Origin of the sequence: Brevundimonas sp. SH203 (assembly GCF_002157625.1) — a bacterium.
Taxonomy (GTDB): domain Bacteria; phylum Pseudomonadota; class Alphaproteobacteria; order Caulobacterales; family Caulobacteraceae; genus Brevundimonas.
On record NZ_BDMM01000005.1, the window covers coordinates 108167 to 220025 of the forward strand.

Below are 111859 nucleotides of genomic sequence, written 5' to 3' on the forward strand. Positions count from 1 at the left end.
TGGGCATCACCCTGACCAAGCGCGGCAAGCATCAGGGCGAGGACATTCCCATGGCCGGCGTGCCGGTCCATGCGATGGAGGGCTATCTGGCCCGGCTGATCCGCATGGGTCACAAGGTCGCCATCTGCGAACAGCTGGAAGACCCCGCCGAGGCCAAGAAGCGCGGCGGCAAGGCCGTGGTCCATCGCGGCGTCGTGCGGGTCGTCACCCCCGGCACCCTGACCGAGGACAGTCTGCTGGACGCGCGCGGCGCCAACCGGCTGGCGGCGGTCGCGGTCAGAAAGGGCCGGGCGGCCGTCGCCGTGGTCGAACTGTCCTCCGGCGCCGTCGACAGCGTGGCCTGCGCCATCGAGGATCTGGGTGCGGCGCTGGCCGCCTTCCGCCCGTCCGAAGTCCTCGTCACCGATCGGATGTATTCGGACGAGACGACGCGCGACGCCCTGGACGGCTCGGGCGGGGTGGTCCAGGCCCTGGCCTCGGCCATCGCCGAACCCCAGGCCGCGCGCACGCGGGTCGAGCGGCTGTATGGCGTGGCGGCCCTGGACGGTTTCGGCGCCTTCGAGGAGGCCGAGGTCTCCGCGCTCGGTCTGATCGCCGCCTATCTGGAGACGACCCAGGCGGGCAAGGTTCCGGCGCTCGCCCCGCCCCGTCGCCTGGGCGACAGCGGTTTCATGGCCATCGACCCGGCGACCCGCGCCAGTCTGGAGATCGACCGCACCCAGCGCGGCGAGCGCGAGGGCTCGCTGCTCGCCTGCATCGACCGCACCGTCACCTCGGGCGGGGCGCGGGCGCTGGCCGAACGCATCGCCCGCCCCCTGCGCGATCCCTTGGCCATCAACGAGCAGCTGGACGCCGTCGAATGGATGCTGGAGCGCCGCGATCTGCGCCGCGACCTGCGCGACGGGCTGAAGGCGTCGTCGGACGTGGCCCGCGCCGTCGGGCGGCTGGCGCTGGGACGCGGCGGCCCGCGCGACCTCGCCGCCGTCCGCATCGGCCTGTCGATCGCGGAAGCCATCGCCGGTCTGTTCATCGGTCAGGTCGATCCCCTGACCGGCCAGCCCCGCCGCATCGCCCTGGCGCTGGACCGGCTGACCCTGTCGGCGGATCTGTCGCGGCTGAAGGCCGATCTGATCGACGGTCTGGTGGACGAGCCGTCGCATCTGGCCCGCGACGGCGGTTTCGTGCGCCCCGACTATCGCCCCGAACTGGACGCCGCCCGCACCCTGCGCGACGACAGCCGCCGCGTGGTCGCCGATCTGGAGGCCCGCGCCGTCGCCGAATCCGACGTGCCGTTCAAGGTCAAGCACAACGCCGTCCTGGGCTATTTCCTCGAAACCTCGGCCAAGGCGGCGGAAGGGCTGCTGCGCGCTGGTCCCGACAGCCCCTTCATCCACCGCCAGACCCTGGCCAGCCAGGTCCGCTTCACCACCGTCGAACTGTCCGAACTGGACGCCAAGATCAGCCAGGCCGGCCACCGCGCCTTGGCCATCGAGGCCGAGACCTTCGAGACCTGGCGGCGCGAGGTCGCAGCCCTGGCCCAGCCACTTCAGGCCGTCGCCGAGGCCCTGGCCGAACTGGACGCCCACGCCGCCCTGGCCGAATGGGCGCAGGAGGTCGGCGCCGTCCGCCCCGCCGTGGACGACACCCTGACCTTCTGCGTCGAGGCCGGTCGCCACCCGGTGGTCGAGGCGGCGGTCAAGGCGGCGGGCGATCCCTACACCCCCAACAACGCCCGGCTGGATGGATCGGGCCAGGACGGATCGCGTCTGGCCATCGTCACCGGGCCGAACATGGCCGGTAAGTCGACCTTCCTGCGCCAGAACGCGCTTCTGGTGATCCTGGCGCAGGCAGGCGCCTTCGTGCCCGCCCGGTCGATGCGTCTGGGCGTCGTGGACCGGCTGTTCAGCCGCGTCGGCGCCGGCGACGATCTGGCACGTGGCCGCTCCACCTTCATGATGGAGATGGTCGAGACCGCCGCCATCCTGACCCAGGCCACGCCGCGCAGCTTCGTCGTGCTGGACGAGATCGGGCGCGGCACCGCCACCTATGACGGCTTGGCCATCGCCTGGGCCACGGCCGAGGCCCTGCACGAGACCAACCGCGCCCGCACCCTGTTCGCCACCCACTATCACGAACTGGCCCAGCTGGAGACGCGGCTGGACCACGTCTGCAACCTGTCGATGGTGGCCAGGGAGTGGAACGGCGATCTGGTCTTCCTGCACGAGGCGGCGCCCGGCGCGGCCGATCGTTCATACGGCGTGCAGGTCGCCAAGCTGGCGGGCGTGCCTGCGTCGGTCGTCGCCCGCGCCCGTTCGGTGCTGGAGCGTCTGGAGGGCGAAAAGGCCGCCGCCGCCCGTCTGGACGACCTGCCCCTGTTCGCCGTCGCCGAGCCTGATCCGTTCCGCGGCCCCTCGGCCGTAGAGACGGCGCTGAAGGACATCGACCCCGACAGCCTCAGCCCGCGCGAGGCGCTGGAGGCGCTCTATCGGCTGAAGGGGCTGGCTTAGGTCGGGTTCGTCACGACGAACACGGCGAGGTCACGACGGGCACGACGGAGCCTCGCGTCGGCTTTCGAAGAACCGGAATGATTTCAGTGAGGGAATGAGCGGACCTGCGGTCCGCTCTTCTATTTAGCGCCGATGTGAAACGGCAAGCTTCGCCCTTGCATCACACGCGGTCCCGTCGTGACCTCGTCGTGCCCGTTGTGAAGAACCACAACCCGCCGCCCCTCCCCCGCCGAAACAGGGGAGGACCGTTAAGATCAGGCCTGCATCATCCAGCCTTCGACATCCATGGCCGCCTGACGGACGGCTTCCGAACGGGTCGGGTGGGCGTGGCAGGTGCGGGCGATGTCTTCCGAGGCGCCGCCGAAGCTCATGGTAATGGCGGCCTCGTGGATCATCTCGCCGGCCTGCGGGCCCATGATATGGACGCCCAGCACCTTGTCGGTGGCGGCGTCGGCCAGAACCTTCACGAAACCGTCGGTCTCGTGGTTGATCTTGGCGCGGCTGTTGGCGGCGAAGGGGAATTTGCCCTTCTTGTAGGCGACGCCGGCGGCCTTCAGCTGGTCTTCGGTCTGACCGACCCAGGCCACTTCGGGGAAGGTGTAAACGACGCTGGGGACCAGGGCGTAGTCGACGTGGCCGTATTTGCCGGCGATGGTGTCGATCACGGCGACCGCATCCTCTTCGGCCTTGTGCGCCAGCATCGGGCCGTGGGTCACGTCGCCGATCACCCAGACACCGTCCGCGACCTTGAAGTGGTCATGGTCGATGAAGCCGCGCTTGTCGGGCGTGACGCCCACGCTCTCCAGACCCAGGCCGTCCGTATAGGGACGACGGCCGATGGCGACCAGGACCACATCGCCCTTGATGGTTTCGGCCGCGCCGCCGGCCGACGGTTCGACCGTCAGCTCCACCCCGTCCTTGCCCGACTTGGCGGCCGTGACCTTGGCGCCCAGTTTGAAGGTCATCCCCTGTTTGGCCAGGGTGCGCTGGAAGGCGGTGGCGACCTCGGTGTCCATGCCGGGGGTGATCCGGTCCAGGAACTCCACCACCGTCACCTCGGCGCCCAGACGGCGCCAGACCGAGCCCAGTTCCAGGCCGATGATGCCGGCGCCGACGACGATCAGCTTCTTGGGCACGGCCGGCAGCGACAGGGCGCCGGTGGAATCGATCACCTTGCCGTCCTCGAAGGCGACGCCCGGCAGCGGGGTCGGCTCCGAGCCGGTGGCGATCACGATGTTTTTGGCGTCCAGCGTCTGGACCGCGCCGTCGGCGCCGGTGACTTCGACCTTGCCCTTGGCTGTGATCTTGCCCTTGCCCTTGATCCACTCGACCTTGTTCTTCTTGAACAGGAATTCGATGCCCTTGGTCAGGGCCAGGACGCTGTCGTCCTTGGCCTTGTGCATCTGGGGCAGGTTCAGCTTGGGCGAGACCTCGATGCCGATCTTGGCGAACTCGCCGTTGGCGGCGTCCCACAGCTCCGAGGCGTGCAGCAGGGCCTTGGACGGCATGCAGCCGACGTTCAGGCAGGTGCCGCCCAGGGTCGAACGCATCTCCACGCAGGCGACCTTCAGGCCCAGCTGGCCGGCGCGGATCGCGGCGTTATAGCCGCCCGGCCCTCCGCCGATGATGACGACGTCGTAGGCGGCGGTGGCTTCGGCCATGGTATCCTCTGGGTCTTCTGGCGCGCGGTAAAAGGCGCGCGGACACTAGCGATGGACCCGCGTGGGTCAACCGCTGCACGCCATATGGGGCCGGGTTTCGACCATTTGCAGAGGCTCCGACGACGAAAAAGGGGCCAGGCGTCGCCGCCCGGCCCCTTTCCGATCGCATCGCCCGGCGCGCCTACAGCTTGAAGCGCACGCCCACGAAGACGTTGTAGCCGAACTTCTCGTACTCGTAGGTCCGCTCCTTGACGCCGTAGTAGCGCACGCCCGCGCTGTCGGTCAGGTTCTTGGCCTCGCCGAACAGCTCCACCCCGTTGCCGAAGTCGTAGCTGGCGGTCACGTCCAGTTGCCCTCGCCCCTCGACCCACAGGTCCAGACCCGGCGTCGTGGCGTTGATGGCTTCGAGGAAGTCGCTGCGGTGGGTGTAGGACACCCGCGCGCTGAACCCGTACCGCTCGTAGAACAGGGCGGCGTTATAGGTCTCGTCCGACTGGCCCGGCAGGGTGAACGTATCGCGTCCGGCGAAGGCGCGGCTGGTTTTGATCTTGGCGTCCGTCAATGTGTAGTTGGCGAAGACGCCGAAGCCCGAAGCCCAGCCCGGCAGGAAGTCGAACGTCTGCTGCCAGTTGAACTCGATCCCGGCCAAATGCCCGTCGCGCGCATTGCGGGCCTCCGTCACCTGGGCGACCGTCGTGGTCGGGGTCACATAGGGCACGCCGTCCGTGACCAGGGTGAAGCGATAGTTCGACAGGTCCTTGTAGAAGGCGTTGGCCGAAATCACGCCCAGCGGACGCAGATAGTATTCCAGGCCCAGGTCGATGTTGTTGGACAGGGCCGGCTTCAGGTCCGGGTTGCCCCGGCTGACCGTCGTGCGGCCGCCGTCCGTCGTCTCCAGAACGCGCGGCACGATGTCGGCGTAGTCGGGCCGCGAGATGGCCCGCGTCAGGGCGAACCGGCCGATCAGATGATCGCTGAAGCTGTGGCGCAGCGTCAGATTGGGGAAGAAGTCCGTCTGGTCGCGCTTGACCGAAACCGGCGTCAGGACGTTCGCGGCGCTGACGCTGGTCGCCCCGCCCTCGAAGTCGGTCTTCTCGACGCGCAGCCCGACCAGCACATTGGTCGCGCCCACATCGAACCGCGCCTGGCCATAGCCCGCCAGGATGTCTTCGTTGGCGGTGTAGTCGGCGGTGATCGACTGCGGCGTGCGGCGCGACGCCGCCGTGGTCGAGGTGTCGCGGATGCCGTTCAGATAGTCCGCAGCCAGGCCGTGATCGAATTTCACGCCCAGATCATAATCATAGTTGCGCGAGGGCCGGTCGCTGAGCAGGCCGGCCAGGGCGCCGGGGTTCACCGGGGCCGTCTTGGTGCGGTCGCGATAGCGTTCCTCGTCCGCCGACACGTCGCGGGTCGAATATTTGGCGCCGAACTTCAGCGTCACGTCCCGTCCGGCGATCACCGTCGGCAGTTCGTAGTTCGTCCTGAACGACACGTCTTCCTGGGTGGTGTCGTTGGTGCGGAACGAGTTCTCGCGGAAGGTGAAGTTGGACGGCGTCGAATAGTAGGTCGAGGCGAATCCCGAATAGGTCGGCGCATAGTGGTCGGTGGTGTCGTAGCTGATCGTCTGACCCGCGTTGGAGCGATAGACGACCTCGTCACGGTGGGGATAGGTCTGTTCGCTGCAGGCCCAGGCCAGGGTCGCGTCCCAGACCGCGCCATTGCCGAAGGTGTATTCCCCACCCGTGTTCAGGGTGGCGATCTTGTTGTCCTGCTGGCGGTGACGCAGGGCCTTGTAGATCGACGCGCCGTCATAGGTCGCGGCCTGATCCGTCACCGCGCCCACGGCGGCGCCGTCCGAATAGGTGAAGCGCAGGGTGTCGCGATATTCGTCGTCGTTGAACTCGGCGAACGATCCCCGGACCCAGGCCCGCAGCGCGTCGCGGGGCCGCCATTCCAGGGCGCCGGTGACGGCCGTGCGGGTGCGTTTCGTCTCGTAGTCCTTGAACAGGGCTTCATCGAGGACATAGTGGTTGTAGGCGGGGTTGGCCTTGGCCTTGGAGCCGCTGCCGATCGTCTGCCGGTCGTCGAAGATCCACGCATTCTCGACATTGTCCGGCCGGCGATTGGTCTCCGAATAGCTGAGCGACAGCAGGGCGCCGAAGGTCTGGTCGGGGCCGAAGACGTTGGACGCCGTGGCGCCCGCCCGGGTGTCCGAACCGCCGTAATCGTTGTAGCTGCCGCCGGCGTAGCCGCTGAGGGCCAGACGGCGCTTGTCGAAGGGCGAGCGGGTCTTGATGTCCACGGCGCCGGCGATGGAGTCCGCGTCCTGGCTGGGGCGCAGGGTCTTGGACACCTCGACGGTGGAGACGATGTCCGAGGGCAGGGTGTCCAGATCGACTGCGCGGGTCGAGGGCGACACCGCCGGAATGGCCACCCCGTCCACCGAGACGGCGGTGAAGTTCGACGGTGCGCCGCGCACGTTGATATAGCGGCCCTCGCCCTGGTCGCGCTGGATGGCGATGCCCTGAACCCGCTGCAGGCTTTCGGCCACGTTCGGGTCGGGATAGCGGCCGATGGCGTCGGCCGACAGGACGTTAACCGTGCCCTCGGCGTTCTTCTGCTGGTTCAGCGAGCGGGCCACGCCGTCGGTGATGACGCCGGTCACGATCACGTCCGCCACGTCGGTCGTCGAGGCCGCGCCCAGGACGATGGCCACGTTGGCGTCCTCGCCCGGCGTGGTCACGACCGTCTGGCTGGCCGAGGGCAGGCCCAGATAGCGCACGTCCAGAACCATCTGGCCCGCCGCGGTCGGCAGGGTGAACTCGCCCTGGGTGTTGGTCACGACCCGCTGGCCCGAACCGCGCACCACGACCTCGGCCCCCGGCAGGGGCGCGCCGGCGCCGTTGGTCACGCGACCATAGATCACGTCTCCGGCGAGGGCCGAGACGGCTGCGGCGTCGGCCGTTTCGGCGTGCGCGACGGCGGCCATCGGCGCCAGGATCATCGGCGCCATCAGCACGGGCTTGAGGGCGGCGCTCATCAGCAGGTTCAGTTTCATCTCATGTCCCCTTCGGTCCGCGACATTTCGCTTCGGCCGATGGGGGCGGCGCTTAACCTTTGGCGGCGACGCGGAAACGACGGTTTCACGACGCGCGTTTCGCGGTTTTCCGACACGGGCGCGACGATTGATCCCGTGACGGATCATCGGTCATCGAACCGACGCCGAACCGTCACGCCGCCGCCGTTGACCGGGACGCCGTCCTGGCGAAAGGACGCCCTTTCGCCGTTACGGAGCCTGCCCATGCGTCGCCCCCGCCTTCGTCCGCCCGTCGCCTGCGCCCTGTTGTCGTTGTTGGCCGGTTGCGCCGCCCACGAGGTCGATTTCCAGGGCGAGGGCGCCGGTCTCGTCGGCCCCGGCGCGCCCGTCCACGCCGTTCTGGAAACCCCGCCCGTCGGCGCCCCCGGCCAGGACGCCGCCGACGATCCCGCCGTCTGGGCCGGCGCGGCGCCCGTCAGGGTGATGGGTCAGGCCACGCCCGGCTTCGTCGCCGGCACCGACAAGAAGTCGGGCCTTTACATCTATGGCTTCGACGGCCGGATTCTTCAGTTCCTGCCCGAGGGCCTGCTGAACAACGTCGATGTGGTCGAGGGCCTGTCGATCGACGGCCGCCCGCAGGTGGTGCTGGGCGCCAGCGACCGCACGCCGGGCAAGACCGGCATCTCCCTCTACACCTTCGACCCGGCCGGGACCGGCCAGAACGCCGTGCGCTATTGGGGTCATGTCGCGACCGACGTGGTCGAACCCTACGGCTTCTGCTTCGCGCGTCGCGGCGCCGAGGTCCACGCCATTCTGGTGGGGCACGAGGGCGAACTGCGTCAGTTCGTCCTGGGCGTGGACGCCGCCGGCAAGCCCGCCGCCCGCCTGGTCCGCACCGCCGAGATCGGCTCTATCTCCGAAGGCTGCGCCGCCGACGAGGCGACCGACGCCCTCTATGTCAACGAGGAGAACGTCGGCCTGTGGCGCTATGGCCTGGACCCGGCGTCCGGCGCCACCCGCACCCTGATCCAGCCCATCGCCAGGGATGTCCTGGTCGCCGACGCCGAGGGCCTGACCACCATAACCGACGCCTCGGGCCGCTATCTGATCGCCTCCAGCCAGGGCGATTCCACCTTCCCCGTCTGGCGCATCGACGGCGCGACGCCCGAGTACAAGGGCCGGTTCAAGGTCGTGGACGGCGCGGTCGACGGCGTCACCGGCACGGACGGTTTGGCGGCCGCCAGCGGCCCGGTCGGCCCCTTCCCCGAAGGCCTCGTGGTCATTCAGGACGACGTCAACGACGGCGGCGCCCAGAACTTCAAATACGTCGATTGGCGCGACATCCGCCGGGCGCTGGGGCTGTAACGCCGCCACCCGTCTAAGCCGGGTTGGGCGACATCGCGCCGTAGGGGCAGACATCGTCTTCAAAGGGGACGCGCCTTCGACGAAACGTCTTGCCCTCGACCACTTCGGACTGGCTGATCCTGTCCATACGGAAATGGCGGAAATCGTCACGCGCGCCATCCCAGGCCACGAGATACCAGAGCGGCGGCAGAATCAGCATGGCCTGGGGTTCGACCTCTCGCACCGTCCTCACGCCCTTGGCGTCCAGATAGCGGAACCTGAGGGGCAACCGCTGGAGAAACGCCGTCTCGAACGCGGGCAGAAGCGTTCCGTCGATCGGGCCTAAATCCGAGACATCCTGTCGGGGCGACACCTGTCCGACGTACAGGCAGTCCAGAAGCTGCCGCAGGTCTCTCACCTTGTCCGCCGACAGGGTTCTCTCGATCTTGGACAGGCCCGCGTCGGCAAGGTCGGAGAAGGGCAGCGACCGCGCCGCGCGCATCGCCGCCACGCTTATGAGAAGCGCGAAAACCTCGGTCACGGACAGCCGCGCCGTGGTTTGCATCGATCCCGGATCGAGTTGAATTCCGCCGCCCCGGCCGGGCTCGGAATTGATCGCAAAGCCCTGCTCGCGCAACGCGCCGATGTCGCGCAGCACCGTTCGCCGCGATGCGCCGACGGCGTCCGCCAACTCCCTGACGGTCGCGGTTCCGTTGCGTCGCAGGAGGCGAAGAAGGGCGTCTTGTCGGCGGCGGATGTCCATTCGTCGGAGCCTAGAACCTATAGCGCCAGATTATGTCGCCATATCCCCTTAGGCCTGTCCAGACAGCTTAACCACGAGACTGAACATGACATCCCTGACCCACCCCGTCCTCACGGGCGCGACGCCAGTCCTCATCAACCCGGCCCATCTCCCCGACCCTACGCCGAATGGCTACAGCACCGCCGTCGTCACCCCCGCGTCCGGTCGGCTCGCCTTTGTGTCCGGGCAAGGCGGACAGGACCGAACCGGCGCCCTCTCGTCCGATTTCGCCCAACAGGTGCGGCAAGCCTATGAAAACCTCGCCGCCGTGATCGATGCGCTGGGCGCGCGCCCGGAGCATGTCGTGAAGCTCACGGTGTTCGTGGTGGATCACGACATGTCGAAGCTGTGCGTGCTGACCGAGAGCGTCGTGCGGATGTTCGGCGACCGCTTGCCGGCCCAGACACTGGTTCCCGTGCCGAGCCTCGCCATCGACCCCATGCTGTTCGAGGTCGAGGCCGTGGTCCTTCTGGACGAAGCGACCAACGGATAGATCGGCGTATCGAGGGCCAAGGGGCTTGTCCTTCGGCTCAAGGCCGAGCCCTCGTCACTGATCCTCGTCGAACTTGCGCGCGACCAGATCCGTCAGGGCTTCCATCGCCTCTTCGGCGTCGGGACCCTCGGCCGTCACGTCGATGCTGCAGCCGATGCCGGCGCCCAGCATCAGCAGGCCCATGATCGAGCGGGCGTCCACCGTCACCCCGTCGCGCGTGACGTGGATCTCGCTTTCGAAGCTTGAGGCCAGTTTGACGAACTTGGCCGAGGCGCGGGCGTGCAGGCCGCGCGTGTTGCAGATGTTCAGGGTCGCGGCGACGCTCATTTCTCGCCCGCCAGCACCCAGGAGGCGACCGAGATATATTTGCGCCCGGCGTCCTGGGCATGGGCCACGCAGGCCTCCAGCGTCTCGCGCCCGCGCACGCTGGCCAGTTTGATCAGCATGGGCAGGTTCAGGCCCGCGATCACCTCGGCGTGGGTCTGCTCCATCACCGAAATGGCCAGGTTGGACGGGGTGCCGCCGAACATGTCGGTCAACAGGATGACGCCGTCGCCGTCGTCCACGGCCGCCGCCGCATCGACGATGTCGCGCCGCCGACGCTCCATGTCGTCGTCCGGCCCGATGCAGATGGCCGCGACCCCGCGCTGCGGGCCGACCACATGCTCCATCGCCGAAAGAAATTCTGACGCCAGCCCGCCGTGGGTGACGATGACCAGACCGATCATGAGGACTTCACTCGCATCCCGCCCCGAACCGTCCCGAACGTTCCCCCGCCCGGCGAGGAGGCCGGACGCCGCCCTTCCTTGGACCGCAAGAGGGGTGTCATAGACCCGTCTTTCGGCGTTTCAAAGCGTCTCCAACGCCGCTGCGACCACATCGACCGCCGAGGCGGGGCGCGGGTCCAGCGTCAGAAGGGGCAGGTCCACCCCGCAAAACGCCCGCGATCGCGGCTCCGGCAGCCGTTCGACCGGCTCGCGCGTGCAGGCGACGGCCAGCGTCGCTCGGACCAGCGGCCGTGTCGCGGCGGACACGATCCCCAGGCCGCGCACCTCGATCCGGCCGGCGATGATGGCCGGCGCGCAGGCGTAGAGGGCGCCGCCCGAGGCCCAGACCCGGGTGTAGTCGTCGCTGACCAGCCGCCAGCCGCGCCCGATCAGCCGCAACGCCAGATCGCTCTTGCCCGCCCCCGACGCGCCCAGAATCATCACCCCGCGCCAGCCGTCGCTGCACCGCACGGCGACCGTCGTGGCGTGGATCGGGCCTTCGGGCGTCATGCCCGGCGACCGACCGCCGGGAACAGGATTTCGAACCGGGCGCCGACGACCCGGCCGTCCTCCACCCGGTTCTCGGCGTGCACGCGCCCGCCGTGCGCCTCCACGATCTGACGCACGATGGACAGGCCCAGGCCCGAGTTGGAGCCGAACTTCGCCCCCTGCGGCCGCGAGGTGTAGAAGCGTTCGAACACCGTCTCCAGGTTCTCGGGCGGGATGCCCGGTCCCTGATCCTCGACCCGCACCCGCACCGGCAGGTCGTCGGCCGTCTCTTCCAGACTGACCCTGACCGCCCCGCCCGCCGGGCTGAAGGATCGGGCGTTGTCGATCAGATTGCGGAACACCTGCCCCAGCGGCCCGTCGCGGCCCATGACGCGCAGCGGCGTCTCGGGCGCCTGGAACAGCACCGGAATGTCGCCGGGCTTGGCCGTGGTGTCATAGACGCCGACGATGTCGGTCAGCAGCTGGTTCAGCGTGATCGGGCGCGGCCGGTCGCGCGACAGCTCCGCATCCAGGCGCGAGGCGTTGGAGATGTCGGTGATCAGCCGGTCCAGACGCCGCACGTCCTGCTGCAACAGGGCCGTCAGCTTCTCGCGGTGCGCATCGGTCTTGACCAGAGGCAGGGTCTCCAGCGCCGAACGGATCGAGGTCAGGGGGTTCTTGATCTCGTGCGACACATCGGCGGCGAACCGTTCGATGGCGTCCATGCGGGTGGACAGGGTGTCGGTCATGGATTCCAGCGACCGCGCCAGATCGCCGATCTCGTCCTTGCGATCCTCCAGATCGGGCAGGGAGATGGCCCGCGCGCGTTGCAGTTTCACCTGATCCGCCGCCGCCGACAGCCGCATGATCGGCCGCGCCACGAACAGATGCAGCAGCAGCGAGGCCAGCAGATTGACGCCCAGGGCCACCAGGGCGAACGGGAAGAGAGCGCGACGTTGGGCGGCCAAAATCTCGTCGACGCTGCCTGCTTCCAACGTCAGCACGCCAAGAACTTGGCTCACGTGACGTATAGGTACAGACACGGACACAACGCGATCACCATTCTCATTATGACGAACGGTGGATTGGGTTTTACCGTCTAATGCACGTTCTACTTCAGCAAATATTTCTTGGTCAGATCTCTTTTCAAGGCGCTCACTGTTGGCGCGATTTTTATATACTTCCGGGGATTGAGGCGTACCCGCTGGACGCGCCTCCGGCAATACTTGACCCTTTATAGCCTCAGTTACTTGATAACTATCAACAACCAAAAGGCCGTTTATATCGAATAGACGAGCTCTTTGACCCGGCGCTATAAATATATCTCTAAATACTTTTGGGGCTTTTGCTAAGTTAAATTCCGGTTCTGGTTCGCCCGTTGTATATTCTTTATCGGAAAGAACATTAGCTAAAAGCTCCGCCTGACCTTTAAGCGAATCTTTTTTCGCCTCAATGAGACCTTGGCTCCATTCGTTTAATGCTAGAGCCCCCCCAAAAAGCACAAGCAGGCCAAGTAGATTTAGCCCAAGTATAAAAAGTCCCAAACGAGAACTGGACGGCTTGGGCAACATTGACAATCCACAACCATAAGTCCAAAAAATCTCAATCAGAAGGAGATTTCGGCGATATGCGTATCAAAATCGTTCTTACTGCGACTGCCTTGGCCTTAGCTTGCTCATCACCAAGTCAAATCGTAGCAGCTTCCCCACCCGACCGAGATACACCCAGAACATGTGACCGGGTAGAGGCAGATTGCAATGTTAACTACGAGCAGGAGATCAACATGTGCCAGCACTTCCCATGGATGTACCCTGACACACCAACTCACAATGGCGTCAGAGACTGCTTCCCACCAGCAAAAGACCGATACAACCGCTGCGTCGCAGAGACTCCTTGCGTAGATTAATCTAGCTCTCGCGGTAGCGGTAGCCGACGCCATACAGGGTCTCGATCGCGTCGAACTCGTTGTCCACGGCGCGGAACTTCTTGCGCATCCGCTTCACATGGCTGTCGATGGTGCGGTCGTCGACATAGACCTGGTCGTCGTAGGCGGCGTCCATCAGATTGTCGCGGCTCTTCACGAAGCCGGGACGCTGGGCCAGGGCCTGCAGCAGCAGGAACTCCGTCACCGTCAGTTTGACCGGCTTGCCGTCCCAGGTCGATTCGTGGCGCGCCGGGTCCATCGACAACTTGCCGCGCTTGATCGCCCGGCCCGAGACCTCGGCGGCGGCTTCCGGCTCTCCGCCGTCGGCGCCCGTGCGGCGCAGCAGCGCCTTGACGCGCTCGATCAGCAGACGCTGGCTGAAGGGTTTGTGGATATAGTCGTCGGCGCCCAGGTTGAAGCCCAGGATCTCGTCGATCTCCTCGTCCTTGGACGTCAGCATGATGACCGGGATCTGCGAGGTCTGGCGCAGGCGACGCAGCACCTCCATCCCGTCCATGCGCGGCATCTTCACGTCCAGGATCGCCAGATCGGGCGGCGACGATTCCAACGCGGCCAGACCCGAGGCCCCGTCGTGATAGGCGGTGATCTTGTGGCCATGGCTTTCCAGCGCCAGCGAAACGGACGCCACGATGTTCTCGTCGTCGTCGACCAGGGTGATGTTCGCCAAGGGTGTCTTCTCCTGAACTTTGCGGTCCTGCGAGCAGGAACGCGCTTCAAGCGTAACCGTTCGATCACGGTGACATTAGGGCCATGCGGCCCCGACCAGAAGGGAATTCGCTTCGAACGCCCTCACGCAAAATCCCCGCGAAGATGGTGCGTTCCGCCCGCGATTTCAACGCGGAAGCGGCGCGGCCCGCCGTCGGGGCCTGCAGTCGGGGCGAAAACCTCGCCTTAAAGGCTTGGCCTTCACAGTGACGGCATGGCCGGTCCGATCCATTACGAAGTCTATGTCCGCAAGACCGCGCCGGCGGCCTGGACCCTGCTGATCGCCACCGAGAACCGCAAACAGGCCATCGCGGCGGCCGAGGACCAGCTCAAGGACCGTCTCGCCGTCGCCTCGCGCGTGACCAAGGAGACCCTGGACCCCGAGACGATGCAGTTCGCCTCCGTGACCATACTGACGCTGGGCGCGCCCGAGCCGCTCAGGAAAAAGGCGCCGGACGTGGCCCCCGGCCCCGCCTGCTCCAGCCCCGCCGAGCTTTACTCGCCCCACGCCCGCGCCCTGATCGGCCGGGTGCTGGAGGAGTGGCTGCGGCGCGAGGGCGTCACCGCCTTCGAACTGCTGCACCGCCCCGATGTGGCCGAGCGGCTGGAGGCGGCGGGGGTCGAGCTGCAGCACGCGATCCAGAAGGTCGCCGTCCCCGAAAGCCAGGCGACCGGCCAGGACGTCCACCCGCTGGTCCGCCACTATCACAAACTGACCGAACAGACGATCGTTCGGCTGCGAAAGGCCGGGCGCGCGGGTCTGTTCCCGTCGCTTCGGGATCGCTCCATCGCCGACCTGGCCCATCACTTCAACGGAGCGCCGGACCGCGCCTTTCGCATGGGCGGGGTAGTCGCCGCCGCCCTGGCCGACCAGACTGGCGCCCGCGCGCGCCTGTCGACCCTGATGGACCTGATGGACGCCGCGCCGGCGGACGGCCCGCCCCGCGCCCTGATCGTGGTGGCGGTGGAGCAGATCCTCGCCGAGATGCTGGCCGTGCGCCAGAATCTGAACGCGGTCCTGGGGCCGGCGCTGGACCAGGGCGCCAATCTGGCCGCCATCGTGCGGATGGTGGCCCCGGACGAGATGGACGGCCTGCTGACGCTGGACCCGCGCCTGTCCCTGATGATGCCGACCATCGACGGCCCCGCCGCCCGGCTGGGCGTGCATCTGGCCGCCGGCGAGTTCCCGCTTCTGGCCGCGACCCTGGCCCGGATGGTGACGCAGGAGCTGACCAGCCCCCGCCGCCTTCGCCCCAACGACGCGGTCGGCGAAATCGACATCCTGCGCCTTCTGGCCATGGCGCTGACGGCCTCGGCCGGGCGTCTGCTGACGCTGGAAGACGTCCAGACCGCCTTCGTGGAACGCTCAAAGAGCCTGATCACCGCCGACTTCGTCGCCGCCTATGTCGCCGACTGCCAGACCGTTCTGGCCGAGGCCGAACGCCTGACCCGGCTATGCGAGAACGTGACCGGCGGGGCCAACAAGCGCGCCGCCGCCCGTTGGCTGGGCGCCTGCATCGACTCGCTGCGGTTCGAGACCGAGATGCGTCAGGCCGCGCCCGGCGGCCCCACCCCGTCGCACAAGCTGGCCATACTGGCGCGGCTGCAACGGGCGGTGGGCGCCGCCCATCTCGCCGAAAACGACCAGGCCCAGATTTCCAGGACCATCGGCGCGGTCGGCGCCCGGCTGGAGGCCGACGCCGGTCTGGTCGCCCAGATCGTGCGCGCCCCCGCCCCCGCGCCGCAGAAGCTGGCCGCCCTGCTGAAACTGGCCGCCGGCGAGGCGGGACCGCTGGGACCGTCGGCCGAACGCGCCCGCGCCGAGGCCGTCCGCCTGCTCCGCGCCCCCGAAACCCGCACCGCCCTGTCCGCCGCCCCCGACAGCGTCGCGACGCTTCGCGGCCTGATGCAGGCGGCGGGTCTGGCGGCCTGAACGCCTAGGTTCAATCGACATTCGTAAAGGCAGATGTCTCGGCTCGTCATTCCGGGGCTGAGCGAAGCGAAGAACCCGGAACCCAGGGGCCCGGTCGCGTTGTTGAACGCATCCAACGCCTGATACCCGCCTCCTGGGTCCCGGGTTCGTCCTTCGGACGCCCCGGAATGACGGTCATGGGTTGAATGTCGATGAACCTAGTCGAAGATGTCGAAGATGCTGTCGCGCTTCTTTTTCTTGTAGCGATAGTCGCCGTCGCGATGACGGTCGTCCCGGTATCGTTCGTCGCGATAGGACGGGCTGTGACCCCAGGGCTGACCCTGCGGCGGCGGCGCATAGGCGGGCTGCGCGGGCGCGGCCTGCACGGCGGCGGCGCGGCCCTCGTCCACGGCGGCGGACATCAGTTTTTCCAGCTCGCCGCGATCCAGCCAGACCCCGCGACAAGTCGGGCACATGTCGAACTGCACGCCGTTCCGCTCCAGCGTCTGCATGGCGGCGTCGTCATTGGGGCACATCAACAGCGGCATCGGGCTTCCCGTTCGGTTTGGAATGATCGGGCGGTCGACGCGACAGGCCAGGAGGGGAGAAGCCCCGCCGCGTCGACGCACCCGTGCGGTCCGACATCGCGTCCGGCGGCCCGGCGAAAGGAAGGGGAAAACGCCAGGTCGCGGTGACGCCAGAGGGGCCCGTTCCGCCCCTTCAAGCTAGGCGCCGCCCCGCCCCGCCGCCATGCGTCGCGCGGCCGCAGGACGTTTCGTCGCCGCCCCATCCTATCGGCCGAGACGATGAGGCGTCTTTTCCGTGGGTTGCGTCGGACCAGCGACAATCCGCCGGTCACGCCGCCCAGCCGGGTTAGACTGCCGCCCCGGTCTTTGACATCGTCGCGCGCGCCGCCCCCACAGCCGGCGCGATCTGCACATTCAGACTATTCAGACTATTCAGACGGTGTTTTCGGCGCCCGTCTCGGCTCCATCGCCGGAAAAGTGCACAGATTGCACCCTAAAAATCAGCACGCCTGCCCGGCCGCCCAGCCCGACGACCAGGCCCACTGGAAATTATAGCCGCCCAGCCAGCCGGTCACATCGACCGCCTCGCCGATGAAATACAGGCCCGGAACCGCCCTGGCCTGCATCGTCTGCTGGTCCAGCGCCGCCGTATCGACCCCGCCCAGCGTCACCTCGGCGGTGCGATAGCCTTCGGACCCCACCGGCTTGACGCTCCAGCCGTTGACCGCCTGGTCCAGCCGCCTCAGCACCTTGTCCGACAGGTCCGCCAGATTGCCCGACGCGCCCTCGCGCGCGCACAGGGTCTCGGCCAGACGACGGGGGATGATGTGGCTCAGCGCCGTATGCACGGCCTGACGCCCGTTCGCGGCCTTGGCCGCCTTCAGCGCCGCGAACACGTCCTGTCCCGGCGCCATCGCGGCGACAATGGCCTCGCCCTCGCGCCAGTAGGAGCTGATCTGAAGAATGGCCGGGCCGCTCAGCCCGCGATGGGTGAACAGCATCGCCTCGTTGAAACTGGCCTTTCGCGACTTCTCCGACGGGGCCGAGGCCACGCTTGCCTCCACCGCCACGCCCGCCAGCGGGGTCAAGGTCTCCAGCAGCCCCGCCTCGAACGTCAGGGGAACCAGCGCGGGCCGCGTCTCGGTGACGCGAATGTCGAACTGGCGCGCGACCTCATAGGCCCAGCCGGTCGCGCCCATCTTGGGGATGGACTTGCCGCCCGTCGCCACGATCAGGGACGTCGCCGTCGCCTGCGATCCGTCCGACAGGGCGGCCGTAAAGCCCTCGCCGTCGTGGGCCAGACGGTCCACCCCGGCCTTCATCTTCAGGGTGACGCCCGCCGCCGCCATGTCATCCGTCAGCATACGGACGATCTGTTTGGCGCTGTCGTCGCAGAACAGCTGGCCCAGCGTCTTCTCGTGCCAGGCGATGCCCGCCCGGTCGATCCGCTTGATGAAGTCGTGCTGGGTGTAGCGGCGCAGGGCCGAGGTCGCGAACCGGGGGTTCTCGCCCAGGAAGTTCGCCGGCCCGCAGCCCAGATTGGTGAAGTTGCAGCGCCCGCCGCCGGAAATGCGAATCTTCTCGCCCGGCCGGTCAGCGTGATCCACGACCAGCACCCGGCGTCCGCGCCGCCCGGCCTCGATGGCCGCCATCATGCCGGCGGCGCCGGCCCCCACCACCAGGACGTCGACGAGGACGTCGTAAGACGCCCTCGTCACTTGGAACCTCGCGGTTCCGGCCTCGGGGAGGAGAGCCTAGTAACGGTAGTGATCCGCCTTGAACGGGCCTTCGACCGGCACATTGATATAGTCCGCCTGGTCCTTGGTCAGGGTCGTCAGCTTGGCGCCCAGCTTGGCCAGATGCAGGAAGGCGACCTTCTCGTCCAGATGCTTGGGCAGGGTGTAGACCTTGTTCTCGTACTTGTCGGCGTTGGTCCACAGTTCGATCTGGGCCAGGGTCTGGTTGGTGAAGGACGCCGACATCACGAAGGACGGGTGGCCCGTCGCATTGCCCAGGTTCACCAGACGGCCTTCCGACAGCAGGATGATCTTCTTGCCGTCCGGGAATTCGACATGGTGGACCTGCGGCTTGATCTCGTCCCACTTGAAGTTCTTCAGGCCCGCGACCTGAATCTCGCTGTCGAAGTGACCGATGTTGCAGACGATGGCGTTGTTCTTCATCTGCCGCATGTGGTCGACGGTGATGACGTCCTTGTTGCCGGTCGTCGTCACATAGATGTCGGCGCGGCCGGCGGTGTCGTCCAGCGTCTGGACCTCATAGCCTTCCATCGCGGCCTGAAGCGCGCAGATCGGGTCGATCTCGGTCACGATCACGCGGGCGCCGCCCTGACGCAGGCTTGCGGCCGAGCCCTTGCCCACGTCGCCGTAGCCGCAGACCACCGCCACCTTGCCCGACAGCATGACGTCGGTGCCGCGACGGATCGCGTCGACCAGCGATTCCCGGCAGCCGTACAGGTTGTCGAACTTGGACTTGGTGACGCTGTCGTTCACATTGATGGCGGGGAAGGGCAGCTCGCCCTTTTCGGCCATCTGATACAGCCGGTGGACGCCCGTGGTCGTCTCTTCCGACACGCCGCCGATGGCGTCGCGGATGGCCGAATAGAAGCCGGGCTTCTCCTTCAGATACCGCTTCATCACCGAGAACAGGGCTTCCTCCTCCTCGTTCTGCGGATTGTCCAGGACCGAGGCGTCCTTCTCGGCCTTCGGGCCCAGCACGCACAGCAGGGTCGCGTCGCCGCCGTCGTCCAGGATCAGGTTCGGATAGCCGCCGTCGGCCCATTCGAAGATCTTGTGGGCGTAATCCCAGTATTCCACCAGCGTCTCGCCCTTGGTGGCGAAGACCGGGGTGCCGGCGGCGGCGATGGCGGCGGCGGCGTGGTCCTGGGTCGAGAAGATGTTGCACGACGCCCAGCGCACCTCGGCGCCCAGGGCTTCCAGCGTCTGGATCAGCACGGCCGTCTGGATGGTCATGTGCAGCGAACCGGCGATGCGGGCGCCCTTCAGCGGCTTGGCGGCGCCGAACTCGTCGCGCAGCGCCATCAGGCCCGGCATCTCGGTTTCGGCGATCGCGATTTCCTTGTCGCCCCAGTCGGCCAGGGAAATGTCGCGGACGATATAGTCGGTCATGTCGGGCTCCGAGCCTCAGAAAGGTTTGGGGCCTCATAGCCCGACGGGCGTCGCGGAGCAAGAAACCCATAAAGATATCCTTATGTGATGCATCGCGCCCGCATCCGAATTTGTGAAGACGAAGATTTGCAAAATTGATCTTTTGCATATGTCCCGGCTTGCATCGTGGAAATCGGATGCTAGTCGTCGGGTCATGGCCGACGATCTGTTCCGTACCGCTCCCGCCCGCCACGATATGGCGAAACCCCGTCACGACTGGACGCTGGAGGAGGTCGAGGCCCTGTTCGCCCGCCCCTTCATGGAGCTGGTGTTCGACGCCGCCTCGGTCCACCGTCGCTGGTTCGACCCCAGCCAGGTCCAGAAGTCGCAGCTGCTGTCGATCAAGACCGGCGGCTGCGCCGAGAACTGCGGCTACTGCTCGCAGTCGGCCAGTTTCAAGACCGGGCTGAAGGCCGAAAAGCTGATGGAGCCGACCGCCGTCATCGCCGAGGCCATGGCCGCCAAGGCCGGGGGCGCCAGCCGCTTCTGCATGGGCGCGGCCTGGCGCGAGCTGAAGGATCGCGACACGCCGAGGCTGGCGGCGATGATCTCGGGCGTGAAGGCCCTGGGGCTGGAGACCTGCGCCACCCTGGGGATGCTGACCGCCGACCAAGCGCGCCAGCTCAAGGACGCGGGGCTCGACTATTACAACCACAACCTCGACACCGGCCCCGACTATTACGCCGAGGTCGTCACCACCCGCAGCTACCAGGACCGGCTGGACACGCTGGAACACGTCCGCGACGCGGGCATGAGCACCTGCTGCGGCGGCATCGTCGGCATGGGCGAGGCGCGCCGCGACCGCGCCGGTCTGCTGCACGCCCTGGCCACCCTGCCCGTCCATCCCGACAGCTTGCCGGTCAACGCCCTGGTGCCCGTCACCGGCACCCCGCTGGGCGAGCGCGTCCTGAAGGCCGGCGAGATCGACCCTATCGAATTCGTCCGCACCGTCGCCGTCGCCCGCCTGGTCTGCCCCCGGGCGATGGTGCGCCTGTCGGCCGGGCGCGAGACCATGAGCCCGGAGATGCAGGCCCTGTGCTTCCTCGCCGGCGCCAACTCCATCTTCGTCGGCGGCAAGCTGCTGACCACCCCCAATCCCGAACAGGACGCGGACGCCCGCCTGTTCGCCCTTCTGGACCTTCAACCCATGCCGGTCGGCGCAACGCCGGGTTAAAGGATTCAGGCTAAGGCTTCCGGCATGGAACGCCGCGCCCTTCTCGGACTGGCCGTCGCCGCGACGGCGGCCGCCGCCAACGCCCCCGCCGCCCGCGCCTCTTCGGAAGGCGGCGGCGCGGCTTCGGCCGAGACCTATTTCCGCCTGCCGATCATCACCGCCTCCATCCTGCGCGCCGACGGACGGCGCGGGGTCCTGACCATCGAGACCGGGGTGGATGTGCCCGACGCCGCGCTTCGCACCCGCGCCCAGCAGTCCGCACCGCGCCTGCGCGCCGCCTATAACACCGCCGCCCAGCGGTTCGGCGCCGGCCTGCGCCCCGGCGCGCCGCCCGACGTGGATCGGCTCGCAGCCGATCTCCAGGCCGCCACCAACGCCACCCTGGGCCGCCCCGGCGCGCGCCTGCTGCTGGGCACGGTCATGGCCGTCTGAGACGGCCCGCGCCTAAAGGCCCGCCCCTAAAGGAACGAATAGGGGTCCACGTCGACGGTCAGCCTTACCGACCCCGGCACCTTCACCCGCGCCAGCCAGGCCCGCAGGAAGGCCTGAAGGTTCACGTCCCGGTCGGCCCGCACCAGCAGCCGTTTCCGCCGCCGTCCCCGCACCAAAGCGAGCGGCGCATCGGCGGGACCATAGACCTCCAGCCGCTCGGCGTTGGGGATGGCCTGGGCCAGGTCGGCGGCCGTCTTCTCCACGGCCTGCGCATTCTCGCTGGACAGTATGATCGCCGCCAGACGGCCATAGGGCGGCAGGGACGCGGCCTCCCGCTCGGCCATCTCGGCCTCGACGAAGGCGTCGCGGTCGCCCGCCGCCAGGGCCATCAGCACCGGATGTTCGGGCGTCCAGGTCTGAAGCAGCGCCCGGCCCGGCTTGTCCGCCCGCCCTGCCCGCCCCGTGGCCTGGGCCATCAGCTGATAGGTCCGCTCAGCCGCCCGCAGGTCGCCGCCGCGCAGCCCCAGGTCCGCGTCCACCACCCCGACCAGCGTCAGGCGCGGGAAGTTGTGGCCCTTGGCCGCCGCCTGCGTCGCCACCAGAATGTCGATCTCCCCGTCCGTCATCCGCTGGATCAGGGCGCGGGCCGAGCGGGCGTCCGGGGCGGTGTCGGAGCTGAACACCGCCGTCCGCGCCTCGGGGAACAGCTGGCGGACCTCTTCCTCGACCCGCTCCACCCCCGGCCCGACCGAGACCAGAGAATCCTCGGCCCCGCACGACGGGCAGAGTTTCGGGCGCGGCATGGAGAAGCCGGTCAGGTGACAGACCAGACGTCCGGTGTAGCGATGCTCCACCAGCCAGCTGTCGGTGTCCGGCGCCGTCAGCCGATGCCCGCAGGCGCGGCACAGAACCACGGGCGCATAGCCGCGCCGGTTCAGGAACAGCAGGGTCTGCTCGCCCCGCAGCAGGGTCTCGCCGATGGCAAGGCGCAGCGGCTGGGACAGCCAGGTCTGGGGATCGGGCGGCGCGGCGCGCAGGTCGATCAGGTCGATGTCGGGCAGCACCGCCGTCCCGTGCCGCGCCCCCAGCTTCAGCCAGTCGTAACGGCCGTTCTGGGCGTTCCACAGCGTCTCCAGCGACGGCGTCGCCGAGGCCAGGACCACCGCCGCCCCCTCGATCCGCGCCCGCGCCACCGCCAGGTCGCGCCCGTGATAGACCAGCCCCTCCTCCTGTTTGAACGAGCCGTCGTGTTCCTCGTCCACCACGATCAGCCGCAGATTGACGAAGGGCAGGAACAGGGCCGAGCGCGCGCCGACCACGATGTTGCAGCGGCCGGCGACCACCGCCTCCCACACCTGACGACGGCGCGGCGGCGCGACGCCGGAATGCCATTCGGCCGGGGCGGCGCCGAACCGGGCCCTGATCCGCTCGATCAGCGCCTGGGTCAGGGCGATCTCGGGCAGCAGGATCAGGATCTGCGCCGCCGGATCGGCGCGCAGCACCCGCGCGATGGCCTCCAGATAGGCTTCGGTCTTGCCCGACCCCGTCACCCCGTCCAGCAGGAAGGGACGGAAACCGCCGCCGCCCACCCCGTCCGCCATGGCCGCCGCCGACGCCGCCTGGTCTCCGTTCAAGGCAGCGGGAGCATGGTCGGGATCGGGCCGGTCGAACGCCGCCCGGGCCTCGATCTCGATGATCTCCAGCACGCCTTCGTCGATCAGTCCCTTGACCACGCCCGACGACACGCCCGCCGCCCGCGCCAGATCGGCCGGGGTCATCGCCCGCTCGCCCAGCGCCTCCAGCACGCCCGTCCGCGCCGGGGTCGCCCTCGCCGGCGCCCGCTCGCCCACGCGCCGAACGCGCCGTTCCGGCCGGGGACGCGGCGCGCGCAGGCCCTTCAGCGCCGTCGCCGCCATCTCGCCCGGCGCCGACAGGGTCCAGCGCCCGGCCCATTCCACGAAATCCACGACGCCCGCAGGCAGGGCCGGATCTTCCAGCAGACTGTCGACCGCCTTCAGCCGCCGGTTCGACCCCGTCGTCTCGAACACCTCCGACACCACGCCCCGGATCAGGCGCGGCCCCAACGGCACGGCCACCTGATCGCCGCGCGCCAAGGTCAGCGCCTCGGGAACCTCGTAGTCGAAGGCTTCCGGCACCGGCAGGGGAATGAGGACCGAGGCGACTTTCATAGATCCTCCCCCGTCTTGCGGGGGAGGGGGACCGCGCGCAGCGGGGTGGAGGGGGCGGACGCCCCATTGACGGCCGCCGAGGCAAGCCGAGCCGACGCGGCAACGGTCGAAACGCGGTTTCGCCCCCTCCCCCGCGTCGCGGGGGAGGATCGACGCGGCGCTTCAGTGGCGCTAGAACCCCAACCCATGAAACTCTTTCTGGATACCGCCGACGTCGCCGTCATCAAGGACATGGTCCCCACCGGAATGGTGGACGGCGTCACCACCAATCCGTCGCTGATCGCCAAGTCGGGTCGGAACATCGGCGAGGTCATCGCCGAAATCTGCGCCCTGGTCGAGGGGCCGATTTCCGCCGAGGCCGTCTCGCTGGATTTCGAGACCATGGTCAAGGAGGGCGACAAGCTGGCCGCCATCGCCCCGAACGTGGTGGTGAAGCTGCCGCTGACCTGGGACGGGCTTCGCGCCTGCCGCGTCTTCTCCGACAAGGGGATCAAGACCAACGTCACCCTGTGCTTCTCGGCCGCCCAGGCCCTGCTGGCCGCCAAGGCCGGGGCGACCTTCGTCTCGCCCTTCGTCGGCCGGCTTGAGGACAACGGCGCCGACGGCATCGGCCTGCTGGAGGAAATCCGCGTCCTGTACGACGTGCATGGTTTCGAGACCCAGATCCTGGCCGCCAGCCTGCGCAACGTCGGCCATGTGGCCGCCGCCGCCGTCGCGGGATCGGACGCCGCCACCTTCGGCGCCGACACCTTCAAGGCTCTGGTGAACCACCCGTTAACCGACAAGGGTCTTGATGCCTTCGTGGCGGACTGGGCCAAGACCGGTCAGTCTATTCTGTAGCATCGCACGTCCTGGAGAGGTCTGTTGAGCGGCTCATTGGACCTGTTCGAAACGTCGGAAACGGACGTAACCCCGCACATCGGCGACGGCCTGCATTGGCCCGAGGTGCGGGGCTGGCTGCAGACCCACCCCCAGACCCTGCTGGACGACCGCTCGCTTCTGGAAGAGATCGGCCTGCGTCCGCACGGACGCAACGTCGTGGACTTCGGCGCCGCCGCCCTCACGCGGCTGGAAGCCGTGGCCGAGCGCGAGGCCGGCGCCCGGCGCGAGGTCGAGATGGTCGCCCGCGCCAACTTCGCCGCCCAGACCCAGACCCACGTCTCCACCCTGGACCTGATGGAGGCGCGCAATCACTCCGATCTGGCCCGACGTCTGGACGGCGCGGCCCAGGCCCGGTTCGGTCTGGCCGGCGCCGCCATCGCCCTGGAAAAGCCCGGCGGCGTGCCCTTCGGCTGGCGCGCGCTGGAAGAGGGCGACGTCGACAACCTTCTGGGCGAACACGGCCTGACCTGGCTGGGGCCGATGATCACCGGGCTGAATTTCTTCGGCGCGGCCGAGGATCAGGTGAAGTCCATCGCCCTGGTCCGCATGGCCCCGCACCTGACGCCCGGCGGCCCGCCGCGCCCCTGCCTGTGCGCCTTCGGCTCGCCCGAGCCCGAAGGCTTCACCCCCAATATGGGCTGCGAACTGGCCGCCTTCCTGGCGCGGGTGACGGAACGGATGGCCGAGCGATGGCCCATCCTGAACTGACCACCCCCAGTCCAGCGTGGGTCGCGCCCGCCCCCTGCCGTTCCTCGCATCCGACACCCGATCCTCGGGTCAAGCCCGAGGATGACGGACGGGGACGATACGCATGACCGCCGCCGACGCCCTGCGCGCCTGGCTGGATCATCTGGCGCATGAGCGACGGCTGTCGCCCCGCACCCTGGAGGCTTATGGCCACATCGGCCGGCTCTATGTCGCCTTTCTGGAGCGCCATCGCGGCGAGGCCCTGTCGCTGGCCGACCTCGGAACCCTCACCGCCGCCGAGGTCCGCGCCCATATGGCCGAGCGTCGCCAGGGTTCGAAGGCGGCGGGCGACCATCCGCTGGCGGCCCGGTCGCTCAGCCAGACCCTGTCGGCCATCCGCGGCTTTCACGCCTTTCTGGACCGGCGGCTGGACACGCCCGCCCCGCAGCTGGCCCTGGTGCGCGGGCCCAAGGCCAAACCCTCCCTGCCCCGCCCGGTCACGGAGGATCAGGCGCGCGGCCTGCTGGCCGAACCTGACGCCGATCCCGACGTCGATCCATGGGAGGCGGCGCGCGACCGCGCCGTCCTGACCCTGCTCTACGGCTGCGGCCTGCGGATTTCGGAGGGTCTGTCCCTGACGCGGGCCGATGCGCCGCTGGGCGAGACGGTGCGGATCGTCGGCAAGGGGTCCAAGACCCGGATCGTCCCGGTCCTGCCCGCCGTGCGCCAGGCGGTGGACGCCTATCTGACGCTCCAGCCGTTTCCGCTCCAGCCCGCCGACGCCCTGTTCCGCGCCCGACGCGGCGGCCCTTTAAGCCCCCGCCACGTCCAGGCCTCGGTCCAGCGGCTGCGCGGACGCCTGGGCCTGCCCGAACGCACCACGCCCCACGCCCTGCGCCACAGTTTCGCGACCCATCTGCTGGGCGCGGGCGCCGATCTGCGCTCCATCCAGGAACTGCTGGGCCACGCCAGCCTGTCGACCACCCAGAAATACACCGGCGTCGACGCCGACCGGCTGCTGAACGCCTATGCCGCCGCCCACCCTCGCGCCTGACGGGATCGATGACGAGGGGCGATGACGGGGGCGATGACGGCGCGTCCAAACCCGCCTATCGTGAAGACGAACGCCGGTTCGCGGCGCGCGAGGAGATCAGGCGCTTGCGGCCTTCCCAACCCGGCTCCGGCGCCGTGATCCCGTCCCGCCGGACGGCCCTGACCCTGATGGCGACCCTGCCGCTTGCGGCGTCGCCCGTCGCCGCCCTCGCCCAGACCGAGACGACGACGCCCGCGCCGGACACGCTTCGGCTGTTTCGCAACCTGTTGACCCGCATGGGGGTGGCGGTCGCGCTGAACGGCGGGCCGGCGCGGACCTTCATCATCGACACGGGCGCCGAGCGCAGCGCCGTCTCGCGCGAACTGGCCCAGACCCTGGGCCTGCCGCCCGGCCCCGACGTCATGGTTCACGGCGTCACCGCCGCCGAGGCCACCCCGACGGTCCGGGTGGAGGCGGTCGAGGTCGGACGCCGCCGGTTCCCCGGCCTGGAAATGCCGGTCTTTCCGCGTCAGGCCCTGGGCGCCGACGGCCTGCTGGGCCTGGACCTGCTGTCCCGCTTTCGTCTGGTTCTGGACGTGCAGGCGGGGCGCGCCCTGCTGGCCCGGCCGGGCGAAGGCGTCTCCATCGGCGTGGCCGGCGAGATCGGCGCGCGGCGCCAGGCGGATGTCGTCGTCTCGGGCCGGCGCGGCCCCTCGGGTCAGCTGATCCTGGCCCGCGTCGTCGTCGACGGCGTCGAGACCAGCGCCTTCATCGACAGCGGCGCCCAATATTCCATCGGCAACCTGGGCCTGATGCGGGCGGCCCGGATCGCGGCCGCGACCGATCCCGACCGGCCGACGCGGATGGAGGGCATCGTCGGCGGCGCCGTCGCGGTCCAGACCGGCGGCGCGCGCGACCTGAAGATCGCCGGCCGGGCGCTGGGCCCCACGCCTCTCCTGTTCGCGGACCTGCACGCCTTCCACATCCTGAACCTGATGGACGAACCCGCCCTGCTGCTGGGCGGCGACGTCCTGACCCGGTTCGGCCATGTGATCCTGGACTATGGCCGGGGGCGCGTGGCCTTCGGCGGCCTGATGCGCCGATCCTGATCGCCGGACAGAACCCTAGATCGCCTTGATCGCCCCGCCGTCCAGCCGGATCAGCGAGCCGGTGATATAGGCCGCCAGCGGGCTGGCCAGGAAGGCGGCGGTCGCCCCGAACTCCTCGGTCGCGCCGATGCGGCCGACGGGGATGGATTTCACGGACTCGGCGCGCGCCTGTTCGGGCGTCACCCCGGTCCGCTCGGCCGCCGCCTGATCCAGCCGGGCGATGCGCGGCGTGTCGATCCGGCCGGGCAGCAGGGTGTTGACCGTCACCCCGTCCGGCCCGACCTCGTTTGCCAGGGTCTTGGCCCAGGCGGCGACCGAGGCCCTCAGCGTATTGGACACCCCCAGCGCCGCCGACGGCTCGACCACCGTGATTGAGGCCACATTCAGTATCCGCCCCCAGCCCGCCGCCCGCATGGCCGGCAACACCCGATCCGTCAGGCGGAAGATCGACAGCACCATGGATTCGAAATGGTCGCGCCAGACCGCTGGCTCCAGCCCCGAGACGCCGGACGGCGGCGGCCCGCCGGTGTTGTTCAGCAGAATCTCGACCGGCCCGCCCAGCTGGGCTTCGGCCTGATCCACGGCCTTCAGCAGGCCCGCATGGTCCGCCAGGTCCGCCGTGACGAAGCCCGCCCGCCCCGGCCCCATGGCGTTCAACGCCTCGGCCGCCTCGCTCAGGGTCGCCGCGTTGCGCGACAGCAGGACGACATGGACGCCCTCCGCCACCAGGGCCGTCGCCACCGCCCGCCCCAGGCCCGACGACCCGCCGCAGATCAGGGCGCGCCTGTTTCGAAGTTTCAGGTCCATGATCGTCTCCGCAGCAGGGGTTGGCGTCTTCGATATCGGGCGTCCGGCCCGGCGACGCAAACGCGGCGTTAACCGATGCGGCGCAACCCTTCGCCCGAGCGGCCTTCAGGGCCGTCGGCGCGGGCCGGGGAGGGCTCAAGCCCATGTCGACCAAGATGACGTCCAGCACACGCCGCTACAGCGACCATTTCGAACCGCAGGACACAGACCCGCAGGAACAGCGCCGCCTGCGCGGCCAGCTGGAGCAGATCGACTACGCCGCCTATGTCGCCAACAAGGAGGTGATCGGCCAGGCCCTGACCGGGGTGGACGCCGCCTCCCTGCAAAAACTGGCGGTCATGACCGCAACGGCCCGCGCCAAATGGGTGGCCGAATCCCTGCGCCTGGCCCACTCAGGCTCGGCCGTCACCCCCGACCAGATCGCCCGCCTGACCACCGCCCGCACCGCCTTTGACGAACTCGCCGAAGCCTATGAGGCGCTGCGCCGCATCATCGAACGCGGCTACATCGCCTTGCGTTGAAAACGCCGCTCGGGGCGGGACCGCACGATCATTTAAGGAAACCGCCTGGTGGAGCCGAGGGGAGTCGAACCCCTGACCTCGTCATTGCGAACGACGCGCTCTACCAACTGAGCTACGGCCCCGTTCCGGCGCTGGATCGGGTTTCACAGGCGAGGCGCGACATAGAAGGCGCGCGGGCGTGGTGTCAACGGGCTTGTGCGCGCAATCGGCGCAGGCGCGCGACGGGCGTTGTCGGGCGGGGGGCGAACCGCTAGAAGCCGCGTTCGAATATAGAGGCAGGGTTCATGGGCTACGCGATCGTCTGGTTGATCAACACCGTCATCAGTCTGATGATCTGGTTCATCATCGCCCAGGCCATATTGAGCTGGCTGGTGGCGTTCGACGTCGTCAACTATCGCAACCGCTTCGTCTATTCGGTGGGGACCTTCCTGGATCGCGTGACCGCGCCCCTGCTGGAGCCGTTCCGCCGCATCATTCCGAACCTGGGCGGCATCGACATTTCGCCCATCGTGGTGATCCTGCTGCTGCAGTTCCTGGGCGTGCTGTTCAACCGCACGGCGGCGCCGGCGCTGATTCAGTTGCTGGGCTGAGGCGACACGGACGGCGGGAATCTGGTCGATAGGGGGCGATCCGCTCTTGCGCCGCGCGCCGTCCTTTCTAAAGGTGCCCGCCCGACCACTTTCGACCACGGTTCATGAGCACGATTTCCACAGTCGCCATTCTGGGCGCCGGACAGATGGGCGCAGGCATCGCCCAGGCCGTCGCGCTGGGAGGCTATTCGGTGCGGCTGTACGACGTCGCCGCCGGCCGTCTGCCGATGGCCCAGGGCGAGATCGCCGCCAGCCTGGCCCGGCAGGCGGGGCGCGGCCTGGTGGATCAGGCGGCCGCCGACGCCGCCCTGGCCCGCATCACTCCGGCCGCCGGGATCGCCGAGGCGGTGGCGGGCGCCGATCTGGTCATCGAGGCCACGCTGGAGGACGAGGCGGTCAAGAAGGCCGTCTATGCCGAGGTTCTGCCGCACCTGGGTCCGCAGACGCTGATCGCGTCCAACACCTCGTCCATCTCGATCACCCGCCTGGCGTCGGCGACGGATCGGCCGGATCGGTTCGTGGGCCTGCACTTCATGAAGCCGGCGCCGATCATGAAACTGGTCGAGATCGTGCGCGGCATCGCCACCTCGGCCGAGACCCATTCCGCCGCCGTCGCCTTCGCCGAGAGCCTGGGCAAGACCACGACCGACGCCGAGGATTTCCCCGCCTTCATCGTCAACCGCATCCTGGTGCCGATGATGAACGAGGCGATCTTCGCCCTGTATGAAGGGGTCGGCAACGTCGCCTCCATCGACAAGGCGCTGCGTCTGGGGGCCAATCACCCGATGGGGCCGCTGGAACTGGCGGACTTCATGGGGCTGGACGTGGTCCTGGCCATCATGAACGTGCTGTACGACGGCCTGGCCGACAGCAAATACCGCCCCTGCCCGCTGCTGGTGAAATATGTCGAGGCCGGCTGGCTGGGCCGCAAGAGCGGGCGCGGCTTCTACGACTATTCCGGCCCCACGCCGGCGCCGACGCGATGAGCCGGTTCGAAACCTATTCCGACCTGCCGGGTCAGGCGACCATCGCGGCGCGTCCGGCGCCGCTCTATCCCGTTCTGGCCTGTCTGGCGGGGGCGGCCTGGCCGCCGCTGTGGCTGACGTTGCTGATCTGGCGACCCCATGCGGTCATGCCGGGGCGCGACACGGACTGGCGGCTGGTGGTGCTGCTGATCGGCCTGATCGCCGTGCCTCTGGCGCTGTATCGCGTCATGGGCGAGCGTCGGCGCGACGGGCGGCCGGGCACGCGGCTGGGCGTGGTGTGGCGCTTCATGCTGTATGGCGGCCTGACGGCGGCCGTGGTGCAGGTCGTCGTCGCCCTGGGCATGAGCGTGATGGGCTGGTTCGAGGCGACCGACGTGATGCAGGCCCTGGGGGCGACGGAGACGACGCTGCTGATCTTCGGCGTCGGCGGCCTGCCGCTGGCCATGGTGGTGGGCGTCAGCTACGCCCTGTGGGCCGGGCTGTGCGCGGCCTTCATCGCCTTCGAGGCCAAGCCGGCGGTCAAGGATCGCCTGGGTCTGATGCCCAAGGGCTGATCGCGGCCGTCCGGGTCGGGCCGGACCCATCCGGGATTGACGCCGACGCCCTCGATGCGGAAACCTCGCGCCGATCGACAATGACGGGGCCTTTCAGCATGCCGCAGCCAGACGCCCCCGCCGGTCCCGTCGTCGAGCGGATCGCCACGCTGGATCTGGTGCGCGGCCTGGCGGTTCTGGGCATATTGGCGGTCAATGCGGCGGGTTTCGCCGCCCCGCTGTCGGCCTATGGCGGATACGGCCTGTGGCCCTTTCCCGAGACGGGGGCGTCGACGGCGGCCCAGTGGGTCGTGGACACCCTGTTCCATCAGAAGTTCATCGCCCTGTTCTCCATGCTGTTCGGCGCCTCGCTGTTCCTGGTCGGGGGCGAGCGGGCGGATGTCGCGCGCGGGCGGCGGCTGAGGCGGCGGCTGTTCTGGCTGGCGGTCATCGCCCTGGTCCACGGGCTGGCGATCTGGTGGGGCGACGTGCTGCTGCTCTACGCCTGGTCGGGGCTGTTCGTGATGCTGGCGCGGTCGTGGCGGCCGGTCGTCCTGTTCCGGGTCGGACTGGTGCTGTTCATCGCCTTCTCGCTGATCCAGGTCGCGGGACCTTTGGCCCTGTATGCAGCGCCGGCCGACGTGCAGGCGCGCATCGCCGCCGAACTGACCCCGTCGGCGGCCCAGATCGCCCAGACGCGGGCCGACATCGCCGACGCCGCCGGATCGCTGGCCGGCGCCTATCGCCAGAACTTCAGCGCCTGGCTGGAGCTGCAGTCGTCCAGCCTGATGGTCTTCGTCTTCCCGACCGTTGGGCTGATGATGATCGGCCTGGGCCTGTTCAAGACCGGGTTTCTGAGCGGATCGTTGTCCGCCCGCCTCTATCGCGGCGTCGCGGCGGCGGGCGCCCTGGCCCTGGCGGCGGTCTGCGGCCTGAGCTGGCTGGACGACATGGCCGAGGCCCGGATGATGTGGACCGCCGGGGTCGAGGGGCTGCTCAATCCCCTGATCGGCCTGGGCTACGCCTCCCTCCTGATCCTGATGTGGAAGGCGGGCCGGGCGGGCGCGTTGAAACCGCTGGCGGCGGCGGGCCGGATGGCGCTGAGCAACTATCTGGCCCAGTCGATCCTCATGACCAGCCTGTTCTGGGGCGGGCGGGGACTGGGGCTGATGGGCCAGGTGGATCGGCCGATGCTGTGGGGCATCGTGATCGGCGTCTGGGTGTTGCAGCTGATCTGGTCGCCGCTGTGGCTGTCGCGTTTCGAGATGGGACCGGCCGAATGGCTGTGGCGCTGCCTGACCTATGGGCGGCGGCTGCCGATGCGAAAACCGGCCTGACGACGCTTTTATCGCAGGCGCGAACCGACTAACTGAGGGGCATGGCCGCCCCGGACACCCCCGCCGAAACCTTCAAGCGCGCGCTGGGTCACGCCGCGCGGGCCCTGGCCGAACAGCCGGAGCTGGAGGTCGCCTTCGGATCGGACGGGCCGCGCCTGTCGAACGGCATCCTGACCCTGCCCCATCCGCCGCGCGATCCGTCCGAGCCGGAGAGCGCCGCCCTGCGGGGTCAGGCCGACCGGCTGGCCTTGCGTCTGGCCAATCACGACCCGGCGCTGGACGGCCGGATGCGCCCCGCCGACGCCAAGGCGGCCGAGGTGTTCGACGCGGTCGAACAGGCGCGGGTCGAGGCGTTCGGGTCCGAACATTTAGCCGGGGTGCGCGACAATCTGGGCGCCGCCCTGGTGACGCGGCTAGAGAAGAGCGGCGCCCTGCGGATCAATGAGGCCGAGCGCGTGCCCGTGTCCGAGGCCGTGGCCCTTCTGGTGCGCGAGCGGCTGACCGGACGGCCCGCGCCCGACGGCGCCCGGGCCATGCTGGACCTGGTGCGCGCCAATATCGAGGCCAAGGCCGGCGCCAGGCTGGACGCCCTGGCCGGGACCGCCGGCGATCAGGAAGCCTTCGCCCGCAAGATGCACGAGGTGCTGCGCGCCCTGGACCTGGACCCCGGCGACGGGCGCGGCGAGGACGCCTCCGAAGACCCCGGCGACGAGGAACCGGACCCTCAGGACCCCGCCTCCAACGACGACCAGGATCAGGAGGAGGAAGAGGACGGCGGCGAAGGCGGCCAGTCGATGGAGGGCGACGCCGACGATCAGTCCTCGGACGAAGAACGCGAGAGCCGCCCGGACGGCGCCCCGACCGACCCCCAGGGCGAAGGCGCCGACGAGGGGCCGGAGCTTCAGGAAGGCCAGCAGCCGAACCGCCAGCAGACCGCCGACGACGGTCGGGCGGTGGACGCCTATCGCGTCTTCACCACCGCCTTCGACGAGGTGATCGACGCCGCCGACCTGTGCGATCCGGTCGAGCTGGATCGGCTGCGCGCCCTGCTGGACGGCCAGCTGGCCATCCTGTCCAGCGTGGTGTCGCGCCTGGCCAACAAGCTGCAGCGCCGGCTGTTGGCGCAACAGAACCGCGCCTGGGTCTTCGATCTGGAAGAGGGGATGCTGGACACGGCCCGGCTGACCCGGATCGTCACCGACCCGACCGCCCCCCTGTCGTTCAAGGCCGAGAGCGAAAGCCCGTTCCGCGACACGGTCGTGACCCTGTTGCTGGACAACTCCGGCTCCATGCGCGGGCGGCCGATCATGGTGGCGGCGGTCTGCGCCGACATCCTGGCGCGGACGCTGGAACGGTGCGGGGTCAAGGTCGAGATCCTGGGCTTCACCACCCGCGCCTGGAAGGGCGGTCAGAGCCGCGAAGCCTGGATCACCGCCGGCAAGCCGCAAAATCCCGGCCGCCTGAATGACCTGCGCCACATCATCTACAAGGCCGCCGACGCGCCTTGGCGCCGGGCCAAGAAGAACCTGGGCCTGATGATGCGCGAGGGGCTGCTGAAGGAGAACATCGACGGCGAGGCCCTGCAATGGGCGCACGGCCGCCTGTTGGCCCGCACCGAGCAGCGTCGCATTCTGATGGTGATTTCCGACGGCTCGCCGGTCGACGATTCGACCCAGTCGGCCAACGCCGCCCTGTATCTGGACAAGCACCTGCGTCAGGTGATCGCCGAGATCGAGGACCGTTCGCCGGTCGAGCTTCTGGCCATCGGCATCGGTCACGACGTGACCCGCTGGTATCGCAAGGCCCTGACCATCGTGGATGTGGAGCAACTGGCCGGGGCCATGACCGAGAAACTGGCCGAACTGTTCGAGAACGAGGGCGCGGCCGCGCCTGCGCGCCGGTCACGGGGTAGGATCGCGGCATGAGCCGGTTTCGCCGCCTGGCGGTCCTGTGGGCCGCCCTGTCCCTGACCGCCTGCGCCGCCTCGCTGGGCGCGCCCCGCCCCTATCCGTTGGCGGAGGACGGCTGGACCCCGGCCGTGGCGGAACTGCGCAGCGTGGGCCTGGGCCTGCCCGGCGGCGCGGTTCTGGCGCCGGGCGTGCGGTTCGCGGGCGGGCTGAACATACTGGCGACGCCCACCTCGCCGCTGCACAGCCTGTCGGACCTAAAGCTGACCGGCGACGGCGGCTTCGTCACCGTCTCGGACGTCGGCGATCTGGTGCGCGGCGACATTCGTCTGGACGCGCACGGCCGGCTGATCGGCTTGGATCATTTCCGCACCCGGCGGCTGACGCTGGCGGATGGCCGACCGATCTCGGACAAGTCGGACGGCGACGCCGAGGGTCTGGCCCTGACCGCGTCCGGCGATCTGCTGGTCAGTTTCGAACGCCGTCACCGCATCTGGAACTATGGGCCGCTGAACGCCCTGACCGACCGGCCGACGCCGATGCGCGCGCCCGACTTCCCCTTCACCGAGAACGACGGGATGGAGGGGCTGGCGGCCGGACCGAACGGCTGGCGCGTGGGCGGCGAGGCCGGCGGGGTGTGGGACTGCACCCCCGCCCGCTGCACGGTCGTCGCGCCGCCGCCCGCCACGCCGATCCCCGACAGCGAGTACCGCATCACCGGCATCGACCGCGATCCGTCCGGGAACGGATGGTTCGTCGTCCAGCGCCGCTATCGCGCGCCCATCGACGTCCGCGCCCATGTGCGCCGCATGGCGGCGGACGGAACGCTGGGGCCGGTTCTGATCGAGCTGAAACTGCCCGGCACGACCGACAATTTCGAGGGGATCGCCGCCGAGCGCCGCAACGGGGCGACACGGCTCTACATCCTGTCGGACGACAACTTCAACCCGGCCCAACGCACCCTGATGCTGGCCTTCGACGTGCGATAAATCCCCCCTCCGTCACCCTCGGGCTCGCCCCGAGGGCCGGACGTTCCGCCGATTTGCGTCACCGTTCAGCGTAATGCCCGACCAGCCCCCGATCCTCGGGTCGAGCCCGAGGATGACGCCGAAGGGATCGCGAAATTCCTCTAGGCCGCCCCGGCCCACTGGGTCGGCTGGGCCGTCGTCTCGTCAGCGCGCAGCGCCCGCACGAAGTCGTCGCGCCAGATGCCGACGTCTGTGGCGCGCACCACCTCCATCAGGGCCTGCCATTTCCGAATACGCTCGGCCTGGGGCATGGTCAGGGCTTTCTGGATGGCGTCCGACAGCTCCTCGCGGCTGTAGGGATTGACCAGCAGGGCCTCGCCCATCTGTTCGGCCGCCCCGGCGAAGCGCGACAGGATCAGCACGCCGGGATCGTCCGGGTTCTGGGCCGCCACATATTCCTTGGCCACCAGATTCATCCCGTCGCGCAACGGCGTCACCAGACCGACCCGCGCGGCGCGATAGATGCCGGCCAGCTGATCGCGGCGATAGGTGCGGTTCAGATAGCGGATCGGTTGCCAGTCCATGTCGGCGAAGGCGCCGTTGATCCGCCCGGCCAGGGCGTCCAGCCGCGAGCGGATGTCCTGATAGGAGTCCACGTCGTCGCGCGAGATCGGCGTGACCTGCAACAGGAAGACCTCGCCCCGCATGGCGGCATTGTCGTGGAGGAACTGCTCGTAGCCCAGCAGCCGTTCCTCCAGACCCTTGGAATAGTCCAGCCGGTCCACGCCCACGATCATCGACCGGAACGCCGCCGAGGCCGCCATCCGGTCATAGGTGCGGGCGCCCAGAGTCGAGTTCCGCGCCGCCAGGAAGCCGTCGACGTCGATGCCGATGGGGAAGACGCCCGTCTGGACGCGCCGCCCGAAACACTCCAGCCCGCCGTGACCAAACAACTCCCCTTGCGCCTCCGACACCACATAGTCGGTGAACAGGTCGCACCATTCGCGGGTGTGAAAACCGATCAGGTCGAAGTCGAACATCGACTCCACCAGCCGCCGATGGTGCGGCAGCGTCACCAGCAGTTGGCGCGCGGGCCAGGGCGTATGCAGGAAGAAACCGATCCGGTTCCTGATCCCCAGTCGGCGCAAATCCCGCGCCATCGGGATCATGTGATAGTCGTGGACCCAGATGATATCGTCCGGCTGGATCAGCGGCGCCAGCACCTCGGCGAAGCGGCGGTTCACCCGCTCGTAGCCCTCGCCATACGACCGCTCGTACTGGGCCAGGTCGATGCGGTGGTGAAACAGCGGCCACAGCGTCTTGTTGGCGTAGCCGTTGTAGTATTCGTCGACGTCCTGGGCTTCCAGATCGACCAGGCCGACGGTGACGCCGGCCCGATCCTCGATCTTCACCTCGCCGGTATAGTGTTCGACCGTCTCGCCCGACCAGCCGAACCAGAGCCCGTCATATTTTCGCAGCGCCGCCGACAGGGCCATGGCCAGGCCGCCGGCCGACCCGGCGGCAGGGTCCGTCGGGGCGGACACCCGATTGGATACGACGATAAGTCGGCTCATGATTTCACTTCGTTCGGCGGCCCCAGCCCCGGGGCCAGACAATCAACGCACGTCGGTCCAGGATCGGCTCAACAACACGGCACAATTGATGATGCCGACCAGGGAATAGGTCTGGGGGTAGTTGCCCCACAGTTCGCCGTCCTCGATGGAGATGTCCTCGCTGAGGAGGCCGGCGGCGGTGCGGCGGTTCAGCATCTCCTCGAAGATGGCGCGCGCTTCCTCGATCCGGCCGTTCTGGTGCAGGGCCTCGATGAACCAGAAGGTGCAGAAGTTGAAGGCCGTCTCCGGCTCGCCGAAGTCGTCCGGCTCGACATAGCGGAACAGGTTGCCGCCCTTCTTCAGGTCGCGCTCGATGGCGTCGAAGGTGGCGACCTGGCGCGGATCGTGCGCCTCCAGGAAGCCCAGGTCGGTCATCTGCAGCAGAGAGGCGTCCAGTTCGCGCCCGCCATAGCTGGCGGCGAACCGGCCTTCGTCCGGCAGATAGGCCTCGGCCTCGATCCGCTCGCGGATGATGCGCGCCCGGTCGCGCCACGCCTCGGCCCGATCCGGCAGGTCCAGATGGTCGGCGGCCTTGGCCAGACGGTCGCAGGCGGCCCAGCACATGACCGAGGAATAGGTGTGGACCCGCGCGATGGTGCGGAACTCCCACAGGCCCGCGTCGGTCTGGTCGTGCATGGCGAAGGCCCGCTCGCCCACCTTCTCCAGCGCATGGAAGTCCTCGATGGTGCCGGGGCGCAGCAGGCGCTGATCGTAGAAGGCCTGGACCAGGGGTAGGACGATCTGTCCGTACACGTCGTGTTGCAGATGCTCGTGCGCCTGATTGCCGATCCGCACCGGCTTCATGCCGCGATAGCCCTGAACCGTCTCGACGATGCTCTCGCCGATCCCCGGCTCCAGCCCCACGCCATAGACGGGCTGGACATGGCCTCCGGCGGAATCGTCGACCAGATTTCTCAGATAGACGAGATAGTTCTCCAGGATGTCCACCGCGCCCAGCCGGTTCAGCGCCCGCACCGTGTAATAGGCGTCGCGAATCCAGCAGTAGCGATAGTCCCAGTTGCGCCCGCTCTCCTTGAACTCGGGCACCGAGGTCGTCATGGCCGCGACGATGGCCCCCGTCTCTTCATAGGCGCACAGTTTCAGCGTGATCGCCGCGCGGATCACCGCCTCCTGATAGTCCAGCGGCAGATAGAGTTTGCGCACCCAGTCCTGCCAATAGGCGACGGTGCGGTCCAGCGCGGCCTGCACCCCGTGGCCCACGTCCTGGTCATAGCCTTCGTCCGGCCCCAGGAAGAAGGCGTGGGCGCGTTCCAGCCGGAACACCCGCTCCTCCAGAACATGCGACACCGGACAGTCGGTGGTCAGGCGGAACGTCACCTCCGCGCACTGATAGCGGATGTGGTTGGAGCCGGAGGTATGCGGCGCCGGCCGCGCGCCCCAGTCGGTCGAGGGCCTCAGACGCACGCGGATGCGCGGCGTGCCCGACAGCGGCCGCACGATCCGCGCAAAGGCCAGCGGCCGATAGGTGCGCGAATGTTTCGGATGGCGCGGAGCGAAGTCGATGATCTCGCATGACGCTCCGTCCTCGGCCGTCATCACCGTGCGCAGGACCGGGGTGTTGCGGACATAGGATTGTTCGATCGCGACCATGCCGTCCAACTCGATCGACCAGAAGCCGTGGTCGGGCGCCGACCCGTCCATCAGGGCCGAGAAGACGGGATCGCCGTCGACCCGCGGCGCGCAGGCCCAGACGAACCGCCCCTGACGGTCGATCAGGGCGCTGACCGCGCAGTTGCCGATGGGAAACAGGTCCAGATTGGGCGTCATCGGTTCAGGCCTTTGCAACGGCTTCGAGCCAGGTCAGGACATCTTCCACGTCGTTCAGGCGGTATCGCGCCGCCGTCTTCCGCTCCGGGCCGACCAGGACGCCGTACCCGCCCAGCGCCGCCGCCGCCTGGAACCCGTATTCGTCGGTCAGGTCGTCACCCAGCATGACCGGCGCAGCGCCCCTGAACGGCGCCTCCTGCATGAAGGCCGTGACGGCCGTGCCCTTGTCGGCGCCCGGCGTCTTCAGCTCCAGCACCATATGGCCGGGCTGGCAGGTCAGGCCGGTCTGGTCCGCCAGATCCCGCGCCAGCGCCTTGGCGGCCTCCGCCGCGTCGGGGGCCTGACGATAGTGCAGGCCGACCGAAACGCCCTTGTCCTCGACGATCACGCCGGGCCGTTCGATGGCGAAGATCTTGAAGGCGGCCAGGGCGCGGGCCACGCCCGCGTCGGCGGCGCTGCGCTGGATCGAGCCGTCCTTCAGACGACGCTCAAGCCCATGCACGCCCGAGCCGGACACCAGGGCGTGGTCGGAAATCCGGTCGATCTCGTCCAGGGTGCGGCCGCTGACGATGGCGACGCGGCCGGCCAGACGCGCCTCGACGGCCTTCAGCGCCGCCGTCCGGCGCGCGACCGGCCCCACGGCGTCGGGGGTCGGGGCCATCGGCGCCAGCACCCCGTCCATGTCCAGAAACAGTGAAATCCCGTCGGCGACGACAGGCGGACGCGCAAGCAACAGTTCGGCGGCTCCGGCGTGAGACGGCATGGATCGTAAGGCTCTTTTCAACTTCCCCGGCGAGGCTAACGCGCCAGCCCGGCAAAGGTTGACCCGAAACCGACAAAGTCGTCTGAAAGGGAGACGCCGCACCGTTCCGCGCAACCGTCGCGGGGCGCGCGTCTCGACAATAAGGAGAGCCCGGTTGCGGGCCGCTGGGATCAATGAACGAGATCACCCCTTCCGCGCCTCAGGACATCGCCGCCATGACCGACCGCGCCCGAGAGGTCGTGCGGTTGAACATCGAGGCGCTGGAGGCGCTGGAACGCTCCATCGACGTGTCGCTGGCGCGGGCGGTCGATGTGATCATGAGCCGACCGGGCTATGTAGTGGTCACGGGCATGGGCAAATCGGGTCATATCGGGGGCAAGATCGCCGCCACCCTGGCCTCGACCGGCACCAACGCCTTCTTCGTCCACCCGGCGGAAATGAGCCACGGCGATCTGGGCATGCTGCGCCCCGACGTGACGCTTTTGGCCATCTCCAACTCGGGCGAGAGCCGCGAACTGCGCGACCCGCTGATCTATTGCCAGCGCAACAACATTCCCGTCATCGCCATCACCCAGCGGCCGGCCAGCTTCCTGGGCCGCAACGCCGCCGTCTGCCTGACCATGCCCCGCGTGGCGGAGGCCTGCCCCAACGGTCTTGCGCCCACCACATCGACCCTGATGACCCTGGCGCTGGGCGACGCACTGGCCATGGCGCTGATGGATCGACGCCAGTTCACCGCCACCGATTTCGGCCTGCACCATCCGGGCGGCGCTCTGGGCATGAGCCTGCAGAGCGTGCGCGAATGGATGGGCGACAACGCCGCCGTGCCGGCCAGCGTGCCGCTGAACGCCGATTTCGGCGAGGTCGTCTCGGCCATCACCGAGGGCCGCAAGGGCGCCGTGGCGGTGCTGGACGAAGCGGGCGCTCTGGCCGGGATCGTCACCGACGGCGACCTGCGCCGCGCCTTCCAGCGCGACACCGCCAATCTGAAGGCGTCCGACATCATGGGCGCCAATCCGATCACCGTCGATCCCGACGCCCGGATGAGCGACGTCGTCGACCTGCTGACCGCCAACAAGATCGCCAATCTGTTCGTGGTCGAGGACGGACGACCCACGGCCATCGTCCATATCGCCGAACTGATGCAGGCCGGCTACGTCGCCTGATCATGCGTATCCTCTATGACGCCAGCCGGCTGATGAGCCGGGCCGACCGTTCCGCGCCGACCGGGGTGGACCGGGTCTGTCTGGCCTATGCGGAGTGGCTGCTGACCGCGCCCGACGTAACCGTCCTGCCGGTGCGCGGGCGAAAGAACCGGCTTGTTCCGGTCGATCCCGCCTGGTTCGGCCGTTTCGTCGCCGACCTTCGCGACCGCTGGAACGGCGCGGCCTCCACGAGCGCCGACCGCGCCCACGAAGCACGGCTGCTGGAGGCGCTGACGGCGGCGGCGCGTCCGGTCGCCTCGGTGATCGGCGCCCCGCCCGCCTCGGTCAAGGACAAGCCCGCCGACAAGACGCGGGTGCTGAAACAGTTTTTCCGCTCGCGGCACACCACGCCCCTGCCCGACGCCGACCTCTATCTGAACGTGGGCCACACCACCCTGCACGAGCCGACGGCGCTGAAGGCGCTGGAGGAGGCCGGTATAGAGCGGGTCGTGCTGATCCACGACCTGATCCCCATCACCCATCCCGAGTTCTGCCGGCCGGGCGACGGCGACAAACACCACGCCCGCGTCGCCAACACCCTGCGTCACGCCAGCCGGATCATCGTCAACTCGGCCTATACGGGCGACGAACTGCGCGCCTTCGCGCAAAGGGAAGGCCTGCCCCAGCCGCCGATCCACGTCGCCCACCTGGGCCTTGAGCCGGCCTTCGCCGCCGGCGAGGCGGTCGTCGCCCCGCGCCCCTATTTCGTCCACGTCGGCACCATCGAGGCGCGCAAGAACCTGGCCCTTTTGCTGACCCTGTGGCGGCGGCTGGAGGAGCGAATGGGCGACCGCACGCCGTCGCTGGTTCTGGTCGGACGCTACGGCTGGGAGAACGAGGCCGTTCTGGACCACCTGCAGCGTTCGCCCAATCTGCGGGGCGTGGTGCATCAGGCGTCAAACCTGTCGGACGCGGCCCTGGCGCGGCTGATGCGCGGCGCCCGCGCGATCCTGGCCCCCTCCTCCGTCGAAGGGTTCGACCTGCCGGCGGTCGAGGCCTGCGCCATGGGATTACGGCTGATCGCCTCGGACATTCCGCCCCATCGCGAGTTGACGCCGGACGCCGAGTTGATCGACCCGCTGGACGGGCTGGGCTGGCTGGACGCCATCGAACGCGCGACCGACGCGACGACTTCTACCCTCGCCGCCGCCTACGCCGCACCCGACTGGACCGGGCATTTCCGCATCGTCGCCGACGCCATCGGACTTCGGAGCGCTTCGCCTCTGGCGAGCGCGACCAAAGGCTTGTAATCAATCCGCGAACAAGGGCTATCCAGCTTCATGACGCGCACCATCCTGCCGCTTGCCATCGTCGCCATTCTGGGCGGCTGCTCCACCCTGCCGCGCGACGGGCCGTCCGGCGCCTCCGTCGACGCCGGGGCCACCACCGCCTCGACCCTGGGCAGCTACGCCCTGGTGCCGCTGACCTATGAGGTCACGGAGCGGATGAAACAGGTGCCGCCCCAGTTCTTCGGCTCGCTCGCCGCCGGGTCCAGCCAACAGCCTGCCGACATCATCGGCGAGGGCGACACCCTGGCCATCTCCATTTTCGACCCGTCCGGTTCGCTGTTCGGCGGAACCCTGGGGGCGGGCGCGGGATCGACCTCGGCCCGCAACGCCGCGACCATGTCCGGCGGCAATCAGGCCTTGCCGGGCGCCACGGTCGATCGCTCCGGCTCCGTGACCATTCCCTTCGGCGGCCAGGTTCGCGTCCAGGGCCTGACCTCGACCCAGGCGGCGTCGGCCATCCGGCGCGCCCTGGTCGGCAAGGTCGCCAATCCGCAGGTGCTGGTCTCCATCGTCGGAAACGCCTCCAACACCGTCAATGTGCTGGGCGACGTGCGCCAGCCCGGCCGCGCGCCGCTGGGCGTCAACAGCGACCGCATCCTGGACGTCATCGCGGCGGCCGGCGGCTCGGCCCGCACCACCGACGACTTGACCATCTCGATCCAGCGCGAGGGCCGCACCTACACCGCCCCCCTGTCGGCGGTGACGACCGAGTTCGGCGAGAACGTCCGCCTGCAACGCGGCGACGTGATCAATGTCCAGTACAAGCCCCGCCGCTTCTCCACCTTCGGCGGCCTGAACGCCGTGACCCAGGTGGATATGCCGGCCGGTCCCATGACCCTGACCGGCGCCATGTCCAAGGTCGGCGGCCTGAACACCAACACCGCCAATGCCCGCCGGGTGATGATCTTCCGCTTCGAGCGTCCCGAGGTGGCCCAGGCGCTGGGCATCACCCAGCCCGCCACCCCGCGCGGCGTGCCGGTTGTCTATCAGTTGGACTTCGCCGACGCCGCCAACGTCTTCGCCGCCACCAATATGCAGGTGATGCCGGAAGACGTGATCTATGTCCCGCTGGCGGGCGCGGCCGAGATGCGCAAGTTCTTCGAGGTGGTCCAGAGCCTGACGCGCGTCGTCTATGACGTGTCTGTGACCAGCACGCTGAACCGCTGACGTCATGATCGGCGAGCGGTCTCTGATCTCGGGCCTGTTTCGACGCAGGTCCGTCGGTGCCGCCGTCCCCGATCCGGTCGATCCCTTCGACCGCCCGGACGATGCCACGCCGGCCGAACCCGACCCGCTCAGCCTGGCGCTGGACGAGATCGAGGCCGGCGCTCTGGCCGTCTATGCGGCGGCGGGCCTGCCGGCCCAGGCCGGCCATTACCGACGCGCGCCGGACAAGGAGGACTGGACCTTCGTCGCCGCGACGCTGACGCCCCAGGAACGGTTCGCTCTGGCGCTGGAGCATCCGCCGGAACAAGGTTGGCGCTTCGCCCGGCTGCAGGATTTGGGCGCGCGCTCCGAGCGCGAGGATCTGCGCGCCGCCTCGCGGCTGCTGGGCGACATCGGCCGCATTCGGGCCTCGCGCCGCGAAGTCCTGACCCAGGATCACCTGCTGACAGCGATGGAGCTGGGCGCCGCCTGGCGGGCCCTGCGCGACAGCCAGCCCGTGGGCGGCTCCCGCCCGACCCTGTCCGTCCCGGAGCAATCCGACAGGCCGCCCGCCACGGCGCGCGACAAGCGGCGAAAGCCGCGATAAGGACGCCGCCTCCTCACCATCAGGTTCCGCCGCCATGTCCGACGCCCCCGAACGCCCGCCCGAGTTCCAGCCCGTCGGCCGCATCATCGCCATGCCGGCCGACACCAACCCCGAGGGCGACATCTTCGGCGGCTGGCTTCTGGCCCAGATGGATGTGGCGGGCGCGACGCCGGCGTTCGAACTGGCCTGCGGGCGCTGCGCCACCGTGGCGCTGGACGGCATGGTCTTTCACCAGCCGGTGTCGGTCGGCGACGAGGTCAGCATCTACGCCCACGTCATCGGCTCGGGCCGCACCTCGATCCGGGTCCAGGTCGAGGCCTGGAAGCGGGCGCGGGGCCAGCCCCAGGCCGCCTCGGTGCGCGTGACCCAGGGCGTCTTCACCTATGTCGCCATCGACGAGCATCGCAAGCCCCGCCCCCTGCCGGGCCAGGCTTGAAGCCCGCCAAGTCCGACCGCGCCGGTCGGAAATCTTGACCTGACGCCGGGGCGCGCCTACGTCCCGGCCATGGCCATCCGACGCATCCTCACCATCGACAACGCCGCCGATCTGGCGATCCTGAAACAGGTCTCCACCCCCGTCGCGGCGGTCGACGACTCCGTTCGCGCCCTGATGGACGATATGCTGGAGACGATGTACGACGCGCCCGGCATCGGTCTGGCCGCCGTTCAGGTCGGGGCGCTGGACCGGGTGATCGTGATGGACCTGGGCGACAGGGACGGCGTCGTCTGCGAGACCGAGGAAGAGGCGGCCGAGAACGCCGAGGCGCGCAAGAATCCGCGCTTCTTCGCCAACCCGGAAATTCTGTGGACCTCGGACGATCTCTACATCTACGAGGAAGGCTGCCTGTCGATCCCCGAGTATTTCGACAAGGTGGAACGCCCCGCCCGCGTCCGCATTCGCTATCTGAACCGTGACGGTCAGTCGGTGGAGGAGGAGGCCGAGGGTCTCTACGCCGTCTGCATCCAGCACGAGATGGACCATTTGAACGGCGTGCTTTTCATCGACCATCTGTCGCGGCTGAAGCGGGAACGCGCCGTGACCAAGGTCAAGAAGGCCGCCAAGGACAGGATCGCCGCCTGATGAAACGCCAACCCCGTCCCCAGATTCGCCGTGGCCAGTCGCTGGTCATCGACACCGAGGGCCGTCGCCGTCTGACCCGCAGCCAGAAGGTCGGCGTCGCGGGCGTGGCCACCCTGGCCGGCGTCGCCCTGATCGGCGTGGTGGCGGGCCTGCTGCTGGACCGTCTGCTCGATTTCGACGACGCCCTGGACGCAGGCGGCGAATGGGACGAGGGCGGCGGCGTCTTCACCCGCTGGCAGTAAGCGGCCTAAACCTCTAAAGGCGTGCCCATGCGCCTTGCCTTCATGGGAACTCCCGACTTCGCCGTGCCGTCTCTGGCCGAGCTTATCGCCTCGGGCCACGAGATCGTCGCCGTCTATTCGCAACCGCCGCGCCCCCGGGGCCGGGGGCAGAAGCTGACGCCGTCGCCGGTCCACGCCTTCGCCGAAACCATGGGCCTGCCCGTCTTCACGCCCGAATCGATGAAGGCGCCGGACGCCATCGCCGACTTCCAGAGCCTGGACCTGGATGCGGCCTGCGTCGTCGCCTATGGCCAAATCCTGAAACCCGCCGTGCTGGAGGCGCCGCGTCTGGGCTGCCTGAACCTGCACGGCTCGCTGCTGCCGCGCTGGCGGGGGGCTGCGCCGATCCAGCGCGCCATCATGGCCGGGGACGCCCAGACCGGCGTCCAGATCATGCAGATGGGCGAGGGGCTGGACGAAGGCCCGATCCTGCTCAGCGAACTGATGGACATCCGCCCCGAAGACACGGCGGCCAGCCTGTCGGAGCGCATGGCCCATGTCGGCGCCGCCCTGTGGCCCCGCGCCTTGGCGGCCATCGAACGCGGCGGCGTCACGCCCACCGAACAGGCGGGCGAGGCGACCTATGCCCGGAAGATCACCCCGGCCGAGGCCCGGATCGACTGGACCCGCCCGGCGGCCGAAGTGGACGCCCATATCCGGGGCCTGTCGCCCTTCCCCGGCGCCTGGTTCGAAGCCCCGGCGGAGGCCAGCCCCGTGCGGATCAAGGTCCTGCTGTCGGCGCCGGCCGACGGTTCCGGTGAGCCCGGCGCGGTGCTGGACGACGCCCTGACCGTGGCCTGCGGGACCGGCGCCGTGCGCCTGATCCGCGTCCAGCGCGAGGGCAAGGCGGCGCAATCGGCCGAAGAGATGCTGCGCGGCTTTCCCCTGCCCGCCGGGACCTTGCTCGGCTGATGCCGCGCTACAAGCTGACGCTCGAATACGACGGCACGGCCTACAACGGCTTTCAGGCTCAGGACGGCCAGCCGACGGTTCAGGGCGCGGTCGAAGACGCCATCGCCGCCTTTTCGGGCGAACGCATCCGCATCGCGGCGGCGGGCCGCACCGACACCGGCGTCCATGCGACGGCCCAGGTCATCCATGCCGATCTGGCGCGCGACTGGCCGACGGCCACGGTCCTGAACGCCATGAACGCCCATCTGGTGCGTCAGGACGTCTGCGTTCTGTCGGCGGAATACGCCCCCGATTCCGACTGGCACGCGCGGTTCTCGGCGACCGGGCGTGGCTATCTGTACCGCATCCTGAACCGCCGCCCCCAGCCGGTGCTGGAGCGTGACCGGGTCTGGCACGTCAAGAAGACGCTGGACGCCGAGGCCATGCATCATGCGGCCCAGGTGCTGGTCGGCCATCACGACTTCACCACCTTCCGCGACATGGGGTGCCAGGCGAAATCGCCGGTCAAGTCGCTGGACGTGGCCCGCGTCAGACGCTTCGGCGAGGAGGTGCATCTGGTGTTCCAGGCGCGCAGCTTCCTGCACCGTCAGGTCCGGTCGATGGCCGGAACGCTGGTGGAGGTGGGACTGGGCCGCTGGAGCGCCCATGACGTCAAGGCGGCGCTGGAGGCGAAGGACCGCGCCCGGTGCGGCCCCGTCGCCCCCTCGGCGGGGCTCTATCTCAGCGGCGTGCGCTACGACTGAACGTGATCGTCATTCCGGGGCGTCCGAAGGACGAACCCGGAACCCACTGGGAGATTTCCAGCGCCTGATGCCGTCGGCGTCGTGCGCGTAGTCCTGGGTTCCGGGTTCTTCGCTACGCTCAGCCCCGGAATGACGATTAGAAGCCGTTCTGCTGGACCAGAACCTCGGCGATCTGGACCGCGTTCAGGGCGGCGCCCTTTCGCAGATTGTCGTTGGAGACGAACAGGGCCAGGCCGTGCTGGACGGTCGGGTCGGGACGCACCCGGCCGACGAAGACCGGGTCCTTGCCCGTGGCGTCCAGCGGGTTCGGCACGTCGGTCACCACCACGCCCGGCGCATTGCCCAACAGTTCCAGCGCCGCCGCGACAGAGATCGGACGTTCGAACTCGGCGTTGATCGACAGGGAATGGCCCGAATAGACCGGCACGCGGACGCAGGTGCCGGACACCGGCAGGCCGGGGATCTCCAGAATCTTGCGGCTCTCGTCACGCAGCTTCAGCTCCTCGTCGGTATAGCCGTCCTCCGAAAGGGTGTAGTTCAAGGCCACCACATTGTTGGCGATCGGCACGACCCACTTCTCGGGCGCGCCGAAATCGACCGCGCCGCCGTCGCGAGCCAGGGCCGCGCCCTGATCGACGGAGGCGCGCGACTGGGTCTCCAGCACGCGGATGCCCTCGACCCCGCCGCCCGACACGGCCTGATAGGTCGAGACGGTCAGACGCTTCAGGCCCGCCGCCTCATGCAGGGGCTTCAGCACCGGCATGGCGGCCATGGTGGTGCAGTTGGGGTTGGCGATGATGCCCTTGGGGCGGTTGGCCAAGGCGTGAGGGTTCACTTCGGCGACGACTAGCGGCGCCTCCGGGTCGCTGCGGAAGGCCGAGGAGTTGTCGATGACCACGGCGCCGGCCGCCGCCACCTTGGGGGCCAAGGCGCGCGAGGTCTCGCCGCCCGCCGAGAAGAAGACGATGTCGAGCCCTGTGTAGTCGGCCGTCGCCGCATCCTCGACCACCACCTCGGCGTCGCCGAAGCGGACGGTCTTGCCCGCCGACCGGGCCGAGGCGAACAGGCGCAGCGAGGCGAGCGGGAAGTTCCGCTCGGCCAGCAGATTACGCATCATCTCGCCCACGAGGCCGGTGGCGCCGACGATGCCGACATGGGGCGGATTGGACGGGGAAAAGGACATTCAGGCGTCTCCTGGGAAGGATGGAGGCGCGGGGTTCGGCCGGATCGACCGCCCCGCGCATCGGCGGGGCTTGGGATCGGGGTTCGTCGCTAGACCTTGCGCACACCCGAAACCGCCCCGCCGAAGCCGGTGGTTTTCGTGGTAATCGCTTTGGTCATGAGCATGGACACGGCGACGCTCTCTAAGGGCGAGAATCGGTCGTGTAAACCGTCTGCGGCGAAAGAAACGACGCCCAAGGAAATGAAACAGGCTTTTCACGGCAATAAAGCCGTCGCCACCCCTTCCCCGTCATCCTCGGGCTTGACCCGAGGATCGGATTGTCTGCCGCACCGCCCGCAATCCAGACGCACTGCCTGACCAACGCCCGGTCCTCGGGTCAAGCCCGAGGATGACGGAGGGCTGGCTGTCGTGCCTTAGACCTTCGACAGGATCAGTGTGCCGTTGGTGCCGCCGAAGCCGAAGCTGTTGGACATGACGTGGGTCAGTTCGCCGTCGTGGCGCTGGCGCAGGATGGGCATGCCCTCGAACGCCGGATCGAGGGTCTCGATATGGGCGCTCTCGGCCGCAAAGCCGTTTTGCATCATCAGCAGGCAGTAGATGGCTTCCTGCGCGCCCGCCGCGCCGAGCGAGTGGCCCGTCAGCGATTTGGTCGAGGAGATCATCGGCATCTGGTCGCCGAAGACGGCGCGAACGGCCTCCATCTCCTTGGCGTCGCCTACGGGAGTCGAGGTGCCGTGCGGGTTCAGATAGTCGATCCGGGGATTGCCGGCCTGCTCCAGCGCGATCTTCATGCAGCGCTGGGCGCCCTCGCCCGAGGGGGCGACCATGTCGTAACCGTCGGCGTTGGCGCCGTAGCCGGTGACTTCGGCATAGATGGTCGCGCCGCGCGCCTTGGCCCGCTCGTACTCCTCCAGCACCACGATGCCCGCGCCGCCGGCGATGACGAAGCCGTCGCGATTGGCGTCATAGGCGCGCGAGGCGACCGAAGGGGTTTCGTTGAAGTTGGACGACATGGCGCCCATGGCGTCGAACATATTGGACATGGACCAGTCGATGTCCTCGCAGCCGCCGGCGAAGACCACGTCTTGCTTGCCCCACTGGATCTGTTCGACCCCGGCGCCGATGCAGTGGGCGCTGGTCGCGCAGGCCGAACTGATCGAATAGTTGATCCCGCGCATCTGGAACCAGGTCGACAGCACCGCCGAGGGGCCGCTGGCCATGGCCTTGGGCACCGCGAACGGGCCGATGCGCTTGGGGGCGCCCTTTTCGATGGTCGTCTGGGCCGCCTGCAGGATCACCTGGGTCGAGGGGCCGCCCTCGCCGACGATCAGGCCGATGCGGTCGTCGCGGATTTCCTCGGCCGTCATGCCCGACGACTTCAGCGCCTCTTCGAAGGCGATGTGCGCCCAGGCGGTGCCGTTGGCCAGGAAGCGGGCGGCGCGCCGGTCGACCAGCTCTTCCCAAGGACCGATCTTGGGCGGCGCCCAGACCTGGCTGCGGAAGCCGTACTGGGCGTGATCGGCGGCATGGAGGACGCCCGAACGGGCCTCGCGCAGGGATTGGGTCACCTCTTCGGCGCCGTGGCCGATGGAGGAGACGATGCCGAGGCCGGTGACGACGACACGACGCATGGTGTTTCCTTCTTATGCTTTCCGACCCGCAGGTCTTCCGCCCTGTCCGCCCTATATAGGGGTTCAGGCGGCGGCGGTCTCGTCCTTGGCGGCGCCGAACAGTCCGACCCGCATGTCGTTGCAGGTGTAGATGACCTCGCCGTCGGCCTCCAGCACGCCGTCGGCGATGCCCATGACCAGCTTGCGGTTGATGACGCGCTTCAGGTGGATCTTATAGACCACCTTCTTGATGTCGGGCGTCACCTGGCCGGTGAACTTGACCTCGCCGACGCCCAGCGCGCGTCCGCGCCCCGGCCCGCCGATCCAGCCCAGATAGAAGCCGACCAGCTGCCACATGGCGTCCAGACCCAGGCAGCCCGGCATGACCGGATCGCCGATGAAGTGGCACTGGAAGAACCAAAGCTCGGGATTGATGTCGAGTTCGGCCTCGACATAGCCCTTTCCGTGGTCGCCGCCGTCGGCGTTGATCGTGACGATGCGGTCGAACATCAGCATCGGCGGGGCCGGCAGCTGGGCGTTGCCGGGACCGAACAGTTCGCCGCGGCCCGAGGCCAACAGGGCCTCGTGATCGAAGGACGAAGGATATTGGGACTGGGTCAAGGCGCTTCCGTTTCTTAAAGGCTTTGCGCGCGGGTTACACGACCGCGACGCTTCGCTCAACAGCGGCGCGTCAGTCCCGACCCGTGCCGGCGGGCCGGTTGGCGTTGCACAGGGCCCGTTCCTGGGTTCCGAACACGGCGCGTTGCGGCGTCCAGCCCTCCATCCGGCGGGCGCGGACCTTGCACCAGCCGTCCTCGCACTCGTCCAGGGCGATCAGGGCGCGCGGCGACAGGCGGGCGCGCACCGAGGCCGTCTCGGACCGGCCCGAACGGATCGGAATCTCCTCGGCCGTCGTGTTGAAGACATAGCGGCGCCCCGAGGACACCGTGCGGTGAATCCAGGCCACGGCCCCGTCGGGATCGCAGATCTTGCGCCATTCGCTGGTCTCGGCGATCACCTGGACCGGCAGTCCGGCGGCTCGGTATTCCCACAGGATCGGATAATCCAGCCCCGGCCCCTGACGCGCCCGGACGTGCGAGGACTTCAGCGAAATCCAGCGGGGCACCTGCAGGCCGGTGGGCGTGGGGCGGCCGTCGGGCATGGTCGCGCCCGCCCCGGCCATCACGGCCAGACCCGTCAGGGCCAGAACCACGACCATGCGGCGTCGCAGGCTTTGGAAGATGGCGGCGGCTTTGCTAGACACGAAATGGAACGACCCGTCGCGCGGGCTTTCGTCCCTAAGAACCGCCGCCCGCAAACCAAGGTCCAGAATGTCCGCCCGCAAGCTTAAGGTCGTATTAACCAGACGCCTGCCCGACGCGGTGGAAACGCGGATGCGCGAGCTTTTCGACGCCGAGTTGAACCTGAAGGACCGGCCGATGGACCGCGTAGCGCTTCAGGCCGCCGTCCAGCGCGCCGAGGTTCTGGTGCCCACCATCACCGACGTCATCGACGCCGACCTGATCGACGGCGCGGGCGAGCAGTTGAAGATGATCGCCAACTTCGGCGCGGGCGTGGACCACATCGACGTCGACGCCGCCGTGGCGCGCGGGATCATCGTCACCAACACCCCCGGCGTCCTGACCGAGGACACCGCCGACCTGGCCATGAGCCTGATCCTGGCCGTCAGCCGCCGCATCGTCGAGGGCGCCCAGGTGATCGCCGACAATCGGTTCGAGGGCTGGACCCCGACCTGGATGTGCGGGCGCAAACTGTGGGGCAAGCGGCTGGGCATCGTCGGCATGGGCCGGATCGGTCAGGCCCTGGCCCGCCGCGCCAGGGCCTTCGGCCTTCAGGTCCACTATCACAATCGAAAGCCCCTCTCGGCCCTGATCGAGGAGGAGCTGGGCGCGACCTATTGGGACGATCTGGACCAGATGCTGGCGCGCATGGACTTCGTGTCCCTGAACTGCCCGGCGACGAAGGACACCCACCACCTGCTGTCGGCCGAGCGGCTGGCCCGGCTCCAGCCCCACGCCATTCTGATCAACACCGCGCGCGGCGAACTGATCGACGAGGCGGCCCTGGCCCAGGCCGTGGCCATGCGGGCGATCTCGGGGGTCGGCCTGGACGTGTTCGAGAACGAGCCGGACATCCACCCCGGCCTGCTGGGCCAGCCCAACGTGGTGCTTCTGCCCCACCTGGGCTCCGCGACGCTGGAGGCGCGACAGGACATGGGCGACCGCGTCATCGCCAACGTCATGACCTATCAGAACGGCCACCGCCCGCCCGACCGCGTCATCCCAGCGATGCTTTAGGAGCGCCGACATTGCTGGTCGCCGGCATCGATGGAACAAAGAGCGGCTGGATCGCGGTCGTTTTGGAGGCGGATCGCATCGAGGCCTTCGGTATCGAGACGATTGGTGAAGCGCTTGATCGCCTGTCCGATGCGGAATCCGTTGCAATCGACATGCCCATAGGATTCGCAACGGCGGCAGAAGTTGGTGGGCGACGATGCGAGAAAGCTGCTCGCTCGATGTTAGGACGCGGGCGCACGTCCTCTGTCTTCAGCAGTCCATGCCGCGCCGCGCTCCAAACGGTCGATTACCCATCGGCTTCGGCAGCGAACCGAGACAGCTCGCCTCACCGCTTGGGTCTTTCGAAACAATCGCACGCCCTGTTCCCCAAGATGCGGCAGATCGACGATCTGATGAATTCGTCGCTTCAAGATCGGGTATTCGAGGTTCACCCGGAGGTGTCCTTTACGGAACTCGCGCGTCTGGCGGGGCAGACCATCGTGGGCAACAAGAAATCGGCGGCAGGCTCAAGCCAGCGGATAAGGCTGCTAAGCGATGCGGGCATTCCGCTCACCACGGCGCTGAATCAGGCAAAGGTTTTGGGGGCCGCTGCTGACGACATCGTGGATGCCGCGGTCGCCGCCTGGACGGCACGGCGGCGAGCATCAGGTCTCGCTCAACGACTGCCAGAGACGCCGGACACGGACGCCAAGGGCTTGCGCATGGAAATCTGGTTCTAGCCCGGCGAAGCCAGCAACCGTTCGGCCGCCTCGGGATATTTCTGGGCCAGACGCGCCGCCCAGTCGGCTTTCAGCGGCAGGGGCGAACGGACCTCCCTGATCCGGCGCTCGACCAGGGCGGCGGCCTCGCGGTGGGCGGGCCAGTCCATCAGGAAGCCCAGGGCCGTTTCGACATCGGCGTGGGTCGCGGCGTGGGCCAGGGCGCGATCCAGCGCCTCCACGTCGTCGAAGTCCGGCAGACTCGCCAGATAGGCCCGAAGCACGGGCGCCGACAGGTCGCGTTCGAACATCGCCCAGCGCAGGCCCTGCGCCTCGTCCTTGCGCCCTTCCGCCTCCATCAGGTCGATCGAGGCCGCCTCCCATGCCGGCGTCAGGCGCAGGGGGCCGTCGGGCGCGCGGCCGAAGGTCCAGCGGCGGTTGGCCGGGGACGGCGACAGGGCGCCCTCCAGCGCCTGACGCGCCTCGACGACGCGGCCCGCGATCAGCAGACGCCGCGCCATGACGGCGGCGAAGTCGGGCGAGCCGCGCTCCTCGGGCGTGGCCAGCGACAGCCACAGGTCCAGATCGTCCGCCCGGTCGGCCAGCCGCCGCACCGCCGTCCGCATCCCCCGCACGCCCGACGCCGTATCCAGCCGCTCCAGCAGACGCCGCGCCAGATCGGGCGTCAGCGCCTCGCCCCCCGCCCCGATCCAGCGGGCGTAGTCCATCGGGTGATCCTGAACGGCCTGGGCCAGGGCCTCGGCGACGGCGGGATCGGCCCGAACCGCCGCATCGGCCGCCTGCCACAGGGCGGGCGCCGCCGTTTCGAACAGGTCCGCCACCTCGCCGCGCGGGTCCTTCACCCGCAGCGTCAGACCGCGAAACAGGTCGAACCAGACCATGCGCCGCATCAGACCCTCGGCGGGCGCCAGACGGCTCAAGGTCTCGACGCCCTCGCTCAGCACCGATAGGTCGCGCACCAGATCGGGCCGCTTTCGCCACGACACCCGCGACCGGCTGGCGGCCACCGCCGTCAACCGCTTGTCCAGCTCCAGCGCCAGGGCGTCCGCCCCCGCCTCGGCCGCCAGGATCAGGCGCAGGCGACGCTTCAGAATCGGGTCCGCGTCGGCGGCCTGCATCAGAAGGTCGCCCAGCCGATCCGCCCCCAGCCCGGTCAGATTGGCGGCGTTCAGACGTTTCGGCGCGGCGGGTCGTCGGGCCATCGGGCCTCCTATTTTCACAAGTCTGTCGAACGCGCCTAACACGGCTGTCGAAAACCAAGGGCAGGAGCGGAACCGCCGCGGACGAAGTTCGTTTCCGGCGTCCTGACCGAGGAAGTGCTGCGTTGGACTCCTACTATTGCATCGTCAATCTGCCCGGCGTGCCGGTCAGGGACATCTGCGTCCTGGACGCCTCGAACGACCAGATCGCCAATCAGGCGCTGGAGGCCGTGGCCCGCAACTGGGCCGGATACGAGACCCTGTATCTGTATTGCGGCGAGCGGCTGGTGACGGTGCTGAGCAACCCGGCCCTGGGTTTCGCCGCCCCCCTCGCCGACCTGGATATGGCCGATCTGGATCTGGCCGACATCCGCTTCGCCAGCGCCGCCTGAGCGATCAGCCGCCGCAGACCGGACAGGTCGGATCGGCCGCGACCCGCACCGTCCGCGCCGCCCCCGCCAGACCATCGTAGAGCAGCAGCCGCCCGCTCAGCGGATCGCCCGCGCCCGCGATCAGCTTGATCGTCTCCAGCGTCGCCATCGCACCGATCACTCCGGCCAGGGCGCCCACCACCCCGACGCGGGCGCAGGTTTCGGCGTCGGGCGGAATCTCGGGCACCAGGCAGCGATAGCAGGGCCGCCCCGTGAACACCCCGACCTGTCCGCTCCAGCGCCCCAGAGCGCCCGACACCAGGGGCCGCCCCGTGGCGACGCAGGCCGCATTGACCCACAGCCGGGTCTGAAAATCGTCGGTCCCGTCCAGCACCACATCATAGGCGCCGACCCGCCGGGCGGCGTTGTCCTCGGTCAGGCGTTCGGCATGGGTTTCGACAACGACATGGGGGTTCAGCCCCGTCAGCCGATCCGCCGCCGCCGCGACCTTGGGCCGCCCGACCTCGGCGGTGGAGAAGGCGATCTGGCGCTGAAGATTGGACAGGCCCACGACATCGTCGTCGATCAGCCCCAGCGTCCCCACGCCCGCCGCCGCCAGATACAGGGCCGCCGGCGTCCCCACGCCGCCCACGCCGACGATCAGCACGCGCGCGCGTTTCAGCGCCTGCTGTCCCGGCCCGCCCACCTCGGACAGGACCAGGTGGCGCGCATAGCGTTCGACTTCGTCTTCGGAAAAGATCACGTCCCCCTCTAGCGATACCGAGCGCGGATCGCGAGAGGCGACCGTTCAGACCGCGCCGGCGACCGTCGGCGACAGATCGATCAGCATTCGGTCCAGATCGGCCTGGATGGCGTCCCGATTCACGCCGGCGCCCAGCAGGCGAACCACGTCCGGCGTCGCCTCGACTTGCGCCATGGCCCAGTCGGGGAACATCCGCGCCTCGACCGCATGGTCGGATAGAACCTTCATATCGGCGTGGCGGCCATCCGACCGCACCCGCGCCAGCGTCCGGTCCAGATCGACCCGCGCGCCTTCCAGCACCTGAAAGAACCGCCCGTCGTGGCGCAGCAGGACGCCCGTCAACTGATCGCGGCGATTGTTTTGATCCGACACCCCGATGATGTCCACCAGCGGCATCAGGCCCGATGCGGCGGTACCGGCGGCCCGGCTGACATAGACGATACGAAACAAGGGCATGAACAGACTCGGACGCTACTGGGGGCCGCAGCCCGGGCAAGACTGCTAGGCCATGAGCGTTAACAGAATGCAGCGTCTCCGCCCTTGATCGCACGCCCGGTCCTGTCCATCTGTCGGCCATGACCCGCCCCTTCGACGCGACCGCCTCTTCCTTTCCCGACTGGCACGGCACCACCATTCTGGCGGTGCGCAAGAACGGGCGCACCGTGATCGCCGGCGACGGCCAGGTCTCGATGGGGCCCACCATCGTCAAGGGCGCGGCGCGAAAGGTGCGGACGCTGGCGGGCGGCAAGGTGCTGGCCGGCTTCGCGGGCGCGACCGCCGACGCCTTCACCCTGATCGAACGGCTGGAGGCCAAGCTGGAGCAGTATCCTGACCAGCTGGCCCGCGCCTGCGTCGACCTGGCCAAGGACTGGCGCACCGACCGTTATCTGCGGCGGCTGGAGGCCATGCTGCTGGTGGCGGACAAGTCCTCGATCTTCACCGTCACGGGCGTCGGCGATGTGCTGGAGCCGGAATACGGCGTCGCGGCCGTGGGATCGGGCGGCAACTACGCCCTGTCGGCCGCCCGCGCCCTGATCGACGAGACCGAACTGGACGCCGAACAGATCGCGCGCAAGGCCATGAAGATCGCCGCCGAAATCTGCGTCTATACCAACGGCAATCTGACGGTCGAAACGCTGGAGGGTTGATCCGCGAGATGAAACGCGCGACCGATGGTTGCGCCAGAAAACCCTGCTAAGCTTGCAGCATGTACCGCATCGACCGCGCCACGAACTCCATCCAGGCCCTCAAGAAGGTGTCCTTTCGCGAACTCGGCTTTCGTGAAAGAGCGCATCTTCAGGAATGGATCGCCCGCCAACCTTCGGCGCTGGGCGAGGACCTGCTGATCATCCAGAAAGAGTTCGCCGGATTTTCCGACACGAGCGAACGTCTGGACCTGCTTGCCCTGGACAAGCAGGGCTCGCTCGTCATCATCGAGAATAAGCTGGACGACACCGGGCGCGACGTGACCTGGCAGGCGCTCAAATACGCCTCCTATTGCTCAGCCCTCACCAAGGAAGACATCCGCCAGATCTATCAGGACTACCTGCGCAAATGCGGCAGGACCGATACTGCGGAAGAGGCGCTCGGCGTCTTCTTCGAGCAGGAATACGACGACCTGACCCTCAACAAGGGCGTCACTCAGCGAATCATTCTGGTCGCCGCGAAATTTCGCAAGGAAGTCACGTCCACCGTGCTCTGGCTCAGCAGCTTCCGGCTGCGCATCCAGTGTTTCCGCGCGACACCCTTCACGCTGGGCGACGACCTGTTCCTCAACATGGAGCAGATCATCCCGGTCAAGGACACCGAAGAATTCACCATTGGCCTGGCCGATAAGGCCAAGGAGGAGATCGAGGGCGTGGAAACGGAGGCCCGTCGCCATCCGATCCGGCGCCAGTTCTGGACTGAATTGGTCCGCGCCATGAACGCCACGCCCTCAAAGCTTTACGCGAACATCTCTCCGGGTAAGGAGAGCTGGATCAGCGCCGGTTCGGGAATGCGCGGCGTGGGCTTCAACTTCGGGGCGACGCAGCGTTACGCTCGCGCCGAACTCTATATCGACCGAGGCGATGCGGCCGAGAACGAAGCCGTGTTCGATCGGCTATACGCGGATCGCGCCGCCATCGAGGTCAGCGTCGGAACGCCTTTGACCTGGGAGCGTCTGGACCATCGCCGGGCCTGTCGCATCAAGCTCGAACAGCCTGCCGACGTCTTCCAGAAAGAGCAGTGGCCGGCGATGATCGCCTTCATGACCGACGCCATGGTTCGACTTGAACGCGGCCTGAAGCCGAGGCTCAAGGAGGGTTGAGCCCTGTCGGAACCGGTTTGGCCGGCCCCTTGTGTTGCGATCAGCTCGGAATGACGGACTCAGGGCCCTATCCTCAGGACTGTCGATTGGTCTGATGCTTGGGCGTCACAATACGTCGGCGATCAACCCCAAGGTTTTCGCCTCCTGCGCCTCGATGTACCAGTCCTGGGGCGCTCGGCGCAGCACCTCGTCCATCGTCACGGCGCTGCCGCGCACCAGGTTCTCGAACCCCTCGTTCTGGATGACGATGGAGTGTTCCAGCTCGTTCAGCATCGCCTTGACCGAGGCGATGCAGGTCGTCAGCGGGCCGGTGATCTGAAGCTGTTTGTCCATCTTGCGCTCATGGATCATCACCCGCGTTCCGCGCGTCAGATAGCGGTTCTCCACGGCGAAGAAGCTCATGAAGGTCGCGCCGGCGGAATAGATGGCGGCCTTGCCCAGGAAGACCAGCCGCCGGCCCGGATTGACGTCGCTGTGGAAACGCACGTCCTCGCCCATCATCCGCGCCACCTCGGGATCGCCGCCCAGGGTGGACAGTTCGACCACCGTCAGGCCCGTGCTGGGCGCCTGGGACAGCTGATCGCGAAATCGGTCGTACATGGCGTAATCGACGGCGCCGGCCAGAAGAATGCGCGGCTTGTCGAAGGCTCTGGGGTCCAGCGGCCCCGTCAGGGAGGCGTCGGTCATTGGGCGTTCCGGGCGTCCGTTTCATCGACCGGATAGCCCTGGGCGGAGGCCCAGGATTTCGCCTCGCCCACAGAAAAGAACGCCTTACTGCGAACTCGACGCGCGCCCGTGTCGTCGATCAGTTCGCACTCGAACCAGCGGATGGTGCGTCTGTCCGACGTATTGCAGGTGCGGGGAAAGATCAGGGCGTGGGGCGTCATGGCATCCCAACGACGCATCGCGGACACAGTTCCGCCCCGTATCGGATTTTTCCTTTCACAACAACATATTGCAAAGCCAGGTGCCCTGACTGCCGGACGAAGCGATGCGTGACGATTTGCGCCGTCGCGCCCCTTGGCTTAAGCGCGCGCCATGACCGACGACGCCCCCCTCCGCCCCCTCGCCCGCAATCCGCGCGGTTTCGCCGACAAGCGCGGGCGCGACCTGACCGCCGAACGCCGCATCGTGGCGCGCGTGTCCGAGGTCTATGAGCGCTGGGGCTTCGAGCCCTTGGAGACGCCGGCCTTCGAATACGCCGACGCCCTGGGCAAATTCCTGCCCGACGCCGACCGGCCCAACGAGGGCGTCTTCGCGCTTCAGGACGACGCCGGATCGGACGAGCCGGGCGATTGGATGGCCCTGCGTTACGACCACACCGCGCCCCTGGCCCGGTTCGCGGCCCAGACCTGGGAGACCCTGCCCAAGCCGTTCCGCCGCTATGCCTATGGTCCGGTCTGGCGCAACGAAAAGCCCGGTCCCGGCCGCTTCCGCGAATTCTGGCAATGCGACGCCGACACCGTCGGTTCCGACCGACCCGAGGCGGACGCCGAGATCATCGCCATGGCCTGCGAGGGTCTGAGGGGCGCGGGACTGGATGCCGGTCAGGCCCAGATCCGCGTCTCGAACCGCAAGCTGTTCGACGGTCTGTTCGACGCGGGCGGCGTGACCGAGGCGGGCCAGCGTCTGACGGCGTTGCGCGCCATCGACAAGTTCGACCGTCTGGGCTGGGAAGGCGTGGTTCAGCTTCTGGGCGAAGGCCGTTTGGATGAATCCGGCGACTACACCAAGGGCGCCCAACTGCCCGCAAAGGTCACGGCCGCCATCAAGGCGTTTCTGGCCTCGGCCAATACCCCCGGCCTGTCGCGGGCCGAGACCCTGGACGCCGTCGCGCGCTCCGGCGACCTCGGCGCGGCGGGCGAGGCGGCGCTGAACGAGCTGGCCGCCATCGACCGGGCGCTGACCGCCATGCGGGTCGATCAGGAGGCGGTGAAGTTCGATCCGACCATCGTGCGCGGTCTGGAATATTACACCGGGGCCGTGTTCGAGGCCGAGCTGTTGCTGGACACCGTGGACGACAAGGGGCGTCCCGTCCGCTTCGGCTCCATCGGCGGCGGCGGGCGCTATGACGATCTGGTCGCCCGGTTCACGGGGCAGAGCGTTCCAGCGACCGGCTTCTCCTTCGGCGTCTCGCGTCTGGCCTCGGCCCTGCGTGCGGCTGGACGGGGCGCCGAGGATGCGGTGCGCGGCCCGGTCGTGGTCATCGTCTTCTCCGAGGACGACATGGCCCACTATCTGAACGCGGTCGCCGAACTGCGCGCCGCCGGGATCGCCGCCGAGCTTTACCTGGGGCGGGCGGGCATGAAGGCCCAGATGAAATACGCCGACCGTCGCGGCTCCCCGGCCGTCGTCATCCTGGGGGGCGACGAGATCGCGGCGGGCGAGGTGACGATCAAGGATCTGGACGCCGGGCGCGCCGCCGCCGCCGCCATCGCCGACAACGACGCCTGGAAGGCGGAACGGCCGGGCCAGATGAAGATCGGCCGTGAGGGCCTAGTCGCCGCCATCAAGGACATTATCGAATAAGCTTCGATAATGAAGCCCCATCAGAATGGATTATCAGCGATAAGTCGAAGAAAGTTCGATTCAAGCGAAGCCCGCCGTTGACGACCGACCGGCCCTTGCGTCAAATGAACTCACTCGAAGGCAAGCGTTGCTCAAGCGCGCAGCATTCGAAGGCGTTTCGGGGAGGAAACGTCCGCTCTTTAAAGAGCAAGATAGCCCGCTGCGATGTATCCCCCGCAGCGGGCTTTTCTATGCCTGAAATCCTGACCGGCCCTGGGTTTCGACGCCTGCCGCGCCCGCGCGTTCGCCGGGCGTCGGACATGAAAAAGGCCGGGGCGGACCCCGGCCTTTTCCGTTTCTCGAAGACCCGTCGCCTTACCAGATGCGAACGCGCTGATCCGGCGTCAGATAGTATTTCGTCCCCGGCTGGACGTCGAAGGCGTCATACCAGGCGTCGACGTTGCGCAGCGGGCCGATGACGCGGAACTGGGCGGCCGAGTGCGGGTCGGTGGCGACCTGCTGCTTCAGCGCCTCGTCGCGATACTTCGACTGCCAGACCTGGGCCCAGCCGTAGAAGAAGCGCTGGTCGCCGGTCGTGCCGTCGATCACCGGCGCGGCCTGGCCGTTCAGCGACAGATGATAGGCCTCAAGCCCCACGGCCACGCCCGAGGCGTCGCCGATGTTCTCGCCCATCGTCAGGCCGGGGTTGATGTGATAGCCGGCGATCGGCTCATAGGTGGCGTATTGCTCGCCCAGGCGCGTGGTCAGGGCCTCGAACCGGGTCTTGTCCTCGGGCGTCCACCAGTTGCGCAGCACGCCGTCGCCGTCGGACTTGGAGCCCTGGTCGTCGAAGCCGTGGCCGATCTCGTGGCCGATCACCCCGCCGATGCCGCCGTAGTTGACCGCCGCGTCGCCGTTCGGATCGAAGAAGGGCGGCTGCAGGATGGCGGCCGGGAAGACGATCTCGTTATTGGCCGAGTTGTAGTAGGCGTTGACCGTCTGCGGGGTCATGCCCCACTCGGACTTGTCGACCGGCTCGTTCAGGCGCGACAGGTCGTAGTTCCATTCGAACAGGCCGCGACGCTCGGCGTTGCCGACCAGGTCGTTCGCGCGGATGTCGAGGCCCGAATAGTCGCGCCACTTGTCGGGATAGCCGATCTTGACGGTGAATTTGCGCAGCTTCTCCTGCGCCGCCGCCTTGGTCTCGGCGCCCATCCAGGTCAGGTTGTCGATGCGGTGCGACAGGGCGGTGCGCAGATTGGCGACCAGCTCCTCCATCTTGGCCTTGGACTCGGCCGGGAAATACTGGGCGACATAGAGACGACCCGTCGCCTCGCCCAGCGAACCCTCGGCGAAGGAGATGGCGCGCTTCTCGCGGGTGCGCTGCTCGGGCTGGCCCGACAGGTCGCGGGCGCGGAACTCCCACTGGGCGTCCGAGAACCGTTTGGACAGCAGAGGCGCCATGTCGTCGGCGGTGTGGAAGGCTTCCCACGCCTGCAACAGGGCCACCGGCGTCTCGGCGTAGATGGCCGCGATCTTGGGCATGGCCGTGTCCTGGCGCACGATCAGGCGCGGCACGCCGCCCAGCTTGGCGGCGTCGTAATAGTCCTGCCATTCGAAGCCCGGCGCCTGCTGGGCCAGCTGGGCGATGGTGAATTCGTTATAGGTCTTGTCGCGATTGCGGTTCTCGACCGGGCTCCAGTGGGCCTCGGCGATCTTCTGTTCCAGGGCCACGATCTGGGCGGCGGTCTCGGTCGGGTTGTCCCAGCCGATCATCGTCAGCATCCGGCCGACATAGGCCTGATACTTCTCCTTCTTGTCCGCATAGCGGGCGTCCAGATAGTAGTCGCGGTTGGGCAGGCCCAGGCCCGACTGGCCGGTCGAGACGACATAGCGGGTCGGCTGTTTCGCATCGATGGTGATGCCGGTGCCGAAGAAGGACGAGCCGAAGCGGCCGACCGTCTGGCCCATATAGACGGCCATCTTCTCGTGGCTGTCGGCGGCGCGGATCGCGGTCAGATAGGGTTGCAGCGGCTGGGCGTCCAGCTGCTCGATACGCGCCTCGTCGATGTAGGAGCGATAGGCGTCGGCGATCTTGGCCTCGTCCGAACCGGGGGTCAGATCGCGGCGCGCGGCGAGGCCCGTCACCAACGCCTTCATCCGGTTGTCCGACAGTTCGCGCAGCAGGGCGAACGAGCCGTAGCTGGTGCGGTCCGAAGGGATGACCAGCTTCTCCAGCGCCTTGCCGTTGGCGTACTGGAAGAAGTCGTCGCCCGGCTTCACCGCCGTATCGCGGCCCGCCATGTCGAAGCCCCAGGTTCCGTAGCGGGGCGCGGTCGTGCCTTGCCAGCCGGCGGCGGTCTCCTCGCCCGAGAACAGGGAGACGATCGAGCAGGTCTCGTCGATGCAGGCGTGGTCGTGGTCGGCGTCTTGAGCGAAGGCGGCGCTGGCGGGCAGCAGAAGGGCGCCGACGGCGGCGCCGATAAGCAGTCGTTTCATCACGAAATCCTAGGCTCCGCCCCGAAAATGGACGGTTGGGCGCGGACCCTAGACCCGGACGGGGGGCTGTCGCCTTAAAAAAAGTTCATGAAGGCGCTGCGGCGTCTCGCCACGGTCGCCGGTTCAGGGTCAGATGCGACGACGGCGGAGGGGCGATGCACGGGCACGGCGGCGACTATAAGGATCTGGTGGTCTTTCTGGCCGCTGCGGGGGTCATGGTGCCCCTGGTCAACCGGCTGAAGATCAGCCCGGTTCTGGGCTTCCTGGCGGCCGGGGTCGTGCTGGGGCCGGACGGTCTGGCCCGGTTCGCCCACGCCCTGCCCTTCCTGTCCTATTTCACCATCGGCGATCCGGGCCAGCTGGCGCAGCTGTCTGAACTGGGCGTGGCCTTCCTTTTGTTCATGATCGGGCTGGAGCTGTCGTGGGAGCGGCTGCGCGCCATGCGCCGTCTGGTCTTCGGTCTGGGGATGATGCAGGTCGGGGTCTGCGCCGCCGTGATCGGCGGCGGCTTCCTGTTGATCGGCCAGACCCTGGCCAGCGCGGCGGTGCTGGGCATGGGACTGGCCCTGTCCTCGACCGCCGTGGTCATGCCGGTGTTGGCCGAGCGCGGGCGACTGAAGGGCGTCGTCGGCCGCTTGACCTTCGCCATCCTGCTGGCCCAGGATCTGTCGGTCGCCCCCATCTTGATCACCGTCACCGTCCTGGCCGCCGTGGCCCAGCAGGGCGGTGCGCTGGACCCCGCCATCCTGGGCCAGTCACTGTTCACCCTGATCCCGGCGGCGGTGGGGCTGGGGCTTCTGGTGCTGCTGGGACGGGTGGTGCTGCGCCCCATGTTCCGGTCGGTGGCCAGGGCGAGAAAGGCGGATCAGGGGGGCGAGCTGTTCGTCGCCGCCAGCCTGCTGGTCGTGGTCGGCGCGGGTCTGGCGGCCCAGGCCAGCGGCCTGTCCATGAGCATCGGCGCCCTGGTCGCCGGCGTCCTTCTGGCCGAGACGGAGTTCCGGCGCGAGGTCGAGGTCTCGATCGAACCGTTCAAGGGCCTGCTGCTGGGCGTCTTCTTCGTCGGCGTCGGACTGGGGCTGGATCTGGACGCCATCGCCGCCGATCCGGTCGGGGTGTTCGGCCTGGCCCTGGCCCTGACGGCGGTGAAGGCCGGCGTCATCTTCGCCCTGGCGCGGCTGTGGGGCCTGGGCGCGCGGCCGGCGCTGGAGACGGCCCTGGTCCTGGCCCCGGCTGGCGAGTTCGCCTTCGTGATCTTCGCCACCGGCATGGTCGAAGGTCTGGCGCCGCCCGGCCTGACCAACGCCGTCGCCCTGTCGGCGACCGTCAGCATCTTCTCCATCCCGCTCCTGGCCATGATCGGCCAGAAGCTGGCGAAACGGTCGGAACCGGATGCGACGACCCTGCCCGACGTGCCCGCGCCGACGGGGGCGGACGGCGCCGTCATCATCGTGGGCTTCGGCCGGGTGGGCCGTCTGATCGGCGAGATGCTGAAGGCGCACGATCAGGCCTTCATCGCCCTGGACACAGACGCCGCCGCCGTCGCCGCCGGTCGCCGCGACGGGTTCGAAGTCTTCTACGGCGACGCCGGGCGACGCGAGATGCTGCAGCATTGCGGGGTCCAGTCGACGCGCGCCCTGATCGTGACCATGGACGCCCCCGCCAAGGTGGACGAGGTGGTCCAGACCGCGCGGGCGATGCGCGAGGATCTGATCCTGATCGCCCGCGCCCGCGACGACCAGCACGCCATGCGGCTTTACGGCCTGGGCGTCACCGACGCCGTGCCGGAGACGACCGAGGCCAGTCTGCAGCTGGCCGAGAACACCCTGGTCGATCTGGGCGTGCCCATGGGTCTGGTCCTGGCCTCGATCCACGAACGGCGCGACCAGTTCCGCAAGGCGTTCCAGGCGGCGACGCCGGTGGAGCGCCGCAATCGCCCCAGCCGCGCCCTGCGCCGCACGGCCCGCAGCCCTCGCCCGGAGCCCGCGCCGGCTAAGGACTGATACCTAGGGTCGTGCGCGGACCCATTTTCGTCATGGTTCCGTGATGCAAGCACGGTTCTGCTTTTCAAGCGCCGCATAGACGCGGAAAGCATCTATCCGTCCCGGCGTCGGGCCGTGATCTTCACCTCAAGTCGCTTTCGGGCTATCCGCGACGTCCGAGACCCAAAGTAGAGTAAAAGCCTGATTTCATGACCGATACCGTCGCAACCCTCGTCGTCGAACCTCGCCTGAACCGCCGCCAGGCCGCCAAGATCCGCACACGGCAAAAGGTTCTGGACGCCGCCCGCTCCCTGTTCGCCGAGCGGGGCTACGAGCCCGCCACCATCCGCGACATCGCCAAGGGCGCGGGCATGTCCACCGGCGCCGTCTTCGCCAACTTCCAGGACAAGGCCGAACTGTTCGAAGCCGTCCTGACCGAGGACATGACGCGCCTGGCCGAGGTGGTCGAGGCCGCCGCCCCCGAGGGCGAACCCGTCCGCCAGCGCCTGCTCAGCGCCCTGACCGCCGGCTATCAGTCGTCGCTGGACCAGCTGCCGCTGTTCCAGGCCATCGTCGCCCGCTCCTGGTTCCAGCCGCTGGCCGCCGAGATGCGCGCCCGCGCCGCGACCAAGAACCTGCTGCTGGCCATCGGCGGCATCCTTCAGGACGCGGTCGCCCGGAAAGAGCTGAACAAGGACGCCGACATCCGCCTGTTGGTCGAGCTGATCTGGGACGCCTATCTGTCCAACTATCGCCGCGCCGCCTATGACGAATGGGACGCCAAGGCCCTGTCGGACCATATGGGCAAGCAGATCGACGTGATCCTGGCCGGCGCGCTCGCCGCCGAATAGGCCGACGCAAACGTCGTTCGAAAAGGGCCGGGTCCGCCAGCGCGGGGCCGGCCTTTTTCTTGGTTCAGACGCGGCGCTTCAGGGTGACGTAGAAGGCGCCGTTGCCGCCGTGCCTCTGGTGGGCGACGGTGAAGCCGGACACCACGCCGCGCAGGCCCGGCGACTGCATCCATTCCGCGAAGGCCGAGCGGATCACGCCGCCGCCCATCCGGCCCTGGCCGGTGATGACCAGAACCGCCCGCATCCCGCGCGCCTGACACGACGTCAAGAAGCCGCGCAGCTGATCCTCGGCCTCGAACCGGCCGAAACCGTGCAGGTCGATGCGCGCCTCGATGGGGTCGCGTTCGCGCGACAGACGCTGCTTGCGGCGTGGCTCCAGATCCTCCGGCGCCGGCTTGGGCCGGGCGGGCGAGACGCGCCGGTTCTCGACGGGCGAGGCCGGCGTAGGGCGCGAGATCGGCGGTTTCGGGGGCGGCCGCAGGGGGCCTTGCGGCGCCGGCGTGATCGCGGACGGCGGCGTCTCCGCCCCCGGCGTGACGCGGGCGGCCTTTCGCGCGCGGGGCGGAGCGACCGAGTTGGACACCCGGGTCCAGATGCGACGGTCCTCGGGCGTCAGTCCGTTTTCGTCGCGCCCCGACCCCTTTCGCCTCATGCCGCCTCGTCGTCCTCGAACACGTCGCCCGGCCCCGGTTCGTGCGCAAGGAGATCGCCGGGCTGGCACTCCAGTTCCCGGCACAGGGCGTCCAGGGTCGAGAACCGCACCGCCCGCGCCTTGCCCGTCTTCAGGATCGACAGATTGGCCACCGTCACCCCGACCCGATCCGCCAATTCGGTCAGGGACATGCGGCGTTCGACGAGAACGCGGTCGAGTTGGACGCGAATGGCCATGCGGGAATCCTAGTCGAAACGGCTCAGATCGTCAGTTCGGATTCGCGACGCAGGCGCGCGCCCTCGCGGAAAACCTCCGCCAGCACGAAGACGATCAGGACGGAAAATATGGGGGTCAGCAGTTCGCCCAGCCCCTGCGGGTCCATCACCCCCGGCGCCAGCCGCTTGGCCACGAAGCCTTGCGCCACCCAGACGCCGCCGGTCACGACCGCCAGGGTCAGACCGATCTGGCGCAGACGGCGCACATTGTCGGGCTGGAAGGGGTCGCCCATGGTCAGGGTGCGGATGATGCGGCGCAGGCTGCGCAGGATCAGCATGAAGCCGCCGAAATAGGCCGTCGCCGCGCCCAGGCCGAACAGCAGAAGGGTGCGGGTCAAAGGCAGCTGCTTGCCGCCCGCGTCGCCGCTGACGGTGATGTTCACATTGTCCAGGGGAATGAAGATGGCCGCGATCACCAGCAGCAGCAAAAGCCCGGTGATCAGCCACAACAGCACATAGGCCACGTCCAGCACCATCTTCAGCACGCTGGACACCGATCCCGGCCCCATGGCCTTGAGCCACGTCAGGGATCGCGCCTCGCCTCGCTTCGTTGAATGTCGCAGCGTCGGCAGGCGCATGGCGGGTCTGGTCTCAGGTCTGAAGAAGGCGGGCGGCGGCCGCGCGGGGTGCGAAGAACCCGCACGCGGCTCTATACATCGCGGTCTTCATGCAGATCGTCAAAACTCTCGTGATCGAAATGGCGTAAGGATCAGAAGGCTTGCATCAGCACGGTGACGAGGGCGGTCGGCAGGGCGGCGATCAGAACCGTGCTGACGAAAGCGGCGCCGACCTTGTCCAGCCACATCGAGGTGTTCATCGTATGCATCATATTTCTCCGTCTTTCCTGAAGGACGATTTTCGCCCTGTTTGTTTTGAAGTCGCATGAACCTTTCGGCTTTGACCGAACTCAAGAACGCTGCGACCTCGTTCTCGATGATCAAAAGATAGGCCGTGCCAGGCGGGAAATCACGTTACATATCGTTTAACGATATTAAACTTTGGCAATAGACTGTTTCAGTTTCAGGAAGACCGATGAATCTCAAGCTTATCAAAGGGATGCGGATCGTCGTCGCGACCCACAATCCGGGCAAGGTCCCGGAAATCTCGGCCCTGCTCGGCGGAGATTACGAGATCGTCACGGCGGGTCAGCTGAACCTGCCCGAGCCGGACGAGACGGAGACCACCTTCGCCGGCAACGCCATGCTGAAGGCGCGCCATGCGGCGGAACGGTCGGGCGAGGTGGCGCTGGCCGACGATTCCGGCCTGTCGGTCGCGGCGCTAGATGGGGCGCCGGGCATCTTCTCCGCGCGCTGGGCCGGGCCGGGCAAGGATTTCGCCGTCGCCATGGCCAAGGTGGAGCAGCGTCTGGAGGAGATCGGCGCGACCGACCGCACCGCCTGGTTCACCTCGGCCCTGGCCGTCGCCTGGCCCGACGGTCCCTGCGTGGTGGTCGAGGGGGTGGTCGACGGCCGCCTGACCTTCCCGCCGCGTGGCGACCGGGGATTCGGCTACGATCCCCTGTTCATTCCCAACGGCGGCGACCTGACCTTCGGCGAGATGGAGCCGGCGGCCAAGGACGCGATCAGCCACCGCACCCGCGCCTTCGAAAAACTGAGGGCCGCCCTGATTGACTGAGGCATCGTCGCTCGATCTGGGGCCGCCCGATCCGGGTTCGGACGTCGCCCTCTATGTCCACTGGCCCTATTGTTCGCGCATCTGCCCCTATTGCGACTTCAACGTCGTGCGCGACCGGGGGCGGGCGGCGGAGCAGGCGGGGCTGGTCGCCGCCATCCTGGCCGACCTTCACGCCCAGCGGGCGCTGACCGGCCCCCGGCGGCTGGCCTCCATCTTCTTCGGCGGCGGCACCCCTTCGCTGATGGCGCCCGAGGTCGTGGCCCGTATCGTGGAGACGGCCCGGCGGCTCTATCCGCCCGTCGGCGCGATCGAGATCACGTTGGAGGCCAATCCCACCGACGCCGAGGCCGGACGGTTCGCCGCCCTGGCCGGCGCTGGGATCAATCGGCTGTCGATGGGGGTGCAAGCGCTGGACGACGTTTCCCTGCGCTTCCTCGGTCGCGACCATTCGGCGGTCGAGGCGTATCGCGCCGTCGATCTGGCGCGTCGCGCCTTCGACCGACTGTCTATCGACCTGATCTACGCCCGGCCGGATCAGATGCCGCAGGACTGGGCCGCCGAACTGACCGCCGCCCTGGACCTGGGCTTCGAACACGTCTCGCCCTATCAACTGACCATCGAGCCGACGACCGCCTTCGGCCGGGCCTTCGCGCGCGGAACCCTGACCCCGCCCGACGAGGACGTGGCCGCCGCCCTCTATGAGACGACGCAGGCCGTTCTGTCGGCCGCCGGTTTCGACGCTTATGAGGTGTCCAATCATGCACGCGGCCCGGCCGCCCGGTCGGCGCACAATCTGCACGTCTGGCGCGGCGGCGACTATCTGGGCCTGGGCCCCGGCGCACACGGACGGCTGACGCTGGACGGGATCAGGACCGCCACCGTCGCCCACCGCCGCATCGCCGACTATGTGGCGGGCGTGCAGGCGTCGTCGCCCTGGTCTGAACGCGACCCCCTGTCGCCCGCCGACGCGGCCGAGGAACGGTTCCTGCTGGCGCTGCGCACCACCGAGGGGGCGCCGGCCGCCCTTCTGTCCGCCCTGGGCCTGTCGCCCCAGACCGCGCCGGTCGCCGACCTGATCGCGGACGGCTTCCTGATGCTGCGACAGGGCCGGTTGATCGCCACTGACCGGGGCCGCCCCGTTCTGGACGGCGTGTTGAAGGCGCTTCTGACCTAGCGCTTCGTCAGGCCCAGCATCCCCAGCCAGCCGCCGCTGGTCAGCAGCGCCACGTCCAGCAGGGCCAGCGGCAGGGGCGTGGAAACCGGCGCGGCGATGAAGCGCGACCGCCAGTCGGGCGCGAACTTGGCCTTGTAGCTGCGCAGGCCCTGGAAGCCGTACAGCGCCCCGCCCTCATCGAACACCAGGGCGCCGACGCGGGCGAACACCGGCGCGATCCGCCGGTCCTCCAGCCCCGCCAGCGGCGCCATGCCCAGGTCGAAACTGGCCAGCCCCTGATCCTTGGCCCACTGGGCGCAGCGGATGAACAGATAGTCCATCACCCCGTGCGGCGCGTCCGGGTGATGGCGCATCAGATCGACCGCCGCCTCGTCCGGCGCCGTCAGCAGATTGGCGAAGGCCACGATCCGCCCGCCCTCCCTCACCACCGCCAGCGGCGTCAGGTCCAGATAGGCGACGTCGAACCGGCCCAGCGAAAAGGCCTTCTCGTCCCCCTCGTGCATATCCAGCCAGGCGTCGGACACCGACTTCAGCTCGTCCGCGATGGGACCGGCCGATCCGGGCGGCAGGATTTCGAAGGTCGCGCCCTCGCGTTCCGCGCGATTGACGGCCGTGCGCAGGTTCTGCTTGGCCTTGCCCTCCAGTGAAAAGGCGGCCGTGTCGATCACCGCCGTCTCACCCACCTTCCTGACCGCCAGCCCCATGGTCGCCAGGTCGCCCAGCACGCCCTCGCTGACGGAATAGAAGACCGCCGCCCCGCCATAGCTGTCAGCCATCTCGGCGAAGGACCACAGCAGTTCGCGCCGTTCGGATTTCAGACCGGCCGGTTCGCCCATGGCGATCCAGCGCCGCCCCCGCACGCGATAGGCCAGGAAACTGGCCCCCGACGGGCTGAACATCAGCGCCTTGTCGCCCAGCATGGCCAGCCAGGCCTCGGGCGTCGCCGAATCCGCCGCCGCCAGCGCCGCGCGTGCGCGTTCGATGTCGGCGGGCCTGGCCGGGCCGTGGCTGTGGGCGCCGGGCGAGCCGAGCAGCGACCGGCCCGCCACCACCAGCGTCAGGATCGCCAGCACCAGCCCCGCGCGCAGGAAGCCCGAGGCCTGGCGGTCGCTGAGGAAACGCCACCACAGCTCGTCGTTATAATCCACGTCGCGATAGGCGAAGAAGCCCAGCCACAGCATGGCCGCCACCACCGCTGTCAGCAGCAGAAGCCAGCTGGGCCGCAGCGGCTCGCTGAGGCGCGAACGGCGGTTGAAGGCGTTGCGGCAGGGCGCTAGCAACGCCGCGACGATGGCCAGGTTAGTCGCCTGTTGCCAGTCCAACCCCTTCAGCACCGAAAACACCGCCCCGATCCCCAGCACCGCCAGCGCCGCCCAATAGGCCCCGCGCCGACGCCGCCACAGGCCCGCCGACAGCAGCAGCAACAGGAAGCCGGCGATGCTGCCGACGAAGTGCGACAGGTCCACCAGAAGGGGCGACACCACCCCCGTCAGCTTGCGCAGGCGGTCGTCGAACTCGGGCGTCACGGCCGAGACCAGCATCAGGGCCCCGGCCCCGAAGGCGATCACCGCGAACACCAGCGGCGTCAGCTCATAGGCCAGGCCCAGAAGACGGCGGATCAGACCGGAGGTATGGGCGGGGCGGTGGGACAAGCGGCAGGCCTTCGATTCGCGAGCGCCCGACCATAGACCAAGAATCGTCCAACCGGGGCGCTCGCGAGGTCATTTCGGGGCGAATGAAACAATCCGTAACGTGGGGAGTATATTGCGGTGCGGGCGTCGGGCTCGCGCAACAGGGGATATCCTCCCATGACCATCAAGACCGTTCTTCTGGCCAGCGCCGCCGCCTTCATGTTCGCCGCGCCGGCCCTGGCGCAGGAAACGCCCGCCCCCACGGCGCCGGCCCCCGCTGCGGCCGCCTCGTCGCAACAATCCCTTTCGCTGAATCCCGGCATGACCGTCAGCGGTCCTGACGGCGAACTCGGCAAGCTGGAAGGCGTGCGGAACAACGCCGAAGGCAAGCAGGAACTGACCGTTCGCGGCGCCGACGGCCAACTGCGCGCTGTGCCGCTCAGCGGCATTCGTCAGGAAAACGGCGGCGTGGTCGTGGCCTACACCAAGGCCGAATATGACGCCGCCGCCGCCATCGCCGGCGCTCCGCCCGCCCCGGCTCCGGCCGTCGATCCGGCCGCCGCGCCGACGGCTCCCGCCGCAGACCCGATGGCACAGCCGACCGATCCTTCGGCGCCCCCGCCGACCACGGCCCCGGACGCCGCAGAGCCGGCCCCGGCGCCGACCGAACCGAACTGATCGGTCGACAGATCCGATAATAAAAGGGCGGTCGGGATGTCCCGGCCGCCCCTTTTCTTGTCCGCGATCGACGCGGCGCATGCCTTTCCAGACAGCAAAAAGGGCGGCTCACGCGAGCCGCCCTTTCTGTCGAAACCGCTGCGATCAGGCGCGACGCTTGACCAGTCCCAACAGGAACAGCAGCAGGCAGGCGCCCAGGAACGCCACGATCAGCGTCACAAAGTTGAAGCCGCCGACCGGCGTGCCGAACACGTTTGCGGAGATGAAGCCGCCGATCAGGGCGCCGATGACGCCGACGATCAGATTCGTCAGCAGGCCGTGATTGCGACCCATGACCTTTTCCGCCAGCCAACCGGCGACGATGCCGATGACGAGCCAACCGATGATTCCCAAGCCCATGCTGTGTTCCTTCCTATAAAAGCCAAGCTGCCGCTTTAAATGCGCCCCAATCGATCCGGTTGCGCCGCCCCCGTCGCGAAAGACATTTCCCCTGCGGCGCGAACCGGCACGCGGATTGCCGCCAGCGGCGCGTGTCGTCCCGCTTCGGGACAGACCTCGCGACGAGGATCACGTCATGGCCGACGATATCGACCTGCATCTGGGCCGCCGCCTGCGTCGGCGCCGGCGCCTGCTGGGCCTGACCCAGCAGCAGCTGGCCGTTCAGGTCGGCATCCGGTTCCAGCAGATCCAGAAGTACGAGTGCGGCGCCAACCGCATCTCGGCCGCGCGCCTGTGGCAGCTGGCCGAGGCGCTGGAGACGCCCGTGGCCTATTTCTACGACGGTCTGGCCGAGGCCCTGGACAAGGACGCCGCCCCGATCAAGGGCGGCGAGGTCTTCTCGCGCAAGGAGACGCTGGACCTGATCCAGGCCTATTATCAGCTGGACGAACGGCCGCGCCGCCGCCTGCTGGACCTGGCCAAGTCGCTGCACGCCGACGGCGCGCCCGCCTAACGCAGACAGGGGCGCCCAAGCCGGCGAAAGCGGGCTAAGGGTGCCGCATGACCGAATACGAAGCCTTCGCCATCGAACTGGCGCGCGAAGCCGCGCGCGTCACCCTGCCCTTCTTCCGCTCGGACATCGGGCATGAGGACAAGGGCGGCGCGGCCGGCTTCGACCCCGTCACCGAGGCCGACAAACAGGCCGAGGCCGCCATCCGACGCCTGATCGCCGCCCGCTATCCCGACCACGGCGTCATCGGCGAGGAATACGGTCAGGACCGGCCCGACGCCGAACACGTCTGGGTGCTGGACCCCATCGACGGCACGCGCGCCTTCATCTCGGGCCTGCCGCTGTGGACCACCCTGATCGCCCTGCGCCAGGCGGGACGGCCCACGGTCGGCGTCATCGCCCAGCCCTATCTGGACGAAATCTTCGTCGGCGGCTCGTCCGGCGCGCGGCTGCTGCGGGGCGACGCCGAGACGCCGCTGGCCGTCAGGACGTGCGAGACGCTGGCCGACGCCGTCATCTCCACCACCGATCCCGACATCTTCGACGACGCCGAGCGCGACGCCTGGACCCAGGTGCGCGCGACCGCCCGCCTGGCCCGGCTGGGCTGCGACGCCTATGCCTATGCGATGGTGGCGGCGGGCAAGATGGACCTGGTGGCCGAGACCAGCCTGAAGCCCTGGGACTGGTCCGCCCTGGTCCCCGTGATCGAGGCCGCCGGCGGCAAGGTCGTCAACTGGCGCGGCGCCGCGCCGGACGCTGACGGCCAGATCCTGGCCGTCGGCGACCCCCGCCTGATCGACCAGGCCCTGGTGACGCTGAAACGGGCGGCAATCTGAAAAAGGGCAGCGCGCGGTTAGTTGACGAACAGATCAATCGTGAACGAAACGACGGCGACGACGAGCGCGATACGCGCTGTAACGACGAAAAACCACGCGAATCTAGATCCAACTTCCGATCGCTTTACGGTGAAAAAACGCGCTGTCTGAGCTGGCGTCCACCACCGATCAAGCGCTGTGTCGCCCTTCCAGACAGGACACAGCACCGTCGCAATGATCCCGCTGAAAATATTTACGAACACCGCAACGATGGTCACAGCCAAGAAGGGGAAGTCGGCAATGATCATCGAACTACGCTTGGTCTCCTGACTTTCAGACGACTGGCGAAGCTTCGGCCGTCACGTCCACGGTCCGCGCCGACGGATCGCTGACAGCATCCGCCGTCGGGGCGACCAGGTCGGCCATCGCGTCGAACTCGTTCAGGAAGACCGCGCGCATATCGTCGGCCTCCATGATGACCTCGTGCTTGGCGCCCGCGACCTCGACATAGCGGCCGCGCGGGATGCGTCTGGCGGCCCAGCGGGTGGTCTGTTTCCACACCACGTCGTCGGCGTCGGCCTGGACGATGGCGACCGGGACGCGCACCGCCTTCAGCGCCTTGGGTTTCAGCGCCCGCTCGCCGGCGTCCAGCGCGAAGGCCAGCCAGCCATAGGTCGGGCCGCCGATGGCCAGGTGCGGGCAGGCGAACAGCTGCTGGCGCCACATCTCGTAACGGCTGGCGTCCGAGGTCAGGGCGTCCTCGGCGAAGTTGTGGTCGAACGGATCGTCCGGGTCGCCCAAAATATAGTCGCCCGCCTGGCCGTGACGGATGTTCCAGCGCACCACCAGCTTGACCGACCACATCGACCGCTTGCCGGTCTTGATCCGCAGCATGGGGCTGGACAGGACCGCGCCCGCGAACCGCGCCTCGCCGCCCTCCAGCGTCAGCAGGTTCAGGCAGGCGCCCATCGAATGGCCCACCATGATCCACGGCTTGGGGCACTGGGACTCATAGGTGTTCAGCAGGCGGTTGTAGTCGTCCAGAAACTCTTCCACCGCGCGGGCGTGGCCCTTCAGCCGGTCGGGCAGCAGGCGGGCGGACAGGCCTTGTCCCCGCCAGTCGTGGGTCAGGACGCACCAGCCCCGCGCCAGGAAGTTGCCGATGATCTCATAGTATTTCTCGATCGGCTCGGTACGGCCGGGGCTAAGGACCACCGTGCCGCGCAGCTTGTCCGCGCTGAGGTGCGCGGGCGTCCACAGGCCGGCGCGCAAGCGCATCCCGCCCGCCCCGCGAAACCAGTCTCCCTTGCCGCCAGGGGGCGGATAGGCGCCGGGCACCCCCATCAGGGGGGCGTTGGCGGCGAAGGCTTGGGCGCGGTTCACTCGGGCTTCCTGAACTTCAAGGTCATGCGATCGCTCTCGCCGATCGCCTCGTATTTGGCGCGGTCGAAGGTCGGATCGGCCGGTTGCCCGCGCGGCGCGGTCAGGCGGGTCGGCGCCAGGGTGTCGACCCCGAACGGATGATCCTTGGTGTCCTTCGGATTGGCGTTGATCTCGTACGCCTCGACGAAGACGAAGCCCGCCTCGGCGGCCAGCTGGCGCACGAAGGCTTCCTGGACATAGCCGTTGGCCGCGACCGGGTCCTGATCCTGGGCGGGCGCCAGCCGATGCTGCTCGATCCCCAGGACGCCGCCGGGACGCAGCGCGGCGAAGGCGTCGGCGAAGGCCTTTTCGGCGATCCCCGCCGCCATCCAGCCATGCAGGGTCCGCATGAACAGGCACAGGTCCGCCGTGCCCAGCGTCGTCACCGGCCCCGACGCAGCGCCGAACACGCTGAACTGCGGCTCGCCATACAGTTTCCTGTCGCTGGAGAAACGGGTGCGGAAGGCGGCGTTCAGCACGGCCTGGGCCGGATCGGCCGTCGGCCCCTCGGGGAACAGGGCCGCCACATAGGTTCCGCCTCCCTTGGTCAGATAGGGGGCCAGGATTTCGGTGTACCAGCCGCTTCCCGGCCAGAACTCGACCACCGCCATCTTGGGCTGAAGGCCGTAGAAGCGCAGCGTCTCCATCGGATGGCGGAAGGTGTCGCGCGCCCGGTCCTCGGCCGAACGCCACGGCCCCTGGACCGCCCATTCCAGCGACCCTTCCGGCGGGCCGGAAGGGGCCGGCGGAGCGTTCGGCGCGGCGGGCGTCCTGGGCTCGTCCTTGCGGCCGCAGCCGGCTATGCCGGTCAGCGTCAGAGCCGTCGCGCCGCTCAGCAGGAACCGGCGCGACAATCCGCGCCCCTTCGCCTGACTTTCCGCCATTCCATACTCCCGCGAGGGTGCGGCCCCGCGCCCGACACACCCGACGAACCGGGCTTAGTCGGGTTCGCGGGCCGGGTCAAAACGGAACGGCTATTCCGGCTTTCTGAACCGCAGGGTCATCCGGTCGCTCTCGCCCACGGCGTCGAAGGCGGCCCGTTCCTCGGGCGTCAGAGTCCGGCCCGACGGGTCGTTTCGCGCCGCCGACTGGCGGATCGGCGGCAGGGTCCAGACGCCGAACGGATGGTCGTGATCGTCCCTGGGGTTGGCGTTCAGCTCGCTGCGCGCCTCCAGCACGAAACCGGCGTTGCGCGCCTCGTGGATCACATAGCTTTCGGGCACATAGCCGGTGGAGGCGACGTCGGCGACGTTCAGCCCCTCGGCGCTGCGGTGCTGTTCGACGGCCAGGACGCCGCCGGGCTTCAGCGCCTTGAAGAAGGCCTGCAGATAGGGCTGGGTCCGGCCGTCGCGCGCCCAGTTGTGGAAGGCCCGCGCCACCACGATCAGGTCCGCCTGACCGTCGGCCACGCCCATGCTTTCCAGCGGCTTGTTGACCGGGACATAGCGCCCGCCGGTCGCGGCCGCATAGGGTTCCAGAATGTGACGCCACCAGCTGGCGCCGCCCGGCTCGATCTCCACCACCGTCATACGGGGCGTCAGACCCCAGAAGGTCAGGGCCTCGTAAGGGTGGCGATAGACGTCGCGCGCCCGGTCGGCGGCGGGCCGGGTCTCGGCGGCGATCGCGGCCTGAAGGGCCGTATCCTCGGCGAAGACCGGCATGGCGCTGGACAGGGCCGAGCGCGGCGGCGTCCACGCCCCTTCGGTCTGGGCCGCCGGGCGCGCGGTCTGGGGCGTAGTCTGGGCCATCGCCGGCGCGGCGGCCGCCGCGAGGACGAGAAGGCTGAGGGCGGCGAGACGCATGAGGGGACGATCCTGCTCTGACGGGCCTTTCTCCATAGGCCGCCCGGCCTCCGACGCAAAGAACGATGGTGCGACCTCGACGATCCGTCGCAGTCGGCGACGGCGCCCCTTGACGCCGCATTCGCGGTTCCCATCTGATCGTTCGAGAGCGCCGGTTTCGGGTTCTCCAGACTGACGGCGCCGATCTCGGGTCGTCGGGCTGCATCCCTACCGTCCGGGCCAAGCCGCCGGGCGGCTCAACCTTGCTGATCCTCAGGAGGATGCTGATGCGTACCTATGATTTCTCGCCGCTGTACCGTTCCGCCGTCGGTTTCGACCGTCTGGCCAATCTCTTGGAAAGCGCCTCGCGCACCAGTTCGGAAGGCGGCTATCCCCCCTACAACATCGAGACGACGGGCGAGAACGCCTATCGCATCGAGATCGCCGTGGCGGGCTTCACCACCGACGAACTGAACATCGAGGTGAAGGAAAACCTGCTGACCGTGACCGGCCGCAAGACCGCCAACGACGACGCGGCCCCGCAGAAGACCTATCTGCATCGCGGCCTGGCCGAACGCGATTTCGAGCGCCGATTCCAGCTGGCGGACTATGTCGTCGTGACCGACGCCAACCTGGTCAACGGCCTGCTGTCGATCGCGCTGAAGCGTGAACTGCCCGAGGCGCTGAAGCCCCGCCGCATCGAGATCGGCGCCGGCCAGCCCCTGATCGAGGGCAAGGCGGAAGCGGCGTAAGTCCTTCCGGCTGACAGACCTGGAAAGGGCGGCGTCCGCGCCGCCCTTTTTTATTGGGCCAGATGGGCGAAGGCGGCCACGACCTGCTCATAGGCCGGGCGCTTGAACGGCACGATCAGGTCGCAGGCTTCGGACAGATCGCCCCAGCGCCAGGCGTCGAACTCCACCTCCTTGTCGGCCGTCAGGTCGATCTCGGCTTCGTCGCCGGTGAAGCGGAAGGCGAACCACTGCTGCTTCTGGCCCTTGAAGCCGCGCCAGGCCTTGGCGTTGTTCATCGCCTCGGGCGGAAAGTCGTAGCGAATCCAGTCCGGCGTCCGGGCCAGAAGCTCGACCGAGGTCACGCCCGTCTCCTCGTGCAGCTCGCGCCGCGCCGCCGCCTCCAGATCCTCGCCCGCGTCCACGCCGCCTTGCGGAAACTGCCAGTTATGGGGGCCGGGCGTGGCGTGCCGCCGCCCATACCAGACGCGGCCCTCGCGGTTGAACAGCACGACGCCGACGTTGGGGCGGTAGAGGGTGAGGTCGGTCATCGCGTGGCGCGTGGCGAGTGGCGAGTGGCGAGACCGCGCGCCCCAAACCCGTTTGGCCATTCGGCGTGACGCCGCGTGGAATGATCGACGGCGCGGCCTAAGCCGCCGCTCGCCACTCGCCACTCGCCACTCGTCACGTCTTAACGCCCCGGCCGCATCGACATGGACGAGGCGGGCGCCAGCTGCAGGCCGCGCTGGTCCAGACCGGCGGTCCAGCGGGCGGCGGCCTCGACCGTCACCGGATAGCTGAAGCCAGTCCCCAGGGCCGAGCCCCGCAGCTTGGCCTGGGCCTCCAGACCGTTCAGGGCGGCGATGATGGCGGCGGGCGACTGGGTGCGGTCGATGACGCGGTCGGCGCTGGCGCGCGACCAGGCGCCCGGCCGGCGCTGGAACGACCCGTCGTCCAGGAAGGCGACGCCCTTCTGGCGCAGCACGGTCAGGAAGGCGTTCATGCCCGCGTCCGAGGCGGCGAAACGGTCGCCCAGATAGTTTGTCACGCCGAAATAGCCGGTCGCGCGGCCCAGCAGCCAGTCCATCTTGGCCGCAACGTCGTCGGCGCCGCCGTCGGCCAGCAGCGTATAGGGGCCGGGATCGTTGTCGGGATAGCCGGTCGGCTCCATCGGCATTTCCAGCATCACCTCGTGACCCTGCGCCCGCGCCTGGTCGATCCACGACTGCAGGTTCTCGGCATAGGGCACGAAGCTCAGCGTCACCTCGGGCGGCAGGCGTTCGATGGCGGCGCGGGTCGTCACCGCGTTCAATCCCAGCCCACCCACGATCAGGGCCACGCGCGGCTTGCCGTTCGGGCGGAACGGGCGGGCGTAGGCCTGGGCCGGCACGCGGCCGTCCGGCGCGATCATCGGCAGGGGGCCATTGTGTCCGGGTTGCGACAGGCCCGCGATCGGCGCCCTGGCCAAGGGCGAGGCCGCATGGACCGGCGCCGTATAGGCCGCCGGCGCGGCCCCCGACACGCTGCCGCCGTCCGGCAGGGTGATGACCGCCTCGCCGTTCGCCGCCGGATCGCCGCCGCCCGCCAGATTCTGATACAGGCCCATCGCCCCCATGGAGAAGGCCTCGAACCCGCTCGGCGCGGGCGCGGGGGCCGCCGGCTTGTCGCGCTGCAGCGCCACATGGGCCGAGGGCGCGCCCGCGTTGGGGTCGCCCAGCACCGTCAGGAACAGCGCGCCGGCGCCCAGCAGCAACAGGCCCGCCAAACCCGCCGCGACCGGCGGCTTCTTCAGCGCCTCGACCACGGGCTTGAACCCCGCACCGTCCCTGACGCGCGGAGCGGCTCCGGCGGCGGCGGCGAGGGCGGACTGACGTTTGGCGAACATGGGCACGGGCGGGACCGATCTGGACTCCTACGTTCCCATCATCGCCATGCGCCGGTTAAGAAACCCTAACGGCCGGTTCACCATGATCGGCAATTTCGGTTCTGACATGGATCGTGCGTTGACGGGGCGGTTTGGCATACTTCACATGCAGACCTCCCCGCCTAAAACCCCGGATCAAGCAATGATGAGCCCCGCCGCCGACGACGCCCTGCGCGACGAAGTCCGTCTGTTGGGCGGAATTCTGGGCGACATCATCCGCCAGGAGGGCGGCCAGGCCCTGTTCGACCACGTCGAGGCGGTGCGCCAGGCCTCCATCGCCTATCACCGCGACCCGGCCTCCCATCCGGGCAAGCGGCTGGAGAAGCTGTTGACCGCCATGACGGTGGATCAGGCGGCGGGTCTGGCCCACGGCTTCGCCCTGTTCTCGCTGCTGGCCAATATCGCCGAGGATCGCTCGACCCGTCGGCGGGCGCAGGATCAGGCCGAAGCGGGCGCCCGGCCCGACACGCCCGAGGGCGCGCTGAAACGTCTGTCCGATCAGGGCGTGGATCGCCAGGCGGTGCGCGACCTTCTGGACCAGTCCCTGATCTCGCCGGTCCTGACCGCCCACCCGTCCGAGGTGCGCCGCAAGAGCGTCATCGACCGGATCGCCGCCATCACCGACATTCTGGACGCCTGCGACAAGGCCGGCGACGCCTGCACCCCGGCCGCCGTGTCGGAGCCGCTGCGTCGCCAGATCGTCATCCTGTGGGCCACCCGTCTGGTCCGCACCCAGGGGCTGGTCGTGCAGGACGAGATCGACACCGTCGTCTCCTTCCTGGACCGCATCTTCCTGCACGTCGCGCCCCGGCAGTTGTCGGCGTGGCGGCGGCTGCTGGACGCGCCGGACCTTCAGCCCTTCATGCGGGTCGGCACCTGGGTCGGGGGCGACCGCGACGGCAATCCGAACGTGGACGCCACGGTCATGGCCGCCGCCTTCCGCACCCAGGCGCGGGCGGTGCTGGCCTTCTATCTGGACGAGGTCCACGCCCTGGGCGCGGAACTCAGCCTGGCGGCCGAACTGGCCCAGGTGTCGCCCGAGCTTCAGGCCCTGGCCGACGCCGCGCGCGATCCCTCGCCCCACCGCGCGGACGAGCCGTATCGCCGCGCCCTGACCGGCGTCTATGCGCGGTTAGCCGCCACACATCAGGCGCTGGGCGACGCCCCGCCCCCGCGCCGCGCCGCCGTCGAGGCCGAACCCTATTCCGGGCCCGACGCCTTCGAGGCCGATCTGAAGACCCTGCACGACAGTCTGGTGTCGCACCACGGCGGCGTCTTCGCCAACGACCGGCTCAGCGACCTGATCACGGCGGTCGAGGTGTTCGGCTTCCACATGGCGACCCTGGACATGCGCCAGAACGCCGACGTCCACGAGCGCGTCGTCGCCGACCTGCTGAAGGTCGCGGGCGTCCAGTCCGACTATCTGGCGCTGGACGAGGAGGGCCGGCTGAAGGTGCTGGCCGCCGAACTGGCCTCGTCGCGCCTGCTGTTCAGCCCCTATGCCGACTACCAGCCCGAGACGTTGAAGGAACGCGCCATCCTCCAGGCCGCCGCCGGCGCCCTGGCCGCCTTTGGCCCCCAGGCCATCCGCACCCACATCGTGTCCAAGACCGATGCGGCGTCGGACCTTCTTGAGGTCTATCTGCTGCTGAAGGAGGTCGGTCTCTATCGCCCCGAAGACCCGGCCGCCTGCCCCATCCAGGCCGCGCCCCTGTTCGAGACCATCGAGGACTTGCGCGCCGCCCGCCCGACGCTGGAGCGGCTGTTGAAGGAGCCGTCCGCCCTCGCCGTCGCCCAGGCGCGCGGGGTGCAGGAGGTGATGATCGGCTATTCCGATTCCAACAAGGACGGCTCCTACCTGACCTCGGGCTGGGAGCTGCACGAGGCGTCGCGCGCCCTGGTCGAGGTGACGCAGAAACATGGGCTGAAGCTGCAACTGTTCCACGGGCGCGGCGGCACGGTCGGGCGCGGCGGCGGCTCGGCCTTCGCCGGCGTCCTGGCCCAGCCCGAAGGCACGGTCCAGGGTCGCATCCGCACGACCGAACAGGGCGAGGTCATCGCCAACAAATACGGCGAGCCGGAAATCGCCCTGCGCAATCTGGACGCCCTGACCTGCGGCGCCGTCCTGGCCTCGCTGGGCCAGGGGACGGACCACGCCTTCACCGCCGAACACGGCGCGACCCTGTCCGACCTGTCGGCCCGGTCGATGGCCGCCTATCGCAAGCTGGTCTATGAGACCGACGGCTTCGTCGACTACTATCGCGCCGCCACCCCTATCGCCGAGATCGCCGATCTGAAGATCGGCTCACGTCCGTCGTCGCGCACCGCCTCGACGCGGATCGAGGACCTGCGCGCCATTCCCTGGGTGTTCAGCTGGTCGCAGAGCCGGGTCATGCTGCCCGGCTGGTTCGGCTTCGGCTCGGCGGTCCAAGGCTGCGACATGGGCGAGTTGAAAGCGATGGCCGAGGCCTGGCCGTTCTTCAAGACCCTGGTGCAGAACATGGAGATGGTCATGGCCAAGTCCGACATGACCATCGCCCGCCGCTATGCGACCCTGGTGCCGGACGCCTCGCTGGCGGCGTCCATCTATGGCGAGATCCGCGCCGAATGGGACCGGACCCACGACGCCATCCTGGCCATCACCGGCCACGACCAGCTGCTGGGCGGCCAGCCCGAGCTGGACCGGCTGATCCGCCTGCGGATGCCCTATGTCGAGCCGCTGAACCACGTCCAGATCGAACTGATCCGCCGCCGCCGGGCCGGCGACGACGACCCCCGCGTCCGCGAAGGCATCCTGCTGGCCATCAACGGCGTGGCGGCGGGTTTGCGGAACAGCGGCTAGAGACGCGCCTTCCCTCCTCCGTCATCCTCGGGCTTGACCCTAGGACCGGATGCGGATCGGGCTGTGCGTCACCTCTTGGCGCCATGCGGCGGAACGCCCGGCCCTCGGGTCGAGCCCGAGGGTGACGGCGACTATAGGCTACAGCCACTTCGTCTTCTTGAAGGTGATGAACAGACCCGTGCAGATGGCGACCATCAGGGTCATCACGCCGAAATAGCCGTAACGCCAGTGCAACTCGGGCATGAACTCGAAATTCATCCCATAGATGCCGGCGATGGCGGTCGGCACCGCCAGCAGCGCGGCCCAGGAGGCCAGCTTGCGGGTGATGACGCCCTGGCGCTGCTGTTCCAGCAGATTGGCGACCTCGAACACCGACGACAGGATGTCATGCAGCCCGCCCAGCCGGCTGCCGACCCGCCGCACATGGTCGCCCACGTCGCGGAAATAGGGGCGGACGTCCGGGTCGATGCAGGGCAGGTCCAGCGACTGCAACCGCCCCAGCAGTTCCTCCATCGGCCCCAGGATGCGCCGGAACTTCAGCAGTTCGCGACGCAGGCTGAACAGACGCCGGATTTCGACCCGCGACAGGAAGGCGTCCAACGTCCGCTGCTCCATCTCCAGAACGCTGTCCTCGGCGTCATCGACGATGGGTGCATAGGCGTCGACGATGAAGTCCAGGATGCCGTGCAGGACGAAATCCGGCCCCTTCTTCAGCAGCAGCGGCGAGGCCTCCAGCTGCGCCCGCAACAGGCCGTGGGCGCGGGCCGAGCCGTGGCGGATGCTGACCACATGATCCTCTCCGACGAAGACATGGGTTTCGCCATAGACGATCCGGTCGTCGACCTTCAGCGCCGTGCGCGCCACCACGAACAGTTCGCGGCCATAGACCTCGACCTTGGGCATCTGGTGGGCGGCCAGGGCGTCCTCGACCGCCAGCGGATGCAGTTTGAACCGGCGGACCAGGACGTCGATCTCGTCGTCGGTCGGATCGACCAGACCGACCCAGACGAACTCGCCCGCCTCCAGCGTCAGCCCGTCGGCCGTCAGCGGCGCCTCGCGCACGCGCTGGCCGTCCCGATAAACGTAAGAGGCGACGACCGGCATGGATGCTCCGTCAGTGATCCGCTCCGAACCTAGAGGGTGCGGCCTCGGAGTTGAAGCGCCTCCGTCGCCATGACCCGCGCCGGTCGAACCTGACCGAAATGTCATGACGTCGAATTATGACTGCGCCGTCTTTTCGCCGCCGAAGCTTCGCCGTTTCGATCCGATCCAGCGCCACCGTTCCCTGCCCCGGCCACAAGGGGCGGAAAAATGGAAACAGGATCATGTTCAGGATCGCCTCTCTGACGACCGCCGCCCTCCTCGTCGCGGGATCGGCCGCCGCCTCTCCCATCGAAACCCGCATCCCCTACGGCGACCTCGACCTGTCGAGCCGCGCCGGCGCGACGGCGTTCGACGCCCGCGTCCAGCGCACGGCGCGCAGCCTCTGCAACGGCCGCCAGCCCATCGAACGCCTGAGCTGCATGAGCAAGGTGCGGGACGAAGCCCTGTCCCTTCTGCCCGAACGCGCCCGCACCGACTATGCGCGCGGCCGCGTCGCCTTCGAGGCCTGAAACGAAAAGGACGCCGCCGGACCGATCGTCCGACGGCGTCCCGTTTCATCAGCCCTTCACGAAGCTCAAAGGGCGAAACGCCTCAAGCAGCCCGAAGGGCGGTAGGCCCAGTATCAGGAAACAGGGAAGCCACGCACCTTCAGCAGGGCCGCCACGTCCGGGTCGCGACCGCGGAAGGCGCGATAGGCCTCGGCGCGATCCGTGGTGTTGCCCGGCGCCAGCATGATCGACTTGAAGCGGCCGGCGATGTCCGGGTTGAACACGTCGCCCGACTCCTCGAAGTAGGACCAGGTGTCGGCGTCCATCGTCTCGGACCACAGATAGCTGTAGTAGCCCGCCGAATAGGCGTCCGACGTGAACAGGTGATTGAACTGCGGCAGGCGGTGCCGCATCACGATCTCCCTGGGCATGCCGATCCGCGCCAGGCTGGCCTTTTCGAAGGCGTCGATGTCGGTCGGCGGCGTGGCCTGGGTGTGCAGGTCCATGTCCACGATGGCCGAGGACAGATAGCTGACCGTCGCGTAGCCCTGGTTGAAGGTGGCGGCGGCTTCGATCTTGTCCACCAGCGCCTGCGGCATGGCCGCGCCGGTCTGATAGTGTTTCAGATAGCCGTCCAGGATCGGGCGGCTCAGCACCCAATGCTCGTGAACCTGCGATGGATATTCCACGAAGTCGCGCGGCGTCTCGCCGAACGAGGGATAGGTCACGACCGATGAGAAGTAATGCAGGGTGTGGCCGAACTCGTGGAACAGGGTCTCGGCGTCGTCCAGCGAGATCAGGACGGGCTGGCCCGGCTCCGGCTTGGTGAAGTTGTTGTTGTTCGACCCCAGGATGATCTTGGAGCCGTCCAGCTGCGAGAACGACCGATAGGTGGTCATCCAGGCGCCCGAACGCTTGCCCGGACGGGCGTAGTCGTCGGTGTAATACAGGCCGATCTGGCGACCGCCCCTGGTCTTGTCATAGACCTCATAGACCTCGACGTCCGGCTCGAAGGTCGGGACCGCGCCCTTGGGCAGTTTCTTGAACTGGAAGCCGTACAGGCGCTCGGCCATGGCGAAGGAGCCGGCGCGCACGGCGTTCAGCTCGAAATAGGGCTTCAGCTCGTTCTGATCCAGGTCGTACTTGGCCTTACGGACCTTCTCGGCGAAGTAGAGATAGTCCCACGGCTCGATGTCGAACCCGGCGATCGCCTTCATGTCGGCGACCTCTTCGGCGACGCGCGCCTTGGCCGGCGCCCAGACGCGGTTCATCAGGGCCTCGGCCGCCGCCGGCGTCTTGGCCATGGTGTCCTGCATCCGCAGTTCGGCATGGTTGCGATAGCCCAGCAGCTTGGCGCGCTGGTCGCGCAGCTTCACGATCTCGGCGATGGTCGAGTTGGTGTCGTTGGCGTCGCCGTTGTCGCCGCGATTGACGAACTTCTTCCACACCTGTTCGCGCAGCGCCCGGTCGTCGGCGAAGGTCAGGAATGGATCGACCGCCGAACGGGTGTTCAGTATGGCCCAGCCCTGGATGTTGCGGCTGCGCGCGGCGCCGGCGGCGGCGGCCTTGTTGGACTCGGGCAGGCCCGACAGGCCCGCTTCGGTCGGGATCACGGTCCAGGCGTTCTCGTCGGCGACGACCTTCTGGCCGAAGCGGGTGAAGGCGTTGGACAGGGCGGTGTTGATCCGGCCCAGCTCGGCCTTGCCGGCCGCGTCCAGATTGGCGCCCGAACGGATGAAGGCGTCGCGACGACGCTCGGCCAGACGCTTCTGCTGGGCGCTCAGACCCGCCGCGTCGGCGGTGTCGGCGACGGTCTTGACCCGCTGGAACAGTTTTTCGTTGAAGGTGATCTCGTCATAGGCCGCCGACAGCAGGGGCGACAGCTCGGTGTCGACCGCGTCATAGGCGTCGCCGCCGATGTTGGAGGTCATCACGCTATAGACGTTGGACGCCCGGTCCAGCGGCGCGCCCGCCAGCTCCAGCGCCGCCATCGTGTTGGCGAAGGTCGGGGCCTCGGGGTTGTTGGCGATGGCGGCGATGTCGGCGCGTTGCAGTTCGATGCCTTCCAGCATGGCTTCGCGCAGCTTGGCCGGCGTCACCTTGTCGAACGGCGGCACGCCGTCGTACTGGCCGGTCCAGACCTGCAGCAGCTCGGCGCGCGGCGTCTGGGCGGGCAGGACGGCGCGGGCGATGCGCGCTTCCTCGGCGAGGCCGGCGGCCGACGGCGCGGCGGCGGACCCGCCCGAGGCGGCTCCGGTCGAGGCGCAGGCCGACAGGGCCATCAGGCTGCCGCCCGCGATGAGAAGCTGGCGTCTATGCATGGAATGCTCCGAAACAAGATCATGGTTGCGACACACTTAGGCGCACCGACCGCCCCCGTCACCTGATCGGCGCGAATCTTGTCGTCCTGCCGGTTGGATACGTCGTCGCACTGTTCTAAAGCCCGCTGCATGGCCATTGGTGTTTTCGACTCCGGCGTGGGCGGCCTGACCGTCCACCGCGAACTGACGCGACGCTTCCCCGAGCGTGACTTCGTCTATCTGGCCGATCAGGCCCACGCCCCCTATGGCGGGCGCGGCGGCGAGGACATCGTCGAACTGACCCGCGCGGGCTGCGAGCGGCTGTTCGAGGCCGGCGCCTCCATCGTGGTCCTGGCCTGCAACACCGCCTCGTCCATCGCGCTGCGTCGCCTGCAGCAGACCTGGCTGCCGGGTCTGCGCGAGCGTCTGGGCCGGCCGGTCAACATCCTGGGCATCATCGTCCCGACCATCGAGGCCGCGACCGGCAAGCCCTGGAGCTTCGAGGCCGAGCGCCCGCAGGAGGGCGAAAAGGTCGCCTCCATCGACATCACCGGCGTCTTCTGCACCGCCGCCACCGCCATCAGCCGCGTCTATGAGATCGAGATCGACAAGCGGCGCGAGGACATCGCCGTCTTCTGCGAGCCCTGCCCCGGCCTCGCCGGCCTGATCGAACTGGGCGCCCCGGCCGAGGAGCTGAAGGTGGTGATCGACGACCACGTCGACGCCCTGCGCCGTCGCATCGGCCGCCACCCGGACAAGGCCATCCTGGGCTGCACCCACTATGAGATCGTCGCCGAACTGTTCGCCCAGGCCCTGCCTGCGGGGACCGTGCTGATCGAGCAGCCGACGGCGGTGGCCGACGCCCTGGACCGCTATTTCAAGCAGCATCCCGAATACGACCTGGGCGACAGCGGCCGCCGCGACTTCCTGACCACCGGCCAGGCCGGCCCGCAATCGGAACTGGTCGCCCAGTTCTGGGGCGCGCCGCTGACGTTCGAACAGGCTTGAGGGTTCGCGTCTCGCCTTCGTCATCCTCGGGCTTGACCCGAGGATCGGATACGGATCGGGCGGCGCCCCGACGTCTGACGCACAGCGCCTGAACGCCCGGTCCTCGGGTCAAGCCCGAGGATGACGGCGCCTTAGATCAACACCCCGGACAGTCCGGCAGCGGCTCGTTCTCCAGCTGCAGCGTCGTGTGGTTGATGCCCTGGCGCCGCGCCGCCGCCTGGGCCTCGCCGATCAGGGCCGCCGAATCCGGCCGGTCGTGAACCAGGTGGGCGGTCAGGGCCGTATCGGTCGTCGACAGGGCCCAGACGTGCAGGTCATGCACCGCCCGCACGCCCGACAGGCCGAGCAGCGCCTTCTCCAGCGCGGGCACGTCCACGCCGCTGGGCGCCCCGTCCATGGCCAGATTGACCGAATCCTTCAAAAGCCCCCAGGTGGACCACAGGATCACCACCACGATCGCCAGGCTGACCAGCGGATCGACCACCGACCAGCCGGTCGCCAGGATGACCCCGCCCGCGATCACGACGCCCAGCGACACGCCCGCGTCGGCCATCATGTGCAGATAGGCGCCCTTGGCGTTCAGGTCGTGCTGGGACTTCATAAACAGCAGCGCCGTGCCCAGGTTGATGAGAAAGCCGATCCCGGCCACCACCATGATGGTCGCCGATCCCACCGGCGCCGGCTCGTTGAAACGCCGCACGGCCTCAAAGGCGATGGCTCCGCAGGCGAAGATCAGCAGCAGCGCATTGCCCAGCGCCGCCAGAACCGTCGCCTTGCCGAACCCATAGGTCCGCCGACCGCCCGCCGCCCCGTGCGTCCCGCGCCGCGCCAGCCAGGCCGCCCCGCCCGCCATGGCCAGACCCAGCACGTCGGACAGATTGTGCCCGGCGTCGGCCAGGAGGGCGGTGGAATCCGCCATCAGCCCGGCCCCGAACTCGCACGCCACGAACAGCAGATTGACCACCAGGCCGACGGCATAGCGCCAGTCGCCGGTGTCCACCGGCCCGTGGCTGTGACCGCCATGACCGTGGCTGTGACCATGACCATGCGAATGGCCGTGCCCATGATCGGAATGATCATGGTCGTGGTCGTGGTCGGGGCTGTGATCGTGCGCGGCGTTCATGGTTTCGCCTATACGCCCTTTGGCTGAACAGCCAAGCTGCTACTTGATAACAGATTGAATGTTATCACATAATATCAATGCTGATGCATGGCGACGACCAGGCCCAGGGCGATCAGCGCCAGACCCAGAACCGCCCCTTCGTAACGCGCCCACCGCTCCAGCCGCAGGATGGAGGCGCCCGCGCTGGCCAGGGCCGTGAAAACCGCCATCCCGGCGACCGTGCCGACCGCGAACACCAGCGTCAGCATCGCCAGGGCGCCGATCCCCGACGGGGCCGAGGACAGATAGATGGGCAGCAGCACCTCGCCCGGCGACACCGCCATCATGGCGACCAGACCCAGGAAGGCGGCCTTGTCGGACACGGCCGGTTCCGGCGTCTCGACAGTCGGGCCGCCGGCCAGGGCGGGTCGTCTCAGGGCCGAACGCGCCAGATAGAAGGCCCCGAACAGGAACAGCAGCACCGCCGCCAGATGCGGCAACACCCCCTCGATCCACTGGTCCAGCGCCAGACCCGCCGCCACGATCAGGCCGCCGACCACCGCCGTCGTGGCGATATGGGCCAGGCCCGCCGCCGTCACCGCCAGCAGAATCTTATGCGGCCGCCACCCTTGCGCCCGCCCGACCAGGGTGAACGGCAGCCAGTGGGTCGGCAGGGCGGCGTGCAGAAAGGCCGCGACGAATCCGCCGCCCAACAGGGACAAGAGCATGGACTGTTCGGCGCCGGGGGACATGAGGCGGCCTATAGCGTGTTACTTTATAACAGTCGAGCGCAATTCGACTCTTTCACAGCCAGTCGGCGAACGGCTCGCGGTCCAGCATCTCCTCATAGGTCGGGCGCGGGCGGATCACGGCCCACTGTTCGCCGTCCACCAGCACCTCGGGGACCAGGGGCCGGCTGTTGTATTCGCTGGCCATGACCGCGCCGTAGGCCCCCGCCCCGGTGAAGACCACCAGATCCTCGGCCTCCAGCGGCGCCAGCTCGCGGTCGCGGGCGAAGGTGTCGCCCGTCTCGCACACCGGCCCGACGACGTCATAGGCCAGGACCTTGCCCCCGCGCGGGACGACCGGCCGGATGTCGTGGAAGGCGTCGTACAGCGCCGGCCGCATCAGGTCGTTCATCGCCGCGTCCAGCACCAGGAACCGGCGCCCGTCCGAGCGTTCGTTGACCTGGATCACCTGGCTCAGCAGCACGCCCGCATTGGCGGCCAGCACCCGACCCGGCTCGAACGCCGCCTCGACGTCCAGCCCGTCCAGCACCCGCGCGGCCATGGCGACATACTGGGCCGGCGACGGCGGCTCCGCCCCGCCCGAATAGGGCACGCCCAGCCCGCCGCCCAGATCCAGCCGCGTCACCGCATGACCCTGCGCCCGCAGGGCGCGCGTCATCTCGGCCAGAACCGTGAAGGCGGCTTCCAGCGGGGTCAGGTCGGTGATCTGGCTGCCGATATGACAGGCCAGGCCGACCGGCGTGACATGGGGCGAGGCCGAAGCCTGGGCGTAGAGGTCCATCGCCTCCTCGACCGGCACGCCGAACTTGTCGCCCTTGCCCCCGGTCGTGATCTTGGCGTGGCCCCCCGCCCCCACATTGGGATTGACCCGGATGGCGATGGCGGGGGCCGCATTCATCATCGCCGCCACGGCGATCAGCCGGTCCAGCTCGGCGCCGGATTCGATATTGATCTGGCGCACCCCGACGCTGATGGCGAAGGCCATCTCCACATCGGTCTTGCCCACGCCGGAGAAGATGATCCGGTCGGCCGGAACGCCCGCAGCCAGCGCGCGCCGGATTTCGCCCTCGGACACGGTGTCGGCGCCGGACCCCAGTTTGGCCAGGGTCGCCAGAACCGACAGATTGGAGTTGGCCTTGACCGCAAAGGCGATCAGGGCCTCGCCCAGCGCGTCGCGATGCGCGTCGGCGGCGGCGCGCAGCAGGCCGTAGTGCCGCTTCAGCGTCGCGGTCGAATAGACATAGGCGGGCGTGCCCACCTCGTCGGCGATCAGCTCCAGCGGCACGCCCTCGGCATGGAGAGCCCCGTCCTTCAGGTCGAAATGGTGCAAGGTCTAGCGCGGTTCGTTCTGGGCGGCGCCGGCGCCGATGGGATTGGACGGGCCGCCGTCGATGGGAATGCTGCTGGACGGACGGTTCATCGTCGCCGGCTCGGGCAGGTGGGGCGCCCGGCTGTCGCGCGGCGCGCGTTCGGTCTGGCGCACCGGCGATTCCAGATCGGCCATCCGGCCGCAGGCCGAGGTCAGAAGGGCGAGCGCGCCCGCGACGATCAGGGTCTTTTTCCCAAGACGGTTCATAGGCGATCTCTCCAGTCGGCGATCCGCGCCCGGACCTGTTCCGGCGCGGTTCCCCCATAGCTCTGACGGCTTTCGCACGAAGCCTTGGCGGTCAGCACCTTGTAAACCGCTTCGGTGACGCCCGGCTCCAGTTTCTGCATTTCCTGAAGCGGCAGTTGCGCCAGGTCCACGCCCAGCGCCTCCGCCCGTTTCACCGCCGCCCCCGTCACATGGTGCGCCTTCCTGAACGGCAGGTTCAGTTCGCGCACCAGCCAGTCGGCCAGATCCGTGGCGGTCGAGAAGCCCGCCCCCGCCGCCTGCGCCATCCGTTCGGTATTGGGCTGCAGCGCCGCGACCATGGCCGTCATGGCGTTCAGCGCCAGGTCCAGGGCGTCGAACGCCTCGAACACCGGCGGCTTGTCCTCCTGCATGTCCTTGGAATAGGCCAGCGGAAGACCCTTCATCACCATCGACAGGGCGACCAGCGACCCCATGATCCGGCCCGTCTTGGCCCGCACCAGTTCGGCGGCGTCGGGGTTGCGCTTCTGCGGCATGATCGACGATCCGGTCGTCAGGTCGTCGGGCAGGGTCGCGAAGCCGAACATCGGCGTCATCCACACCACGATCTCCTCGGCCAGGCGCGACAGATGACCCGCCGTGATCGAGGCGGCGGCCAGACTTTCCAGCGCGAAGTCGCGATCCGATACGGCGTCCAGGCTGTTGGCCATCGGCCGGTCGAAACCCAGCTCGGCCGCCGTCATGTGGCGGTCGATGGGGAAGGGCGACCCGGCCAGGGCGGCGGCGCCCAGCGGGCTTTCGTTCATGCGGGCGCGGGCGTCGGCGAACCGGCCCGCATCCCGCCCGAACATCTCGACATAGGCCATCAGATGGTGGCCCAAGGTCACGGGCTGGGCGGTCTGCAGATGGGTGAAGCCCGGCATCAGGTCGCCGGCGTGCTGTTCGGCCCGGTTCAACAGGGCGGCCTGCAATCCCTTCAGCTGGGCGACCGAGCGGTCGCAGGCGTCGCGGACCCACAGACGGAAGTCCAGCGCCACCTGATCGTTGCGGCTGCGCGCCGTATGCAGACGCCCCGACGGTTCGCCGATCAGCTCGTTCAGGCGGGCCTCCACATTCATGTGGATGTCCTCGAACTGGTCGCGGAAGGGGAAGGCGCCGCCGACGATCTCGCCCTCGACGGCGTCCAGCCCGCCCAGGATCGCCTCGGCGTCCGCCTGTCCGATGATCCCCTGTGTGGCCAGCATCCGGCAATGGGCGCGCGATCCGGCCAGATCCTGACGCCACAGACGCTGGTCCACGCCGATGGAGACGTTGATCGCCTGCATGATCTCGGCCGGGCGCGACGAAAAGCGTCCGCCCCACATGTCTTGACCCGCCGGCTTCACCGGCGCAGTCGAACCGGCGGATGGCATGGCGTCGGCAGAAGTGGATTGGGTCATGAGCGGCTCTAGGAAGGCGATCTGGGCGGTCATCGGCGCGGTGGTGGTGGTCAGCACCATCGCCGGCGCCGGCGGCATGGCGATGTCGCTATACGCCAATCACCGCCAGAAGGCGCAAGTGCAAGAGGCCGCGAACGCCAATGCGACGCCGAAAAGCGATCTGGCGGGTTTCGCCGTCGGTTCGCTCGCCGCCCTGACCACCCCGGCCCAACCCATCCCGGCGCCCGAATACGCCTTCCGCGACCGCACCGGCACCGCCGTCCGCTTCTCGGCCTTTCACGGCAAGGTGGTGGTGGTGAACCTGTGGGCCATGTGGTGCGCGCCCTGCAAGGCCGAGATGCCGACGCTTCAAGCGCTGGCTAAAGCCTATGCCGCGAACGAGGATCTGGTGGTCCTGCCGATCAACGTCGACGCCACGCCGGAAGCGGCGGCCGAGGCCAGACGCTTCCTGGACGACCACGCGCCCCTGCCCTTCTACAGCGACGTCAAATTCCAGCTGCCGTTCGAGTTTCCGGGCAAGGGCGCCATGCCCCAGACCATACTGCTGGACCGCGAGGGCCGCATCCGCGCCGTCAAGACGGGCGAGGCCGACTGGTCCGGCCCCGAGGCGCGCGCCCTGATCGACGCTCTTCTGGCGGAAGGCCCCAAGCCCGAACAACCCTCCGCCTGAACGGTCGACCTTAATGTTTGGCCGGAACCCGCGTATCCGTCGCCGGATCGATGGCGCCCGGCTTGCCCTCGGCGGCGGCCTGGGCCTGTTCGGTCTCCAGCTTGTCGGCGACCTTGCCCGCGCCGCTCTCGACCGCCTGGGCGGCCTTCATCGCCCCGCCTTCGATCACCTCACCGGCTTGCGACGCGGCGCTGGCGGTCTTGTCTGCGGCGGTTTCGGCATGAGCCTCGGCCTTGTCCTGCTCTGCCTGGGTGCAGGCGGCGGCGCCCAGCATCAGAACGGCGGCCGCCGCCGTCAAAGCTTTGGTGCGAATGGTCACGGCGTATCTCCGGTCAAGGTTGAAAGCTCGACCGTAAACGCAGGATGTCGACGCGGGTTGCAGTCTGGAAGGGTGGTGACTGGAGGCGGGATCGAACCGCCGACCTGTGGGTTATGAATCCACCGCTCTAACCATCTGAGCTACCCAGTCCCGGGCGTCGCGGGGCCGGGGCCGGCCGCGAAGGAGGCGAGCCTATATCGCCGTCGGGCGTCGGGTTCAAGTCGTCTCGATCCAGATCGTGCGGCGATAGGGCGCATGATCGCCTCCGGGCGGAACGGTAGCGTCCAGGCCGCCGTTTTCGTTCGATGCCGTCCCTCGCCTTTTCGGAGCCTGCGCCATGCGCCTGATCGTCGCCGCCGCGTCCACCTCCCTGCTCGTCCTCGCCGCCGCCTGCGGGGCCAACGGCGAAAGCGCGTCCTCGGCGCCTCAGGCCCAGCCCGGCGCCCCGCTGGAGACGCGGCCCGCCAACAATCCCGACCAGCAGCCGGCCTTCGCCGGCCAGACCCGCGCGCCGGGTGTGAAGACCGAACAGGCCATGGCTCACACCGTCGTCGCCTCGGGCCTGGTGCATCCGTGGGGCCTCGCCGCCCTGCCGGACGGGCGCTGGCTGGTGACGGAAAAGCCCGGCCGCCTGCGCCTCATCACCGCCGAAGGCCAGATCGGCGCGCCGGTCGCGGGCCTGCCCGCCGTCGATGCGCGCGGTCAGGGCGGCCTGCTGGACGTGATCGTCGGCCCCGACTTCGTCCGTGATCGGATGATCTACTGGAGCTACGCCGAGCCGCGTCAGGGCGGAAACGCCACCTCGGTCGCGCGCGGGCGACTGTCCGACGACGGATCGCGGGTGGAGAACGTCCAGGTCATCTTCCGCGCCCTGCCCGTCTATGACGGCGACAAACATTTCGGGTCGTCCCTGGCCTTCGACCCCACTGGACATCTGTTCGTCACCCTGGGCGAGCGATCCGACAAGCCGATGCGGCCCCAGGCCCAGGATCTGGGCTCGCACATGGGCAAGACCATCCGCATCAACGCCGACGGCTCCGTACCCGCCGACAATCCCTTCGTCGGCCACGCCGGCGCCCGGCCCGAGATCTGGAGCCTGGGGCATCGCAACGTCCAGGGCGTCGCCATCCAGCCAGGAACCGGCGCCGTCTGGACCATCGAACACGGCACGCGCGGCGGCGACGAGGTCAATATCGACAAGGCCGGTCTGAACTACGGCTGGCCCGACGCGGCCTATGGCGTCGAATATGCGGGCGGCCGGATCAACGCCGGCGCGACCCAGGCGCCGGGCACGGAACAGCCGGTTTATTACTGGGACCCGGTGATCGCGCCGGGCGGGGCGACCTTCTATCAGGGCGCCATGTTCCCCGGCTGGAACGGCAACCTGCTGGTCGCGGGCCTGAAGGAAAAACACATCGCCCGTCTGGTGATCCAGAACGATCGCGTGATCGGCGAGGAGCGTCTGCTGACCGATCTGGGCGAACGCATCCGCGACGTGGCGGTCGCCGCCGACGGCGCGGTCTGGGCCATCACCGACGAGCAGGACGGCAAGCTGGTCAGGCTGGCCGCGACGCAGTAGTCTGATCCCGCCGGGGGACAAAGCCGGGGCGCGTGCGTCCCACAGGGAGCAACCGAGCCATGCGTATCCTCATTCTCTCCGCCGCCCTCGCCCTGCCGCTGCTGGCGGCCTGCGGCACGACCGGCGGCGTCAGCCCGTATCAGCGCGACCTGGACGCGCTGGAAAAGACCTGCACCCAGCGTCAGGGCATACTGACCCCGACGGGCCTGCAGACCGGGCGGCCGGAAACCGAATACGCCTGCACCATCACCGGTGGCGCGACCCGGATTCCCCGCGCCAACTAGGCATACCGGCAGCGACTCTGGTCGGTTCGCCGCCCGTTTTAAGACAGCGATCCTCGACCGCGCGCCTGACGTGGACAGGCTTCGCGCGGCTTATTACTTGACGTTGACGTAAACGTAGGGTTTTTGGCGTCCACGCTTCGACCGACCTCGCCCTCCAGCCGCGCGCCATCGCGTGTCGTCCACGGGGCCCATATGGAGACGCCTCTCATGGCTGACGCCTATATCTACGACGCCGTCCGCACCCCGCGCGGCAAGGGCAAGAAGGACGGCTCGCTGCACGAGATCACCGGCCTCAGCCTGGCGACCCAGGTGCTTCAGGCCCTGCGCGACCGCAACGATCTGGACACCTCCAAGGTTGACGACGTCATCCTGGGCTGCGTGACGCCGGTGGGCGAACTGGGCGCCGACATCGCCCGCACGGCGGTCCTGTCGGCCGGCTGGTCGCAGGACACGGCGGGCGTTCAGGTCAACCGCTTCTGCGCCTCGGGCCTGGAAGCCGTGAACATGGCCACCGCCAAGGTGAAGTCGGGCGAGGCCGATTTCGCCGTCGGCGGCGGCGTCGAGGTCATGAGCCGCGTGCCGATGGGGTCCGACATGGGCGCCTGGCCGACCGATCCGTCCTCGGCCTTCCCGACCTATTTCGTGCCGCAAGGCGTGTCGGCGGACATGATCGCCACCAAATACGGCTTCAGCCGCGACGACGTGGACGCCTATTCGGTCGAAAGCCACAAGCGCGCCGCCAGGGCCTGGGCCGAGGGCCGGTTCAAGAACTCGGTTTTGGCGGTCAAGGATCAACTGGGCCTGACCATCCTCGATCATGACGAGACCATTCGTCCGAATACGGACATGCAGACCCTGGGCGGCCTGAACCCCTCCTTCGCCATGATGGGCGAAATGGCCTTCGACGGCGTGATCAACCAGCGCTACCCCGAGGTCGAGCGCGTCAACCATGTCCACACCCCCGGCAATTCGTCCGGCATCGTCGATGGTTCGGCGGGCGTTCTGATCGGTTCGCTGGAAGCCGGTCAGGCCCTGGGCCTGAAGCCGCGCGCCAGGATTCTGGGCGGCGCCTCGATCGGCTCCGAGCCGTCGATCATGTTGACCGGCCCGGAATATGTGACCCGCAAACTGCTGAAGAAGCTGGGCATGACGCCCGACGACATCGACGTGTGGGAGCTGAACGAGGCCTTCGCCGCCGTCGTCCTTCGCTACATGCAGGCCCTGAACATCGACCATGCCAAGATGAATGTGAACGGCGGCGGCATCTCGATGGGCCACCCCCTGGGCGCCACCGGCGCCATGATCACCGGCATCGCCCTGGACGAGCTGGAACGCTCGAACAAGTCGACCGCCCTGATCACCCTCTGCATCGGCGGCGGCATGGGCACCGCCACGGTGATCGAGCGGGTTTGATTTCATCGAGCGCGCCAGCGCTCATCCGAGGGTTCATCACAACGGACGCCACGTACTCACAGCGATCACAACGAGACCGTTCCCGTTGCGCCCGTCGTGTTCCCGCCGTGATCGTCGTGATGAACCAGCACGGTCAGCCTTTGCGCTGACGCTGAAAAATGAAGGGCCTTCGGCCAATGGAAAACTTCAAGATCGACATCGACGCCGACGGCATCGCGCTCGTCACCTTCGACGTGCCGGGCCGTTCGATGAACACCCTGACCGGCAAGGTGATCGCCGAGGCGCCGCAACTGGTCGAGCGCATCAAGACCGACGACGCCATCAAGGGCGTGGTCATCACCTCGGGCAAGGCGTCCGGCTTCTGCGCCGGCGCGGACCTGGGCGACATGGCGGGCGGCATGCTGGCCGGCGGCGGCGACCTGCAGCGGGCGTTCGACGCGGGCTGGAAGCTGAACGGCGCCTTCCGCGCGCTGGAAACCTCGGGCAAGCCCATCGCGGCGGCGATCAACGGTCTGGCGCTGGGCGGCGGGCTGGAGTTCACCCTGGCGGCCCACTACCGCGTGGTCGAGAACGACAACAAGATCCAGCTGGGCCTGCCCGAGATCAAGGTCGGCCTGTTCCCCGGCGGCGGCGGCACCCAGCGCCTGACCCGTCTGGTCGGCGTCCAGAACGCCATGATGGCCATGAGCGAGGGCAAGTCCTTCCGCCCGAACGACGCCAAGGGCGCGGGCATCGTCCATGAGGTGGTCGAAAAGGGCCAGTCGGTCGAAGCCGCCAAGGCCTGGATCAGGAACGGCGGCAAGGCTGTGCAGCCGTGGGACGAAAAGTCGTTCAAACTGCCCGGCGGCGGCCCCTATCACCCGGCGGGCATCCAGAACTTCATGGTCGGCAACGCCATGCTGCGCAAACAGTCCTACGGCAACTATCCGGCCGTGGTGAACCTGATGAAGGCCGTTTACGAAGGAACCCAGGTTCCGATGGACGCGGCGCTGCGGATCGAGACCCGCTACTTCATCAAGACCCTGATGACGCCGCAGGCCCAGGCCATGATCCGCAGCCTGTTCCTGTCGAAACAGGAGCTGGACAAGGGCGCCGTCCGCCCTGCCGGCGTGCCCAAATCCGATCCGAAGAAGGTCACGGTCATCGGCGCCGGCATGATGGGCGCGGGCATCGCCTATGTGCAGGCCCTCGCCGGGATCGAGACCATCCTGATCGACCAGACCCAGGAAGCCGCCGACAAGGGCAAGGCCCATGTCGAGGAACTGCTGAAGAAGCGTCTGTCGCGTGGTCAGCTGACGCAAGAGAAGTATGACGCCCTGCTCGGCTCCGTCACCGCCACCACCGACTATGATCTGATCAAGGGTTCCGATCTGGTCGTCGAGGCCGTGTTCGAAAACCGCGAGATCAAGGCCGATGTGACCAAACGCGCCGAGGCGCAGCTGGCCGAGGGCGCCGTGTTCGGCTCCAACACCTCGACCCTGCCGATCACGGGTCTGGCCGAGGCCAGCGTCCGGCCCGAGGACTTCATCGGCATCCACTTCTTCTCGCCGGTCGACAAGATGATGCTGGTCGAGATCATCCTGGGCGAGAAGACGGGTCAGGCCGCCATCGCCAAGGCGCTGGACTATGTGCTGAAGATCAAGAAGACGCCGATCGTCGTCAACGACTCCAGAGGTTTCTACACCTCGCGCTGCTTCTCCACCTTCCTGATGGAAGGGATGGCGATGCTGGAGGAGGGTTACGGCCCGGCCCTGATCGACAATGTCGGGCGCATGACCGGCATGCCGCGCGGCCCGCTGGAGATGCACGACGACGTCGCTCTGGACCTCAGCTACAAGATCGCCAAACAGACGGCGCTCGATCTGGGCGACAAATATGTCCCGACCGAAGGCGCCGACATCGTCGCCAGGATGGTCGAGGGTGGACGCTTCGGCCGCAAGAACGGCAAGGGCTTCTACGACTATGACACCAAGCCCAAGACGATCTGGACGGGTCTGTCCGAACTGGCCCCGACCACCAAGGGCATCGACCAGCCGGAGGAGCCGACCGCCTTCGCCCAGATCGACGAGTTGAAGACGCGCCTTCTGTATCGCCAGGCCGTCGAGGTCGCGCGCTGCTGGGAAGAGGGCGTCATCGACGATCCGCGCGAGGCGGACCTGGGCGCCATCCTGGGCTGGGGTTTCGCCCCCTGGACCGGCGGCCCGATCAGCATGATCGACGGCATCGGCCTGGCCAAGTTCGTGGAAACCGCCGACCGTCTGGCCGCGACCTATGGCGACCGCTTCAAGGTTCCGCAGTTGCTGCGCGACATGGCCGCCAGGAACGAGACCTTCTACGGCAAGTTCGCCCCGCAGAAGGCCGCCGCCTGATCGGCCGCGGACAGCGCCAAGACGATGGAACGGGCGGCCTTCGGGTCGCCCGTTTTCGTTTGAGCGCCCCTTCCGCCCGCTCATCCCGGCGAAAGCCGGGCCCCAGTTCTGTCACTCGGTAGTGCGTTCGATTGGCCAGCCCAATCCAAGGACGCGCTGAATCACCCAAAGCACTGGGTCCCGGCTTTCGCCGGGATGAGCGGATAGATTGGACCCGACCTCAAGCAGCGCGAACGCGCGATAGGCCGCAAAGAAAAAGACCCGCCCGACGCAGAGGTCGAGCGGGTCGCTCCGCCGCCCTTCGCGGGGGTCGGTGGCGGGTCGCTAGGGGCGACGGAGTAGCGGTAAAGGTCCGGGCGCCGGCCGAGCGACTGAAAGAAAGTCCGCCCCGGCCGCTCGCCCCCCTTGTCCTGGCCTCAGCCTTCCAGATCCTGTCCTTCATCCGGCTCGGGCGTGCCCAGCAGTTCGTCGGCGATCTTGTTGGTCGAGGCGCGGACGGCCTTTTCGATGGAGGCGGCGATGTCGGGGTTCTGTTTCAGGAACTCGCGCACATTCTCGCGGCCCTGGCCGATGCGGGTGGAGTCATAGCTGAACCAGCTGCCCGACTTCTCGATCACCCCGGCCTTGACGCCCAGGTCGATGATCTCGCCCAGTTTGGAGATGCCCTCGCCGTACATGATGTCGAAGATGACCTCGCGGAACGGCGGGGCGACCTTGTTCTTGACCACCTTGACCCGGGTGGTGTTGCCGACCACCTCGTCGCGGTTCTTGATCGCGCCGGTGCGGCGGATGTCCAGACGCACCGAGGCGTAGAATTTCAGCGCGTTTCCGCCCGTCGTCGTCTCGGGCGAGCCATACATCACCCCGATCTTGTGACGGATCTGGTTGATGAACAGGACGATGCATTTCGACTTGGAGATCGATGCCGTCAGTTTGCGCAGCGCCTGGCTCATCAGACGCGCCTGAAGGCCGGGCAGGCTGTCGCCCATCTCGCCCTCGATTTCGGCGCGCGGCGTCAGGGCCGCGACGGAATCGATCACCACGATGTCCACGGCGCCCGACCTGACCAGCGTATCCACGATCTCCAGCGCCTGTTCGCCCGTATCGGGTTGCGACACCAGCAGATCGTCCAGATTCACCCCCAGCTTCTGGGCGTAAACCGGGTCCAGCGCGTGTTCGGCGTCGACGAAGGCGGCGACCCCGCCCTTCTTCTGCACCTCGGCGACCGTGTGCAGGGCCAGGGTCGTCTTGCCCGAGGATTCGGGGCCGAACACCTCGATCACCCGCCCGACCGGCAAGCCGCCGATGCCCAGCGCCATGTCCAGGCCCAGCGAACCGGTCGAGACGCTCTCGATCTCGTTCACCTGCCCGGCCTTGCCGAGCTTCATCACCGAACCCTTGCCGAAGGCGCGGTCGATCTGCGCGATCGCCGCCTCCAGGGCGCGTTGCTTGTCGCCGTCGTCCTTGCCCACCAACTTGAGTGCCGCCTGTGAAGCCATCGCCTTCGTCTCCCTTGCCATGATTCCCGTCATTAAGCTTGGGAGAGACCCGCCTGGACCCGCCCCCGTTTCGTGAGGCCGATATGTGCATGGTTTGTTCCTGTTCACAAGATGTTCTCTTGATCAAAACGAGAACATCTTTTCTCTTACGTCCGATTTTGACGCAAGGCGGTCGAGATCACGCGATCAGTCGTGCGCCCAGACCCACGGCCAGACCCCCCGCCGCCAGCCCGCCCGCGATCCGGGGCGCCGCCTTCCTCCCGCCGCCGGAACCCGGCGCCAGCGGGCGGGCCAGAAGCGCGACGAGCAGGGCGATCACCCCCAGCACCCCCGGCAGGTCCATGCCCACGCCGAGAAACACCCCATGCCCCTGCATCAGCAGCCAGCCGCCAACCCCGGCCGTCGCCAGAGCCGCCGGGATCAGCGCCGCGCCCTTGGCCAGACGCGGGGAGATCAGCCCCGCAGCGGCGGCCGCGACGGCGGCGACCAGAACCGGCCAGATCAGAAGGAAGGCCGCCTCGGGCGCCAGGGCCTGAACCACGACACCCATCGCCAGCACCAACGCGATCAGCCCCAGCCATCCCTCCCAGGGCGTTTCCGTCTCCGCGTGCGGCCACAGGCTGAGGCCGACCGCTACGACCGCCGCGCCCAGCACGACCGGATCGACGCCGCCCAGAACCGTCGTAAGCGCCGCCGCCGCGACCAGGGCCAGGGCGACGCCCCGCCCGCCGGCCCGCCCCATAATGGTCAGCAACGCCAGCCCGGACAGGGCCAGCACGACGCCGATCTCCAGCACCGGCAGGCGGCGCAGCAGCGTGTAATAGGTCTCCGGCGACTGGACCCGACCACCCACCGGCCCGGCCAGAACGCGCACGGCCTGCCCGGCGACCACCGCCCCCGCCATCAACCACAGCCCGTCCGCCGCGCCGCGAACGACCGCGCCGAGCCGCAGGCCCAGGACGCGCCGCACCCGCCAGACCGCGAAACCGGCGGCCAGGGCGGCGACGGCCAGCAGCCCCCATCCCGCCATCGGCGGATGCCGCACGACCATCAGGCCGAACAGGTCGGCATAGACGGCGTTCTTTGTCGCCTTTGGCAGGGCCGGCGCGCGCAGCCAGACGTCCGCGACCTCCAGCGCCTGCGATCCGATATGCTGCAGACTGCCCTGATCCAGGGCGTCGGGCGTCGCGGCGGGCGAGTGGTACTGGTCCGGCCGCCCGATGAAGGCCAGATTGATCCCCGCCAGCCCCCTGTTCGCCGCAACGGTGAAGTCCGTGCCGTTCGGCATCGACCGATAGACGAAGACCGCCAGGGCGTTGCTGGACGGGCCGCCGGTCGCACCGCGCGTCGCGCGGGCGTAGTCGGCGATGGTCCCCGCATTGCCCGGCCCGGTCTCGAACATCATGGCCCGTCCGCCGCCGCCCCTCGCCTCCAGATTGACGACGGCGCCGACCCGGTCGCGCCACGGATGGGCGGCGAAGAAGACCCGCGCTCCGTCCAGGTTCAGCTCCTCCGCGTCGGTCAGCAGGACGATCAGGTCGCGGTCGGCGCCGCCGCGCGCCTTGATCGCGCGGACGGCCTCCAGAATGGCCGCCACGCCCGTCGCATCGTCGGCCGCGCCGGGCGAGCCGGGCACGCTGTCGTAATGGGCCATCATCAGGACGGCGGGCCGACCGGAATCGCGCCCCTGCAGGACGCCGACGAGATTGGCGGCCGCCAGACCGTTCGCACTGCGTCCCTCGCGCGCCATCCGTTGCACCGCGCGGGGCGACAGCGGGCCGGTCTGGATGTGGGGGTTCAGGCCTAGGGCCGTCATCCGCTCCATCAGATAGGTCTGGACCCGCGCATGGTCTTCGGACCCGACCGGATGGGGGACGCGGGCGATCTCGCGCACATCCGCCATCGCCCGCCCGGCGGAAAAGGCGTCGGCCGGGGTCGAGATGGGCAGGGGCGCGGGCGTCTGGCTGGCCACCACGGCCAGACCCAGGGCGACAGCCAGCGCCGTGAACAACAGGATCAGCCGCATCGTCTTCTCCCCGTCTCGATCCGTCTCGATCCGTCCAGTCAGCCCTGCGCGGCCGTCCGGCGCAAGGGGCGCCCCATCAGCGGCGAACGGTGTTGCGCGCCGTCAGATTGCCCGTGGCCCCGTCGCCGTCGTCGATGCTGGAGCCGAAAGGCCAGCCCCGGTCGTCACCGCAATAGGGTCTGCGCCCCTCGCGCGACCCGATCACCACCGCGCGCGGCCTCAGCCAGCCGGCGCCGGAGAAAACATTGTCCGTGATCTGATTATAGGACGGCGTCTGGTGGCGGATCACCCCGTCCTCGCCGCAGTTGCGGTACAGGAAGACCCCGCCCCGCCCGCCGAGAGCCAGCCGGTTGCCGACGATGCGATTGGCGCCCGATCCGTCCACGGCGATCTGTTCGCGTCCGGTGCGGATGTCGAAATCGTTGTCCTGGATCAGGGCGCCGGCGCTCTCGGCGTCCAGATAGAGGGCCACCGAGGTCGACCGGCCGGAAAAGCGCGAGCGCGTCACCGTGGTCCGCGTCACCCCCGGCCCGACATAGAGGGGAATGGTCCCGACGCCCTGAAACCGGACCCGGTCCAGCACCACATTGATCGGCGCGGCCGACTGGGCCGCCCGCGTATGGCCGGCCGTGCGCGACGAGGCCCGCAGGTCGCGCATCGACCCGCCCGCCCCCATGCCCCAGATGCGGACATTGCCGACGACGCCGCAGTTGCGAACGGCCACGTCGCGGGGCCGGGACCAGCCATCGCCCTGGCGGCGCGACCAGATCGCCACGGTCGGCGCGCTCGTGGTCGCCTGGCCCGGCGCGCGGATCTCGCCCCCGCCGCAGTCCAGCGCCGCGCCGGACGCGGCCTGTCCCTCGATCAGCACCCGGCGGCGCACGTCGCGCCCGGACGTCTCGGCCCGGCAGGTCAGGCGATAGGGCTGGTCCGACGGCGTGGTCAATTCTCCCAGCTCCTGCGCCGTGCAGAGCCGAGCCGCAGGCAGGTGCGGCGTCGACTGGAGCGCGACCGCCAGGGCGAGCCAGCCCGCCATCTCAGGGCAGGACGGTCGCCAGCGTCGCCCGTTCGGCCGCACATCCGGGATTGGTCAGGCCCGTGCGGCGGGCGGCGGCCAGTTCGGCCTCCGCCGCCGCCATATCCGTCTGAAACGCCGGGTCGGCGACGGCCCGGACGGCGACCTGACGGCCGATGGTTTCGCCCGCCGCCACGTCGCTGGGATAGTGCATGGCGCAGACCAGGCGGCTGACCCCGATTTCATGGCCGATGCGGCGCACGGCCTCGGCGCGATCCGGCTCCAGCGCCGCGAACGCCTCGCCATAGGCCACGCCGACCGCCGCGCTGCCCGACGGATAGGAGCCGCTGCCTCGACCGGCCGCGTCCAGCGTCTGGCAGGCGCGGCGCCGGGGATCGTCCGCCACCGGACGGGGGCGCATCTGACGCGCCTTGACCTGTTCCGCCACGCTGGCGGCGTCATGGAAGATGCGGCCCATCATCCGGTCCAGAACGGGCGTCTCGGCCGATCCCAGCCGAACCCCAAGGGCGCAATCGAAATGCTGCAGGGCCAGCGGCGGCCGCACCTCGGCATGGGACGTGGCCAGCAGCCAGCGGTCGCCGTCCTCCAGCGCGACATAGCGGGCCGAGGTCGCCTTGTCCGACAGATCCTGAGCGGACCCTGCGGCCGGCGGCGGGGGCGAGGCGGCGGCCATTTCGTCCAGAACGCCCGCCGACAGATAGCCGTCGCGGGGCATGGTCACGACGGGCTTCGGCGATCCGGCGCAGGCGGCCAGGACGAAGACGGCGCCCGCCGCCGACGCCAGCCGCGCCGCGCGGCCGATCACGAGCCGGCGCTCCAGTTCATATGGACCGAGGTGGCGCCGTCCGGGCTGGGCGCGGCGACGATCTGCAGCGAGGGGCCGTCGGCCGCGGCGCCCGCCGCGCCATAGGCCCGCGCCTCGCCCTGGTTCATGCCGGTGACGGATTTCAGCCCGGCCGCCTCGGCCCGCTGGCGATAGAAGGCCACGACCTGATCCGGCGTGGCGTCGGTGGTGAAGGTGACGAGCCCCCCCGGCCCGGCCGCGCCGTTCGCGGTCAGGGGCGCGCCGTCGACCTGGGCGCCGGGATACAGGACGGCGAACGCGGGCGCCTCGTCGGCCGCAGCGGGCGGCGCAGGCGCCTCCGTCGTCGCGACGACGTCCGTGTGGGCCGCAGGGACCGGGGCCTCAGGCGCGGCGGTCTCGACCTTTGCGGACGGCCGGGCCGGCGCATCCGCCCGATCGCAGCCGGCGAGGCTGAACAGAACAACGGCGGAAACCGCCGCCAAACGAAGCATCATCGAAGAAGCGTCCCTGGACCGAAGGGTCTAAGCGCCACCGTGGCGCAGGCTTGCGGCGGCGGCAAGGCGCCCGTGCGCCTATTCCTTGCTTGCGCCCTCGGCCGGATCGGCCTCGGCGCGGCCTTCGGCGGCCAGGGTCGCGTTGATCTTGCGCGAATCCGGGTCGTCGTCCGACCCGCCGGCCGATCCGCCCCTGAGCGAGCCCGCGCGCGTGTCCGAGCCGGAATCGCTGCCGTCCAGGGCGTCGATCAGGGTGTCGGCCTTGTGACCCAGATCCGGGCGCTCGCCCATGTCGGCGGCTTCGCGCGCGTCGTCGCATTCAACGTCGAGCTTGGGGGTTTCGGGCGGGGTGGCGTCGGCGTCCGTCATGGCGCGGCCCTTTCATGGGTGGAGACGCTTTAAAGCGTCCGACGCCCTCGCGGTTCCCGCCCCCGCCCTTGAACCCGGCGCGCCAGCCCCGATCTAGTCGGCATGATCCCGTTCTCAGTCCTCGACCTGTCGCCCATCGTCGAAGGCGGCGACGCCCGCCGCGCCCTGGACGAAACCCTGGCCTTGGCCCAGGCCGCCGACCGGCTGGGCTATGAACGGTTCTGGCTGGCCGAACACCACAACATGCCCGGCATCGCCAGCGCAGCGACCGCCATCGTCATCGGCCATGTGGCGGCGGGGACCGCGCGCATCCGCGTCGGCTCGGGCGGCATCATGCTGCCCAACCACGCCCCGCTGGTCGTCGCCGAACAGTTCGGCACGCTGGAGACCCTGTTCCCCGGCCGGATCGACCTGGGCCTGGGCCGCGCGCCCGGCACGGACGGCGCGACCGCCCGCGCCCTGCGCCGCTATTTCGAAGGCGCCGACCAGTTTCCGCGCGACGTGGTCGAACTGATCCAGTGGTTCGAACCGGCTTCAGAGACCCAGCCCGTCCGCGCCGTCCCCGGCGCCGGCCTGCGCGTGCCGATCTGGCTCTTGGGGTCCAGCCTGTTCAGCGCCCAACTGGCCGGTCAGCTCGGCCTGCCCTACGCCTTCGCCAGCCATTTCGCCCCCGAACTGCTGCTGGATGCCCTGGCGCTCTATCGCCGCGAATTCACGCCCTCAGACCGCCTGGCCAAGCCCCACGCCATGGCTGCGATCAACGTCTTCGCCGCCGACACCGACGCGGAGGGGGTGCGCCTGTCCACCTCCATGCAGCAGAGCTTCGCCCGCCTCTCGACCGGCAAACCCGGCAAACTGCCCCCGCCGGTGGAAGACATCACGACCGTCCTGACGCCGCAACAGATCGAGGGCGCTCGCGGCCGCCTGCTCTATTCCGCCATCGGCGGGCCGGACACGGTCGAACGCAAACTGGCCGACTTCATCGCCCTGACCGGGGTGGACGAGCTGATGATCACCGGCATGGCCTTCGACAACGCCGCCCGCATCCGCAGCCTTGAGATCGTCGCCGAGGCGCGGGGGCGGTTGGCGGCCTAAAGCCCGCGCAGGAACTCCAGCAGCAGGGCGTTCACCACGTCCGGCCGTTCCTGCTGAATCCAGTGTCCGGCGCCCGGCACGACCACCGACCGCGTCAGGTTCGGCGCCCAGTCCTTAAGCCCCGCCTCGGCGCCGCCCGCGTAATGGCGCACCGGATCGTCCTCGCCCACCACGAACAGGGCGGGCGGCGTGATCGTCTGGTCCTGCACGAAGGCCGTCAGCGACCAGTTCAGGTCCAGCGCCCGATACCAGTTCAGCGGCCCGTCGAACCCGCCGGCCCAGAAGGCCCGGACATATTCGTCGAAATGATCCGCGCTCATCCACGGCGGCAGGGTCGCGTCGTCGGCGATCACATCCAGCAGGGCCACGCCCTCGGGCATGAAGCCGGTGGAGCGCCGATCCGCCGGCGTCGCTCCGTCATAGGCGTAGAACAGTTTTCGCAGGGTCGTCGCCGGATCGGCCTCCAGCGCCCGATGCGCGTCCGCCGCCTGGAAGCGCACGATATAGAGGTCGCCCAGCCCCGCCCGTTTCGAGATCGCGGCCATGGCGGCCGTCGGCGGCCCCTTGATGCGGCGCGGCTGGAACGGCACCGACAGGCCCGCGACGGCGCGAAACACGTCCGGCCGCAGCAGGGCGCAATGCCAGGCGACCGGCGCGCCCCAGTCGTGGCCTGCGACGACGCACTCGGTCCGACCCAGCGCCCGCACCAGATCGACCATGTCGCCGACCAGGTTCAGGATCGAATAGGCCGCCGCGCCCTCGGGCTTGTCGGTCCCGCCATAGCCGCGCATGTCGGGCGCCACGACGTGATAGCCCGCCTCGCCCAGCGCCCGGACCTGGGCGCGCCAGCTGATCCCCAGTTCGGGAAAGCCGTGGATCAGCAGGACCAGCGGCGCGTTGTCGTTCTCGAACCCGCCTTCCAGCACCTGTTGGACAAGGCCGTCGGTCTTTATAAGCCGCGTTCGCATCCAATCCTCCGGTGGCGGCCCGCCACGTTTCGTTCAGGACGGACATGACCCGCCTCGTGACATTCGCCGACGGTACGACCGTTCCCGCTCTCGGCCAAGGCGCCTGGGAGATCGGCGACGACCCCGCCTGGCGCGACGAGGAGCAGCAGGCCCTGTCGCGCGGCATCGACCTGGGGATGACCCTGATCGACACGGCCGAACTGTATGGCGACGGCCGCTCCGAACGACTGGTGGGCGAGGTGATCGCCGGTCGCCACGACGAGGTCTTCGTCGTCTCCAAGGTGCGGCCCGAGAACGCCTCGGAGATGAAGATGATGCTGGCCTGCGAACGCTCGCTGGAGCGGCTCAAGGTGGATCGTCTGGACCTCTATCTGCTGCACTGGGAAGGTCATGTGCCGCTGGAGGAGACGGTGGCGGCTTTCCGCGAACTGGTGGACGAGGGGATGATCGCCCGCTGGGGCGTGTCCAACCTCGATCTCGACGCGATGGAGCGGCTGATGCAGATCGACGGGGCCGAGGACTGCGCCGTCAACCAGTTGCTCTACAACCTGGGCTCGCGCGGGGTGGAGTTCGACCTGCTGCCGTGGATGCAGGCGCGCGACATGCCGATGATGGCCTATTCGCCGCTGGGGCGCGGCGGGCTTCTGGAGCATCCGCTGATCCTGGACATCGCCAACCGCCATTCCGCCGACCCGGCCCAGGTGGCCTTGGCCGCCGTCCTGCGCCACGACGGCGTCATCGCCATCCCCAAGGCCGGCCGCATCGAACACGTCGAGGCCAACGCCGACGCCCTGGACATCCAGTTCGACCTCGAAGACCTGGAACGGCTGGACCGCGCCTTCCCGCCCCCGAAACAGGCCGTTCCGCTGGATATCATCTGAAGAAGAGACCGCCTTTAACCCGTCATCCTCGCCCTTGTGGCGAGGACCCATACGCCCGGTCTTCCCGCACAGTGCGTCCTCGTCAAAAACCGGGAGTATGGATCCCAGGCACAAGCCCTGGGATGACGAAAAGAGGAAGGATCAGCCGCCCGCGATCACGCCCAGCAACCGCGCCCGCTCATCCTCCGCATAGGGAACGCTCGCCCCCCGCCCCCAGACCGGATCGGGCCACAGGCCGTCGTCGCGGCGGCGGCCGACCACATGGACATGCAGTTGCGCCGTGACATTGCCGATGGCGCCGACGTTCAGCTTCTCCACCGGCCCCAGCCGCCGGACCAGCGCCCCGGCGCGCACCGTCTCCTCCATCAGCATCGCCCGCTGACCGACGCCCAGATCCTCCAGCTCGACCGCCCCCTCGACGCGCGGAATCAGGATCACCCACGGAAACCGCGCGTCGTCCTGCAGCCGCACATGGCACAGGGGCCATTCGACGGCCGCGACCGATCCGGCCTCGAAGGCCGGGGCGACGGAAAACCCCATCCTCAGTTCAGCCCGTAGATGACGCAGGCGCTGTCGGTCAGGGTCTGCAACGGCGGTTGCAGGGCCAGCCGCGCCGCCTGGATGTCCGCCTCGCTGGGTCCCGCCCCCCCGGTCGCCGGTGCGGGCGGCGGCGGGGGCGCGGCGAATTCCATCCGCGCCTCGGCCCGCGCGCCCGTCACCACCACCTCGTCCAGCGAGGTCGCCTGCCCGCCGCCTGCGGCATAGGACGGCCAGCCCGCCAGCACGTCGGTCTGGCAGACCCGGCCCGACGGGTCGATGATCTTGACCCGGCCCAGGGTCGCGCCCGCATTGGTCGCCGCCGCCTCGGCCCGGCGGCGCGCATCCTTCATCGCCTCGGCCTGCAGATTGGCCTTCCAGCTGTTCTCCGGCTCCAGGTTGAAGTTCACCTGGCCGATCGCCGTCGGGCGCGAGGCCACGATGGTCGCATAGACCCGCTCGATCAGGGCCACGTCGCGCACGGTCACATTGACGGCGGCGTCGGCCTGATACCGCGCCACCCGATCGGCCCGCACATTGTCGCGCATCACCCCGTCGGCGTCGCGATACTGGTCATAGATGGGGCGGGTGGTGACGCTGGTCTCGACCCGCACCTTGTTCGCGCCATAGGCCGACAGCGACTGGCTGAGCGCCCGCACCTGATCGGCGGCGGCGCGCGAGGCTTCCGCCACGCTGCGGTCCACCGACTGGAAGCTGGCCGAGACGAAGGCGCGGTTGGCCTGGATCTCGACCCGCACCTGACCGATCGAGGCGATGACCGGATCGCGCATCCACCAGGGGGCGGGAATATAGCGGTCGCCGATGGTCGCGGGCGGCGTCTGGGCCAGAACGGGTGTCGCGGCGGCGGCCAGCAGCAGGGCGAGAGCGAGCGAACGGCGCATGGAAATCCTCCGGTTGGGCCACGACCTTCGCAAGCCGGGCCCGGGCCGTAAAGCGAGGTTCTTGCGACAGCCGCCCGAGGGGGCTAGACCGCCCGCACGATTAATCCCCATTTCGCACACGCAATAAACGGAGACATCCATGGCTCGCGCGAAGATCGCCCTTATCGGCGCCGGCATGATCGGCGGAACCCTGGCCCACGTGGCCGCGCGCGAAGCCCTGGGCGACGTGATCCTGTTCGACATCGCCGAGGGCACGCCCCAGGGCAAGGCCCTGGACATCGCCGAGGCCTCGGCCGTCTTCGGCCAGGACGTGGCCCTGAAGGGCGCCAACGACTACGCCGACATCGCTGGCGCCGACGTCTGCATCGTCACCGCCGGCGTGCCGCGCAAGCCGGGCATGAGCCGCGACGACCTGATCGGCATCAACCTGAAGGTCATGAAGGCCGTCGGCGAGGGCATCAAGGCCCACGCCCCCAACGCCTTCGTCATCTGCATCACCAACCCGCTCGACGCCATGGTCTGGGCCCTGCAGAAGTTCTCGGGCCTGCCCAAGGAGAAGGTCGTCGGCATGGCCGGCGTGCTGGACTCGGCCCGCTTCGCCTACTTCCTGGCCGAGAAGACCGGCGTGTCGGTGCAGGACATCCACGCCTGGACCCTGGGCGGTCACGGCGACGACATGGTGCCGATGGTGCGCCACTCGACCGTCGGCGGCCTGCCGCTGCCCGACGCCGTCGCCGCCGGCTTCCTGTCGCAGGCCGATCTGGACGCCATCGTGGACCGCACCCGCAAGGGCGGCGGCGAGATCGTGGCCCTGTTGAAGACCGGCTCGGCCTTCTACGCCCCGGCCGAATCCGCCATCGCCATGGCCAAGTCCTATCTGCTGGACCAGAAGCGCGTCCTGCCCTGCGCCGTCTGGCTGTCGGGCGAATACGGCCTGTCGGACCTCTACGTCGGCGTCCCGGCCCTGATCGGCGCGAACGGCGTCGAGAAGGTGGTCGAGTTCACCACCAACGACGAGGAAAAGGCGATGTTCGAAAAGTCCGTCGCCTCGGTCCAAGGCCTGCTGCAGGCCTGCAAGGACATCGATTCCTCGCTGGCTTGATCGCCAGCGAAGGGCGCTATCGCGCGGCTCGCGGAGCCGCGCTGATTGAGCGCTTTCTGGATACGGAAAAGGCCTGCGGAGCGATCCGCAGGCCTTTTTCCATACCTTTTCTCGTCATCCTAGGCCTTGTGCCTAGGATCAATAAACACGGTCGTTCGATTTGCGAATTCCGGCATGAAACACCGGGCGTATGGATCCTAGGCACAAGGCCTAGGATGACGAGCTTTATTCGGCGATGTCGCGCGTGCGTCCGCCGAGCGCGCTTGGCCCACTCTAACCGTCAGTCGCGCACGTGCGCCAGCCAGTCCTTGCTCTGCATCTCGTTGAAGCGCGACACGGTGCGTTCGAACTCGAAGGCGCCCACCCCTTCGGTATAGAGGGCCTCGGGCTTGGCCGCCGCCAGCACGATCAGCTTGGTCTTGGCCTCGTAAAGCGCGTCCACCAGCGTCACCAGACGCCGCGCCTCGTGGTGGTTGGCCGAGCTCAGGATCGGCACATCCTCCAGGAACAGGGTGTGGAACCGCTGGGCGATGGCCAGATAGTCCTGCGGCCCCAGCGGCCGGGCGCACAGTTCGGCGAAGGTCGCCCGCGCCATCGATCCGACCGTGCGCTCGACCACCACGTCGCGGCCCAGCACGGTCAGATGCGCGGGTTCTTCCGGCTCTCCGCCCTTCAGCTCGCGCCACAGGTCCTCGAACGCCACCCGGTCGTCGGGCGTGTGCCACACCTGGGCCGAGGTCATCCGGTCCAGCCGCCAGTCGCGCGCGCCCGCCGTCTCCACCACCGCGCAGCGGTCGCGGATGATGTCGATGAAGGGCAGGAAGAGCTGGCGGTTGATGCCGTTCTTGTACAGGTCTTCCGGCGCGCGGTTCGAGGTGATGGCCAGCACCACCCGATCCTCGAACAGGGCCTCGAACAGCCGCCCCAGGATCATGGCGTCGGCGATGTCCGTCACCTGCAACTCGTCGAAACACAGCAGCCGCGCTTCCGAGGCGATCAGCTTCGCGATCGGCGGAATGGGGTCGTCGCCCTTATGGGTTCCGAACACGGCCTTTCGTGTCTTCGCATCCCCCTCGCGCCACTGTTTCACCAGGTCGTGGATGCGGGCCATGAAGGCGTGGAAGTGGGCGCGGGTCTTTCGCGGCTCGGGCGTCGCCGAATAGAACAGGTCCATCAGCATCGACTTGCCGCGTCCCGGCGGGCCGTAGAGATAGACGCCCCGCACCTCTGGCGCGCGACCGAACAGTCCCTTTTTCGCCAGATCGGTCTCCAGCCGCTCCAAGGCGGCGATCACCTGCTGCTGGGCCGGATCGGGCGTCAGCACCCCCTCTTCCACGCGGATGTCGTAGGCGTTGCGGATACGGGAGGTCATGAGAGGATCGCTTAACGCCCCATTCGCCGAAAAGCGATTGCTTCGCGCCTGCGAAAGCCTAATTGCAGTCCCCGACCACCACACCAAAAGCGCTCAAGCCGCTCGGCCCCTCTGGCCAAGCGCCGGCGCGTCCGAAGGACCAAGCATCATGGGTTATCGCGTCGCCATCGTCGGAGCCACGGGCAATGTGGGCCGCGAAATGCTGAACATCCTGGAGGAGCTGGAATTCCCTGTCGATGAAATCCACGCCATCGCCTCGCGCAAGTCCAAGGGCGTCGAGGTCTCCTTCGGCGACAAGACCGTCAAATGCCAGGACATCGAACAGTTCGACTTCTCGAAGGTCAACATCGTCCTGATGTCCGCCGGCGGCGCCGTATCCAGGGAATGGTCCGAGAAGATCGGCAAGGCCGGCCCCATCGTCATCGACAACTCCTCGGCCTTCCGCAAGGACGCCGACGTGCCGCTTATCGTGCCCGAGGTGAACCCCGACGCCATCAAGGATGCGACCAAGAAGAATATCATCGCCAACCCCAACTGCTCGACCATCCAGCTGGTCACGGCGCTGAAGCCCCTGCATGACGCGGCGAAGATCAAGCGGGTTGTCGTCTCGACCTATCAGTCGGTGTCCGGCGCCGGCAAGGAAGGCATGGACGAGCTGTGGAACCAGACCAAGGCCATCTACGGCCTGGGCGACGCCACGCCCAAGAAGTTCCCCAAACAGATCGCCTTCAACGTCATCCCCTACATCGGTTCCTTCCTGGAGGACGGCTCGACCGACGAGGAGCAGAAGATGTCGGACGAGACGCACAAGATGCTGGACCCGAACATCCAGGTCACTGTCACCTGCGTCCGCGTGCCGGTCTTCGTCGGTCACTCCGAGGCCGTGAACGTCCAGTTCGACCGTCCCATCGAACCCGACGAGGCCCGCGCCATCCTGCGCGAGGCGCCGGGCGTCCTGGTCATCGATAAGCAGGAACACGACGGCTACATCACCCCCGTCGACGCGGCGAGCGAACACGCCGTCTATGTGTCGCGCATCCGCAAGGACCCGACCGTCGAGAACGGCCTGAACCTGTGGGTCGTGTCCGACAACCTGCGCAAGGGCGCCGCCCTGAACGCCGTCCAGATCGCCCAGCTGCTGGACGAAACCGGCGTCATCAAGTCTTCGTCCGGCTATCGTTCGATCACGGTCTGACTTTTCCTGTCGTCATCCTCCGGCAAGCCGCGCCTGCGCGGCGCTGACCGGGGGACCCAGCGGCGCGCGAGAGCGCGAACCTGTCGCGGGTACGCCGTTCGAACATCCTGCGCCGAAGAGATTTCGCCTTCGGCGCCGCTGGGTCCCCCGGTCTCGCTCCGCTCGCCGGAGGATGACGAAAGAAGACGACAACAAGGGATACGCGCCATGAGCGCCACAACCACCCCCGCCGATCCGCGCGCCGTCGGCACGGCCGTCGCCTGCTACACCCTGTGGGGCGTCCTGCCCCTGCTGTTCATGGCCATGGCGGCGCACGGTTTCGCCGCGCCCGAAATCCTGGCGCATCGGGCCGTCTGGTCCCTGTTCGTCGCCGTGCCCGTGGTGCTGCTGGCCGGTCAGTGGACCGAGGC

At 68.5% G+C, this 111859-nt stretch carries 108 protein-coding genes, 2 tRNA genes and 1 pseudogene (2 of these 111 cut by a window edge); 53 read left to right on the forward strand and 58 right to left on the reverse strand.

The features are described 5' to 3' along the window. Window positions 1-2507, forward strand: partial view of a DNA mismatch repair protein MutS gene (gene mutS / locus SH203_RS11710; RefSeq protein ID WP_087121120.1) — the 3' portion only. 175 nt of this gene lie to the left of the window's left edge; the window shows 2507 of its 2682 coding nt (coding positions 176-2682); its start codon lies off the left edge, out of view; it ends in the stop codon at window positions 2505-2507. A gap of 254 nt (window positions 2508-2761) precedes the next feature. Here mutS and lpdA read toward each other — a convergent pair whose 3' ends face one another. Then, window positions 2762-4168 carry a dihydrolipoyl dehydrogenase gene (gene lpdA / locus SH203_RS11715; protein WP_087121121.1) on the reverse strand — a complete coding sequence of 469 codons (1407 nt, stop codon included), beginning with the start codon at window positions 4166-4168 and terminating at the stop codon, window positions 2762-2764. Between the two features lie 181 nt (window positions 4169-4349). After that, window positions 4350-7226, reverse strand: a complete 2877-nt coding sequence (locus tag SH203_RS11720) for a TonB-dependent receptor (RefSeq protein WP_087121122.1) — start codon at window positions 7224-7226, stop codon at window positions 4350-4352. A 243-nt stretch (window positions 7227-7469) separates the two neighbouring features. Here SH203_RS11720 and SH203_RS11725 point away from each other — a divergent pair, with 243 nt between their 5' ends. Then, window positions 7470-8570, forward strand: a complete 1101-nt coding sequence (locus tag SH203_RS11725) for a phytase (protein ID WP_087121123.1) — start codon at window positions 7470-7472, stop codon at window positions 8568-8570. A gap of 13 nt (window positions 8571-8583) precedes the next feature. On the opposite strand, the gene SH203_RS11730 is transcribed toward SH203_RS11725, so the two are convergent. Beyond that, the gene (locus SH203_RS11730; protein ID WP_087121124.1) at window positions 8584-9312 is read right to left on the reverse strand and encodes a YafY family protein; all 729 of its coding nucleotides are present in this window, start codon (window positions 9310-9312) and stop codon (window positions 8584-8586) included. Window positions 9313-9397: 85 nt separating this feature from the next. On the opposite strand from SH203_RS11730, the gene SH203_RS11735 reads away from it, so the two are divergent. After that, window positions 9398-9844, forward strand: coding sequence for a RidA family protein (locus tag SH203_RS11735; protein WP_087121125.1), 447 nt, complete (start codon window positions 9398-9400; stop codon window positions 9842-9844). Between the two features lie 54 nt (window positions 9845-9898). On the opposite strand, the gene SH203_RS11740 is transcribed toward SH203_RS11735, so the two are convergent. The 6 genes and pseudogenes from SH203_RS11740 to SH203_RS11760 all read right to left on the reverse strand — a co-directional run bounded on the left by SH203_RS11740 (window position 9899) and on the right by SH203_RS11760 (window position 13712). Continuing rightward, window positions 9899-10171, reverse strand: coding sequence for an HPr family phosphocarrier protein (locus SH203_RS11740; protein ID WP_087121126.1), 273 nt, complete (start codon window positions 10169-10171; stop codon window positions 9899-9901). Then, window positions 10168-10572 carry a PTS sugar transporter subunit IIA gene (locus SH203_RS11745; protein ID WP_087121127.1) on the reverse strand — a complete coding sequence of 135 codons (405 nt, stop codon included), beginning with the start codon at window positions 10570-10572 and terminating at the stop codon, window positions 10168-10170. The genes SH203_RS11740 and SH203_RS11745 overlap by 4 nt, the downstream gene beginning before the upstream one ends. Window positions 10573-10692: 120 nt before the next feature. Continuing rightward, the gene (locus SH203_RS11750) at window positions 10693-11121 is read right to left on the reverse strand and encodes an HPr kinase/phosphorylase (RefSeq protein ID WP_087121128.1); all 429 of its coding nucleotides are present in this window, start codon (window positions 11119-11121) and stop codon (window positions 10693-10695) included. Then, window positions 11118-12122 (reverse strand): cell wall metabolism sensor histidine kinase WalK, encoded by a 1005-nt coding sequence (locus tag SH203_RS15790; RefSeq protein ID WP_234989499.1) that lies wholly within the window; start codon window positions 12120-12122, stop codon window positions 11118-11120. Before SH203_RS15790 ends, SH203_RS11750 begins: the two co-directional genes overlap by 4 nt. 48 nt (window positions 12123-12170) lie before the next feature. After that, window positions 12171-12671 (reverse strand): annotated as a pseudogene (locus SH203_RS15795) (stimulus-sensing domain-containing protein); the annotation flags it as partial. Between the two features lie 336 nt (window positions 12672-13007). Next, entirely contained in the window at window positions 13008-13712 is a 705-nt protein-coding gene (locus tag SH203_RS11760; RefSeq protein ID WP_017506130.1) for a response regulator transcription factor, read from the reverse strand. Between the two features lie 252 nt (window positions 13713-13964). Between SH203_RS11760 and SH203_RS11765 the strand changes: the two genes are divergently transcribed. Then, a complete protein-coding gene (locus SH203_RS11765) occupies window positions 13965-15683 on the forward strand; it encodes a hypothetical protein (protein ID WP_087121130.1) in 1719 nt (572 codons plus the stop codon). A 197-nt stretch (window positions 15684-15880) separates the two neighbouring features. On the opposite strand, the gene SH203_RS11770 is transcribed toward SH203_RS11765, so the two are convergent. The 3 genes from SH203_RS11770 to ahcY all read right to left on the reverse strand — a co-directional run bounded on the left by SH203_RS11770 (window position 15881) and on the right by ahcY (window position 19335). Beyond that, the gene (locus SH203_RS11770) at window positions 15881-16210 is read right to left on the reverse strand and encodes a zf-TFIIB domain-containing protein (protein WP_087121131.1); all 330 of its coding nucleotides are present in this window, start codon (window positions 16208-16210) and stop codon (window positions 15881-15883) included. Window positions 16211-16689: 479 nt separating this feature from the next. Beyond that, window positions 16690-17907, reverse strand: a complete 1218-nt coding sequence (locus SH203_RS11775) for an NAD(P)/FAD-dependent oxidoreductase (protein ID WP_087121132.1) — start codon at window positions 17905-17907, stop codon at window positions 16690-16692. A 36-nt stretch (window positions 17908-17943) separates the two neighbouring features. Beyond that, a complete protein-coding gene (ahcY, locus tag SH203_RS11780; protein WP_087121133.1) occupies window positions 17944-19335 on the reverse strand; it encodes an adenosylhomocysteinase in 1392 nt (463 codons plus the stop codon). Window positions 19336-19570: 235 nt separating this feature from the next. Between ahcY and bioB the strand changes: the two genes are divergently transcribed. Further along, on the forward strand, window positions 19571-20548 hold the full coding sequence (bioB, locus tag SH203_RS11785) for a biotin synthase BioB (protein WP_087121323.1): 978 nt from the start codon (window positions 19571-19573) through the stop codon (window positions 20546-20548). Window positions 20549-20572: 24 nt separating this feature from the next. Next, window positions 20573-20980: a Tat pathway signal protein gene (locus SH203_RS11790; RefSeq protein ID WP_087121134.1), complete on the forward strand. Its 408-nt coding sequence runs from the start codon at window positions 20573-20575 to the stop codon at window positions 20978-20980. A gap of 26 nt (window positions 20981-21006) precedes the next feature. On the opposite strand, the gene SH203_RS11795 is transcribed toward SH203_RS11790, so the two are convergent. Beyond that, a complete protein-coding gene (locus SH203_RS11795) occupies window positions 21007-23169 on the reverse strand; it encodes a primosomal protein N' (RefSeq protein ID WP_087121135.1) in 2163 nt (720 codons plus the stop codon). Between the two features lie 186 nt (window positions 23170-23355). On the opposite strand from SH203_RS11795, the gene fsa reads away from it, so the two are divergent. The 4 genes from fsa to SH203_RS11815 all read left to right on the forward strand — a co-directional run bounded on the left by fsa (window position 23356) and on the right by SH203_RS11815 (window position 26880). After that, a complete protein-coding gene (fsa, locus tag SH203_RS11800) occupies window positions 23356-24009 on the forward strand; it encodes a fructose-6-phosphate aldolase (RefSeq protein WP_087121136.1) in 654 nt (217 codons plus the stop codon). 36 nt (window positions 24010-24045) lie between these two features. Then, window positions 24046-24759, forward strand: coding sequence for a DUF484 family protein (locus SH203_RS11805; protein ID WP_087121137.1), 714 nt, complete (start codon window positions 24046-24048; stop codon window positions 24757-24759). 103 nt (window positions 24760-24862) lie between these two features. Further along, on the forward strand, window positions 24863-25792 hold the full coding sequence (locus SH203_RS11810; protein WP_087121138.1) for a tyrosine recombinase XerC: 930 nt from the start codon (window positions 24863-24865) through the stop codon (window positions 25790-25792). Between the two features lie 104 nt (window positions 25793-25896). Next, window positions 25897-26880, forward strand: a complete 984-nt coding sequence (locus SH203_RS11815) for an aspartyl protease family protein (RefSeq protein ID WP_159457564.1) — start codon at window positions 25897-25899, stop codon at window positions 26878-26880. Between the two features lie 15 nt (window positions 26881-26895). Here the strand turns inward: SH203_RS11815 and SH203_RS11820 are convergent, their stop codons facing one another. Continuing rightward, on the reverse strand, window positions 26896-27687 hold the full coding sequence (locus SH203_RS11820; RefSeq protein WP_087121140.1) for an SDR family oxidoreductase: 792 nt from the start codon (window positions 27685-27687) through the stop codon (window positions 26896-26898). A gap of 143 nt (window positions 27688-27830) precedes the next feature. Between SH203_RS11820 and SH203_RS11825 the strand changes: the two genes are divergently transcribed. Further along, window positions 27831-28208, forward strand: a complete 378-nt coding sequence (locus SH203_RS11825; RefSeq protein WP_087121141.1) for a hypothetical protein — start codon at window positions 27831-27833, stop codon at window positions 28206-28208. A 46-nt stretch (window positions 28209-28254) separates the two neighbouring features. Here the strand turns inward: SH203_RS11825 and SH203_RS11830 are convergent. Beyond that, window positions 28255-28330: transfer RNA gene (locus tag SH203_RS11830), tRNA-Ala, on the reverse strand. Between the two features lie 162 nt (window positions 28331-28492). Between SH203_RS11830 and SH203_RS11835 the strand changes: the two genes are divergently transcribed. The 6 genes from SH203_RS11835 to SH203_RS11860 all read left to right on the forward strand — a co-directional run bounded on the left by SH203_RS11835 (window position 28493) and on the right by SH203_RS11860 (window position 34550). Continuing rightward, a complete protein-coding gene (locus tag SH203_RS11835) occupies window positions 28493-28798 on the forward strand; it encodes a YggT family protein (RefSeq protein WP_087121142.1) in 306 nt (101 codons plus the stop codon). Window positions 28799-28902: 104 nt separating this feature from the next. After that, window positions 28903-29784, forward strand: coding sequence for a 3-hydroxybutyryl-CoA dehydrogenase (locus SH203_RS11840; protein ID WP_087121143.1), 882 nt, complete (start codon window positions 28903-28905; stop codon window positions 29782-29784). Beyond that, window positions 29781-30338 carry a phthalate transporter gene (locus SH203_RS11845; RefSeq protein ID WP_087121144.1) on the forward strand — a complete coding sequence of 186 codons (558 nt, stop codon included), beginning with the start codon at window positions 29781-29783 and terminating at the stop codon, window positions 30336-30338. The genes SH203_RS11840 and SH203_RS11845 overlap by 4 nt, the downstream gene beginning before the upstream one ends. Before the next feature lie 98 nt (window positions 30339-30436). After that, window positions 30437-31654: a DUF418 domain-containing protein gene (locus SH203_RS11850; RefSeq protein ID WP_087121145.1), complete on the forward strand. Its 1218-nt coding sequence runs from the start codon at window positions 30437-30439 to the stop codon at window positions 31652-31654. A gap of 41 nt (window positions 31655-31695) precedes the next feature. After that, window positions 31696-33579 (forward strand): cobaltochelatase subunit CobT, encoded by a 1884-nt coding sequence (cobT, locus tag SH203_RS11855; protein WP_087121146.1) that lies wholly within the window; start codon window positions 31696-31698, stop codon window positions 33577-33579. After that, the gene (locus SH203_RS11860; protein WP_087121147.1) at window positions 33576-34550 is read left to right on the forward strand and encodes an esterase-like activity of phytase family protein; all 975 of its coding nucleotides are present in this window, start codon (window positions 33576-33578) and stop codon (window positions 34548-34550) included. Before cobT ends, SH203_RS11860 begins: the two co-directional genes overlap by 4 nt. A gap of 140 nt (window positions 34551-34690) precedes the next feature. Here the strand turns inward: SH203_RS11860 and SH203_RS11865 are convergent, their stop codons facing one another. The 3 genes from SH203_RS11865 to otsB are packed head-to-tail and all read right to left on the reverse strand — an operon-like array spanning window position 34691 to window position 38693. After that, window positions 34691-36103 carry a trehalose-6-phosphate synthase gene (locus tag SH203_RS11865; RefSeq protein ID WP_087121148.1) on the reverse strand — a complete coding sequence of 471 codons (1413 nt, stop codon included), beginning with the start codon at window positions 36101-36103 and terminating at the stop codon, window positions 34691-34693. Between the two features lie 42 nt (window positions 36104-36145). Continuing rightward, window positions 36146-37930, reverse strand: coding sequence for a glycoside hydrolase family 15 protein (locus SH203_RS11870; RefSeq protein WP_087121149.1), 1785 nt, complete (start codon window positions 37928-37930; stop codon window positions 36146-36148). 4 nt (window positions 37931-37934) lie between these two features. Next, a complete protein-coding gene (gene otsB / locus SH203_RS11875; RefSeq protein WP_234989488.1) occupies window positions 37935-38693 on the reverse strand; it encodes a trehalose-phosphatase in 759 nt (252 codons plus the stop codon). 173 nt (window positions 38694-38866) lie between these two features. On the opposite strand from otsB, the gene SH203_RS11880 reads away from it, so the two are divergent. The 9 genes from SH203_RS11880 to truA all read left to right on the forward strand — a co-directional run bounded on the left by SH203_RS11880 (window position 38867) and on the right by truA (window position 45957). After that, window positions 38867-39859, forward strand: coding sequence for an SIS domain-containing protein (locus tag SH203_RS11880; RefSeq protein ID WP_087121150.1), 993 nt, complete (start codon window positions 38867-38869; stop codon window positions 39857-39859). Between the two features lie 2 nt (window positions 39860-39861). Then, a complete protein-coding gene (locus SH203_RS11885) occupies window positions 39862-41148 on the forward strand; it encodes a glycosyltransferase family 1 protein (protein WP_087121151.1) in 1287 nt (428 codons plus the stop codon). A 30-nt stretch (window positions 41149-41178) separates the two neighbouring features. Next, window positions 41179-42354 (forward strand): polysaccharide biosynthesis/export family protein, encoded by a 1176-nt coding sequence (locus SH203_RS11890; RefSeq protein ID WP_087121152.1) that lies wholly within the window; start codon window positions 41179-41181, stop codon window positions 42352-42354. 4 nt (window positions 42355-42358) lie between these two features. Continuing rightward, window positions 42359-42940 (forward strand): hypothetical protein, encoded by a 582-nt coding sequence (locus SH203_RS11895; protein ID WP_087121153.1) that lies wholly within the window; start codon window positions 42359-42361, stop codon window positions 42938-42940. 34 nt (window positions 42941-42974) lie between these two features. After that, a complete protein-coding gene (locus tag SH203_RS11900) occupies window positions 42975-43376 on the forward strand; it encodes an acyl-CoA thioesterase (RefSeq protein ID WP_087121154.1) in 402 nt (133 codons plus the stop codon). Window positions 43377-43445: 69 nt separating this feature from the next. After that, window positions 43446-44021, forward strand: a complete 576-nt coding sequence (def, locus tag SH203_RS11905; RefSeq protein ID WP_087121155.1) for a peptide deformylase — start codon at window positions 43446-43448, stop codon at window positions 44019-44021. Beyond that, a complete protein-coding gene (locus tag SH203_RS11910; protein WP_087121156.1) occupies window positions 44021-44263 on the forward strand; it encodes a hypothetical protein in 243 nt (80 codons plus the stop codon). Before def ends, SH203_RS11910 begins: the two co-directional genes overlap by 1 nt. A gap of 27 nt (window positions 44264-44290) precedes the next feature. Then, the gene (fmt, locus tag SH203_RS11915; RefSeq protein WP_087121157.1) at window positions 44291-45214 is read left to right on the forward strand and encodes a methionyl-tRNA formyltransferase; all 924 of its coding nucleotides are present in this window, start codon (window positions 44291-44293) and stop codon (window positions 45212-45214) included. Then, complete coding sequence (gene truA, locus SH203_RS11920; RefSeq protein WP_087121158.1) at window positions 45214-45957, forward strand: tRNA pseudouridine(38-40) synthase TruA; 744 nt, start codon at window positions 45214-45216, stop codon at window positions 45955-45957. The genes fmt and truA overlap by 1 nt, the downstream gene beginning before the upstream one ends. 136 nt (window positions 45958-46093) lie before the next feature. Here truA and SH203_RS11925 read toward each other — a convergent pair whose 3' ends face one another. The 4 genes from SH203_RS11925 to SH203_RS11940 form a co-directional block, all read right to left on the reverse strand. Next, a complete protein-coding gene (locus SH203_RS11925; RefSeq protein ID WP_087121159.1) occupies window positions 46094-47140 on the reverse strand; it encodes an aspartate-semialdehyde dehydrogenase in 1047 nt (348 codons plus the stop codon). 413 nt (window positions 47141-47553) lie between these two features. Further along, entirely contained in the window at window positions 47554-48771 is a 1218-nt protein-coding gene (fabB, locus tag SH203_RS11930) for a beta-ketoacyl-ACP synthase I (protein ID WP_087121160.1), read from the reverse strand. Between the two features lie 63 nt (window positions 48772-48834). Then, a complete protein-coding gene (fabA, locus tag SH203_RS11935; RefSeq protein WP_087121161.1) occupies window positions 48835-49371 on the reverse strand; it encodes a 3-hydroxyacyl-[acyl-carrier-protein] dehydratase FabA in 537 nt (178 codons plus the stop codon). Between the two features lie 70 nt (window positions 49372-49441). Then, a complete protein-coding gene (locus SH203_RS11940; protein WP_234989489.1) occupies window positions 49442-50014 on the reverse strand; it encodes an SH3 domain-containing protein in 573 nt (190 codons plus the stop codon). 67 nt (window positions 50015-50081) lie between these two features. On the opposite strand from SH203_RS11940, the gene SH203_RS11945 reads away from it, so the two are divergent. Both SH203_RS11945 and SH203_RS11950 read left to right on the forward strand, forming a co-directional pair. Further along, the gene (locus SH203_RS11945) at window positions 50082-51068 is read left to right on the forward strand and encodes a D-glycerate dehydrogenase (RefSeq protein WP_087121162.1); all 987 of its coding nucleotides are present in this window, start codon (window positions 50082-50084) and stop codon (window positions 51066-51068) included. An 11-nt stretch (window positions 51069-51079) separates the two neighbouring features. Beyond that, window positions 51080-51787 (forward strand): DUF429 domain-containing protein, encoded by a 708-nt coding sequence (locus SH203_RS11950; protein ID WP_087121163.1) that lies wholly within the window; start codon window positions 51080-51082, stop codon window positions 51785-51787. Here SH203_RS11950 and SH203_RS11955 read toward each other — a convergent pair. Then, window positions 51784-52989 carry a DUF6880 family protein gene (locus tag SH203_RS11955; RefSeq protein WP_087121164.1) on the reverse strand — a complete coding sequence of 402 codons (1206 nt, stop codon included), beginning with the start codon at window positions 52987-52989 and terminating at the stop codon, window positions 51784-51786. The genes SH203_RS11950 and SH203_RS11955 overlap by 4 nt on opposite strands. A gap of 122 nt (window positions 52990-53111) precedes the next feature. Between SH203_RS11955 and SH203_RS11960 the strand changes: the two genes are divergently transcribed. Beyond that, the gene (locus tag SH203_RS11960; protein ID WP_087121165.1) at window positions 53112-53378 is read left to right on the forward strand and encodes a hypothetical protein; all 267 of its coding nucleotides are present in this window, start codon (window positions 53112-53114) and stop codon (window positions 53376-53378) included. 4 nt (window positions 53379-53382) lie between these two features. On the opposite strand, the gene SH203_RS11965 is transcribed toward SH203_RS11960, so the two are convergent. Both SH203_RS11965 and SH203_RS11970 read right to left on the reverse strand, forming a co-directional pair. Beyond that, window positions 53383-54120 carry a molybdopterin-synthase adenylyltransferase MoeB gene (locus SH203_RS11965; RefSeq protein WP_087121166.1) on the reverse strand — a complete coding sequence of 246 codons (738 nt, stop codon included), beginning with the start codon at window positions 54118-54120 and terminating at the stop codon, window positions 53383-53385. A 45-nt stretch (window positions 54121-54165) separates the two neighbouring features. Then, window positions 54166-54576: a BLUF domain-containing protein gene (locus tag SH203_RS11970; RefSeq protein WP_087121167.1), complete on the reverse strand. Its 411-nt coding sequence runs from the start codon at window positions 54574-54576 to the stop codon at window positions 54166-54168. A 119-nt stretch (window positions 54577-54695) separates the two neighbouring features. Between SH203_RS11970 and hslV the strand changes: the two genes are divergently transcribed. Beyond that, entirely contained in the window at window positions 54696-55268 is a 573-nt protein-coding gene (gene hslV / locus SH203_RS11975; RefSeq protein ID WP_087121168.1) for an ATP-dependent protease subunit HslV, read from the forward strand. Window positions 55269-55327: 59 nt separating this feature from the next. Continuing rightward, a complete protein-coding gene (locus SH203_RS11980) occupies window positions 55328-56428 on the forward strand; it encodes a DUF4268 domain-containing protein (protein WP_087121169.1) in 1101 nt (366 codons plus the stop codon). A 105-nt stretch (window positions 56429-56533) separates the two neighbouring features. Here SH203_RS11980 and SH203_RS11985 read toward each other — a convergent pair whose 3' ends face one another. Continuing rightward, the gene (locus tag SH203_RS11985; RefSeq protein WP_087121170.1) at window positions 56534-57115 is read right to left on the reverse strand and encodes a ClpP family protease; all 582 of its coding nucleotides are present in this window, start codon (window positions 57113-57115) and stop codon (window positions 56534-56536) included. Continuing rightward, window positions 57112-57333: a hypothetical protein gene (locus SH203_RS11990; RefSeq protein WP_200808920.1), complete on the reverse strand. Its 222-nt coding sequence runs from the start codon at window positions 57331-57333 to the stop codon at window positions 57112-57114. Before SH203_RS11990 ends, SH203_RS11985 begins: the two co-directional genes overlap by 4 nt. Window positions 57334-57466: 133 nt before the next feature. Here SH203_RS11990 and hisS point away from each other — a divergent pair, with 133 nt between their 5' ends. Beyond that, window positions 57467-58957: a histidine--tRNA ligase gene (gene hisS / locus SH203_RS11995; protein ID WP_087121171.1), complete on the forward strand. Its 1491-nt coding sequence runs from the start codon at window positions 57467-57469 to the stop codon at window positions 58955-58957. A 354-nt stretch (window positions 58958-59311) separates the two neighbouring features. Here the strand turns inward: hisS and SH203_RS12000 are convergent, their stop codons facing one another. Then, complete coding sequence (locus SH203_RS12000) at window positions 59312-61435, reverse strand: M13 family metallopeptidase (protein ID WP_087121172.1); 2124 nt, start codon at window positions 61433-61435, stop codon at window positions 59312-59314. Between the two features lie 155 nt (window positions 61436-61590). Between SH203_RS12000 and SH203_RS12005 the strand changes: the two genes are divergently transcribed. After that, window positions 61591-63435 carry a cation:proton antiporter gene (locus SH203_RS12005; RefSeq protein ID WP_087121173.1) on the forward strand — a complete coding sequence of 615 codons (1845 nt, stop codon included), beginning with the start codon at window positions 61591-61593 and terminating at the stop codon, window positions 63433-63435. Window positions 63436-63623: 188 nt separating this feature from the next. After that, window positions 63624-64265: a TetR/AcrR family transcriptional regulator gene (locus tag SH203_RS12010; protein WP_087121174.1), complete on the forward strand. Its 642-nt coding sequence runs from the start codon at window positions 63624-63626 to the stop codon at window positions 64263-64265. Window positions 64266-64329: 64 nt separating this feature from the next. On the opposite strand, the gene SH203_RS12015 is transcribed toward SH203_RS12010, so the two are convergent. Genes SH203_RS12015 through SH203_RS12025 form a run of 3 tightly spaced genes read right to left on the reverse strand, consistent with a single transcriptional unit; the run spans window position 64330 to window position 65770 of the window. Continuing rightward, window positions 64330-64917, reverse strand: a complete 588-nt coding sequence (locus SH203_RS12015) for a Smr/MutS family protein (protein WP_087121175.1) — start codon at window positions 64915-64917, stop codon at window positions 64330-64332. Then, window positions 64914-65153 carry a helix-turn-helix transcriptional regulator gene (locus tag SH203_RS12020; RefSeq protein ID WP_087121176.1) on the reverse strand — a complete coding sequence of 80 codons (240 nt, stop codon included), beginning with the start codon at window positions 65151-65153 and terminating at the stop codon, window positions 64914-64916. Before SH203_RS12020 ends, SH203_RS12015 begins: the two co-directional genes overlap by 4 nt. A 23-nt stretch (window positions 65154-65176) precedes the next feature. After that, window positions 65177-65770, reverse strand: coding sequence for a DUF2975 domain-containing protein (locus SH203_RS12025; protein WP_087121177.1), 594 nt, complete (start codon window positions 65768-65770; stop codon window positions 65177-65179). A 454-nt stretch (window positions 65771-66224) separates the two neighbouring features. Between SH203_RS12025 and rdgB the strand changes: the two genes are divergently transcribed. Both rdgB and hemW read left to right on the forward strand, forming a co-directional pair. After that, on the forward strand, window positions 66225-66827 hold the full coding sequence (gene rdgB / locus SH203_RS12030; protein ID WP_087121178.1) for an RdgB/HAM1 family non-canonical purine NTP pyrophosphatase: 603 nt from the start codon (window positions 66225-66227) through the stop codon (window positions 66825-66827). Further along, a complete protein-coding gene (gene hemW, locus SH203_RS12035; RefSeq protein ID WP_234989490.1) occupies window positions 66820-68001 on the forward strand; it encodes a radical SAM family heme chaperone HemW in 1182 nt (393 codons plus the stop codon). The genes rdgB and hemW overlap by 8 nt, the downstream gene beginning before the upstream one ends. Here the strand turns inward: hemW and SH203_RS12040 are convergent. After that, window positions 67998-69653 (reverse strand): GNAT family N-acetyltransferase, encoded by a 1656-nt coding sequence (locus tag SH203_RS12040; protein ID WP_087121179.1) that lies wholly within the window; start codon window positions 69651-69653, stop codon window positions 67998-68000. The two genes, hemW and SH203_RS12040, sit on opposite strands and share 4 nt — an antisense overlap. A gap of 156 nt (window positions 69654-69809) precedes the next feature. Between SH203_RS12040 and SH203_RS12045 the strand changes: the two genes are divergently transcribed. Further along, window positions 69810-70310: a hypothetical protein gene (locus SH203_RS12045; RefSeq protein WP_087121180.1), complete on the forward strand. Its 501-nt coding sequence runs from the start codon at window positions 69810-69812 to the stop codon at window positions 70308-70310. A gap of 144 nt (window positions 70311-70454) precedes the next feature. Here the strand turns inward: SH203_RS12045 and SH203_RS12050 are convergent, their stop codons facing one another. Then, a complete protein-coding gene (locus SH203_RS12050; RefSeq protein WP_087121181.1) occupies window positions 70455-70709 on the reverse strand; it encodes a GlsB/YeaQ/YmgE family stress response membrane protein in 255 nt (84 codons plus the stop codon). A gap of 175 nt (window positions 70710-70884) precedes the next feature. On the opposite strand from SH203_RS12050, the gene SH203_RS12055 reads away from it, so the two are divergent. Further along, window positions 70885-71262 (forward strand): helix-turn-helix domain-containing protein, encoded by a 378-nt coding sequence (locus SH203_RS12055; protein WP_087121182.1) that lies wholly within the window; start codon window positions 70885-70887, stop codon window positions 71260-71262. Between the two features lie 47 nt (window positions 71263-71309). Continuing rightward, on the forward strand, window positions 71310-72095 hold the full coding sequence (hisN, locus tag SH203_RS12060; protein ID WP_087121183.1) for a histidinol-phosphatase: 786 nt from the start codon (window positions 71310-71312) through the stop codon (window positions 72093-72095). A 17-nt stretch (window positions 72096-72112) separates the two neighbouring features. On the opposite strand, the gene SH203_RS12065 is transcribed toward hisN, so the two are convergent. From SH203_RS12065 to SH203_RS12080, 4 genes are all read right to left on the reverse strand, one after another. Continuing rightward, a complete protein-coding gene (locus SH203_RS12065; RefSeq protein WP_087121184.1) occupies window positions 72113-72382 on the reverse strand; it encodes a hypothetical protein in 270 nt (89 codons plus the stop codon). 25 nt (window positions 72383-72407) lie between these two features. Then, window positions 72408-73457, reverse strand: a complete 1050-nt coding sequence (locus tag SH203_RS12070; protein ID WP_087121185.1) for an alpha/beta fold hydrolase — start codon at window positions 73455-73457, stop codon at window positions 72408-72410. After that, the gene (locus tag SH203_RS12075; RefSeq protein WP_087121186.1) at window positions 73454-74380 is read right to left on the reverse strand and encodes a class I SAM-dependent methyltransferase; all 927 of its coding nucleotides are present in this window, start codon (window positions 74378-74380) and stop codon (window positions 73454-73456) included. The genes SH203_RS12070 and SH203_RS12075 overlap by 4 nt, the downstream gene beginning before the upstream one ends. A gap of 90 nt (window positions 74381-74470) precedes the next feature. Continuing rightward, the gene (locus SH203_RS12080) at window positions 74471-75298 is read right to left on the reverse strand and encodes a class I SAM-dependent methyltransferase (RefSeq protein ID WP_087121187.1); all 828 of its coding nucleotides are present in this window, start codon (window positions 75296-75298) and stop codon (window positions 74471-74473) included. Between the two features lie 266 nt (window positions 75299-75564). Between SH203_RS12080 and SH203_RS12085 the strand changes: the two genes are divergently transcribed. Continuing rightward, window positions 75565-76029, forward strand: coding sequence for an Hsp20 family protein (locus SH203_RS12085; RefSeq protein ID WP_087121328.1), 465 nt, complete (start codon window positions 75565-75567; stop codon window positions 76027-76029). A gap of 50 nt (window positions 76030-76079) precedes the next feature. On the opposite strand, the gene SH203_RS12090 is transcribed toward SH203_RS12085, so the two are convergent. Both SH203_RS12090 and SH203_RS12095 read right to left on the reverse strand, forming a co-directional pair. Next, the gene (locus tag SH203_RS12090; RefSeq protein WP_087121188.1) at window positions 76080-76556 is read right to left on the reverse strand and encodes an RNA pyrophosphohydrolase; all 477 of its coding nucleotides are present in this window, start codon (window positions 76554-76556) and stop codon (window positions 76080-76082) included. A gap of 140 nt (window positions 76557-76696) precedes the next feature. Then, window positions 76697-77890 carry a divergent polysaccharide deacetylase family protein gene (locus tag SH203_RS12095; RefSeq protein WP_087121189.1) on the reverse strand — a complete coding sequence of 398 codons (1194 nt, stop codon included), beginning with the start codon at window positions 77888-77890 and terminating at the stop codon, window positions 76697-76699. A gap of 181 nt (window positions 77891-78071) precedes the next feature. Between SH203_RS12095 and ppc the strand changes: the two genes are divergently transcribed. Then, the gene (ppc, locus tag SH203_RS12100) at window positions 78072-80771 is read left to right on the forward strand and encodes a phosphoenolpyruvate carboxylase (RefSeq protein WP_087121190.1); all 2700 of its coding nucleotides are present in this window, start codon (window positions 78072-78074) and stop codon (window positions 80769-80771) included. A 138-nt stretch (window positions 80772-80909) separates the two neighbouring features. Here ppc and SH203_RS12105 read toward each other — a convergent pair whose 3' ends face one another. Then, window positions 80910-81875 (reverse strand): magnesium and cobalt transport protein CorA, encoded by a 966-nt coding sequence (locus tag SH203_RS12105; RefSeq protein ID WP_087121191.1) that lies wholly within the window; start codon window positions 81873-81875, stop codon window positions 80910-80912. Window positions 81876-82096: 221 nt separating this feature from the next. Between SH203_RS12105 and SH203_RS12110 the strand changes: the two genes are divergently transcribed. Further along, a complete protein-coding gene (locus tag SH203_RS12110) occupies window positions 82097-82384 on the forward strand; it encodes a UrcA family protein (protein WP_159457565.1) in 288 nt (95 codons plus the stop codon). A gap of 113 nt (window positions 82385-82497) precedes the next feature. Here SH203_RS12110 and SH203_RS12115 read toward each other — a convergent pair whose 3' ends face one another. After that, window positions 82498-84684: a M3 family metallopeptidase gene (locus tag SH203_RS12115; protein WP_087121193.1), complete on the reverse strand. Its 2187-nt coding sequence runs from the start codon at window positions 84682-84684 to the stop codon at window positions 82498-82500. A gap of 129 nt (window positions 84685-84813) precedes the next feature. On the opposite strand from SH203_RS12115, the gene SH203_RS12120 reads away from it, so the two are divergent. Then, on the forward strand, window positions 84814-85671 hold the full coding sequence (locus tag SH203_RS12120) for a glutamate racemase (RefSeq protein WP_087121194.1): 858 nt from the start codon (window positions 84814-84816) through the stop codon (window positions 85669-85671). Window positions 85672-85807: 136 nt separating this feature from the next. Here SH203_RS12120 and SH203_RS12125 read toward each other — a convergent pair whose 3' ends face one another. The 5 genes from SH203_RS12125 to argH form a co-directional block, all read right to left on the reverse strand. Continuing rightward, window positions 85808-86794 (reverse strand): cation diffusion facilitator family transporter, encoded by a 987-nt coding sequence (locus tag SH203_RS12125; RefSeq protein WP_087121195.1) that lies wholly within the window; start codon window positions 86792-86794, stop codon window positions 85808-85810. 74 nt (window positions 86795-86868) lie between these two features. Further along, the gene (locus tag SH203_RS12130) at window positions 86869-87525 is read right to left on the reverse strand and encodes a hypothetical protein (protein ID WP_087121196.1); all 657 of its coding nucleotides are present in this window, start codon (window positions 87523-87525) and stop codon (window positions 86869-86871) included. Between the two features lie 52 nt (window positions 87526-87577). Then, a complete protein-coding gene (gene lysA / locus SH203_RS12135; RefSeq protein WP_087121197.1) occupies window positions 87578-88852 on the reverse strand; it encodes a diaminopimelate decarboxylase in 1275 nt (424 codons plus the stop codon). A 3-nt stretch (window positions 88853-88855) separates the two neighbouring features. Beyond that, entirely contained in the window at window positions 88856-89098 is a 243-nt protein-coding gene (locus SH203_RS12140; RefSeq protein WP_087121198.1) for a hypothetical protein, read from the reverse strand. Continuing rightward, window positions 89095-90507, reverse strand: a complete 1413-nt coding sequence (gene argH / locus SH203_RS12145; protein WP_200808938.1) for an argininosuccinate lyase — start codon at window positions 90505-90507, stop codon at window positions 89095-89097. The genes SH203_RS12140 and argH overlap by 4 nt, the downstream gene beginning before the upstream one ends. 25 nt (window positions 90508-90532) lie before the next feature. Here argH and SH203_RS12150 point away from each other — a divergent pair, with 25 nt between their 5' ends. Then, window positions 90533-91204, forward strand: coding sequence for a TlpA disulfide reductase family protein (locus SH203_RS12150; RefSeq protein ID WP_087121200.1), 672 nt, complete (start codon window positions 90533-90535; stop codon window positions 91202-91204). Window positions 91205-91214: 10 nt separating this feature from the next. On the opposite strand, the gene SH203_RS12155 is transcribed toward SH203_RS12150, so the two are convergent. Further along, window positions 91215-91523 carry a hypothetical protein gene (locus tag SH203_RS12155; RefSeq protein WP_087121201.1) on the reverse strand — a complete coding sequence of 103 codons (309 nt, stop codon included), beginning with the start codon at window positions 91521-91523 and terminating at the stop codon, window positions 91215-91217. Between the two features lie 73 nt (window positions 91524-91596). Beyond that, window positions 91597-91673, reverse strand: a tRNA-Met gene (locus SH203_RS12160). A 187-nt stretch (window positions 91674-91860) separates the two neighbouring features. Between SH203_RS12160 and SH203_RS12165 the strand changes: the two genes are divergently transcribed. From SH203_RS12165 to SH203_RS12180, 4 genes are all read left to right on the forward strand, one after another. Next, window positions 91861-93102, forward strand: coding sequence for a PQQ-dependent sugar dehydrogenase (locus tag SH203_RS12165; RefSeq protein WP_087121202.1), 1242 nt, complete (start codon window positions 91861-91863; stop codon window positions 93100-93102). Between the two features lie 59 nt (window positions 93103-93161). Beyond that, window positions 93162-93386 carry a hypothetical protein gene (locus SH203_RS12170; RefSeq protein WP_087121203.1) on the forward strand — a complete coding sequence of 75 codons (225 nt, stop codon included), beginning with the start codon at window positions 93162-93164 and terminating at the stop codon, window positions 93384-93386. A 207-nt stretch (window positions 93387-93593) separates the two neighbouring features. After that, window positions 93594-94799, forward strand: a complete 1206-nt coding sequence (locus SH203_RS12175) for an acetyl-CoA C-acetyltransferase (RefSeq protein ID WP_087121204.1) — start codon at window positions 93594-93596, stop codon at window positions 94797-94799. A 176-nt stretch (window positions 94800-94975) separates the two neighbouring features. Beyond that, a complete protein-coding gene (locus tag SH203_RS12180) occupies window positions 94976-97168 on the forward strand; it encodes a 3-hydroxyacyl-CoA dehydrogenase NAD-binding domain-containing protein (protein WP_087121205.1) in 2193 nt (730 codons plus the stop codon). 416 nt (window positions 97169-97584) lie between these two features. Here SH203_RS12180 and recA read toward each other — a convergent pair whose 3' ends face one another. The 6 genes from recA to SH203_RS12210 all read right to left on the reverse strand — a co-directional run bounded on the left by recA (window position 97585) and on the right by SH203_RS12210 (window position 103397). Then, complete coding sequence (recA, locus tag SH203_RS12185) at window positions 97585-98667, reverse strand: recombinase RecA (protein ID WP_087121206.1); 1083 nt, start codon at window positions 98665-98667, stop codon at window positions 97585-97587. A 178-nt stretch (window positions 98668-98845) separates the two neighbouring features. Then, window positions 98846-100693, reverse strand: a complete 1848-nt coding sequence (locus tag SH203_RS12190) for a M20/M25/M40 family metallo-hydrolase (protein ID WP_087121207.1) — start codon at window positions 100691-100693, stop codon at window positions 98846-98848. Between the two features lie 76 nt (window positions 100694-100769). Continuing rightward, window positions 100770-101729 carry a right-handed parallel beta-helix repeat-containing protein gene (locus tag SH203_RS12195; RefSeq protein ID WP_087121208.1) on the reverse strand — a complete coding sequence of 320 codons (960 nt, stop codon included), beginning with the start codon at window positions 101727-101729 and terminating at the stop codon, window positions 100770-100772. Between the two features lies 1 nt (window position 101730). Further along, window positions 101731-102534 (reverse strand): phosphatase PAP2 family protein, encoded by an 804-nt coding sequence (locus tag SH203_RS12200; protein ID WP_234989491.1) that lies wholly within the window; start codon window positions 102532-102534, stop codon window positions 101731-101733. Continuing rightward, window positions 102531-103028, reverse strand: a complete 498-nt coding sequence (locus SH203_RS12205) for a hypothetical protein (RefSeq protein WP_087121209.1) — start codon at window positions 103026-103028, stop codon at window positions 102531-102533. Before SH203_RS12205 ends, SH203_RS12200 begins: the two co-directional genes overlap by 4 nt. 78 nt (window positions 103029-103106) lie before the next feature. Then, window positions 103107-103397, reverse strand: a complete 291-nt coding sequence (locus tag SH203_RS12210; RefSeq protein WP_087121210.1) for a ribonuclease — start codon at window positions 103395-103397, stop codon at window positions 103107-103109. 102 nt (window positions 103398-103499) lie between these two features. Between SH203_RS12210 and SH203_RS12215 the strand changes: the two genes are divergently transcribed. Then, window positions 103500-104492, forward strand: a complete 993-nt coding sequence (locus SH203_RS12215; protein WP_087121211.1) for an LLM class flavin-dependent oxidoreductase — start codon at window positions 103500-103502, stop codon at window positions 104490-104492. Here SH203_RS12215 and SH203_RS12220 read toward each other — a convergent pair. After that, entirely contained in the window at window positions 104489-105460 is a 972-nt protein-coding gene (locus SH203_RS12220) for an alpha/beta fold hydrolase (protein WP_087121212.1), read from the reverse strand. The two genes, SH203_RS12215 and SH203_RS12220, sit on opposite strands and share 4 nt — an antisense overlap. 44 nt (window positions 105461-105504) lie before the next feature. Between SH203_RS12220 and SH203_RS12225 the strand changes: the two genes are divergently transcribed. Beyond that, window positions 105505-106341, forward strand: a complete 837-nt coding sequence (locus SH203_RS12225; protein ID WP_087121213.1) for an aldo/keto reductase — start codon at window positions 105505-105507, stop codon at window positions 106339-106341. Window positions 106342-106482: 141 nt separating this feature from the next. Here the strand turns inward: SH203_RS12225 and SH203_RS12230 are convergent, their stop codons facing one another. Both SH203_RS12230 and SH203_RS12235 read right to left on the reverse strand, forming a co-directional pair. Continuing rightward, complete coding sequence (locus SH203_RS12230) at window positions 106483-106881, reverse strand: HIT domain-containing protein (protein ID WP_087121214.1); 399 nt, start codon at window positions 106879-106881, stop codon at window positions 106483-106485. A 2-nt stretch (window positions 106882-106883) separates the two neighbouring features. Beyond that, window positions 106884-107780 (reverse strand): SIMPL domain-containing protein, encoded by an 897-nt coding sequence (locus SH203_RS12235; protein WP_087121215.1) that lies wholly within the window; start codon window positions 107778-107780, stop codon window positions 106884-106886. 139 nt (window positions 107781-107919) lie between these two features. On the opposite strand from SH203_RS12235, the gene mdh reads away from it, so the two are divergent. Further along, complete coding sequence (gene mdh / locus SH203_RS12240; RefSeq protein WP_087121216.1) at window positions 107920-108882, forward strand: malate dehydrogenase; 963 nt, start codon at window positions 107920-107922, stop codon at window positions 108880-108882. Window positions 108883-109162: 280 nt separating this feature from the next. Here the strand turns inward: mdh and zapE are convergent, their stop codons facing one another. Beyond that, window positions 109163-110254, reverse strand: a complete 1092-nt coding sequence (gene zapE, locus SH203_RS12245) for a cell division protein ZapE (protein WP_087121217.1) — start codon at window positions 110252-110254, stop codon at window positions 109163-109165. Window positions 110255-110402: 148 nt separating this feature from the next. Here zapE and SH203_RS12250 point away from each other — a divergent pair, with 148 nt between their 5' ends. Both SH203_RS12250 and rarD read left to right on the forward strand, forming a co-directional pair. After that, window positions 110403-111449, forward strand: a complete 1047-nt coding sequence (locus tag SH203_RS12250) for an aspartate-semialdehyde dehydrogenase (RefSeq protein ID WP_087121218.1) — start codon at window positions 110403-110405, stop codon at window positions 111447-111449. A gap of 207 nt (window positions 111450-111656) precedes the next feature. After that, window positions 111657-111859, forward strand: the 5' end (the start) of a protein-coding gene (gene rarD / locus SH203_RS12255; protein ID WP_087121219.1) for an EamA family transporter RarD. The gene runs 721 nt beyond the window's last position; only the first 203 of its 924 coding nucleotides appear in the window; the start codon lies at window positions 111657-111659; its stop codon lies off the right edge, out of view.

What these genes read in the sequence shown, in the direction of transcription:
- lpdA (WP_087121121.1), bottom strand. Translation starts at nt 4,168, where the DNA reads ATGGCCGAAGCCACCGCCGCCTACGACGTCGTCATCATCGGCGGAGGG.
- SH203_RS11720 (WP_087121122.1), bottom strand. Translation starts at nt 7,226, where the DNA reads ATGAAACTGAACCTGCTGATGAGCGCCGCCCTCAAGCCCGTGCTGATG.
- SH203_RS11725 (WP_087121123.1), top strand. Translation starts at nt 7,470, where the DNA reads ATGCGTCGCCCCCGCCTTCGTCCGCCCGTCGCCTGCGCCCTGTTGTCG.
- SH203_RS11730 (WP_087121124.1), bottom strand. Translation starts at nt 9,312, where the DNA reads ATGGACATCCGCCGCCGACAAGACGCCCTTCTTCGCCTCCTGCGACGC.
- SH203_RS11735 (WP_087121125.1), top strand. Translation starts at nt 9,398, where the DNA reads ATGACATCCCTGACCCACCCCGTCCTCACGGGCGCGACGCCAGTCCTC.
- SH203_RS11740 (WP_087121126.1), bottom strand. Translation starts at nt 10,171, where the DNA reads ATGAGCGTCGCCGCGACCCTGAACATCTGCAACACGCGCGGCCTGCAC.
- SH203_RS11745 (WP_087121127.1), bottom strand. Translation starts at nt 10,572, where the DNA reads ATGATCGGTCTGGTCATCGTCACCCACGGCGGGCTGGCGTCAGAATTT.
- SH203_RS11750 (WP_087121128.1), bottom strand. Translation starts at nt 11,121, where the DNA reads ATGACGCCCGAAGGCCCGATCCACGCCACGACGGTCGCCGTGCGGTGC.
- SH203_RS11765 (WP_087121130.1), top strand. Translation starts at nt 13,965, where the DNA reads ATGGCCGGTCCGATCCATTACGAAGTCTATGTCCGCAAGACCGCGCCG.
- SH203_RS11770 (WP_087121131.1), bottom strand. Translation starts at nt 16,210, where the DNA reads ATGCCGCTGTTGATGTGCCCCAATGACGACGCCGCCATGCAGACGCTG.
- ahcY (WP_087121133.1), bottom strand. Translation starts at nt 19,335, where the DNA reads ATGACCGACTATATCGTCCGCGACATTTCCCTGGCCGACTGGGGCGAC.
- bioB (WP_087121323.1), top strand. Translation starts at nt 19,571, where the DNA reads ATGGCGAAACCCCGTCACGACTGGACGCTGGAGGAGGTCGAGGCCCTG.
- SH203_RS11790 (WP_087121134.1), top strand. Translation starts at nt 20,573, where the DNA reads ATGGAACGCCGCGCCCTTCTCGGACTGGCCGTCGCCGCGACGGCGGCC.
- SH203_RS11795 (WP_087121135.1), bottom strand. Translation starts at nt 23,169, where the DNA reads ATGAAAGTCGCCTCGGTCCTCATTCCCCTGCCGGTGCCGGAAGCCTTC.
- fsa (WP_087121136.1), top strand. Translation starts at nt 23,356, where the DNA reads ATGAAACTCTTTCTGGATACCGCCGACGTCGCCGTCATCAAGGACATG.
- SH203_RS11810 (WP_087121138.1), top strand. Translation starts at nt 24,863, where the DNA reads ATGACCGCCGCCGACGCCCTGCGCGCCTGGCTGGATCATCTGGCGCAT.
- SH203_RS11820 (WP_087121140.1), bottom strand. Translation starts at nt 27,687, where the DNA reads ATGGACCTGAAACTTCGAAACAGGCGCGCCCTGATCTGCGGCGGGTCG.
- SH203_RS11825 (WP_087121141.1), top strand. Translation starts at nt 27,831, where the DNA reads ATGTCGACCAAGATGACGTCCAGCACACGCCGCTACAGCGACCATTTC.
- SH203_RS11835 (WP_087121142.1), top strand. Translation starts at nt 28,493, where the DNA reads ATGGGCTACGCGATCGTCTGGTTGATCAACACCGTCATCAGTCTGATG.
- SH203_RS11840 (WP_087121143.1), top strand. Translation starts at nt 28,903, where the DNA reads ATGAGCACGATTTCCACAGTCGCCATTCTGGGCGCCGGACAGATGGGC.
- SH203_RS11845 (WP_087121144.1), top strand. Translation starts at nt 29,781, where the DNA reads ATGAGCCGGTTCGAAACCTATTCCGACCTGCCGGGTCAGGCGACCATC.
- SH203_RS11850 (WP_087121145.1), top strand. Translation starts at nt 30,437, where the DNA reads ATGCCGCAGCCAGACGCCCCCGCCGGTCCCGTCGTCGAGCGGATCGCC.
- cobT (WP_087121146.1), top strand. Translation starts at nt 31,696, where the DNA reads ATGGCCGCCCCGGACACCCCCGCCGAAACCTTCAAGCGCGCGCTGGGT.
- SH203_RS11860 (WP_087121147.1), top strand. Translation starts at nt 33,576, where the DNA reads ATGAGCCGGTTTCGCCGCCTGGCGGTCCTGTGGGCCGCCCTGTCCCTG.
- SH203_RS11865 (WP_087121148.1), bottom strand. Translation starts at nt 36,103, where the DNA reads ATGAGCCGACTTATCGTCGTATCCAATCGGGTGTCCGCCCCGACGGAC.
- SH203_RS11870 (WP_087121149.1), bottom strand. Translation starts at nt 37,930, where the DNA reads ATGACGCCCAATCTGGACCTGTTTCCCATCGGCAACTGCGCGGTCAGC.
- otsB (WP_234989488.1), bottom strand. Translation starts at nt 38,693, where the DNA reads ATGCCGTCTCACGCCGGAGCCGCCGAACTGTTGCTTGCGCGTCCGCCT.
- SH203_RS11880 (WP_087121150.1), top strand. Translation starts at nt 38,867, where the DNA reads ATGAACGAGATCACCCCTTCCGCGCCTCAGGACATCGCCGCCATGACC.
- SH203_RS11885 (WP_087121151.1), top strand. Translation starts at nt 39,862, where the DNA reads ATGCGTATCCTCTATGACGCCAGCCGGCTGATGAGCCGGGCCGACCGT.
- SH203_RS11890 (WP_087121152.1), top strand. Translation starts at nt 41,179, where the DNA reads ATGACGCGCACCATCCTGCCGCTTGCCATCGTCGCCATTCTGGGCGGC.
- SH203_RS11895 (WP_087121153.1), top strand. Translation starts at nt 42,359, where the DNA reads ATGATCGGCGAGCGGTCTCTGATCTCGGGCCTGTTTCGACGCAGGTCC.
- SH203_RS11900 (WP_087121154.1), top strand. Translation starts at nt 42,975, where the DNA reads ATGTCCGACGCCCCCGAACGCCCGCCCGAGTTCCAGCCCGTCGGCCGC.
- def (WP_087121155.1), top strand. Translation starts at nt 43,446, where the DNA reads ATGGCCATCCGACGCATCCTCACCATCGACAACGCCGCCGATCTGGCG.
- SH203_RS11910 (WP_087121156.1), top strand. Translation starts at nt 44,021, where the DNA reads ATGAAACGCCAACCCCGTCCCCAGATTCGCCGTGGCCAGTCGCTGGTC.
- fmt (WP_087121157.1), top strand. Translation starts at nt 44,291, where the DNA reads ATGCGCCTTGCCTTCATGGGAACTCCCGACTTCGCCGTGCCGTCTCTG.
- truA (WP_087121158.1), top strand. Translation starts at nt 45,214, where the DNA reads ATGCCGCGCTACAAGCTGACGCTCGAATACGACGGCACGGCCTACAAC.
- SH203_RS11925 (WP_087121159.1), bottom strand. Translation starts at nt 47,140, where the DNA reads ATGTCCTTTTCCCCGTCCAATCCGCCCCATGTCGGCATCGTCGGCGCC.
- fabB (WP_087121160.1), bottom strand. Translation starts at nt 48,771, where the DNA reads ATGCGTCGTGTCGTCGTCACCGGCCTCGGCATCGTCTCCTCCATCGGC.
- SH203_RS11945 (WP_087121162.1), top strand. Translation starts at nt 50,082, where the DNA reads ATGTCCGCCCGCAAGCTTAAGGTCGTATTAACCAGACGCCTGCCCGAC.
- SH203_RS11955 (WP_087121164.1), bottom strand. Translation starts at nt 52,989, where the DNA reads ATGGCCCGACGACCCGCCGCGCCGAAACGTCTGAACGCCGCCAATCTG.
- SH203_RS11970 (WP_087121167.1), bottom strand. Translation starts at nt 54,576, where the DNA reads ATGCCCTTGTTTCGTATCGTCTATGTCAGCCGGGCCGCCGGTACCGCC.
- hslV (WP_087121168.1), top strand. Translation starts at nt 54,696, where the DNA reads ATGACCCGCCCCTTCGACGCGACCGCCTCTTCCTTTCCCGACTGGCAC.
- SH203_RS11980 (WP_087121169.1), top strand. Translation starts at nt 55,328, where the DNA reads ATGTACCGCATCGACCGCGCCACGAACTCCATCCAGGCCCTCAAGAAG.
- SH203_RS11985 (WP_087121170.1), bottom strand. Translation starts at nt 57,115, where the DNA reads ATGACCGACGCCTCCCTGACGGGGCCGCTGGACCCCAGAGCCTTCGAC.
- SH203_RS11990 (WP_200808920.1), bottom strand. Translation starts at nt 57,333, where the DNA reads ATGCGTCGTTGGGATGCCATGACGCCCCACGCCCTGATCTTTCCCCGC.
- hisS (WP_087121171.1), top strand. Translation starts at nt 57,467, where the DNA reads ATGACCGACGACGCCCCCCTCCGCCCCCTCGCCCGCAATCCGCGCGGT.
- SH203_RS12000 (WP_087121172.1), bottom strand. Translation starts at nt 61,435, where the DNA reads ATGAAACGACTGCTTATCGGCGCCGCCGTCGGCGCCCTTCTGCTGCCC.
- SH203_RS12005 (WP_087121173.1), top strand. Translation starts at nt 61,591, where the DNA reads ATGCACGGGCACGGCGGCGACTATAAGGATCTGGTGGTCTTTCTGGCC.
- SH203_RS12010 (WP_087121174.1), top strand. Translation starts at nt 63,624, where the DNA reads ATGACCGATACCGTCGCAACCCTCGTCGTCGAACCTCGCCTGAACCGC.
- SH203_RS12015 (WP_087121175.1), bottom strand. Translation starts at nt 64,917, where the DNA reads ATGAGGCGAAAGGGGTCGGGGCGCGACGAAAACGGACTGACGCCCGAG.
- SH203_RS12020 (WP_087121176.1), bottom strand. Translation starts at nt 65,153, where the DNA reads ATGGCCATTCGCGTCCAACTCGACCGCGTTCTCGTCGAACGCCGCATG.
- SH203_RS12025 (WP_087121177.1), bottom strand. Translation starts at nt 65,770, where the DNA reads ATGCGCCTGCCGACGCTGCGACATTCAACGAAGCGAGGCGAGGCGCGA.
- rdgB (WP_087121178.1), top strand. Translation starts at nt 66,225, where the DNA reads ATGAATCTCAAGCTTATCAAAGGGATGCGGATCGTCGTCGCGACCCAC.
- SH203_RS12045 (WP_087121180.1), top strand. Translation starts at nt 69,810, where the DNA reads ATGACCATCAAGACCGTTCTTCTGGCCAGCGCCGCCGCCTTCATGTTC.
- SH203_RS12050 (WP_087121181.1), bottom strand. Translation starts at nt 70,709, where the DNA reads ATGGGCTTGGGAATCATCGGTTGGCTCGTCATCGGCATCGTCGCCGGT.
- SH203_RS12055 (WP_087121182.1), top strand. Translation starts at nt 70,885, where the DNA reads ATGGCCGACGATATCGACCTGCATCTGGGCCGCCGCCTGCGTCGGCGC.
- hisN (WP_087121183.1), top strand. Translation starts at nt 71,310, where the DNA reads ATGACCGAATACGAAGCCTTCGCCATCGAACTGGCGCGCGAAGCCGCG.
- SH203_RS12065 (WP_087121184.1), bottom strand. Translation starts at nt 72,382, where the DNA reads ATGATCATTGCCGACTTCCCCTTCTTGGCTGTGACCATCGTTGCGGTG.
- SH203_RS12075 (WP_087121186.1), bottom strand. Translation starts at nt 74,380, where the DNA reads ATGGCGGAAAGTCAGGCGAAGGGGCGCGGATTGTCGCGCCGGTTCCTG.
- SH203_RS12080 (WP_087121187.1), bottom strand. Translation starts at nt 75,298, where the DNA reads ATGCGTCTCGCCGCCCTCAGCCTTCTCGTCCTCGCGGCGGCCGCCGCG.
- SH203_RS12085 (WP_087121328.1), top strand. Translation starts at nt 75,565, where the DNA reads ATGCGTACCTATGATTTCTCGCCGCTGTACCGTTCCGCCGTCGGTTTC.
- SH203_RS12090 (WP_087121188.1), bottom strand. Translation starts at nt 76,556, where the DNA reads ATGACCGACCTCACCCTCTACCGCCCCAACGTCGGCGTCGTGCTGTTC.
- SH203_RS12095 (WP_087121189.1), bottom strand. Translation starts at nt 77,890, where the DNA reads ATGTTCGCCAAACGTCAGTCCGCCCTCGCCGCCGCCGCCGGAGCCGCT.
- ppc (WP_087121190.1), top strand. Translation starts at nt 78,072, where the DNA reads ATGATGAGCCCCGCCGCCGACGACGCCCTGCGCGACGAAGTCCGTCTG.
- SH203_RS12105 (WP_087121191.1), bottom strand. Translation starts at nt 81,875, where the DNA reads ATGCCGGTCGTCGCCTCTTACGTTTATCGGGACGGCCAGCGCGTGCGC.
- SH203_RS12110 (WP_159457565.1), top strand. Translation starts at nt 82,097, where the DNA reads ATGTTCAGGATCGCCTCTCTGACGACCGCCGCCCTCCTCGTCGCGGGA.
- SH203_RS12115 (WP_087121193.1), bottom strand. Translation starts at nt 84,684, where the DNA reads ATGCATAGACGCCAGCTTCTCATCGCGGGCGGCAGCCTGATGGCCCTG.
- SH203_RS12120 (WP_087121194.1), top strand. Translation starts at nt 84,814, where the DNA reads ATGGCCATTGGTGTTTTCGACTCCGGCGTGGGCGGCCTGACCGTCCAC.
- SH203_RS12125 (WP_087121195.1), bottom strand. Translation starts at nt 86,794, where the DNA reads ATGAACGCCGCGCACGATCACAGCCCCGACCACGACCACGACCATGAT.
- SH203_RS12130 (WP_087121196.1), bottom strand. Translation starts at nt 87,525, where the DNA reads ATGTCCCCCGGCGCCGAACAGTCCATGCTCTTGTCCCTGTTGGGCGGC.
- SH203_RS12140 (WP_087121198.1), bottom strand. Translation starts at nt 89,098, where the DNA reads ATGAACCGTCTTGGGAAAAAGACCCTGATCGTCGCGGGCGCGCTCGCC.
- argH (WP_200808938.1), bottom strand. Translation starts at nt 90,507, where the DNA reads ATGCCATCCGCCGGTTCGACTGCGCCGGTGAAGCCGGCGGGTCAAGAC.
- SH203_RS12150 (WP_087121200.1), top strand. Translation starts at nt 90,533, where the DNA reads ATGAGCGGCTCTAGGAAGGCGATCTGGGCGGTCATCGGCGCGGTGGTG.
- SH203_RS12165 (WP_087121202.1), top strand. Translation starts at nt 91,861, where the DNA reads ATGCGCCTGATCGTCGCCGCCGCGTCCACCTCCCTGCTCGTCCTCGCC.
- SH203_RS12170 (WP_087121203.1), top strand. Translation starts at nt 93,162, where the DNA reads ATGCGTATCCTCATTCTCTCCGCCGCCCTCGCCCTGCCGCTGCTGGCG.
- SH203_RS12175 (WP_087121204.1), top strand. Translation starts at nt 93,594, where the DNA reads ATGGCTGACGCCTATATCTACGACGCCGTCCGCACCCCGCGCGGCAAG.
- SH203_RS12180 (WP_087121205.1), top strand. Translation starts at nt 94,976, where the DNA reads ATGGAAAACTTCAAGATCGACATCGACGCCGACGGCATCGCGCTCGTC.
- recA (WP_087121206.1), bottom strand. Translation starts at nt 98,667, where the DNA reads ATGGCTTCACAGGCGGCACTCAAGTTGGTGGGCAAGGACGACGGCGAC.
- SH203_RS12190 (WP_087121207.1), bottom strand. Translation starts at nt 100,693, where the DNA reads ATGCGGCTGATCCTGTTGTTCACGGCGCTGGCTGTCGCCCTGGGTCTG.
- SH203_RS12195 (WP_087121208.1), bottom strand. Translation starts at nt 101,729, where the DNA reads ATGGCGGGCTGGCTCGCCCTGGCGGTCGCGCTCCAGTCGACGCCGCAC.
- SH203_RS12205 (WP_087121209.1), bottom strand. Translation starts at nt 103,028, where the DNA reads ATGATGCTTCGTTTGGCGGCGGTTTCCGCCGTTGTTCTGTTCAGCCTC.
- SH203_RS12210 (WP_087121210.1), bottom strand. Translation starts at nt 103,397, where the DNA reads ATGACGGACGCCGACGCCACCCCGCCCGAAACCCCCAAGCTCGACGTT.
- SH203_RS12215 (WP_087121211.1), top strand. Translation starts at nt 103,500, where the DNA reads ATGATCCCGTTCTCAGTCCTCGACCTGTCGCCCATCGTCGAAGGCGGC.
- SH203_RS12220 (WP_087121212.1), bottom strand. Translation starts at nt 105,460, where the DNA reads ATGCGAACGCGGCTTATAAAGACCGACGGCCTTGTCCAACAGGTGCTG.
- SH203_RS12225 (WP_087121213.1), top strand. Translation starts at nt 105,505, where the DNA reads ATGACCCGCCTCGTGACATTCGCCGACGGTACGACCGTTCCCGCTCTC.
- SH203_RS12230 (WP_087121214.1), bottom strand. Translation starts at nt 106,881, where the DNA reads ATGGGGTTTTCCGTCGCCCCGGCCTTCGAGGCCGGATCGGTCGCGGCC.
- SH203_RS12235 (WP_087121215.1), bottom strand. Translation starts at nt 107,780, where the DNA reads ATGCGCCGTTCGCTCGCTCTCGCCCTGCTGCTGGCCGCCGCCGCGACA.
- mdh (WP_087121216.1), top strand. Translation starts at nt 107,920, where the DNA reads ATGGCTCGCGCGAAGATCGCCCTTATCGGCGCCGGCATGATCGGCGGA.
- zapE (WP_087121217.1), bottom strand. Translation starts at nt 110,254, where the DNA reads ATGACCTCCCGTATCCGCAACGCCTACGACATCCGCGTGGAAGAGGGG.
- SH203_RS12250 (WP_087121218.1), top strand. Translation starts at nt 110,403, where the DNA reads ATGGGTTATCGCGTCGCCATCGTCGGAGCCACGGGCAATGTGGGCCGC.